The sequence below is a fragment of the Mycobacterium sp. NGS50 genome (assembly GCF_059812545.1).
On the sequence record NZ_JCALCW010000003.1, the window covers coordinates 113,077 to 205,437 of the forward strand.

Here is a 92,361-nt window from a genome sequence, read left to right on the forward strand (position 1 = left end):
GCTTGTCGTTGATCTCGTTGTCCACGCCGTCCTCTTCGCCGCCGACCACGCCGATCTCGATCTCCAGGATGATGTTGGCGGCGGCGGACTGCTTGAGCAGCTCGCGGGCGATGTCGAGGTTCTCGTCGATCGGCACCGCCGAGCCGTCCCACATGTGCGACTGGAACAGCGGATTGTGACCCGCGCGCACCCTTTCACTGGAGATCGCCAGCAGCGGCCGCACGAAGCCGTCCAGCTTGTCCTTGGGGCAGTGGTCGGTGTGCAGCGCCACGTTGATGGGGTACTTCGCCGCGATCACGTGGGTGAACTCGGCCAGCGCGACCGCACCGCTCACCATGTCCTTGACGCCCAGGCCGGAGCCGAACTCCGCTCCGCCGGTGGAGAACTGGATGATGCCGTCGCTACCGGCGTCGGCGAATCCCTTGATCGCGGCGTTGATGGTCTCCGAGGAGGTGCAGTTGATCGCCGGGAACGCGTACGCGTTGTCCTTGGCGCGGCCGAGCATCTCGGCATATACCTCAGGCGTTGCGATGGGCATGGAACTTCCTCCTGGCGAGTCGAACGGGGTTCATATGGCCACGTATGCCCCTCAGTATTCCAAGGTCACGGTCACGTGAAACAGCCCACCTGGCCAACACCGGTATGTTAGAGCCTCATGAGCACGACCCTGGTGGCCCTACCTGGCCTGTTAGACCCCTGGTACTGGATCGGGCCGGAGACCGGGGTGTTCCGTCACGCGGTGTTGCCGGCCATCCTGATGATCGTCTTCGCCGAGACCGGGCTGCTGTTCGCGCTGCTGCCGGGCGAGTCGCTGCTGGTGACCGGCGGCCTTTTGGCTGCGCACCCCAACCACCCGGTCAGCATCTGGGTGCTGGCCCCGGCCGTCGCGATCGTCGCCGTGCTCGGTGACCAAACCGGGTATTTCATCGGGCGCCGGATCGGGCCGGCGCTGTTCAAGAAGGAAGACTCGCGCTTCTTCAAGAAGCATTACGTCACCGACTCACACGCGTTCTTCGAAAAGTACGGGCCCAAGGCGATCATCCTGGCCCGTTTCGTGCCGTTCGCGCGGACGTTCGTCCCGGTGATCGCCGGCGTGTCCTACATGCGCTATCCGGTGTATCTGGGCTTCGACATCGTCGGCGGCCTGCTCTGGGGTGCCGGCATGACGCTGACCGGCTACTTCCTCGGCACCAAGGTGCCCGGCATCACCGATCACCTCGAGACGATCATCCTGGGCATCCTGTTCGTGTCGTTGCTGCCCGCGATGTTCCATGCCGGCAAGTCCTACCTGAACCGCCGGCGTCGCGTCTCCACCGACGTTGACCCCGCGCTGACCACCCACAACAGCGAGTAGCCGGCGAGGTCGGTCAGCACAGTCAATCGCCGGTGACGGTGTGCGCGGCCTCCATCAGCATCCAGCCGGACAACTGCACCGACAGATCCCGTTCGGGCGTGGCGGAGCTGTCCACCGCGCCGTTGTCGAATTGGGCCGACTGTCCGTCCTCGGCGGGCAACTCGGCAGTGCGGTCCCAAAACGGCCCGAACAGCGGTAGCCCGTTGAGCGGCTGGCGGTAGTCCCACGCCGACTGTGCCGACGTCAGTACCAGGTGGCGGGCGGTGTCGCGGGCCGCGACGTCGGCCGGCGAGTCACCGGGCAGGCTGGTGGCCACCAGGGCGAGGTAGCGAGCGGTGATGCCGCTGAACAGCCCGCCGTCGCCGCCCCCGGCGCCCTTGATGACGCCGCCCGGCGCCATCTCCGCCTCGACCGCGGCGACCAGTCGGTGCACCCGCGGGGCGTGGCGGGGGTCCCGGGTGCGCACGGCCAGCTCGGTTTCCAGGCCGAGCACCACGCCCTGGCAGTAGGTGTACTGGGCGCGGACCAGGGAGCCGGCCTTGATGCCGTCGAATACCAGGTGGGTTTCCGGGTCGATCAGGGTCTCGTCGATCCAGTCGGCCATCTGCTGGGCCCGGCGCAGCCGGTCACCGTAGCGGGCCAGGAAGATGCCGGCCGGCCCGTTGGCGGGGGCGTTGAAGAACTGGTCTTGTTTGCGCCACGGGATTCCGCCGCCGTCCTCGGGTACCCAGGCCTGAACCAACTGGTCGCGCAGCTTGTCCAGTGCGCGGTGCCGGTCGACGCCGACGGTTCGGCTGGCGCGTTCGATCGCCAGCGCCAGCCAGGCCATGTCGTCGTAGTACTTGTTCACCCAGGAGCCGTTGTTGCGCAACCGATGTGCCCGGATCTGCCGGGCGATCTCGTCGTGCCGGTCGGTGAGCGGGTCGCGCAGCTGGGCGTCGACCAGGCAGTCCAGCAGATGCGCCTGCCACCAGTAATGCCAGCTGCCGAACCACTTGTCGCGCCGGGTGGGCGGCCAGCCGACCACGCCCAACTGGGTGCCCGGCAGATACCAGAGCCGTTTCAGGTGCCGTTGCCGTACGGCGGCCTCGGCGCTGGCCGCCCGGTTCGCCCATACCCGATCCATCCCTCGATCCTGCCCTACCAGGCGTGCCCGAGGGCGCCGTGCTGGGTAATCCAGGTGTGCATGGCGATCCCGGCGGCGACCCCGACGTTGATGCTGCGGGTGGAACCGAACTGGGCGATCGACACCGCCAGGTCGGCACCGGCCCGCAGGTCGTCGCTGAGGCCGGGCCCCTCCTGGCCGAACACCATCAGACAGTCGCGGGGCAGCGTGGTCTGCTCGAGTCGGGTGGCGCCGGGAAGATTGTCCACCGCGACAACGGCCAGGTCCGCGGCGTGGGCGAAGGCCAGCAGTTCGGCGACGCTGTCGTGGTGCCGCAGCCGCTGATAGCGGTCGGTGACCATGGCGCCCCGCCGGTTCCACCGCCGCCGCCCCACGATGTGCACGGTGTGCACGGCGAACGCGTTGGCGGTGCGCACCACCGACCCGATGTTGGCGTCGTGACCGAAGTTCTCGATGGCGATGTGCAGCGGATGGCGTCGTTGATCGATGTCGGCGACGATCGCCGCCCGGGTCCAGTAGCGGTAGGCGTCGACGACGTTGCGGGTGTCGCCGTCGCGCAGCAGCTCCGGGTCGTAGCGCGGATCGGTGGGCGGTTCGCCCGGCCACGGGCCCACACCGCTGACCGGTGCACCCCACTCGGTGGGCCCGGGATGCGAATCAGGCATCCGTGGTCCACACGGCGGCGTGCGTGCCGACCGCGGACACCGTGGCGTACAGCACCGCGGCGGTGACCTCGCCGTGGCTGCACAGCGACGTGGCGACATGGACGGCGTCCAGCGCGGCGTCGGGCAGGATCAGCGCGACCGATCCGGCGTCCGCGCAGGCCGGGTCCAGGTTCGGTACGGGCTGTGCGGGCCCGACGACCAGCATCATCGGTCCACCGCGGGCGGCGGCGTCTGCACGGTACCGGCCGGCGGGGGCGTCGACGACCAGGTTCAGCAGCATGTAGCCGTTGCCGCTGAACGCGACGGGGTCACCCAGCGAGGCCGGTGTCAGCGGGGTGCCGTCGGCCCGCCAGGCGGTGACACCGGTGGTCGTCACGGCCAGCCCGGTGTCGGCGTCGGTCGGCGCCAGTCCCACCGGGAACGACGCGGCATAAGCCGTGGTGCTGCCCGCGATCCGGTCCGCCGGTGAGTACACGTAGACGCCGCGGACCTGGCTGCGCTCCTTCAACCGGCCCAGACACACGGTGCCGCTGAGTCGGTCCGCGGCCGCCGCGGACAGTGGCCGGCTAGCCGACACACTCGGACCGGCCACGCCGGCGCAACTGCCGACGCCGGTGACCTCCAGCGGATGACTCAACGCACCGTACACACCGAACCGCAGATCCGCGGGCTTGGCGTGCGGCGCATCCGGATCGGCGGGGGCACCCTCGACGTCGATCAGCATCCCGTCGTCGTCCCAGCGCAGGTTGGACACCGCGAGGTTCCAACCCAGCACGGTCAGCGACTCGCCGATCCGAGCCGCCTGCGCACCATAGGGACTGGGCCTTTCGGCGTCGTTCGAGCAGGCGGCGGCCAGCGCGAGCACACTGGCCGTCAGCACCGCGATTAACGTCCGCACGGCGGCCTAGCGCAGCCCCAGATCGGCAAGCCCCAGCACGCTACGGTACGGAAGGCCTTCAGCGGCAACGGCTTCGGCGGCCCCAGTGGCCCGATCCACGACGGTGGTCACGCCGACCACCTCACCCCCGGCGTCGAGCACCGCGCGCACCGCGGTCAGCACCGAACCGCCGGTCGTGCTGGTGTCCTCCACCACCAGAACCCGCTGACCGTTGACGTCGGCACCCTCGATAAGCCGTTGCATCCCATGGGCTTTCACCGATTTACGGACCACGAAGGCGTCGATGGGACGACCGGGGGCGTGCATGACCGCGGTGGCCACCGGGTCAGCGCCCAAGGTCAATCCGCCGACCGCCGCATAGTCCCAGTCGTCGGTGAGCTGACGCATCAGCCGGCCGATCAGCGGTGCAGCCTGGTGATGCAGGGTCGCGCGCCGCAGGTCGACGTAGTAGTCGGCTTCCTTGCCCGAGGACAACGTGACCCGACCGTGCACCACCGACAGGCGGCGCACCAGGTCAGCCAGCTCGCCGCGGGCTGCGGGATCAAGTGCGCCCACGGCCCCGCCCGATCACGTTGTTGACCGCCCGCACCAGGGTGCGCGGCACCACCCGTCCGGCACTGGTCAGCATTTTGTATTGCACACCGGGGATGCTGATCACCTTCCCTCCAGCGATGTCGGCCAGGCTTTCCCGGACCACGTCGTCGACCTCCAGCCACAGGAACGACGGCAACGAGTCCATGTCGATGCCGGCGCGTTGATGAAACTCGGTGTGCACGAAGCCCGGGCACACGGCGTGCACGCCGACGCCGGTGTCCTTGAGCCCGTTGGCCAGCCCCTCGGAGAAGGCGATCACCCAGGATTTGGACGCCGAGTATGTCGATCCTCGACCCGACAGCAGCCCGGCCACGCTGGCCACGTTGATCACGGTGCCGGCGCCGGCGTCCAGCATCGCCGGCAGCGCAGCCCGGGTCAGCTGCATCACCGCGGTGACGTTGACATCCAATTGTGCTTGCAGCAGTGACGGTTCGGCGGTCCAGAACTCACCGGAGGTACCGAAGCCGGCGTTGTTCACCAAGACGCGAACCCCGGCGGCCAACCGGTCGGCGACCCGGCCGCGGTCGTCGGCGTCGGCGAGGTCGGCGCGCAGCACCTCCACGCTGCGACCGCCCTCATCGCGCAGCTCAGCGGCCAGCTGCTCCAGCCGGTCGGCGTCGCGTGCCACCAGAACCAGGTCATAGCCGTCGGCGGCGAAGCGTCGCGCGAAGCCCGCACCCAGGCCGGATGTGGGCCCGGTGATCAGGGCGACGGGGCGAGGCACTGCGCCAGTGTACGCAGCGCTGCGCTCAGCGCTGATAGTGCGGAGCGTGCCGGCCGTTGCGGCCCGGGGCGTCGGGACGCAACTCGGTGCGCGCCGACGGCAACTCCGGCTGGGAGGCCGGCACCAGCGGACGGCTGGGGGTCATGGCACGCCGTCCCGCCGGCTGCGACGCCGCCGCGGTTTGGGACACCGGCGGCAACACCCGCAACAGGTCGTTGAACTGGCGCACGGTGCGCAGGCCCTCGTCCCACTGCGCCCGGGTGCTGGAGATCGGCATGCTGACCAGCGTCCAGTGCTCCTCGTTCCACATGATCTCCGCGCAGTCCGGCGCGGTGTGGGCGAAGGTGACCATGCGGCGGTCGCAGGCGCGCCGGGCGGCGTCGAGGTTGGTGGAGTACACCATCCGCGGTCCGATCGCGCCGAGCAGCCAGATGTCGTTCTCGCGCGGCTCCTTGAGGCCCTTGAGCCGCACGTCGACCACCACGTTGGTGCCCACCTTGCGGTGCAGCGCGACCACGGTCGCCACCTCTTCGAGATCGAAGATGTAGACCGCCTCACCGCGGATCTGGCCCAACACCACGTTGCGGGCCGGGGCGTCACCGACGGCCGACATCACCCCGCGCTTCCAGCGCTTGGGGATCTCGTTGGACTCGCGTTCGTAGTCGAATCCGTGCGACCGGGCCCACGACCTGCGCCGCCTGCTGTGTCCGCGGCGCCGGTCGATGTCGACGTACAACAAGACCGCCGCACCGACGAAGCACAGTGCGGACAGCGTGAACCAAAGCGGGACCATCAGGGGTAAGCGTATCTGTTCGGCCCGCAGAACCAGAATCCCAGCAGGTCACAACCGCATATCAGACGTACAGGTTGCGCACAGGCGCCTGTTATCCAGGGTCCTGCCACCCCAGGCCGAGCAGACGCAAATATGCCCTGGTAACCGAGTTACAGGGCACATTTGCGTCTGCTCGCGCTGGTGGCTAGCCCAGCACCAGACCGTCGCCGTCGGCACTGACATTGACCGGCACGGTGTCGCCGTCGTGCACCTCGCCGGCCAGCAGCATCTTGGCCAACTGATCACCGATGGCCTGCTGAACCAGGCGCCGCAGCGGACGCGCCCCGTAGACCGGGTCGAAGCCGCGCTTGGCCAGCCACTTCTTGGCCTTCAGCGACACCTCCAGGGTCAGCCGGCGCTGCGCCAGGCGCTTGCCCAACTGCTGCAGTTGGATGTCGACGATCTGCACCAGCTCTTCGGGGTTGAGCGCCTCGAAGATCAGCACGTCGTCGAGCCGATTGATGAACTCGGGCTTGAACGCCGCCCGCACCGCGGCCATCACCTGCTCCTCGTTGCCACCGGACCCCAGGTTGGAGGTCAGGATCAGGATGGTGTTGCGGAAGTCGACGGTACGGCCCTGTCCGTCGGTGAGCCGGCCCTCGTCGAGCACCTGCAGCAGCACGTCGAACACGTCCGGATGCGCCTTTTCGACCTCGTCGAACAGCACCACCGTGTAGGGCCGGCGGCGCACCGCCTCGGTCAGCTGCCCACCCTGGTCGTAGCCGACGTAGCCGGGGGGCGCCCCGACCAGCCGGGCCACCGAGTGCTTCTCGCCGTACTCGCTCATGTCGATGCGGACCATCGCCCGCTCGTCGTCGAACAAGAAGTCGGCCAGTGCCTTGGCCAGCTCGGTTTTCCCGACGCCGGTGGGGCCCAGGAACAGGAACGAGCCGGTGGGCCGGTTGGGGTCGGCGACGCCCGCCCGCGCTCTGCGAACCGCATCTGAAACAGCAGTGACCGCCTTCCTCTGTCCGACGACGCGGTGGCCCAGCTCGTCTTCCATGCGCAGCAGCTTGGCGGTTTCACCCTCCAGGAGCCGTCCGGCCGGGATCCCGGTCCACGCACTCACCACATCGGCGATGTCGTCGGGCCCGACCTCCTCCTTGAGCATGACGTCTTCGCGGGCCTGCGCGTTCGGCAGCGCCGCCTCGAGTTGTTTCTCGACCTCGGGGATCCGCCCGTAGCGCAGTTCGGCCGCCTTGGCCAGATCACCGTCGCGTTCAGCGCGGTCGGATTCGCCGCGCAGCTCTTCGAGCTGTTCTTTGAGCTCGCGGACGATGTCGATGGCGTTCTTCTCGTTCTGCCACCTGCTGGTGAGCTGCGCCAGCTTCTCCTTCTGGTCGGCTAGCTCGGAGCGCAGCTTGACCAGCCGGTCCGCCGACGCGTCGTCTTCCTCCTTGGCCAGCGCCATCTCCTCGATCTCCAGCCGGCGCACCAGCCGTTCGACCTCGTCGATCTCCACCGGCCGGGAATCGATCTCCATCCGCAGACGCGAGGCAGCCTCGTCGACCAGGTCGATGGCCTTGTCCGGCAGGAACCGCGCGGTGATGTAGCGGTCGGAAAGGGTGGCCGCCGCAACCAGCGCGGAGTCGGTGATCCGGACCCCGTGGTGCACCTCGTAGCGGTCCTTGAGGCCGCGCAGGATGCCGATGGTGTCCTCGGCGGACGGTTCCCCGACGTACACCTGCTGGAAACGGCGCTCCAGGGCGGCGTCCTTCTCGATGTACTTGCGGTATTCCTCCAGCGTGGTGGCGCCGACCAGGCGCAGCTCGCCGCGGGCCAGCATCGGCTTGATCATGTTGCCGGCATCCATCGCACCCTCACCGGTGGCACCGGCGCCGACGATCGTGTGCAGCTCGTCGATGAACGTGATCACCTGCCCGGCGGAGTCCTTGATCTCGTCCAGGACGGCCTTGAGCCGTTCCTCGAACTCGCCGCGGTACTTGGCGCCGGCCACCATCGAACCCAGGTCCAGGGCGACGACGGTTTTGTCGCGCAGGCTGTCCGGCACGTCGCCGGCGATGATGCGCTGCGCCAGGCCCTCCACGATCGCCGTCTTTCCGACGCCCGGCTCACCGATGAGCACCGGGTTGTTCTTGGTGCGTCGGCTCAAGACCTGCACCACCCGGCGGATCTCGGTGTCGCGGCCGATGACCGGGTCGAGCTTGCCCTCCCGAGCCCGGGCGGTCAGGTCGGTGGAGTACTTCTCCAATGCCTGGTAGCTGGCCTCCGGGTCGGGGCTGGTGACCCGCGCGCTGCCACGGACCTTGACGAACGCCTCCCGCAACGCCTGCGGGGACGCGCCGTGGCCGTTCAGCAGTTTGGCGACGTCGGAGTCGCCGGTCGCCAACCCGACCACCAGGTGTTCGGTGGACACGTACTGGTCGTCCAGCTCGGTGGCCAGCTGCTGCGCGACGGTGATGGCAGCCAGCGATTCGCGGGACAGCTGCGGCTGCGCGCTGGCCCCGCTGGCCTGCGGTAGCCGGTCCAGCAGCTGCTGGGTCTCGGTGCGAACCGTTGCCGGATCGACGCCGACCGCCTCGAGCAGCGGCGCCGCGATCCCGTCGTTCTGGGTCAACAGCGCCAACAGCAGGTGCGCCGGCCGGATTTCGGGATTGCCGGCGGCGGTGGCCGCCTGCAAGGCCGCGGTCAGCGCCGCTTGGGTCTTGGTGGTCGGGTTGAATGAGTCCACGACACCTCCATTCGGGGTCAGAGGGGGCCTGGTGGGGCCCGTCAAAAATGCTTGTCGTGTTCTTCAACGCCGTCAATGTTGAGTCTGTTCCGCTCAACTTCGAAATTTTTTTCCGGTGTGCCGTTTCATCCCGGACACGCCGCGGCTTGCGTATCGGTCCACACCGTCGCGCCCGCCGCTGCGCGTCACCGGCGCAACTAGCCGTCCAGCACCTCACCAAGCCGGCCTGCGATGCGCAGCCATCCCCCACCCATGATGGTCCGCGAGCGCTGCTGCAGGTCGTCATCGGGATCGAATCCGCTGTGCCGCAGGATGACCCGAGTGCCGTGGCCCTCCGGTCGCAGGGTCCAGCTCACCACCCATGCGGGCGGTTCGTTCGACCGGGCGTCCGCCCAGCTGAACGTCAGGTGTTCCGCCTCGGACACGTCGAGCACCTCGCAGGCGATTTCGCCGGAGAAACCGACCGACGGCATCGGTTGGCCGTGGAAGGTGAAGTGGGCGCCGACCACCGGCTCGAAGCCGGCCGGTTGCATCAGCCAGCGCGCCATCAGCTCGGGTGTGGTCAGTACCCGCCAGGCCCGCTCGGGCGGATGTGGATAGAACTGGTCGATTTCAACGACGGTTCGGTCGTCGGGGCGGATCGTCATTGCTCTCCTTCGGCGATGTCCTCGAGCACCTCTCCCAACGCGTTCAACCTCTCACGCCAGAACCGTTCATAGGGACTGAGCCACGACGAAATCTGTTGCAGTGGATCGGGGTTGACCTGGTAATAGCGAAACCTTCCCTGTCTGCGCTCACTGACCAGTCCGCACTCCCTCAGCACCTTGAGGTGCTCGGACACACTCGGACGGGCCATATCGAAACCCTCCGCGAGCGCGGCGACGCTGCGCGGCCCGTCGAGCAGCTGATCGAGGATGTCGCGCCGGGTGCGGTTGGCCAGCGCCCCGAAAACGTTGTCGACCCGGCTCGATTTGGTGCGCGGCGACATGCCGATCACAATAGGTAGGTTTTTACCTACCTGTCAATGATGGGCTAACGTGCTGACCGTGACAGGAAGTTGGAGTTCGGCGATAACCGATCTCGTTCCGCTCGCGTTGGTGATCTCCCTGTCACCGCTGTCGGTGATCCCGGCAGTGCTGGTGCTGAGCACACCACGGCCGCGTGCCACCGGCCTGTCGTTCCTTGCCGGCTGGCTGTTCAGCCTGGCCGCGCTGACCGCGATTTTCCTCGCGGCCTCGGGTCTGCTCGGCGGCCTGCACAAGTCCCCACCGACCTGGGCCTCCTGGCTGCGCATCGTGATCGGTGTCGCGCTGATCGCATTCGGCGGCTACCGGTGGGCGACCCGGCATCGTCACACCGAGATGCCGCGGTGGATGCGATCATTCACCGGCATGACGCCGGCGCGAGCCGGGATGACGGCCGTGGTGCTGGCGGTGGTCCGGCTGGAGGTGTCGATCATGTGCGCCGCCGCCGGCCTGGCCGTGGGCAGCGCCGGACTCGAACGTCCGGAGGCGTGGACAGCCGCCGCGTTCTTCGTCGCCGTCGCGGGCTCCTCGGTCGCCGTCCCCGTGCTGGCCTACGTCGCCGCCGGTGAGCGCCTGCACACGCTGCTGACCCGGGTGAAGGTCTGGATGGAGCAGCAGCACGCCGCCATGCTGGCCGCCGTTCTGGTCCTGATCGGTTTGATGATGGTGCACAACGGGATTCACGCGCTCTAACAGGCCCGCCCGTCGACATCGGATCCTGGTCACGCGGCCGGATCTGCCGTGGATCGGACCACATCACCGCAGCTGGGCATACACTGCTCGGTCGTGGGCCTCGAGGACCAGGATGCGCTGCGGGCACTGCACGCCGCCATCACCGGATCCGCTCCGGGCACCGACCTGGTGCGCGGGTTCTTCGATCAGTGGTTCGCCGTCGACCCGTCGGTGCGCGACCTGTTTCCCGCCGACATGGAAGCTCAGCGGGCCGCGTTCACCCACGCGCTGGACTGGATCTACACCGAACTCACCGCCCAACGGGCCCCGACGCTGGTCGCCTTCCTGGCTCAACTGGGCCGGGACCACCGCACCTACGGCGTCATGCCCGCCCATTACGAGACGCTGCGGCAGGCACTGCTCACCACCTGGCGCAGCCACTTCGCCGCCGCCTGGACCGACGACCTCGCCGACACCGCCCGCCAGTCGTTGAATCTGATCACCGGGGTGATGAGCGGTGCCGCCGACGCCGAGGTCGGACCGGCCTGGTGGGACGGCACCGTGGTCGAACACCATCGGGTGTCGCGGGATCTGGCGGTGGTGCGGCTGTATCTGGACCGGCCGATGCCCTATCACCCCGGCCAGTACGTCAAAGGCGAGATCCCGCAGTGCCCGAGACGGTGGCGGTTCCTGACGCCGGCCATGCCCTCAGACGACAGCGGCGGGATCGAGTTCCATGTGCGCGCGGTGTCGGGCGGCATGGTCAGCACCGCCATCGTCGCGGAGACCCGCCCCGGTGACCGGTGGCGGCTGTCCAGCCCACACGGTGCCCTGCACGTCGATCGCGAGGGCAGCGACGTGCTGATGGTGGCCGGCAGCACCGGACTGGCGCCGCTACGCGCGATCATCATGGATCTGGCGCGCTTCGCGGTGAACCCCCGGGTGCACCTGTTCTTCGGCGGGCGCTATCCCTGCGAACTCTACGACCTGCCCACCCTGTGGGAGATCGCCTCGCAGAACCCGTGGCTGTCGGTGACCCCGGTGTCGGAGTACGGCGGCGACCCGCCGTGGGCTGCCGAGTATCCCGATCCGACCCCGCCGCGGGGCCTGCATGTGCGCCAGACCGGACGGCTGCCCGAGGTGGTGACCCGCTATGGCGGCTGGGGCGATCGGCAGATCCTGATCTGCGGACGACCCGAGATGGTGATCGCCACCAACGACGCGCTGGTCGCTAAAGGTGCTCCGCCGGAACATATTCAGTACGATCCGCTGTCGAGCTGAGTTGCGCGGTTAGGCTGGCGCGATGCACATCGTCACACTGCGCGACCCGACCTCACCGGTAGCGGCCCAGTTCGTTCCGGACGCCGGGATGATCGGCACGTCGCTGACCGATGCCGGCGTGGAGCTCCTCGGCCAGCGACGCGGGCTGGACGCATATGTCCGCGACGCCAAGACGATGGGCATCCCCATCCTGTATCCCTGGGCGAATCGGCTGGACGGCAACAGCTACCGCGCCGACCGCACCCGCGTCGACGTGACGCCGGGCCGCAACGGGGTGCGCGCCGATCCCAACGGTTTACCGATCCACGGTGTGCTGGCCGGCTATCGGGGTTGGCGCGTGACGACCGAGTCGTCGAACGAACTCGTTGCCGAGTTGGATTTCGGGGCCGACGCCGATCTGTTGGCGGTGTTCCCGTTTCCCCATCTGCTGACCGTCGCGGTGCGACTGCTGGACCGGACGTTGCGGGTGCGCACCACCGTGGCCGCCACCGCCGACCGCGACGTCCCGCTGTGTTTCGGATTCCATCCCTACCTTCGGCTTCCGGATGTGGCCCGCCCGCAGTGGCGGATCGAGACCCCGCCGATGCGGCGGCTGGCTCTCGACGACCGGGGGTTGCCGACCGGTGCCGTATCGGATTGGCCGCAGACGTCGGAAATGCTGGGCGACAGCGTGTTCGACGACGGATTCGATCACGTTGCCGACGGCGCGGGTTTCGCGGTGTCCGGCGGCGGACGGCGGATTGAGGTGCGCTTCGACCACGGCTATCTTGCCGCGCAGATCTACGCACCTCGCAGCGAGGATGTGGTGTGTTTCGAGCCGATGGCCGCACCGACCGATGCGCTGCGCCGTGGCGGTTACCGGGTTGTGCGGCCGGGCGAGCCCACGACGACGCAGTTCACGATCCAGATCCGCTGACTCTGCGCCTACGGCGCAAAAGTGCGAGTGCGCCGCGCCGTGGGCGCAGGGTCAACGAGAAGAAATCAGCGCCGGGGCTGCCAGACCACCACGGCGGTGGACTTGGGTAGCACCGCAATCTCGCGACGCTGGTTGGCGCGCAACGACTCCACCTCGTCGGACATCTCCTTGAGCCGCAGGCGCAGCGCGTCGACCTGATTGGTCAGCTCGATGATCCGCTTGATGCCGGCCAGGTTGACGCCCTCGTCCTGGGAGAGCCGCTGCACCTCACGCAGCAGATCCACGTCATGCTGCGAATACCGCCGTCCACCACCGGAACTGCGCTGCGGGCTGACGAGGCCGAGCCGGTCGTAGGTGCGCAGCGTCTGGGCGTGCATGCCGGCCAACTCGGCGGCCACCGAGATCAGGAAGGTCCGGGACTCCTCTTTTCGGTTCATACCCGATTACCCGCCCATCCGGCCCGGGGGTCGAAGCCGCTCGCCCGCTCCGCGGCGGCGTAGGACTCCAGGGCTTCCTTGGCGGCCCCCTCCACGTTCGGCGGCACCGCCACCTTCACGGTGACCAGCAGGTCCCCGTTGCCGCCGTCGCGCTTGGGCACACCGCGGCCGCGCACCCGCAGGATGCGACCGTCGGCGGTGCCACTGGGCACCCGAACCCCGACCTTGCCGTCCAGGGTCGGCACCGAAAGCGTTGCGCCCAAGGCCAGCTCGGTGAAGCTGACCGGAATGGTGACGGTCAGGTCGTCGCCGTCGCGGCCGAAGACCTGGTCGGGCCGCACGTGCACGGTCACATACAGGTCACCGGACGGGGCGCCGCGCAGGCCGGCCTCGCCCTGCCCGGCCAGCCGAATCCGTTGCCCGTCTTCGACACCCGGTGGAATCCGGACGTTGATGGTGCGGGTGCGGGTCGCCACCCCGGTGCCTTTGCACTCGGTGCACGGGTGCTCGATGATCGATCCGCTGCCACGGCAGTCGGTGCACGGTTCGGAGAAGCCGAACGCCCCCTGGTTGCGGTTGACCACCCCGGAGCCGTTGCAGGTGGCGCACACCTTCGGGCTGGTTCCCGGGCGCGCGCCGCTGCCATGACAGTTGGTGCACGGGGCCGGGCTGGTCAGCCGCAACGGCATCGCCACCCCCTTGGTGGCCTCCAGGAAATTCAGCTCCGCTTCGGTCTCCAGGTCGTTGCCGCGCCGGGGCCGGGTACGCCGCGGACTCGCGCCGCGCCCGAACAGGTCACCGAACAGGTCACCGATGTTGGCGCCGCCGGTCTGGCCGGCCGCGTCGAACAGATCGTTGAGGTTGAACTCGGCGCCGTCACCGCCGGTGCTGAACCCGCCGAAGTTGCCGCCGCCGTTGCCGGCGTTGAAGCGGCGCCGGAAACCGCCACCGGCGAACAGCCGGCGCGTCTCGTCGTACTCCTTGCGCTTGGCCTCGTCGGTCAGCACTTCCTTGGCCTCCGACACCGCTTTGTAGCGTTCTTCGGCTGCCTTGTTGCCCGGGTTTCGGTCCGGGTGATTCTCGGCGAGCAGCTTTCGGGCCGCCCGCTTGATCTCGCCGGGTTCGGCGTCGGGGGCGACGCCGAGCTCCTTGTAGAAGTCCTTCTCTACCCATTCCCGTTGGGCCATGGTGCGTCACCCCCTTTCTGCGGAGTAAAGCTCATACACCGACCGGTCGGTCGTTAACCGTCCGGCGATTCTGATTCTGCGTCCTGTTCGCCCGATTGGGCGTCGTTATCGGGTGTGTCGGCCGCTTCTGGGGCGACGGTGTCGACAACACCGACCATGGCGTGGCGCAGCACCTGGTCGCCGAGCGTGTAGCCGTGGCGCATCACCGTGCCGATGACCGGGTGCCCGCCGCCGCCTTCGTGCTGGACGGCTTCGTGCAGCATCGGGTCGAAGTCGTCGCCCTCGGCCCCGAAGGCGGCCAGGCCCATCCCGCTGAGCACGCCGGACAGTTTGTCGGCGACCGACTTCAGCGGCCCGGACTCCAGGTCGCCGTGGCTGCGTGCCCGATCCAGGTCGTCGAGGACGCCCAACAGCTCGGTCACCACCGCCGCCTTGGCCCGCTCGGCGGCCGCCTGCTGATCGCGCAGCGCCCGCTTGCGGTAGTTGGCGAAGTCGGCCTGAACCCGCTGCAGGTCTGCGGTGAGTTCGGCGACCTGGTCGACCGCCGGCTCGCCGGCAGCCGCCTCCGGTGCCGGCCCACCAGGGGCCGGACCGGAGGCGCTGTCGCGTACCTCACCGGTCTGCGGGTCAATGCGCCGCTTGTCGGTAACAGTGATCGGTTCGTCCTCGGTCACTTGGGCTCCTGGTCGTCCTCGACAACCTCGGCGTCCACGACGTCATCCGCACCACCGGCACCGCCGAAGTCGGCGCCACCGGCCGCCTGCTCGGCCTGGGTGGCCTCGTAGATCGCCTGCCCCAGGGCCTGCGACTCGACACCCAGCTTCTCCATCGCCGACTTGATCGCGGAGATGTCGGTGCCCCCCAACGCCGTCTTGGCGTCGGCGATCGCGGCCTCCACCTTGGTCAGGGTGTCCTCGGGAACCTTGGATCCGCCCTCGGCCTCACGTTGTTCCTTCACGAACTTCTCGGTCTGATAGACCAGCGACTCGGCCTGGTTGCGGACGTCGGCTTCCTCGCGCCGCTTGCGGTCCTCCTCGGCGTGCGCCTCGGCGTCCTTGATCATCCGGTCGATCTCCTCCTTGGACAGGCCGGAGCCCTCCTGGATCTTGATCGTGTTCTCCTTGCCGGTGCCCTTGTCCTTGGCGGTGACGTGCACGATGCCGTTGGCGTCGATGTCGAAGGTGACCTCGATCTGCGGCACACCGCGCGGGGCCGGCGGGATGCCGGTCAGCTCGAAGGAACCGAGCAGCTTGTTGTGCGCGGCGATTTCACGCTCACCCTGATAGACCTGGATCTGCACCGACGGCTGGCTGTCGTCGGCCGTGGTGAAGGTCTCCGACCGCTTGGTCGGGATGGTGGTGTTGCGCTCGATGAGCTTGGTCATCACGCCACCCTTGGTTTCGATCCCCAGCGACAGCGGCGTGACGTCCAGCAGCAGAACGTCTTTGACCTCACCCTTGAGCACGCCGGCCTGCAGCGCGGCACCCACCGCGACAACCTCGTCGGGGTTGACGCCCTTGTTGGGCTCCTGGCCGCCGGTCAGCTCCTTGACCAGATCGGTCACCGCGGGCATGCGGGTGGAACCACCCACCAGCACCACGTGGTCGATCTCGGAGACCGAGATACCGGCGTCGGCGATCACCGACTGGAACGGCTTGCGGGTGCGATCCAACAGGTCCTGGGTGATCCGCTGGAACTCCGCGCGGGTCAGCTGCTCGTCGAGGAACAACGGGTTCTTGTCGGCGTCGACGGTGATGTAGGGCAGGTTGATCGACGTCGACTGGCTCGACGACAGTTCGATCTTGGCCTTCTCGGCGGCTTCACGCAGCCGCTGCATGGCCATCTTGTCCTTGGTCAAGTCGATGCCGGAGGTGGCCTTGAACTTCTCGACCAACCAGTCGACGACGCGGTCGTCCCAGTCGTCGCCACCGAGGTGGTTGTCGCCGGAGGTGGCCCGCACCTCGACGACGCCCTCGCCGATCTCCAGCAGCGACACGTCGAAGGTGCCGCCACCGAGGTCGAAGACCAGGATGGTCTGTTCCTTCTCGCCCTTGTCCAGGCCGTAGGCCAGCGCGGCCGCGGTCGGCTCGTTGACGATGCGCAGCACGTTCAGGCCGGCGATCTGGCCGGCTTCCTTGGTGGCCTGCCGCTGCGCGTCGTTGAAGTAGGCGGGCACGGTGATCACCGCGTCGGTGATGTCCTCACCGAGGTAGGCCTCGGCGTCGCGCTTGAGCTTCATCAGCACCCGGGCGCTGATCTCCTGCGCGGTGTAGTCCTTGCCGTCGATCTCGACGTTCCAGTCGGTGCCCATGTGGCGTTTGACCGAGCGGATGGTGCGGTCGACGTTGGTGACCGCCTGGTTCTTGGCGGGTTGTCCGACCAGCACTTCGCCGTTGCGGGCGAACGCCACCACCGACGGGGTGGTGCGCGAGCCCTCGGAGTTGGCTACGACGACGGGGTCGCCGCCCTCCAGTACCGCGACGCAAGAGTTGGTGGTCCCGAGGTCGATTCCGACCGCACGAGCCATGGTGTTTCCTCCCTGATAGACGTATGGGTGTCTGAGTGGACTGCGCTCAAGCCTGCCTGCGCCGTGGGGTGGCTGTCAAGCCAGCCTTGAGTCTGGTCTACTCAACTTGTCGATGGGCTCAACGACAGGGGGTGGCGGTTTTGTTCCCGGAACGCGCTCGGCTGCCCCGAACGCAAAGCAGCCCCCACCGAAGCGGGGGCTGCCTTGTCAGCGAGGGATCAGGGCCAGGGCAGGCTGTAGTACCCGAGCATGTCGTCCCACCCGGCATTGAAGAAGGCCTGGGCGGCTTCGGCCGCGGTGGCCGTGACGACGCCGTCCTGGACCGCCAGTGCGGCGTTGATCACGCTCTCCGATCCGAACACATCGTCCGGGCTGAAGCCGGTCAGAAGGCCGCCGTGCAGCAGCGAATACCACTCGACGTTGAACATGTTGTCGAACTCGGCGGTCGCGCCGTTCATCACGTTGTACGCGCCGGGATCCCCGGAGGCGTTGGCGATCGGGTCGGAGCCGTACAGCAGACGATCCAACGTCAGGTTCACCGTATCCGTCGGGTGTGCGTTGATATATGCCTGGTTGGGCGCCCATTCCAGCGGGATGGTGGCGAACGGGTTGGTGTCGGAGGGCGGAATGACCTTGTCGCTGACACCCGCCAGAAGGGCGTCGAAGTTGAAGGTGGAGTTCATCGACGCGATCTCCGCGTTGAGAATGTCGGCGAGGGGGTCGGTGGCGGCCGATGCCAGCGGCGCCAATGCCAATGCCGCCCCGGCCGCGAAGCCGCCGATCACGGCGATCTTACGAATGTTCATCCTTAATGCCTTTCACGATGTTTCCCATGACCTTGGTGCTGTCGGACCGCGAGGCGTGGCCGCGACCTGCCGCTTCATCGCTAAAGAAGACCCCCTCCCCCCGGAACAGGCTGTTGAAAGCCTGAGCAAAGCCTAACAATTGAGCTAGCTGACAACAAGGAATATTTCCACTCTATTTATGCGACGTTTATCCGCTTAAGGCGACTTTTGACCACCATGCGGAACTTTTGTCACGAATTGGCCGCTAAGCCCGGGCTCGCCGAGTAGACGCAAAATTGCACGATGCGGGCTCAAATCGTGCAATTTTGCGTCTGCTCGGCGCTAGGTCGACAGCACAAACGCGGAACGCCCGGCCACCGATGCCAGGTGTCGCATCAGCAGTGCTTCTGGGACCAGCACGGTGGCGCGGCTGAGGACGGCACTCACGAAATCTGGGCGCGCGTTGACCGCCTTGCCGATCCGGGCCGACTCCCGGACCAGCGGTGTCACCCGCGGCCGCCGAATGGCGGCGAACCGGGCGAACGCGGCGGGCAGGTCGGCCGCCTGGTCGACGCACGCGGCCAGGATGGCGGCGTCTTCGAGTCCCTGGCAGCCGCCCTGGCCGAGGTGCGGGCGCATGGGATGGGCGGCGTCGCCGACCAGCACCACGGGTCCGCGAGCCCACTGACGCGCGCGAGCGCGGTCGTAGAGATCGTCGCGCAACACATCGGCGGGGTCGGTCGCGGCCAGCATGCTCGGGATGGGGTCGGCCCAGTGGGCGAGCCTGGCCCGCAGGTAGGCCAGCTCCCCGTCCGGCGCTCGCCGCCCCTCGGCCGCCCGCTCAGTGCTGAACCAGTAGGTCAGGTTCGGACCCAACGGGACATGACCGGTTTCGGCGCCCGGCCCCAACGTTTCGCCAGCCGCATCCGGATCCATGACATAGGAGGCGATCCCACGCCAGGCGGTGTAGCCGGCGTAGCGCTGCCGCAGCGGGCCGTTGAGGTGCTCTGCCACCACCGAGTGGGTGCCGTCGGCACCGACGACCGCATCGGCGGTACGTGCCGTGGCATCGGACAGCTCAAGGCGCACACCGTCAGCGGTGACCACAACCTCGGTGGCGCTCAGCCCGTACTCGATGGTGTCCGCGGCCACCGCATCGGTGAGGATGTCGCGCAGCACCGAACGCTGCACCACCACAAGCGGTTCGCCGAGCGCGGTGACGATCCGTTCGGCCGCGGGGCGGCGCAGCCACGTTCCGTCATACCAGCGCACCGCACCTGCGGTGATCCGGCCACCCGCGGCGCGCACCGCGTCTCCGAGTCCGAGGCGGTCCAGCGCGGCCAGGGCATTGGGCCAGATGCTGATCCCCGCGCCGGTCGACGTGTCGGTGCGCCGTTCGACGACGGTGACGTGGTGACCGCGCTGTTGCAGTCCGATCGCAGTCGCCAACCCGGCGATGCCGGCGCCCACCACGACAATCCGCTTGCCCATCAAGCTGAATCTAGTCGTCACCGCGGGCGGCCAGCCAGGCTGTCCGACGTCGCTGCGAGGCTCGCGACAACCAGGCGTCCTGAATCACCTCGGCCAGTTCGGTTCTGGTGATGGCGGGTAGTTCCGCGGCCCGAACCAGGACCGACAGATGCCCATTGAAATGGTCGGTGGTGAAAAACGGCGTCGCCGGGTCCTGGATGAGGGCGAGCTTGTCGCTGTCGGACTCGACCCAGATAACGATGACGTCCGGATAGGGCTCCCCGGTCACCGGGTCCTTCGCGTCGGGTCGCGGGGTACGAAAGAACACGAATGATTTTCCGCCCACCTGATATATCGAGTTGCCTTTCGGCCCTTCGATTCTGGTGACGTGCGGCATCGACGCGGCGATCTGATGCACGTCGTCGACCCGCGCTGCTCGCTCAGCCATGAGACCAGGCCATCAGTAGAGATGGTCGGCCAGTGTTCCCTGTTCGCCGAACAGTTCGGCGGTCCACTGCCGCAGCAAAGCGGTGTTGTCGCAGTCGTCGGGATGGAAACCGGGCTTGGTGTAGGCGAAGATCCGGCGCATCACCGCACGTGTGAGGAACGGCGAGTGCCGCAATGCGGTCAGGCTGCGCAACAGCCGGACCGGGTTGCGAGACGCGCGGTCGCCCAGCAACGAGATGAGCGAGAAAACCGCCACACTGATGACGAAATCGAATCGAATGATCCGCATCGTCCAAATGCGTCGCCTTTCGCTGCCACCGACCGCGCGGTAGACGTCAAACGCGACCGAGCGATGCTCGGACTCCTCGAGTGCGTGCCACAGCAACAGCGACCGCACCTCCGTCGAGCCGAGTAGAGCCTGTGCCCGCTCGTCGCTCAGCAGCGTTTCGGCCAGCACCGCCGTGAAGTGCTCGAGCGCCGCCGTCATGGCCAGGCAGGTCAGCGGCGACGCCCGTCGTTCGAGCCACTTGAGATTGCGGCCGACCATTCGGTCGACCCGACCCGCGGGGTAGCCCATCTGGTCCAGGCGTTCGTTGAGCGCCCGATGCTCACGCCCATGGGTGACCTCTTGGCCGATGAAGCCCTGCACACGCGGCTTGAACTCGGGGTCGGTGACCTGATCGGCGAAGCGCCGCACCGAGCGCACGAAAAAGTCCTCGCCCTCGGGAAACACCGCCGACAGATGGGCGACGATGTGACTCATCACGGGGTCGCCCTGCACGAAATGCCGGTCGAGTGATCCGGTGGGGTAAGAGAATCGGATGCGACGCGCACGCACAACCGGTGTCGTCATGGTGCCCCCTCGGGTTGGTTGGCGGTGAGCATCGGGCGCACCATCGCCTTGAAGGTCTCGAGGATGTCGCCGGTCGCCAGCGGCTCGTAGCCGTCGATCAGTCGTGCGACGGCCAGGCCGTTCATCAGCGCGAAGATCATCTGCAGACCGATCGCCGGATTCAGCGATCCGTCCGCAAACGCACGCTCGGGAAACAGCTGGGCATGGACACGTTCACAGGCCGCCGCGAACTCCCGATCGGTCGCGATGACCGCGGGCGCCAGATCCGGGTCGGTTCGCGCGGCCATCCACAGCTCGTGCGCGGCGGCGAAAGTCGGTCCGGAGAACATCGACCACAACAGGTCGACCGCCTCGTCCAGCTTGTCCGCCGACGCATCGAGGCCGGCCATCAGCACCGCGAACTCCTCGACCCGGCGGTCCAGTGAATAGGTGATGGCAGCCGAGAGGAGTTCGGACTTCGTCGGGAAGTGCCCCTGCAACGCACCCACCGACACCCCGGCGCGACGGGCCACCTCGGTGGTGGTGGTCCCCTTGAATCCGACCTCCACCAACGCGTCCAACGCCGCGTCGAGCAGTGCCCGGCGCGTCGCGGCTGTCCGCTCGCCCTGGGTTCGCCGGGTTCGGATCGGCGTCATGGGTCCAGCGTGCGCCAGAAATAATAAGTAGTCAATATTTTTTTATCAGCGCCGAGCGGCGCAGGGTCATGGACGCATGGCGTAGACACCGTCGTAGGCCGCCACCTGCGTCCACACCCGGTCGAACCGGCCGGGGTCGGTGACCGGCTTACGCACCGCGGACAGCGCCCACTGCTGTTGAGCCGACGTCGAACTCGCCTTGCCGTGCAGGGACACCGCGTACGCGGAGAAGTCGCGGACCTGCACGTCGAAGATCTGGTCCACCAGGTCGCGGTCCAACCCGGTCAGCCGGGCCTGCTCCAGAATCAGCTGGCCGTAGACGACGAGCGTGAACAGGTGCCCGATGACGAGCATGAAGTCCAGGTCGCGCTGCTGGTCGGTGTCGGGCGCCGCCGTCGCCGCCAGCTCCCGCAGCGCGGACGCCTGCTCGTAGAAGGCGGCCACGTTGGGGATGTCCAGGAACTGCTGGTAGACCGCGGCCCAGTCGGCGAACTGCACCTTCGAGGCGCCCCGGGCCGGACCCTGCGCCCAGAAGAACACATCGTCGGCCGGATCGGTGCGGGTGCCGATCTCGGGATATTCGGCCGGGTTGAACAGATAGTTGGGCATGAATTTCAGGATCTGCGCGACGTTGACGTGCACCGTGCCTTCCAGGCGCGGCAATGCGCCGATCAGGCGGGCAACCTGGCTGAAGTAGGTGTTCTTCTCGAAACCCTTGGCCGCCAGTACATCCCAGAGCAGGGTTACGACCTTCTCGCCTTCGGAGGTGACCTTGGACTTGGTGACCGGGTTGAACAGCAGGTAGCGGCGATCGTCTCGGCTGGCGCTGCGGAAATAGTCGATGGCGCGGTCGCTGAACAGCTTCATGGCGACCAGCCGGGCGTAGGCGTCGACGAAACTGGCGCGCACGTGCGGGAAGTCGGTGACCGGGTTGCCGTAGAGGATGCGGTTGTTGGCGTGACTGATCGCCTCGTAGAACGCGTGCTCGCACATGCCGATCGAGGCGCTGCACAGGTTGAACTTGCCGACGTTGACGGTGTTGAGCGCCGCCGAGAACGCCTCGGGTCCCGTGCACAGGATGTCCTCCTCGCGCACCGGGTAGCCCTCGAGGGCGAAATTGCTGACGTACATCTGGCCGTGCACCACGTTGCCGATCAACCGGTATTTCTCGTGGGCGCTGTCGGCGACAAACCAGACGTAGCCGTCGGCGCCGTCGACGTCAGTGCGTCGGGAGAACACCGACACCATGCCCGCGGCGTTGCCGTTGCCGATGTAGTACTTCTGCCCCGACGCCCGAAAGACCACGCCCTCCTCGTCGCCGGCCGGGGTCAGCAGCATGTCGGTGTTGTAGATGTCGGCGCCGTGCTCACGCTCGGACAGCCCGAAGGCCATCACCCCGCCGGCCTCGAGTTGGTCGGCGGCGCGCTGCTTGGCTTTGATGTTGTCGCTCTGCCAGACCGGGCCAAGCCCCAGGATGGTGACCTGTTCGGCGTACCAGTACGAGAGCCCGTAGAACCCGAAGATCTCGCTCAGCGCCGCGTTACGCGCGGTGTCCCATCGTTTGTCGGGGTCGGCCCCGCCGAACTCCGAGGGCGTCAGGAACGTCGCGAAGATCCGCTCGTCCTTGATGAACTCCAGGAAATCGGACACCCACACAGCGTCCAGGTCGTCGGCCAACAGCCGGGTTTTGCCCCGTTTCTCGAACCAGTCGATGGTGGCCCGCAGCAACCGACGGGTCTGCGGGTCGAAATGCTGAGGGTCATAACGGTTGGGATTGAACAGCAACCCGCTGGAACCGGCCATCTGGTGTCCTCTTTTCGACGCGCGTCCGGATGTCGGCGAATGTAGCAGCGTGCGCGGCGTCCGCGCGCCCGGTCGGATAGCCTTGCGCGCAATCCCACCGACAGGAGCCCGATGCCACCCAGCGCCCTCGGCCCCGCCGACGAAGACCGGCTCACCCGCGAGGACGAGGGCTACCACAAGGACCTGCACCCCCGACAGTTGCAGATGATCGCGATCGGCGGCGCGATCGGCACCGGGTTGTTTCTGGGCGCCGGGCGGCGCCTGCATGAAGCCGGGCCCGGGCTGTTCGTGGTCTACGGAATCTGCGGGGCGTTCGTTTTCCTGATTTTGCGTGCCCTCGGCGAGCTGGTGCTGCACCGTCCCACCTCGGGGTCCTTCGTTTCCTATGCCCGCGAGTTCTACGGCGAGAAGATGGCGTTCGTCGCCGGCTGGATGTACTTCGTGAACTGGGCCATGACCGGGATCGTCGACACCACGGCAATAGCGACCTACTTCCACTACTGGGATGCGGTCCAGGTCGTCCCGCAGTGGGCCTTGGCGCTGATCGCGCTGGTGGCCGTGGTGTCGCTGAACCTGATCTCGGTGAAGTTGTTCGGTGAGCTGGAGTTCTGGGCGGCCCTGATCAAGGTGCTCGCGCTGTTGGCGTTCTTGGTGGTCGGAACGATCTTCTTGGGCGGGCGCTACCCGGTGGACGACCACACCACCGGTTTGAGCCTGTGGACCGGGGGCGAGGGCTTCCTCCCGACCGGCCTGCTGCCGCTGGTGCTGGTCACCTCCGGAGTGGTGTTCTCCTACGCCGGCGTCGAGTTGGTCGGCACCGCTGCCGGCGAGACGGCGGAACCGGACAAGATCATGCCGCGCGCCATCAACTCGGTGGTGGCCCGTATCGCCATCTTCTACGTCGGGTCGCTGGTGCTGTTGTCCCTGCTACTGCCGTACACCGCATATCAGCCGCATCAGAGCCCGTTTGTCACCTTCTTCTCCAAGATCGGTTTCGCGGGAGCTGGCACCATGATGAACGTGGTGGTGCTGACCGCGGCGTTCTCCAGCCTGAACGCCGGCCTGTACTCCACCGGCAGGATTCTGCGGTCGATGGCGGTCAACGGCAGCGGCCCCCGATTCACCGCGCCGTTGTCCAAAACCGGCGTGCCCTACGGCGGCATCCTGCTGACCGGCGCCATCGGGTTGTTGGGTGTGGCGCTCAACGCCGTCGTCCCAGAACACGCTTTCGAGATCGTCCTCAACATTGCCGCGTTGGGGGTTATCGCGGCGTGGGCCACGATCGTGGCCTGCCAGCTGCGGTTCTTCAAGATGACGCAGACGGGAGCGCTGCAGCGGCCGACGTTCAAGATGCCGCTGGCCCCCTACAGCGGCTATGTGACGTTGGCCTTCCTGGCGACGGTCCTGGTGTTGATGATGTGCGCGCCCGAGTACGGCAGATGGATCCGCGTCGCGATGTTGGTCGTGCCCTTGGCGTTGGTCGGCGGGTGGTACCTGGTCCGTGACCGGGTCGCTTCCACCACGGAGAAATCAGGTACCGCATGAGCCGTCCGGACCGTAACCGCTACGCGGCCAGACCTCCGCTGTACGGGATGGCGCTGGTGTTTTTGGCCATCGCGGTGGTGGCCGTCACCGCCCACTTGCACGCCGGTTGGTGGTCGATCGTGGGCTACGCCATCGCCGCCGTGGTCGCGGTGGCCGGGTTCGCCCTCGCCTTCCGCGACGTGCCCTGACGGTCGTGCGCCCCACCTGCGTCATCGCCGCAAATCACGGCAGCTCGCCGCGCCGGCGCGCCGAACGGGAAAGCGCGATGTCTCGTCGCATTGCGACGTCTACCGGACCGGTCTATCGTCCATGAACATGGACGATAGCGGCAAAGACCCGGCGGTCGTGCTGCCCTATTTGGTAGGCAGGCCGCTGGCAGCCACCGAAGTCTACGAAGCCTTCGGATACCGGAAGTCCGCCTACTACAAGGCGGCGCGCGAAGGTCGGCTGATCACCGCCGACAACCTGATCAGAGTGGCCAAGTATTTCGGCCTGAATCCTGTTGACCTACAGATTCGTTACGGGCTCATCGAGTCCGAATCGGTCGCCGAGTACGTCCAATCGACCACGGATACGCCCCGGTTGCGTGACCTTCGCCCTGACCCCAGCACGCCGCCCATCTGAGCGCCGTCCGCCCGGAAGAAACTATTAATTCGATGCTGCCGACCAGCGCACTCGTCTCCGCTACGTTGGCGGCGATTCTGTGCAGCCTGTGGATCCGTCGCGACACCTGGCGTTCGCGCTGGGAAGCGGGCGCCACCCTCAATATCGCCCTGCAGGGCTGCGCGGTGCTGCTGATGTCGCACTGGGCGTCGGCCGTGCTGGGGCCGCCGCTGCACCACATCGTCGGGCTGTGGAACGTGCAACATCTCCTCGGCCACATCTGCTGGATCTTCGCGGTGACCGCGATCATCCAGCACGGGTTGACCCGGTTGACCAACGAAACCCACGTGCGTGGGCTGCTGCGCAAACATGTCGGGCGGCCGCTGTGGATCGGCGTGCCGTTGTTGGTCGTCGTGTTCGTGATCGCCGACGAGCGCCATCACCCCGACCTGTTCGCCGCCCCCGTCAGCGACTTCTGGCTGGGGGCCTACTGGCTGGTGATGGGTGGGCTGTTGATCTATCTGCTCTCCTACGCCGGGCGGGTGCTGCTGATCCTGCGCACCGATCCCCGCTCGAGGGAGACCGTCGACCTCTACCTGATCGCGGCCGGATTCGGCGTGGCGGCCAACGTGATCCAGATCGTGACGGCGTTCGCCCACATCGATATCGCCCTGCCGGTGTGGATATGCGCGTGTCTGGGTGCCACCGGCTTCGCATACGCCTCGGCCCGCTCCTGGCGAGCCAAGGTGGCCTGGTTCACGCCCGGCCGTTAGGCGCAGGCTAACCGCCCACTACCGGGCGTGACATCACAATCTGACGGAACCCGTAGCGCTGACCGATCACCCCGCCGGATCGCCGGGCGCCGGTACCCGCCAGCGGTATACCGCGCAGCAGCCCGTCGGCTCGCGGTCCGGCAGCAGCCGCGCTGACCGGGGCCGCACCGCCGGCCGGATTCGACGGCAGCGCCGACGCGCTCCACGCCGGCGGCACCGACAACTTGCCGACACTGCCTGAGGAACCGACGGCGGCGGAGGCGAGCGGCGACCCACCGGGCACGCCGCCCAGCAATCCGCTCAACCCCGGCAAACCCGCGGAGTTGGCCGTGGCGCTGGCAGCCGCCGGCAGCTCACCGGCCCAGATCTTCAGAAAGTGTTCCCAGCTGCCCGCGGAGTTGTAATACACCTGAGCGTCGATGTTGTAGGCGTCGAGCAGGAACTTCCACGTCTTCTCTGCGTCTTCCGATGACGTTGCAGCCAAAGCCTGACCCAGCGCCGATCCGGCGCCTGCGGACTGCGACGTCGTGTTGGTGGTGGCATTGGCGACCGCGGTGGCCTGACCGGCCTGACCTGCCGGATTGGCGGTGGGCGGCGGTTCGTCGAAGGGACGCAGCGCCGAGGCGCCCGCCGAAACGTCGGCGTAGGCATACATGGCGGCAGCATCCTGCGCCCACATCTCGGCGTAGTGCGCCTCGGTCGCCGCGATCGCCGGCAGGTTCTGGCCGAAGAAGTTCGTCGCGATCAACGTCATCAGCTGCAGACGGTTCGCCAGGATCACCGGTGGGGGAACCGTCATCGCGAAGGCCGCCTCGTAGGCGGCGGCCGCCGACCTGGCCTGCATGGCCGTCTGCTCGGCTTGGCCGGCGGTTGTGGTCAGCCAGTCCAGATAAGGCGTCGCGGCCGCGGTCATCGATGCAGACGACGGGCCCGACCACCGGGTGGTGAGCTCGGAGAGTGCGGCGCCGCACGCCGCGGCGGTGCTGTACAACTCGGTGGCCAATGCGTCCCAGGCCGCAGCGTTGGCCAGCATCGGCCCCAACCCGGGGCCGGCGTACAGGCGGCCCGAGTTGACTTCCGGCGGCAGCGCCCCGTAATCCACTTAGTTGGTTCCCCTTCACGAGCTGGACGCGACCCACTATTCAGGAATCCTCAACCACGGTCTACTTTGGTGGACTGATGTATCGATTTATGTTCTAGAGTTCACTCAGATGAACATTGCGTACGGTCTTGTGAACAGTTGTCACCAGTGATGCACTTCCGGGCACTTTCGCTCTAACCTCGCCGTAGGACGGTTTCTCGCAGATCGCGGAGACCTGAACCGTGAGGAGAATCAACGTGTCGTTCGTGACCACCCAGCCGGACGGGCTGACGGCCGCGGCCCACAACCTGGCTGCCATCGGGTCGGCGCTGGCCGCACAGAATGCCGCCGCCGCGACGGCCACCACGGGTGTCATGCCCCCGGCCGCCGACGAGGTCTCGGCACTGCTCGCAACGCAGTTCACCACGCACGCGCAGATGTATCAGGCGGTCACCGCGCAGGCCACGGCGATCCACGACATGTTCGTCAACATGTTGGGCTTCAGCGGCAACTCGTACGCCGCCACCGAAGCCATCAACGCTGCCGCGTCCAGCTGAGGCGCGGACATGCTGGATTTCGGAGCGCTGCCCCCGGAGGTCCACTCAGCGCGGATGTACGCCGGTTCCGGGTCGGGATCGATGATGAGCGCGGCTTCGGCCTGGAACATGCTGGCTGCCGAATTGGACTCCGCGGCAACTGACTACGAGCGGATCATCCTCCAACTCAGCGGCGAGGAGTGGCTGGGCCCGGCCTCGGCACGGATGGCCGAGGCGGCCAAGCCCTACGTGGCATGGATGCGCACCACCGCCGCGCAGGCCGAGCAGGCCGCCAGGTCGGCCCGGTCCGCGGCGGGCGCATACGAGACCGCGTTCACCGCCACCGTCCCGCCGGCACTGGTCGGCGCCAACCGCGCCCAGTTGATGCAGGCGACGGCGACCAACGTGCTCGGCCAGAACACGCCGCTGATCACGCAGCTCGAGGCTCAATACGCCGAGATGTGGGCCCAGGACAGCACCGCGATGTACGGCTACGCCGGTCAGGCCGCGCCGGCCGCCGAGGTCACACCGTTCACCCGGCCCACGGAGACCGCCAGCCCGGCCGGTCAGGCCGCTCAGGCCGGCGCGGTCGCGCAGGCCGCCGCCACCGGCACCGACGCGGCCGGATCCAAGGTGCTGTCCTCGGTGCCCCAAGAGTTGCAAGCTCTGGCCTCGCCGGCGGCGACGAATACCACGCTGCCGACGCTGTCGAAGCTGCTGGAGGACGATCCGCTGATCGGGTTGTGGAAGGACTACGCCAGCCCGGCTCAGAACACCATCGCGGCGGTCTACCGCGGCACCGGTATGTCCACCCACTTCTTGACGCTGGGGAAGGCCCTCGCGCCTGCCGCCGCCAAGGCCGCCACCGACGGCGCCAAGGCGGCGGCGGAGGCAGCGCCCGGCCTCGGCGGAATGCTGGGCGGCGGCGCGTTGTCGGCGGGTGTGGGTAATGCCGCCCCGGTCGGCGGGCTGTCGGTGCCGCCAGCCTGGACCTCCGCGGCCGGCCCGGCCATCGCGGCGGGAACCACCCAGCTGCCGGTCAACCATCCTGTCGTCACCCCGGAGACGGGCGGTGCCGGAAACCTGCTGGGCGGGATGCCGCTGGCAGGCATGGGCGGTGGAGCCGCCGGCGCGGGTCCCAAGTACGGGTTCCGCCCCACCGTGATGATGCGCCCGACTTTCGCGGGGTAACCCGCCCAACCCGGTCACTCTGCGTCCACGGTGACGTAGTGCGAGTGGACGGCGCCCTCAGCGCACAGTCAACTGGCCCGCGAGTCACTACAGTCACTTCTGTCACAGATTGCGTAGGCTTGAGGGCTGGAGTCGTCGGTGTCAGGGGGCACGGTGCGGGTATCGGATCGGGCAGGGCTGGCCAGGGCCGGCGCGGCGCTGCTGGCCGGCGCGGCGCTGCTGGCCGGCTGCAGTTCCGTCGTCGATGGTGATCCCGTCGCGGCCCCCGGCTCGGGACCGGCGAGCGAGCCCTCCTTCCCGACACCGCGACCGACCACCTCGCGGCCATCCGTCCCGCCCACAACACCGCCCACCTCGCCGCCACCCAGCGGCGCCATTGCGCTGACGCCGAACGACAACGGCTACGTCTTCATCGAGACCAAATCGGGCAAGACCCGCTGCCAGATCGACGCCGACAGCGTCGGCTGCGAGGCGGCGTTCACCAACTCCCCGATCAAAGACGGGACGCACGCCAACGGCGTCAATATCAGCGCCGCCGGCGACGTCGCATGGGTGCTGGGCAATCTCGGTGCCATACCGACGGTCACCATCGACTACCGCACCTATGCCGCGCAGGGCTGGACGATCGCGGCCACTATCGACGGCACCCGGTTCAGCAACGATCGCACCGGTCACGGGATGTTCGTCAGCATCGACAAAGTGGAGACGTTCTGACCTGGCTAGCCTGGCCAGCGTGGACTTTCGCGTATTCGTCGAACCTCAGCAGGGCGCCAGCTACGCCGACCAGCTCGCGGTCGCCCGGGCCGCCGAGGCCCTGGGCTACTCCGCATTCTTCCGTTCCGACCACTACGTGGCGATGAGCGGCGACGGGGGCCCGGGCCCCACCGATTCGTGGGTGACGCTGGGCGGGATCGCCCGCGAGACGACGTCGATCCGGCTGGGCACCCTGGTCAGTTCCGGCACGTTTCGGCTCCCCGGCCCGCTGGCCATCTCGGTCGCCCAGGTCGACGACATGAGCGACGGGCGTGTCGAATTCGGCCTGGGTGCCGGCTGGTTCGGACGTGAGCACGAGGCCTACGGGATCCCGTTCCCGTCGCTCAAAGAGCGTTTCGCGCGGCTGGGCGAACAGCTCGACATCATCACCGGCCTGTGGACCACCCCAGCCGGTCAGACCTTCGACTACGGCGGGCGGCACTACCAGCTGGCCGCGTCCCCGGCGCTGCCCAAACCGGCCCAGCGTCCGCATCCGCCGATCGTCATCGGTGGGCTCGGCGCCACCCGCACGCCGGCGCTGGCGGCGAAGTTCGCCGCGGAGTACAACGTGCCGTTCGCCTCCTCGGATGTGGTGCGAACGCAATATCAGCGGGTGCGGGCGGCGGTGCAGGCGGCCGGCCGCCCCGCCGACTCGATGGTCTACTCGGCATCATTTGTGCTGTGCGCCGGCCGCACCGACGCCGAGGTCGCGCGGCGGGCGACCGTCATCGGCCGCGGTCTCGAGGAGATGCGGAGCAATTCGCCGCTGGTGGGAACACCGGAGCAGATCGTGGATCGGCTGGGCGAGTTCGCCGAAACCGGAGTACAGCGGGTGTATCTGCAGCTGCTGGACATGGCCGACCTGGACCACCTGGAGGTGTTCGCCGCCGGAGTGATGCGGGCTCGCTAGGACCAGCGCCGCGCCGCGACGCGCGACAGCCGCTACCATCGAACGGGTGTCGAGCTACGGCCCTCCTGGGGATGACCCTGACAAGAAGCCGACCGAGTTGGCGGGATACATGGGCGGTGATCAACCCCCGCCTGGACCGCCACCATTTCCGCCTGGTCCCCGGTCCGGGCCCCCACAAGGTCCGTTCGACCCGCCAGGGGCTCCCGGTAGTCAGCCCACCGAGTGGGCCGATTACGTGGTGAACGCCCAGCAGACACCCGGCGATGCGGGCTATCCCGGCATGGGAGAACAAACCGACCAGCTGGCCACGCAGCGCCCTCCCAGCCCGTGGTGGCGCAAACCCGCTGCCCTGGTCGGATGGCTGGTGCTGGTGTTGATCCTGATCGCGGTGCTGATCTACGGCATCATCCAGTTCACCAGCAGCGAATCGGGGCCGTCGGTGCCGGTCAAATCCACCACGACGTCGAGGACGACGTCGGCGACGAGCTCGTCAAGCAGCTCGGCAACCACGACCACCAGCACGACCACGGCGTCGCCGACGGAGTCCTCTGCCGAAGCCCCGCCAGCGGGTCCGCCGGCCGGGGGCCCGCCGCAGGCTCCCCCGCCCAGTGAGCCGGAACATCATTTCCCGCATGTGCCGTCGGTCATCACGATTCCGCCGATCCCGCACGCGCCGGAAGTGCCGACGGTGATCACGATTCCTCCGCACCGCTAGGCGGTGCTGGATCGCCGCGTCCCGTGACTAGGTCATAACATCGAGCGTCATGGCACGCTACGAACCTCCCGAGGATCCCGACAACGTGCCGACGCGGTACGCCGACTACAGCAGCGCACCGCACGGGTCACCGACGGCGGGAAGCGGCTACGGCCCAACCGATTACCCGGCGCCGGTCGACGAGCCCATCGCGCCGTGGTACCTCAAGCCGGGTGTCTTGATGGTCTGGGGTGCGCTCGTCGCCTTCCTGCTGGCGGTGGTGATCTGGGGCATCGTCGAACTGGTCAGCCGCGACTCCGGTCACTCGACCGCCGTCACGACCACCGTCACCACGACGGCGGTGGCTCCGACGACCCTCAGTACGACCTCGACGACCACCGCCACCACGACGAGCACGCAGACCACGGAGACCACCACCACCGCGCCGACGACAACGACGGATACCGCGGAGAGCACCACCGGCACGCCGCAGACGACTGACACGCCGGTGACTTCAACCGCGCCGACCACCACGACAACCGCGGGTGGCTTCCAGCTACCGCATATGCCGACACAGTTCACGCTGCCGGCGTTGCCGACCGTGATCGAGCTGCCGCCCCGGCACTGAGGGTCGTCCGGCCGTTATCGTTGAAGTTCAACCCAGCCAACCACGGGAGCACCCACATGACCGACTCGCTGGGCATATCGATCGGCACCACCAAACTGGTGGCTGCACGTGCCGGTCATGCACCGGTGGAGCGCCAGTCGGTGCTGACGCTGTTCGACCATCGCCCCCCGGAGATCGGCACGCCCGACGAGAACCCGAATCTGGGCGACCCCGGCCTCGTGCTGCGCGGGTTTGTCGAGCGGGTCGGCGACCCGGTACCGCTGGTTGCCGCCGATGGCTCGACGTACCGCGGCGAGCAACTGCTGGTGGACGCCCTCGGTGCGCTGGCTCGCCCGCTCGGCGACGTTGACGCCGTTGCGGTGGCGGTTCCGGCGCACTGGGGTCCCCATCCGATCGCGGCGCTGCGGACGGCGCTGGCCGCATCTGCCGGCCTGAGTCGCGGGGGCACACCGCCGGCGTTGATCTCCGATGCCGCGGCCGCGATCGCCGCGCTGCGCACGAATCCGGGACTGCCGGCCCGCGGCGCGCTGCTGTTGTGCGACTTCGGCGCCAGCGGCACCAGCATCACCGTCGTGGACGCGGGTGCCCAATTCGCCCCCCTCGCCGACACCGTCCGCGACGCCGATTTCGCCGGCGCGCAGCTCGACCAGGCCATCGTCAATCACGTCCTGGCCCGCCTGCAGGGCGACACCGACCCGGCCAGTACCGCCGCGGTCGGATCACTGACCCGGCTGCAGACCGCATGCCGGCTCGCCAAGGAACGGCTGTCCAGTGAGCCGGTGACCAGCATTCCGGTCGATCTGCCGGGGTACGCCGGCGAGGCGCAGCTCAGCCGTACCGAACTCGACGCCCTGATCGCGGGACCGCTGACGCGATTCTTGACGACGGTCGCCGACGTCGTGGCCCGTGCCCGTGTCGCGCCGGGAACTCTGGCCGCCGTGGCCGCTGTCGGCGGCGGAGCCAGCATTCCGCTGATCGCGGCGCGACTTTCCGAACAGTTCCGGGTGCCGGTGGTGACGGCGCCGCAGCCCGCGCTGAGCGCCGCCGTCGGCGCGCGCCTGCTCGCCGAGCGGGGGCCGCTGGGCGACGCCACGGCGACGACGGCAGCTGCCGCCGCCGCCCCGGCCGGCCTGAGCCCGATCCTGGACGCTCCGACCGGCATGGCCCCCACCAGCATGGCCCCCTCCGCCGACGCCCCGACCGGCATGACCCCGACCGGGATGGCTCCGACCACCGATATCCCGACCAGTGCGGCAGCCACCGGCATGGCCCCCGCGGCGGGCCTGGCCTGGTCGCAGGACGACTCGGCGGCCGACGAGCCGGTGCCCTACGCCGGTGAGGACTACCACGTCGGTCCGCCGGAGCCCGCGCCCGAAGCACCCGATTCCGGTGACCTCCCCTACGCCGAGCCCGAACCGCTGGCCTGGTACAAGCGGCCGATCGTGCTGTTCGGCCTGGCCGCCGCCCTGGCGCTGGCGGCAACCGGCGGGCTGGCGTACACGCTGACCAGCAGCAGCACCGGGCAAACCGAGACCAGCAAGCCGAGCACCCCGGTGGCCCCGCCGCCGACCACCATCACGGTGACTCAGCCGAACGGCGAGACGACGGTGTCCACCATCCAGCCACCGCCGCCGCCACCACCGTCGGACAACACCAGCGCGCCTCCCCCTGATTCGTCGACGTCCACCACGGCGTCGACCACGACGACCACCACCCAGCCGACAACCACCACCACGCAGCCCACCACGACGCAGCCGACCACCACGCAACCCACGACGACGCAACCCACCACCGCCCAGCAGCCGACGACGACGCAACCGACCACCCAGGCCCCGCCCACCACCACACAGGCCGCACCACCCACCACCACTCAGGCCGCGCCGCCGACCACCCAGGCCGTGCCCACCCCGGCAACCGGCGAGGCTTCCGGGGGCTGACCGGCGCCGAAAGCGGCATTTTTCGATAACTCCCCACCGCCTCCGCGCGAGTTAGGGCAACCTGTGTCACAGGGCAATGGCGCACAGGTGTCACTATGTGCAGGCATTGTGCGTAAGTTACTAGCCGGTAACTTACGCAAGTTACCGTTGAGTAACCCAGCAAGTGGGAGGGCACCCCGGTGGAGACGCAGACGCTGATCAGACTGGTCGTGGGCTTGGGCATGACGGCGGTCGTCGTGGCCCTATCGGGCAAACGCATCCTGTGGCTGGCCAAGCTCATCTTGTCCGGGCAACCGGCCAGCGGACGCACCGATGAGGTCGGCGTCCGGCTGGAGACCGAGGTCACCGAGGTCGCCGCGCAGCGCAAGCTGCTGAAGTGGACCATCCCCGGGATCGCGCACTTCTTCACCATGTGGGCGTTCTTCGTCCTGCTCACCGTCTACATCGAGGCCTACGGCCAGCTGTTCAGCCCACACTTCGCGCTGCCGATCGTCGGCCACTGGAACGCGCTGGGCTTCCTGCAGGACTTCTTCATCGTCGCGGTCACGCTGGGCATCCTGACCTTCGCGATCATCCGGATCATCCGCAATCCCAAAGAACACGGACGCGCATCCCGGTTCTACGGGTCGCACAACGGCGGCGCCTGGCTGATCCTATTCATGATTTTCAACGTCGCCTGGACGTTCTGCTTCCTGCGCGGCGCCGGCGCCAACACCGGCAGCCTGCCCTACGGCAACGGTGCGTTCCTGTCCCACCTGTTCGGCAACATGATGTCGGGACTGAGCACCGAAACCAACGAGTGGATCGAAACCGTGATGCTGCTGGCGCACATCGCGATCATGCTGGCCTTCCTGATCATCGTGCTGCACTCCAAGCACCTGCACATCTTCCTGGCTCCGGTCAACGTCGCCTTCAAGCGGCTGCCCAACGGGCTGGGTCCGCTGCTGCCGATGGAGTACGAGGGCAAGCCGATCGACTTCGAGAACCCGCCGGAGGACGCGGTGTTCGGCCGCGGCAAGATCGACGACTTCACCTGGAAGGGCATGCTCGACTTCGCGACGTGTACCGAGTGCGGTCGCTGCCAGTCGCAGTGTCCGGCCTGGAACACCGGTAAGCCGTTGAGCCCCAAGTTGTTGATCATGGATCTGCGTGACCACTGGATGGCCAAAGCGCCCTACCTGCTCGGCGACAAGGACGCGCCGGCCATGGACATCGACCTCACCGACGCCAAGCCGCTGGCGGGCCATCACGTGCCGGAGAAGGGCTTCGAGCGCATCGGCGGCTCCGGTCCCGAGCAAGCCGCCCGGCCGCTGGTCGGCACCGCTGAACAGGGCGGTGTGATCGACCCCGATGTGCTGTGGTCGTGCACCACCTGCGGGGCATGCGTCGAACAGTGCCCGGTCGACATCGAGCACATCGACCACATCCTGGACATGCGCCGCTACCAGGTGCTGATGGAGTCGGAGTTCCCCTCCGAGCTGGGTGTGCTGTTCAAGAACCTGGAGACCAAGGGCAACCCGTGGGGCCAGAACGCCAGCGATCGCACCAACTGGATCGACGAGGTGGACTTCGATGTCCCGGTCTACGGCCAAGACGTCGAGAGCTTCGACGGCTACGAGTACCTGTTCTGGGTCGGCTGCGCCGGGGCCTATGAGGACCGGGCCAAGAAGACCACCAAGGCCGTCGCCGAACTGCTGGCCGTCGCCGGGGTGAAGTTCCTGGTGCTCGGCACCGGCGAAACCTGCAACGGCGACTCGGCGCGCCGGTCGGGCAACGAGTTCCTGTTCCAGCAGTTGGCGGCGCAGAACGTCGAGACGCTCGACGAGCTGTTCGAGGGTGTGGAGCAGGTGAACCGCAAGGTCATCACCAGCTGCCCGCACTGCTTCAACACGCTGGGCCGGGAGTACCCGCAGCTGGGCGGCAACTACACGGTGCTGCACCATACCCAGCTGCTGAACCGGCTGGTCCGGGACAAGAAGCTGGTTCCGGTCAAGCCGGTCTCCCAGGACGTCACCTATCACGACCCGTGCTACCTGGGGCGGCACAACAAGGAGTACGCGGCGCCGCGCGAACTGGTCAAAGACTCCGGGGCGAACCTGGTGGAGATGCCGCGGCACGCCGAACGCGGGCTGTGCTGCGGTGCCGGCGGGGCCCGGATGTGGATGGAAGAGCACATCGGCAAGCGGGTCAACCACGAGCGTGTGGACGAGGCGATGGCCACCAGTGCCACCGTCATCGCCACCGCCTGCCCGTTCTGCCGGGTGATGATCACCGACGGCGTCGACGACCGCAAGGAAGCCGCGGGCCGCGACGACGTCCAGATCCGCGACGTGGCCCAGCTGCTGCTGGAGTCCCTGGACACCAGCACGGTGACGCTGCCGGCCAAGGGCACCGCCGCCGAGCAGTCGGCCGCCAAGGCCGCGGCCGCGCCGTCGGCACCCGCCCCGGCTGCCAGCGCTCCGGCACCGGCCGAAGCACCGGCCGCCGCCGCTCCCACCGAGGAACCGGCCGCTAAGGCCCCCGCCGCCGCCCCGGTCAAGGGCCTGGGTATGGCCGGTGGCGCGAAACGACCCGGCGCCAAGAAGACCGCCGCTCCGGCTACGGCGCCGGCCGCCGACGCGTCGGCCCCGGCCGACGCGGGCACCGCTCCCGCTGCCCCCGCCAAGGGCCTCGGCATGGCCGCCGGCGCCAAACGGCCCGGCGCCAAGAAGGCGGCCGCCGCACCGGCGGAACCGGCCAGCGCGGCGGCAGAGCCGGCCAGCACGGCCACCGAACCGGCCAGCACGGCAGCAGAGCCGAAGCCCGCTGCACCGGTCAAGGGCCTGGGCATGGCCGCCGGCGCCAAACGGCCCGGCGCCAAGAAGGCCGCCGCACCGGCTCCGGCAGCGCCTGCCGCTGAGCCCGAGGCGGCACCGGAGGCCACTGCCGGCGACGGTGACACGGCAGCCGCCAAGCCCGAGACTCCGGTCAAGGGCTTGGGCATCGCCAGGGGTGCCCGCCCGCCTGGCAAACGCTGAATCGGCGCGTCACGGTCACGTTTAGGCTGCCAGCGTGACCGTGACGTATCGTTTGGCAAATTTTGATTGGACAGTCGTGGGACCATGGTTGACGTGACCACACATCAGCTGCCGTTGCACGGCACCGGTTCGCCGCAGCGGCAGCGCACGTTCGCGCAGTCAACCAAACTGCAGGACGTCCTCTATGAGATCCGCGGCCCGGTCCATGCCCACGCGGCACGGATGGAGGCCGAAGGCCACCGGATCCTCAAGCTCAACATCGGCAACCCGGCGCCGTTCGGCTTCGATGCACCCGACGTGATCATGCGCGACATTATCCAGGCGCTGCCCTACGCCCAGGGCTACTCCGACTCGCAGGGCATCCTGCCGGCGCGCCGCGCGGTGGTCACCCGCTACGAACTCGTGGACGGCTTTCCCCGCTTCGACGTCGACGACGTCTACCTGGGCAACGGCGTATCCGAGCTGATCACCATGACGCTGCAGGCGTTGCTGGACAACGGCGATCAGGTGCTGATCCCGGCGCCGGACTATCCGTTGTGGACGGCGTCGACGTCGTTGGCCGGGGGCACGCCGGTGCATTACCTGTGCGACGAGACCCAGGGCTGGCAGCCCGACATCGCCGACCTGGAGTCCAAGATCACCGACCGCACCAAGGCGCTGGTGGTGATCAACCCGAACAATCCGACCGGCGCGGTCTACGGGCGTGAAATCCTCACCCAGATAGCGGATCTGGCCCGCAAGCATCAACTGCTGCTGCTCGCCGACGAGATCTACGACAAGATCCTCTACGACGACGCCCAGCACATCAGCCTGGCCACGGTGGCGCCCGACGTGCTGTGCCTGACCTTCAACGGCTTGTCGAAGGCCTACCGGGTGGCCGGCTACCGAGCCGGCTGGCTGGCCATCACCGGCCCCAAGGAGCATGCCAGCAGTTTTCTGGAGGGCATCAACCTGCTGGCGAACATGCGGTTGTGCCCCAATGTTCCGGCCCAACATGCGATTCAGGTGGCACTCGGCGGACATCAGAGCATCGAGGACCTGGTCCTCCCGGGCGGCCGGTTGCTCGAGCAGCGTGACGTCGCCTGGACCAAGCTCAACGAGATCCCCGGGGTCTCCTGCGTGAAACCCGCCGGTGCGCTGTACGCGTTTCCGCGGCTGGACCCCGAGGTTTACGACATCGCCGACGACGAGCAGCTGGTCCTCGACCTGCTGCTGCAGGAGAAGATCCTGGTCACCCAGGGCACCGGGTTCAATTGGCCGGCACCGGATCACCTGCGCGTCGTGACGCTGCCGTGGGCCCGCGACCTGTCGGCCGCCATCGAGCGGCTGGGCAACTTCCTGACCAGCTACCGCCAGTAGGGTCCCGGCGCGCAGGAGGGTCCCGGCGCGAGCAGACGCAGAATCGCACGATCCGGTCCGGATTCGTGCGATTTCGCGTCTGCTCGCGGGAGCCGCGGCTATCCGTTGCGCATATTGTCGACCAACAGATCCGTCAGCCGGGTGTTCAGCTGCGGCGGCAAGTCGTGGGCCCAGCCGTCGATCGCGTGCAGCTTGGCCCCAGAGATGGCCCGCGCCAACGCTTTCCCGGCCGCCAGCGGCATCAGCGGATCCGCCGCACCGTGCAGGACGACCGTGGGCGCGGTGATCCGGCGTGCATACGACACCAGGCTGCCGGTGCTCATACCGGCGGCGAGCTGGCGCATCACGCCGGCCGGACAGTAGTTGCGGTCGTAGGCCGCGGTAACCCGTTGGTGTATCGCCTCTTCCGGTTGGGGATACTTCGGGCTGGCGATCACCTTGTTCGACTCCACGATCGTGGCAATCACCTGTTCGCGGGTCGGGTTGCGGCCCGGGCTGGCCACCAGCGCCCGCAGCGCCGACGGCCGCGGCGGCGGCAGGAACCGTTGCGCGGTACTGGAAAACACAACACCCAACGAGCGCACCCGCTCGGGATGGTCGGCGGCCACGATCTGCGCAACCATGCCGCCCATCGACGCGCCGACCACGTGCGCGGAGTCGAGCTTCAGGCCGTCGAGCAGGCCGACCGTGTCGGCGGCCAGGTCGGGCAGGGTGTATGGCGCGGCGCTCGGCAGACCGATCCAGTAACGGGCCATCCTGGCCAGTGTGGAACCGTCCACCCGCACGCCGTCGAGCTTGGTGGACAGGCCGATGTCGCGATTGTCGAACCGGATCACCCGATAGCCAGCGCCGGCGATCATCCCGCAGAACTCGGTGGGCCACGCGGTGAGCTGGCTGGCAAAACCCATGATCAGCACAACCGGCGGGGCATTGGTGTCACCCAGGTCCTCATAGGCGAGCGTGATGCCGCCGCCGACGTCTACCGATCCCTGCCGCCACGCGAGGTCCGCCATGGGCCTTCATGCTACTGACCGGCGGCTATCCGGACGCCGGTTAGCGCTTTCCCCGCGAGCGGGAATCCCACGACACCCCATCGGCGTGTCCCGTCGCCAGATTCCCTCTCGGCGGCCGTCAATCGAAGACCATTGGGAGGGTCAGCGGCCCCCTGATCGCCGGGGTGTCGCGCCAGTTCGCAGGCCCAACCAGCCGGGGTCTGCGCATCAGGATTCGACGCAGCGCCACCGTCGTTTCCAACTGAGCCAACGCCCTGCCCACGCAGTGATGCGCACCGTAGCCGAAGGCGAGCGGCGGCGGCCCGCCCCGGTCGACCCGGAACCGGTCCGGTTCGTCGAACACAGCTGGATCCCGGTTGGCGGCTGAAACGACGACGAGAACCTGCTGGCCGCCGGCTATGCCGACATCGGCGAGCTGCTGGTCCTCAGTCGCCGTGCGGGCGGTTGCCTGCACCGGCCCGTCAAGGCGCAGTAACTCGTTGATCACCGCGGGGTCGACCGATTCGACGAGATTGAGGCGATCGGCGATGCGACTGCCGTCCGACCCGACGGTAAGCAGCCGAATCATGGCTGCACCCAGCAGGTTTGCTGTGGTTTCATGACCGGCAACCGCGATCAGGATTGCGGTCACGACGACGTCGTCAAGCATCAGGGTCGGATCGGTGGCGATGAAGCTGAGCAGGTCATCACCGGGATGCGCGCGACGGTCGGCGGCCAACGGCAGAAACTCGGTGAGCAAGGCGGCGAACGCCCCTGCTCCGGCTTCGAGGTCTTCGCCTTCGGCCAGTGCTCCGAGCATGCGAATGATGGCCGGGGACTGCTCACGCAATAGTTGCAAGGTCGCCACGTTCAGACCCAGCCACTCACCGGCCACGGCGATCGGCAGCGGCAGGGCGAGGTCGGTCATGAAGTCGAATACCACGCCGGCCGTGGGCTCGTCGATGACGGCCGCGGCGATGGCTTCGACGCCGGTTTGCAGGCCGGCGATGAAGCGGGGAGTGAAAACGTCGCGCACCGATCCCCGCAGCCGGGTGTGGTTCGGCCCGTCGGCGAACAGCATGGTGCTGGACACCAACTCGGGGTCGAACAACGCGCCCGCCGCTGGCACGTCGGGGTTGGCTGTTGGATCGCTGGTCCACCCTGATCCGCCCAACACCTGCCGTGCGGCGTCGTAGCCGAGAACCAGCCAGGCCTGTGCGGTTTCATCCCACACCACATCGCCGTCGCGCCGACGGAGTTCATAGAACCGGTAAGGGTCGGCGGCGTCCCACGGCAGCCTCGGGGAGGTGGTGCTAGGGATGGTCATGGCGCTCCACTCCGAAGGGCAACCCGCGCCGCCGTGCCCACGCGTCGTGCTGCTGGCCCAGCTGCGTAATTGGCTCGGCGACCCCGTCCATATCGTCAATGAGAGCCCGCAGGTGCACCGTCGCCCCTAGCGCCGCGCAGATCGTATTGATGCCGAAATTGATCCGGGAGAAGAAGACCTGGTCCTCGGGGATCGAGATGCGGCGAAGTGGATGGTCAGCAGAGCGCAGATCGACGATGCCGCGGATGGCTCGTCGCGCGGTGTCCTGGCCGAAGGTAACCGGCTGGGGGGCCAGCGCCTCATAGAAGAGCTCCGCCACCCACGCGTATGCCTCATCGACGGTGAGCGTGAGTCCGTCGGCGAAGTAGCCCAATTCGGCCAGCAATGTGCGCGTATCGTCCTTGCGCCCTTCGATCACTGCCCGATCCAACCCGACAATTGCACGACGCATAGCTTCAGGGAAGATTTTCACGCAGCCGAAGTCCACAAACCCGACCGTTCCGTCCAAAGCAAAGCGGTAGTTGCCCGGATGCGGGTCGGCGTTGAAAAGGTTCGCGTGCCGGTATGACCCCATGCTGAAACGCCAGATCGCCTCCGCCCAAGCATCCTTGACAGTCTGGTCAGCACCTTGCGCTGCGGCCCAGCCCATTCCGTCGAGGTAGGTCATGGTCAGTACCCGGTCACCGGATGCCTCGTCAATCACCTCCGGAACCCGAATGAACGGATGGCCGCGGTAGAGCTCACTGAAAGCGGCGATATTGGCGGCCTCATGGCGGTAGTCGATCTCCTCGGAGATTCGGTCGGCAATCTCGCGGGTGGCCCCGCGCAGGTCGGGCATGGCGGTTCCCGCCGCCGAGCCGGCGAACCGGAAGAACGTCGCCAACAATTCGCTGTTGGCCAGATCGGCGCCGATGGCTTCTGCCGCGCCGGGATACTGAATCTTGACTGCGACCTGCCGGCCATCGTGCAGCACCGCGCGGTGCACCTGTCCGATCGACGCCGCGGCCATCGGCTCGTCGGCGAACTCGGCAAAAACCCGCTCTGCGGGTCGGCCAAGGTCACTCCGCAACACCTCTTTGGCAAGGCCGGAATCCATCGCCGGCGCATCGGACTGCAACCTGGCCAGCGCCTTTTGATACGGCGAAAGCTCGCCATCTCCTATCGAGCCGGTGTCCACCATCGAGAATATTTGTCCGGCCTTCATCAACACCCCTTTGGAGTGCCCCAGCAACTCGCTGTATCGCTCGGCCGTCCGTTCATGGAAACGCGCCACGGCGCCGGCGTCACCGGTCTTCTCCCGCAACGCGGCCACCATCCGTCCACCCGCGGCCCGCGCGGTGAACCCGGCCAACGGCATCGTCCGGCGGACCCTGCCCCGAGGTACCGAACCCTGGTCCGCCATGGCGACCTCCTGCTAAAGTGACTACTTGACGATACTAAGTGAACACTTTGGAGTGGTCAATGGCGGCAACGACGACACGAGATCGGTTGATCACCGAGGCGATGCGGTTGTTTAGCGAGCAGGGCTATCGGGCCACCAGCGTCGCCCAGATCGAGGCGGCCGTCGGGCTGGCTCCGGGGTCGGGCGCCCTCTACCACCACTTCAAGTCCAAAGAGGCACTGCTGGAAGCCGGTATCGACCGGCAGCTGGACCGCCGTCACGCCATGCGAGACATTCGGGCGCTCTTCGCCGGGCTGGGCGACCTGCGCTCCGAGCTCACCCTGCTGGGCCGATACGTGCTCGCGGTACTCGACGAGGAGACCCAGCTGCTCCAGGTCGCCGCCCGCACGCCTGCAGACCGGTCGGCGCGGCTCAATGATGCCTACGCCGCACTGGTCGACGGGCTGTGCGCGGAGCTCGCGGACTGGGTGCAGGGCTGGGTTCCCGGGATCGAGAACAAGGACGCCGCGATCATCGGCGCGGTCGGCGTCAACGCCCTTCTGGGCAAGCGCGCGACGAGCACGCTCTTCCACGCACCGGGAACGGAAGCCCCTGACGAGGACTACATCGCGGAGTGGACAGCGCTGCTGGCTAGCCGAATCGAATCGCGGCGCTGATCATCAGTTCAGGCAACGACGACCGGAAAGGGTGAGATGAGAACTCTACGTCAGCTGTGCCTCGTTCTCGGAGCGGTGATGGCGGCCATGGGTATGGGGCAACTTCTCGCCGGAACCAAATTCGTACCCGGCGCCAAACGCACCGATCCAGTGACGGACAGCCAGATTCGCGCCCTTGGAGCACTCGCAGTCTGGGCGGGCTCCACCCAAGTCTGGGCCGCTCGACACGGCGCGGTACAGCCGCTACGCCTGCTCAGCGCGATAACCGCCTCTGTGGTCGGCGCACGTGCAGCCGGGATCCCGGACACTGGTCGGCCGACCGGTGTCGTGCTGGTTGCGATACTCCGAGAGACCATGTCGGCTGCGAGTCTGCTGATCTACTCGACGGCGCTCGCACGCCAGCGCCCGCGAGTACCGAAACAACCCGCCCCTGTCCGTACCACGGCGCGAAAGACGTTGCCGGCCAGCGGAATTTAGGCTTCTCACCGCAGGGAGACCAACATGCGTGTTTTTGTCACCGGCGGCACCGGCGCGATCGGCAGCTATGCGGTCCCCGCATTAGTCACCGCCGGCCACGAGGTCTCGGCGCTGGCACGCAGCGACATGAAAGCTGAAGTGCTGCAGAACCAGGGCGCCGGACCTGTGCGGGTGTCCTTGTTCGATCGGGACGCCTTGGCTGTGGCGTTCGCCGACCACGACGCTGTCGTCAACCTGGCGTCCGCGCTGCCCGCGCCTGCCGCGGCAATCCGCCGCGCGGCCTGGCGCCCCTGCGAACGGGTTCGCACCGAGGGCTCGGCCGCGGTCGTCGATGCCGCCCAGGCTGCCGGCGTGCCCCGGCTAATCCAGGAGTCCGTCGTCATGATCTACGCCGACGGCGGGTCAGAGTGGATCAACGAGGATGCGCCCGTTGACCACTACCCGATGGCACGCGGCAACCACGCCGCGGAGGCCAGCGCCCGACGATTCTCCGAAACCGGCGGAAGCGCCGCGGTGCTGCGGTTCGGTTCCTTCTACGGTCCCGGAGCCGCGCACAGCGAGCAGATTCTGGAGCTGGCGCGCCGCCATGTCGGGTTTGTGCCTGGTCGCGCTGCTGCCTTCGTGTCGTCGATCCATCTGGCCGATGCCGCCCAAGCAGTGGCGGCCGCCCTGAGCTGCCCGGGCGGCGTCTACAACATCGTCGACGACGCACCGGTCACCAAACGCCAATACGCGCAAGCCTGCGCCGACGCGGTCGGCGTCCAACTCTGGGCGCAGGCTCCCGGTCGGATGGGCCTACTGTTGGGCGATCGACTCACGTCGATGACACGTTCATTGCGGGTCAGCAATGCGCGATTTCGCGCCTGCACCGATTGGCGGCCAACATATCCCAGTGTGCGGGCGGGCTACCTCGCCATGGCCGACAACGAGTGACCTACTGACGCTTTCCCGCACACGCGTGCACCGGAATCAGATGCGAGACGATCCCGATACCGCAGCCGAGGATGGGCCAGATCGGCCAGAAGTACCACGCACCGGCGGTCACCGCGGTCGCCAGCCAGATGCCGATCATCAGTACGGACACCGCCAGATAAACGCCCAGATGAATCCGCGCGCCGCGGCGGGCGGCGGCATGCCGCTCAGCACGGCGGTGCGGGTCTTGCCTGCCGATCCGCTCAACCGGCAGATCGGCGACCAGTTCGTCGAGCACTCCGGCGGTCTGGGCCTCAAACGCTCGACCCACGCGTGGCTCATATTCCGCCATCGAGAGATATCCCTGAGCCAGCGCCTGGCCCAGAAGAGCCGCGGTGCGTTCCCGCTCCGGATCACCAACCCGCACCACCGGATCGGCCGTCAAGCGCGGGCGCGATACCGATGACATTGCCGAACTCGTGGACATTTTGACCTCCGTCTTCTATCGCACCGAGCGGCATTCCCACGACGGGTCACCGGCGTGTCGCGTCGCGGGAATGCCACTCGCGGCCAGGGCAGCTCCTACTGTCCGGTCGGCACCCAGTTGCCGTGGAACCCGGCGGGAACCCGGTGCGGCAGCCGGATACTGGCGACGTCCTCCATCGTTGCAGCATCCAGGACGGCCAGCTCGCTGCGATCGGCCGCGCTGTCGTAGACGAATCCCATCAGCACCCCCTCGTCCTCGGGCGAATCGACGGCAGCGGGATGGAAGACGAACTCGCCCAGCTGTTTTCCGGCGCCGAATGAACGCGTCGCCGTCGCTCCACCGACCAGGTCGTGCTTGAGCAACGTCGCGTCCGGTACCACCCCGTCGCCGATGCAGACCGCGTATCCGAACCGGTGCCGCTTGCCGACCCGACGCTCGTCCACCCGCGGAAACTCCTGGCCGCGATCGTCTAAGCGGGATTCGCGGACCTTACCGTCGGCCAGGTCGACCGTCCAGCGCTCCAGGGTGGGCAGACCCTCGGCGGGGCCGCGCATCTCGGTGTCGAACATCTTGGGGTGCCGAACCACATCGAGAACGACGGTGTCGCCCTCGTCGTAGGCGTTCATCGGGTGAAACACGTAGCAGGGTTCGACATCGAACCACCGGATGTCGGCGTTGCCGCCGTCTCGGGGCATAACCCCCACCCGCGCTGGGTATTTCGGGTTCCACCGGTAGGGCATGGTGCGACTCGCGCCGGCCGACCGCGGCAGGCGCGCGGTGATCGGATCCGGGATGCGCACCCGACCGATCACCGCCGACAGGATCAACCGCGCCGGCAGCCGCATCGCCCGCGGCACCGAGGCCTCCACCACCCCGCGGGTGTCGAACGTGACCGGCAGGTCATAGAAGACGACGTGCTTTTCGGTCAGCGAGAAGTCGTGCATCATCGGCGATCCGGTCACCTCGACGTCCACTGTGCGCCGCGCTCGGCCGTCGGTGCCGATCACCGAGTACTGCACGGTGTTGCCACGGTTGAAGGCGTAGGAGACGGCGTGCAGTTCCCCGGTTTGCGGATCGCGCTTGGGGTGCGCGGTGTAGCCGCCGCTCACGGTGCCGTCGAAGTCGCAGGGACCGATGGTGTCGAGCTCATCGGTCAGTTCGTAGCAGGAGATGCCGCCCTCGATCAGCGCGAAGGTGCGCCCGGCGTGCCCGATCACATTGGTGTTGGCGCCGATCCCGGACGGCCCGACGTGCCCGCCGCCCGGCGCCCGTTCACCCAGCGCCGCCGCGGTCTGCGGTCCACGCACATAGCGGTTGCGGTACCACTCCGCCTTGCCGTCGCGGATCCGCACCCCGTGGACCATGCCGTCACCGATGAACCAGTGGTAGGTCGCCGGGTCGATCTCGCCGACCGGGTTGGGCCCGTTGCGCAGGTAGCGACCGTCCAGGTAGTCCGGGATGCGCCCGGCCACCTCGAGGTCGGTCAGGGTGTATTCGTCTGCGATCGGGGCGAATCCGCCCTGAAGGTATGGGTTGGTCATCGGGCACCTCCTGGCCATAACGATGTTATTCGACATGTATAACACCGTTATGGCAGCATGGCAAGGGTGAGTTCGAGTCCGCGTGAGCGCCTGATCGAGGCCGGCACCCGCCTGCTGGACAGCGGCGGCCCCGAGGCGCTGCAGGCCCGCAAGGTCGCCGCCGAGATCGGGGCCTCGACGATGGCGGTCTACACGCACTTCGGCGGCATGAACGGTCTGTTGGAGGCGATCGTCGCGGCGGCCTTCGAGCGGTTCGGCCAGGCACTGGGCTCGGCGCCGCGGACCGAGGATCCGATCGCCGACTTCTTCATCATGGGTTACGCCTACCGCGAGTTCGCGTTGGCCAGCCCGCAGCGCTACCGGTTGATGTTCGGCCTGGCCGCACCACAGCTGTTCCGCGCGCCGACCAACGAGATGCCGATCGCCACAGCAACATTCGATCAACTCGTCAGCGCGGTACAACGGATCATCGACAGCGGCCGGATTCGCGCCGACGATGTAGTGGATCTGGCCGGGCGGACGTGGAGCATGGTGCACGGCATCGTTCTGTTGGAGAGCGTGGGAACGTTCGGGCACGAGGGTCGCGCACTGACCCACATCCTCGGCCCGATGACCGTCGACATGTTCGTCGGCATGGGCGACAGCCGGGAGAGGGCCGAACTGTCGCTGCAGCGCGCAACCGAGGCGATCCTGGGCGGCGGCTAGCGGGCCGTCAGCGCCGCTCCAGCAGGTCCAGCAGATAGCCGCCGTAGCCGGACTTGAGCAGGGTGTGGGCGCGGGCCGCCAGCTGCTCGTCGTCGATGAAGCCCATCCGCCAGGCCACCTCTTCGGGGATGCCGATCTTCAAGCCCTGCCGGCGTTCGATGGTGCGGACGTAATCGCTGGCGTCCAGCAGCGAGTCGAACGTGCCGGTGTCCAGCCAGGCGGTGCCTCGGGGCAGCACCTCGACACTCAGGCGGCCCTGCTCCAGGTAGATCTGGTTGATCTCGGTGATCTCGTACTCGCCGCGTTCCGACGGGCGCAGCCCGCGGGCGATCTCGATGACGTCGTTGTCGTAGAAGTACAGGCCGGGAACCGCATACCGGGATTTGGGTGTCGCCGGCTTCTCCTGCACCGAGATCGCCAAGCCGTCCGCCCCGAACTCGACTACCCCGTAATCCGACGGGTTGACCACCGGATAGGCGAAAACCGCTCCGCCGCTGATGGTCTGGAAGCGGCGCAGGCTGGTGCCCAAGCCGGGGCCGTAGAAGATGTTGTCACCCAGCACTAATGCCACCGAGTCGTTTCCGATGTGTTCGGCGCCGATGACGAATGCCCTGGCCAGCCCATCGGGTTGGTCCTGGACCGCGTAGCTGATGGCGATGCCGAACGCGGCGCCGTCGCCGAGCAGGCGCTGGAATGCCGGCGCATCCTGGGCGGTGGTGATCACCTGGATGTCGCGGATGCCGGCCAGCATCAGGGTGGACAGCGGGTAGTAGATCATCGGTTTGTCGTAGACCGGCAGCAGCTGCTTGCTGACGCCCAAGGTGATCGGATACAGCCGGGTGCCCGAGCCGCCGGCCAGGATGATCCCGCGCATGCGTGGCTTCCCGTCCCGTCAGTCGACGAGGTCGGTTTCGGTGAGGTCGGTGGCCGACAGCGCCGACGCCAGATCGTCGTGGCGGAATACCGAGGTCACGTGGTCGTGCACCACCCGGAACGCCGATGCCCCCGCGGTGCCGGTGTGTTCGGCGACGACCACACCGTGGTGGACGAACATTCGGCCCAGTTCTCCGGCGTCCGCAACCGAGGCGGCCCACCGCCGCAGCGCGTCGTGCCCCTGACCCGCGCCGTGCGCATCGCCGAACTCGATGTCGTCGCTGGACAGCCGCACCAACGTGTCCAGATCCGCTTCGCTCAGAGCGTCGTGCCAGGCCAGGACGGTGGCGATCTCCGATGTGGTCATGCCCTGCAAACTACCGTGTCCGGGTCAGAAAGCAGTATGGTCCAGCCACTTCTGCCACACGGTGAGGTCGCCGAACATCTCGGCGCCGGTGTCGGCGATCGGGACCCGGCGCGACACCGCCAGCAGCAGATCGGTGGCTCCCCCGCGGACGGCCACAGTGCCCTTCCCGTGCGCGTGGGTCCAGCTGAGCAGGCCGTCGGTTGCGCTGATCGTCCACTCACCCTGCTCCCCCAGCCCGGGGTCGGTGGCGTGCAGGTGAACGGTCTGGTCCTCGGCCAGCGACAGCGCGTGCCCGCGGGCGACGGCCAGCGCGACGGACAGATCCAGCAGCTCGCTCAGGCCGTCGGCGGCCAACTCGGGCGTGGTGGTGAATGGCTTGCCCAGTGCCAGTGCGGCGTCGGCGCGATGCACCAAAATCTCGTGGCAACGGCGGCGTAGCCACCAGCCGGCCGGGCGCGGCCCGAGAAACGTCCAGACCGGGGTGTTCGCGCCGGTCTTCTCGACGGCGTCGACCAGCAGCCGCGACCCGTCGTGCAGCCAGGCGATCGCGCCGTCCAGGTCCTCGGGCGGCTTGCCGTTCTCGATGCTGCGGGGATCGACGTCGCGGCGTTCGGTGACGATCTGCGCCGCCCAGCGTTCGCCGCGGCCGACGTGGCGGAACAGCTGCCGCAGGGTCCATTCCGGGCAGGTCGGTATCGGGATGGTCTGGTCGCCTGCGCGCACCAGTTCACCGAACGCACGGTTTTCCTCGAGTAACGCCGCCGCAAAATCCACGCGGTCAGATTACGCGCCGTCCCAGGCAGTGCACCCGCCAACCGGCTCGTTGCCAGCGGTGGACGTCGAGGCAGTTGCGGCCGTCGACGATGACCCTTGCGCGCACCCGATCGGCCAGATCGGTGGGATCGAGGTCGACGAACTCCGGCCACTCGGTGAGCACCAGCACCGCGTCGGCCCGGTCGCACGCCTCGGCGACCGACACCGCGTAGTTCAACGTGGGAAACAGCCTGTGCGCGTTCTCCAATGCCTTCGGGTCGAAGACGTTGACGGTGGCTCCGTTGAGCTGCAGCTGGCCGGCGACGTTGAGTGCCGGCGAGTCACGCACATCGTCGGATTCGGGTTTGAACGCGGCGCCCAGCACGGCGATGTTGGCGCCCAGCAGTGATCCCCCGCAAGCGGCAGTGGTCAGTTCCACCATCCGTGTCCGGCGGCGCATGTTGATGCTGTCCACCTCGCGCAGGAACGTCAGCGCCTGGTCGGCACCCAGCTCGCCGGCGCGTGCCATGAACGCCCGAATGTCCTTGGGGAGGCAGCCACCCCCGAATCCGAGGCCCGCATTGAGGAACTTACGACCGATCCGCGGGTCGTAGCCCAACGCATCGGCGAGCAGCGTTACGTCGGCACCCGCCGCCTCGCATACTTCCGAGATCGCGTTGATGAACGAGATCTTGGTCGCCAGAAAGGCATTGGCGGACACCTTGACCAACTCCGCGGTCTGCAGATCGGTCAAGAGGAACGGCACGCCCTCGTCGAGCATCGGCGCATAGAGCTCTCGCAGGGTGGCTTCGGACCGTATCGAATCGCCCTGCACCCCAACGACGATGCGGTCGGGGTGCAGGGTGTCGTGCACTGCGAAGCCCTCCCGTAGAAACTCCGGATTCCAGGCGACTTCGACACCGACGCCGGTGGGCGCCAGCCGGCGGGCGCGTTCACCGAGATCGGCGGCGGTGCCGACGGGCACCGTGGATTTGCCGACGATGACCGATGGCCGGGTCAGCCGCGGCACCAGTTCGTCGATGACGGCGTGGACATGGCGCAGATCAGCGCCGTACTCGCCGCGCTTCTGCGGGGTGCCGACGCCCAGGAAGTGCACGTCGGCAAACTCGGCGGCCAGGTCATAATCGGTGGTGAATCTCAGTCGACCGGCAGCGATGTTGTCGGCCAACATCTTCCGCAAGCCGGGCTCGTAGAACGGGATGTCACCGCCGGCGAGCTTGGCGACCTTGCCGGGGTCGATGTCGACGCCGATCACCTCGTGCCCGAGCTCCGCCATCCCAACCGCGTGGGTAGCACCCAGGTAGCCCGTGCCGAAGACGGTGCAACGCATGATTCCTGTGTAAAGGGCCGCGGTGAGCGCACCACGTCATCACGCTGAGCGGCAGGCTAACGACAGGTGACGGTTGCGAATTCGGCAGCTGTGGCGCCGTCATTGCTCGACGCCGCGTGGCCCTCAGAAGTGGAAGCCGCCACCCTTGCCGCCACCGAAGCCTCCGCCGCCCCCGCCGAAGCCGCCCCAGCCCCCGCCGCTGTGCCCGCCACCGCCGAGGCCCGGGATGCCACCACTGTTTGAGCCGCCGCCACCACCGAAGCCGGGGATGCCGCCGCCGTTCGAGCCGCCACCGCCGAAGCCGGGGATGCCGCCGCCTCCGCCGCCGCTGTTGGAGCCGCCACCCAAGCCGGGGATACCGGGGATCCCGCCACCGCCGCCGCTCGAGCCGCCGTTGCCACCGCCCCCATTGGAGCCGCCACCCAAGCCGGGGATACCGGGGATACCGCCGCCGCTGCTTGAGCCGCCACCGCTACTTGAGCCGCCGCCGTTACTGCCGCCGACACCCGGGATGATCGGGATTCCGGGGATGCTGCCGCCACCACCGGTGTTGGAGTCGCCGCCGGAGCCACCGCCCGGAAGTCCGGGAATCCCACCGTTGTTCGAGCCGCTGCCGGGCAGACCGGGGATGCCGCTGTTGTTGCCGCCGCCGCTGCTGCCGCCGCTCTGGTGGCCCGGGTCCGGCGCGTTTTGGTGCCCGCCACCCGACGGCTGCCGCGGCGGCCTGGGGGTCGGCTGCTGCGGCACCGGCGCCGGCACCTGGATCGGCAACGGCACGATGATCGGCACCGGCAGCTGGGGCGCCGGAGCCGGCGCCGCGGGCACTGGCACCGGGGCCGGCGCCGCCGGGACCGGGACGGGAGCCGGCGCCTCGGGCACCGGCGCGGGGGCCGGAGCCGCGGGGGCGGGAGCCTGTACCTCCGGAGCAGGAGCCGGCGCTGCGGGTGGCGGAGCCGGTGCCTGGGCCGGGACGTCGTGTGCCGCCGGGACGGGCTGCGGGATGGTCTCGGGCGGCGGAGCCGGGGCCGCCGGCGGTGGCGGCGCGGGCTGGGCCGCTTCGGGCGCCGGTGCGTGCTGCGCCGGAACAACGATGTTCTGACCCGGTTCGGGCCGCTGACTGGCCGTCGGGCGGATGCTGATCGCCAGGGCGATCACCAACGCGCCTACCCCGACCACGAACAGCGTGGCCAGCGCGCTGCCGGCCAGCAGGAACGGCTTGCGCCCGGCCGGCGCCTCCTCGGCAGCGTCGTCCTCGGGGACATCGTCAAGCTGCGGGTTGGCGCCGGAGTCCACGTCGATCACGTCGGGGGTGGGCAGGTAGACGCTGTCGGTCATGTCCTGCAGGGCGCTATATGCCAGCGCCCCACCGCCCTGGGTGGCTTCGTAGTCGATCGCCGAGGCCGACGCGTAGGCGTACCCGAACGCCAGCAGGTCGGCGTTGACCTGTCCGGTCCCGGGGTCCTGCGCCCAGGCCAGCGCCTGGGTGGAGGAGGTGAAAAGCGGAGCGTGTGCACTGGCCAGCGCCGCGCCGCGCGCCAGCGCGGTCTCCGGCTCCTCCGGCACGCTGACCGGCAGGGCGGTCGCCTGTTCCAGGGCCGGCTTGATCATCGCGACGTTGACGCCGGAGCCGACCACGAACAGCCCGTCCGGGTGCGAGTCCAGTCTGTCGGCCGCGGCGACCAGCCCGGCGAGCTCGGTCATCGCCACTTCGTCGTCGCGGGAAAGCGCGCAGCGCTGAACCTCGATGATCGATCCGTCGGCGGACTCGATCACTGCCAGCGTCGCGGTTTCCGGCTCGACGAACAGCAGTCCGGTGCGGCCGTAGTGCGTGGAGTTGCCCACCGCCTGGGCCAGCGCGGCGGCGGCCAGGAACGCCGACACCAGCATCACGTTCTCGACCTTGTGGTTGGCCAGCGCGTCCTGCAGGACCGCCGCCTGCGCCTGGTCGCTGAACGTGACGCCCGTCGAGGCCAGGTGGTAGCCGCCGTCGTGTGCACCTTCTCGGGTGCCGAGGATCGCCGCGATCACTTGGTCGGGGGCGCTGGTACGGACCGTGGCGGCGTCATCCGTGCTGGTGGCGACGTCGAAGTCGTCCTGGTCGACGGTGACACCGTCTGCGTTTTCCCCCTCGACCAGCACCATGCGCACCGCTGAAGGGGCCATTGAGACCCCCATAACGATGTCCACAATCCCTCCCGAGCCTCAAGGTTAACAGTCGGTGAACACTTAGATCAGCTTATCTACCTGTCCACTATATGCCAAGGTCTACAGCCCGGGAATCCCCGGAATTCCGGGAAGCCCCGGGATCCCGCCGCCGCCGCGACCGTGACCGCCGCCATGACCGCCACCGTGGCCGCCACCGTGGTCCCAGTCGCCGCCACCCCGCGGTGGCCCCCCGAACGGCGGGCCGCCCGGCAGCCCGGGGATCTCCAGTGGAGGCAGGATCGGCGGCAACGCCGGTGGTGGCGGCGGCAGCGCCGGAGGAGGTGCGGGTGCGGGCACCTGAACCGGTGCCGGCGCGCGCGGGACGGGCGCGGGCGCCTGCGGCACCGGTGCCGGCGCGGGTGCCTGCTGAGGGACCGGCGCGGGTGCCGGTTTCGGCGCGGGCAGCGGCGCCTTGGCCGGCGGCGCCTGCTGGGTCGGGACGACGACGTGTCCGGTGGCGTTGGGGCGTTCCGCGGCACTCGGGCGCATGGTGAACGCCAACACGAGGACCAGGGCCCCCACACCGACCACGAACAGCGTCGCCAACGCACTGCCGACCAGCATGAACGACTTGGGTTCCTGCTGGTGTACGCCGGTGCTGAAGTCCAGCAGGCGCGAGTCGGTCAACGACGGGTCGTCGAATGCCGCATCGGCCCCGGCGATCGGCAGGTAGCCGCTCTCGGGCCCGTCCGGCATCGCGCTGTAGGCCAGGGCGTCGGCGCCCTGGGTGCTCTCGTACTCCATCGGCACCGCCGAGACGTAGGCGTAGCCGTCGGCGACGGGATTGCGGGGCACCTCACCGGTGCCGGAGTCCTGCGCCCACGCCAGGCCCTGGGTGGACGACACGAACAGCGGCGCGTGCGCGCTGGCCAGCGCCGCACCGCGCGCCAACGCCATCTCGGGCTCCTCGGGCACGCTGACCGGCAACGAGGTCGCCGCGTCCAATGCCGACTTGATCATGCCCACATCCACGCCGGAGCCCACCACGAACACCCCGTCCGGGGGTGTCTCCATCCGGTCGGCGCCGGCCACCAATTCGGCCAGCTCGCCCACGGCAGCGTCGTCGTCACCGGACAGGGTGCGGCGCTGCACCTCGGCGACCGACCCGTCGGCGGTGTCGACCAAGGCCAGCGTGGCGGTGTCGGGTTCGACGAACAGCAGACCGGTGCGGCCGTAATGGGTCGCGTTACCGACGGCCTGGGCCAGCGCGGCGGCGGCCAGGAACGCCGAGACCAACATCACGTTCTCGACCTTGTGGGCGGCCAGTGCGTCGCGCAGCATCGCCGCCTGCACCTGGTCGCTGAAGGTGACTCCGGTCGACGCCACGTTGTAGCCGCCGTGGAAAGCGCTTTCCCGAGTGCCCAGAATCGCCGCGATCACCTGGTCGGGCGCATTAGCGACGGTGGGTTCGTCGGGTCTGGCCACGTCGAAACCGTCGTGGTCGACGGTGACCCCGTCGCCACTTTCACCCTCAACCAACACCATGCGCACAGTCGAGGGCGCCATCGACACCCCTAGAACGATGTCCACAACACCTCCTGGACAACTCACTTACCGACCGTCCCGCGCGGGCACCTACGACGAAGCTTCGTTGGTCATCGCTGTGCGCGCGTGCGGTCGCAATATCCCCAGCTAGCCGGACTTAATGAAGTTTTGATAGGAGCGAGACGGTGTCGGGCCTCGCTGACCCTGATATTTCGACCCTACCCGGCTACTGCCGTAAGGGTGGTCCGCTGGACTCGTCAACCGCAGAATGCACAGCTGACCGATCTTCATTCCCGGCCACAGCGTGATCGGCAGATTGGCGACGTTGGACAGCTCCAGGGTGATGTGGCCGCTGAACCCGGGGTCGATGAATCCGGCCGTCGAATGGGTCAGCAGACCCAGCCTGCCCAGCGACGACTTGCCTTCCAGCCGGCCGGCCAGGTCGTCGGGCAGCGTGCAGATCTCCAGCGTGGAGCCCAGCACGAACTCGCCCGGATGCAGGACGAACGGCTCCCCTTCGCGGGGTTCCACCATGGTGGTCAGCTCGTCCTGGCGCTGCGCGGGATCGATGTGGGTGTAGCGGGTGTTGTTGAACACCCGAAACAGGCTGTCGAGGCGCACGTCCACGCTGGACGGCTGCACCAGGGAATCGTCGAAGGGCTCGATGCCGAGTCGGCCAGCAGCGATTTCGGCCCGCAGGTCGCGATCGGAGAGCAGCACCCGACGAGCCTATCTGTTGCCCCGGCTGGCCGGGGCGCGCACCGTGACGCCCGTCACCCCGGGGGTCACACCAATTCGGTGACCGCGGGGACGATGTCCACCGGCCGGCCCAGTTCGGGGGCGGGGGCGCGTTCGGCGGGGTGGACCCGGTCGATGTGGTGCAGCAGCGGAATATGGCCGTGCACCAGACCGTGGTAGGCGGTTTCGGCGTGCTGAGTGACGTCGACGCCGGTGGCCTCGTCCTCGGCGCTGACCCGGAAACCCAGGGTGCGGTCGATCAGCTTGGCCAATACGTAGGACACGATGAATGCGTAGGCGCCGACCACCGACGCACCCAACAGTTGTTTGCCCAGCAGGACCGCACCGCCGTGATACAGCAGGCCATTCGGACCATCGGTCATCACCTCGGTGGCCAGGAACCCGATCAGCAGTACCCCGACGAGGCCGCCGACGAAGTGCACGCCGACCACATCCAGCGAGTCGTCGTATCCGAAGCGGAACTTCAACCCGATGGCGAAGGAGCAGACGACACCGGCCGCCAGGCCGACGACGACGGCGCCCAGGGTGTTGACCGTGCCGCACGACGGCGTGATGGCGACCAGACCCGACACCACCCCCGAGGCGGCACCGAAGGTGGTCGGCTTTCCGTCGCGGACCTGTTCGACGGTGAGCCAACCCAGCATGCCCAGGCAGCCGGCGACCAAGGTGTTCAGGAAGATCGCCGCGGCAGTTCCGTTGGCCGCCAACGCCGAACCGGCGTTGAAGCCGAACCAGCCGAACCACAGCAGCCCGGCGCCCAGCACCACGAACGGCAGGTTGTGCGGGTGCATCGCGTCAGACTTGAAGCCGATCCGGGGGCCGAGCACCAGGGCCAGCGCCAGCGCGGAGGCACCCGACACGATCTCGACGACCAGACCGCCGGCGTAGTCGAGCACTCCAAGGTGCTGCAGCCAGCCGCCGGGGCCCCACACCCAGTGCGCCACCACGGCGTAGACGGCGACCGCCCACAGCGGGACGAACAGCATCCAGGCCGAGAACTTGGCGCGGTCGGCGATGGCGCCGCTGACCAGCGCGGCGGTGATGATGGCGAAGCTGAGCTGGAAGGTCACGAACAGCAGTTCGGGTACCGCGCCGTGAGCGGAGTCGGGGTTGATCCCGGCCATCCCGACGTGCTCGAGGTTGCCGATCAGACCCTGGCCGGTGTCGTTGGAGAACGCCAGCGAATAGCCGGCGATCAGCCAGGCCACCGTGACCAGCGGGATCGCGACAAAGCTCATCATGATCATGTTCAGGACGCCGGTGGTGCGGACCATGCCCCCATAGAAGATCGCCAACCCCGGAGTCATGAGCAGAACCAAGCCGGTGGCAGCCAGTAGCCACGCGGTGGCGGCCGGATCGATAGCAGGCACTTCAGGCTCCTTTCAGGGTTGCTGAAGAGCATGACTGGCACGCGTTTCCGGTTGGCGGCGATCATGTTTCCGCTGAATTGCGCGGTGCGCACAGGTCCCGGGGGCGCTTCGAGAGGTTGCCTGGTGACCGGGCCGATCTACGCAGGGTGCTAGCCTTCGTGATCGACAGTGCCGATGTAGTTCAATGGCAGAACATCAGCTTCCCAAGCTGAACACGCGGGTTCGATTCCCGTCATCGGCTCCAGGATGCCGTCCATCCCAGCCACAATCACCGGTATGGGTCTTCTACCGAAGCCGCGCGCCACCCTGTCCGACGCCGACGTCGCCGACGCACTGAGCCGCGCGGTGGCGGTCATCAACCCACTGCTCAACCTGCTCGCGGAAGCCGATCCGATCGGGCTGCGCAAGCGCACCCACCGCCTGCTCAGGCCGCCCCGCGGACTCAGCGACCGGGTCCGCCGGCTGCGGCTGTGGCGTCGTCGCCGCCAGGCCGGCCGCACCCGCAGCACCGCCGACCGCGCCCTGAACGCCGGCGCCCAGCTGATGAACGCCGCCGACCTGCCCGGCACCGCCGCCTGGGACCGGATGAGCCGCGACGAGCGCGTCCACTGGTGGGTACACCGGGTCGGCGCACTGAGCACCTTGTTGGTGGCCTCGCCAGGGACGTTCGGTTGGCTGGCCCGGGTGGTGCCGGTGGGCGATCTGGCCGGATTCGTCAGCCAGGCCATCGTGTTGTGCGCCCTGGCCCGCGAGTACGGCGTCACCGATCAGCGTGAGCAGGTGCGGCTGCTCGCCGAGGTGCTGTGTCTGCGGCCGCTGCCCGACGACGTCGATGTGGCTTCCGCCCACGAGCCCGAACCGCTTCCTGAAACACCGCCGCCGGGCTGGAAGCCGCTGGAGGCCATCACGTCGTCGACGCCGGTGGTGGCCATCAGGACCGTCTGGCAACTGGCCGGCATCCTGCGGGCGACGTTCGACGAGGTGGCCAAGCGGCCACAGGCGACGAAGCTGTATCGGCGGCTGAGTGCGCTACCCGGGCTCGGCGGGATCGCCACCTACTTCGGCGAGCGCGACGCGCTGCTCCGATCGGCCCGCGCCGGAGCGGCCTGGCTCACCGATCACGCGCCACAGCCAGACCCGGGAAACACCTCAGCCGCCACCTGATAGCGCCCGCGATATCAACTTTCAGCGGGTCTATCCACTCCGGCCAGGTGCGGATGAGACGGATGAGACCACCGGGACCGGCCCCGGCCAACCTCACCAGACCCGGATCCAGTCCACCAGCATCTGCGCGGGGTACGTGCCCCCGGACGGGTCACCGCCGCCCGAACCGGCCACCGCGAGGTTGAGCACCGGATACACGGTGTAGCCGGGCTTGTTGAACGGCCAGTCCGTCAGGGAACCGGCCGCCACGGAGAAGTACGGCGCGGCCCCGTCGGTGTAGTCCTGCCAGAACCGGATGCCGCCGTCGTCCCACTGGCAACGCCAGGTATGCCAGGCGCTGTCCAACGCGATGTTGTGGGTCTGCCACGCGGAACCGTTGGCTTTCGCGTGCACGGTGGTGGCCGACGGCCAGCTGCCGTTGCCATACCACTCGACGATGTCGATCTCGCCCTGGTCGTCGTTGCCCAGCCAGAACGCCGGCCAGCACCCGGGGGTCAGACAGTCGAGTTTGATCCGGGCTTCCCAGGTATGACCGATCCCGCCCCGCCAGTTGCCCTGCAGCTTCCCGGCGTAGTAGGTCGGGCCGTCTTTGGCCGCGCGGATCACCAGATTGGATTTGCCGTCGACGAACACGTTCTGGCGGTCGTCGCGGTACTGGCCGACGTTTTCGGGGAGCTCCCAGAAGGTCGGGTCCTTCATCGTTTCCCGCGCCCGGGCCACCGCCCACTTCGACCGATCCGGGGCCGAGCCGGCGGGCCCGTCGAACTCGTCAACGAAGAGGTACTTGCCCGCGGGGTCGGCTTGCGCGTGCGGCAGCCGAACCGCACCGGCCAGCAGGCCAAGGCCCGCCGCGGTAATCAGGCTGCGCCGATTCAGGTGAGTCACATTCAGCCCGGGGCGTCCGGGCATTCGTTGTCCCGCAGAATGTCCAGGAACACCGGGGCCGGCAACGCGGGATACTCCGCGGCCACCTCGTCCGGCGGAACACCTTGGCGGAGCTTGCCGCACAACCGGTGGGCCTGCTTGAGCACGTAGGGTTCGGCGTCCTTGTGGATCCATACACCCTGGGCGCGCAACGCACCCAGATAGTTGAAATCATCGGCCTGCGCGACGCCGGCCCCGGTCAACAGCTGACCGGCCAGCGCGCCCGCGGCAGCAGTACCGACGATGATCCTGTTCCGGAGCATCCCCATGCCTTGTGTCCTTCCGCCCAGCGCCATTGTCGCCGTCGGGCCCTTCCCGTGGTGGCGAAACGGCCTCATCCGCGGCGCACTCAGCGGAGGTAGACCTCGCCGCCGGTCGGATACCCGCCGCCGGTGGTGGTGATGTGGACGTGGTCGTAGTGGCCGTAGCCGGATCCGTGCGGTCCGCTGGGCGTGTAATAGGTGCCGCGCCAGATGACGTCCTGCAGCGCGAAGCGTTCGGCGTTCTTCATCGCGAACGCGAGAATCTCATTGCCCAACGCGATCCCGGCAGCGCTGCCGGGGTTGGGAATCATCACGTCGAGGGCCAAACCGTTGGGATGCCACCGCAGCGCATCCGGACGTACTCCACCGATGCTCTGGATCTCGGGGAACGCCGCGCTGATGGCGCGCGAGGCGAGGATGGTCTTGACCTGCAGGCCCCGCTCAGGCGCCAGGCCCGCTGGCAGCGGCCGCGGAAGGGCTTCCGGGACGACAACCCGCCATCGCGACGCCGGCATCGCCATATCGGGATCCGGCCCGATCTGTCCAGCGGCAAAGGCCGACGAGAACCCGGCCGGTGTCGCGGTCACGATCTGCGCGCCCCGCGGTGCGGCGTCGCCAGCAACCGATGCGGCGGCTGGTTTGGCACCTGACGGACACGCGCTTCCGCCTACGGCAAAGAACACTGCGGCCGGAACGACGAGCGCAGCCATGACTACCGATGACTTATGCCGGTTCCTGGCAAAGATCTGCCTCCCCACAGCAGAACACTGTACGGCCAAACCAGCGAATTATCACAACTTCATAACGGTCGAGGTACGGATCCCGCACCCGAGCGGCCTGGGTCCCATCCCCGGCCCCGACCCCCGATTAGACGCGTTCGCGCAGGTCAGCTACGACGTCTCCGCGGAATCGTCGAGCACGCTGACCGCGATGCCATATGGCAGAAATCTCACCCGGCGGAGGGGGTCGGTATTGCGCTGATGGGCGCGTAGCGCATCCAGTTCGCTCGCGTAGACCTCCTCGACGCGGGCGCCGCCGGCGCCGTCCAGGCTGTAGATCGCCCACACTCCGTCGCCGGCCTCACCGGCGGTGGAGGGGCCGCTGCGGGGCCTGCGCGCGAACTCCTCGAACACCGCTCCCCAGCCCGACCGTTCACCGGGAGCCGCCACGAAACGGCCGATCCAGTCCACCGCGTCGCGCAGCCCCTCGCTGGCATCGCGGATCATGCGGTCAAAATCCTCGGGCTCGAATCCGAACGACCTGTCCTCACCCATTGCGCGCCTCCCTGAAGGTCCACTCACTCCAGTGTGCGCCTCACCCACGGCTGGCGTAGCGGCCTCACGGGAACAGGCCGGGCGCGCCACCTCTGGGCGCGTACGGGTTCTGTGGCGGCGCCTGGTTCTGCGGCACCTGAACCGGGATCGGGACCGGCACGAACGGCAGCGTCAGGTAGTCCGTTGTCATCGGCACCTGGGTGCTGGTGGTCGTGGTGGTCATCGGCGGCGCCGACGTCGTTGTTGTCGTGGTCGGTGTCGGCGACGGTGTCGTGGTTGTGGTGGTGGACGTCGGCGACGGTCTGGTGGTCGTGGTGGCCTGCACCGGCGGGGCCACGGTCGTCACCACCGGGGACGGGGGTGGCGGCGGCGGAGGCTCCGGGCTGCTGTTGATGTTGGGCACCTCGCTCGGCGCCTCGCTCGGCGGTGGCTGGACGGGGGCCGCCGAGAGCGCCTTGGAGGGCGCCGACGGTGGGGCGAGGTTGCTGGTGACGGGCTGTTCGACCGGGGCCTCGGTGTCGGTGGCACTGGTGAGTCGGTATCCGACGCCGCCGACCGCCACCATCGCCGCCAGCGCGCCGACGCCCAAGACCAGCCGGGGCAGCCCCGAGCGTCGCCGTCGGTCCGGAAGCCGCGACGGAACCTGGTACGGCGCCGCAGGTTTGAGGTCGATGCTGCCGGTATAAGACTCTCCGTCGTAGGCGACAGGCTCGTCGCCGAACCGGACTTCCTCTTGCGACCAGGCCAGTTCCGGTTCGGCCAGCGATGTCGGCCCGAACCCGTCCATTCCCCCGCCCCCACCCGGGTATCCCGTCATTCCCGCGCCGGAGCCCACGGCGACCGCCACGGCGGTGCGCGCCTGAGCGTCTTCGGTGGCCAGCGCGGTGCGGGTGGTCGCGTCTTCGTCGGCCATGCACTCCACCAGCTGAGCCGCCCCCAGCGCCATATCGAATGCCGGGTGCGCAGACACCAGTACCGGCACCCGTCGTCCCTCAAACAGCCGCCTGGTGATCAACGGAATGCTGGCGCCGCCACCGGCGAGCGCCACGGCGGCAAGCTGACTCCAGCGAATCATGTTGCGTTCCAACATGTCGTCCATCGCGGACAACAAGCCGGCGAGAGACTCCTCGATCAACGCCTCGAACTCGGCGCGGGTGACGCGGACGCTGAGCTGCGATCCGCGCAGATCAGCCACCAGGTCGGCCGCCTGCTGCACGGAAAGCAATTCTTTGGCGCGGGTTGATTCCGTCCGCAGTTCGGCCAGTTGGGCTACCGCCGCGGTCATACCCGCGTCGGCGCCACCGTTGTGCCCGATGCTGTCCAGCACGTGGGCCAGCAGGGCATCATCGAGTCGATCACCGGAAAACGCACGGTAGCGCAATGTTTCGTCGACGGGTCGAAATGCTCGTCCGGCATCGGCCAACGTGATGCTGGTGCCGCTGCTGCCGAAGTCCATCAAGGCCACCACACCGCTGTCCGGCAACGAATTTTCGGTGCTCAGACCTGCAAGTGCTGCGCGGGCATCCGACACCAGTCGCACCGGCCCGCCCAGTGTCGAGAGCCCGGCATGAGTGTCCAGCGCATCTCGGAAGGTTCGTTGTGTCGCGGAATCCCAATGCGCAGGAACGGCGATCGTGAGTTTCATCGAAGCCGCGTCTGCCCCGGCCACCCCGATCATGGCGTCGATGGCCTGGACCAGCAGCTGCGCGGCATCATGCGTTGAACCGTCTGAGGACACCAGCGGGCCTGAAACACCGACCCTCTCAACGAAGCCGCTGATCGTCTGGCCTGAGTCGTCGGCGGCCGGCGCACCGAGAACCGGTGCGCCATGGTCGAACAACGTCAGAACGGACTGCCGCGTCACGGGCGGTCCACCCGCTGGCGCAGCAACGAATTTGGAGGTCCCGATTGACAACCCCCACAGGTCGTTCATAAAACCCTTACCTTGCATCGACATTGGCTTGGGACGTGTGCCACGCTAGCCCGTCGAGCTGGCCCTCCAAAATCCGTGAGCCCGGGTTGAAATCAGGTTGTTACCTTTAAGTGACCGTGTCGAGCCCGCGGTGCGCCTTGACAAGTGACGGTCGCTATGACCGGCTTACGCGGATGTACCGTGACATCCGCGCGGGCACGTATCGAGGTGCCCGGCTGCAGATCGAGCCGGGCCAGCTGGGTGATCGTCGCCAACGCCAGCGTCGACTCGAGTTGGGCTAACCCGGCACCCACGCAGATTCGCCGGCCGCCGCCGAACGGTAGGAAGGCGTAGCGCGGCCGGTCCTCCGCGTCATCCAGGAACCGGCGCGGGTCGAATCCCTCCGGATTGGGCCAGAATTCCGGGTTGCGGTGCAGCAGGTACGGGGAGATGGCCACCGTGTCACCAGCGGCAACATCCACGCCGGCGACGTTGTCGGCGACCACCGCGTCGCGTTCGATGGTCCATGCGGGCGGGTAGAGCCGCATGGTTTCCGACACCACCGCCCGCGTCCACGCCAGGGTGTCGGCGTCGGCCGCGGTCGCGTGTCGACCACCCAGCACCTCGGCGACCTCCGCGGCCAGCCGGTCCCGGACCGCCGGGTACCGGGACAGCAGCGTCAACGCCCACGTCAGCGTGTTGGCGGTGGTTTCGTGCCCGGCCAGCACCAACGTCATCACTTCGTCGCGAATCTCGTCGCGACTCAACGGACTCTGCTGGTCGTCGGCGACCAGCAGCAGATCCAGCAGGTCGCTGGGGTCTTGGTGTGGCGCGGCGATGCGCGCGTCGATGATCCGGGTGACCAGGGATTCCAGCGTCGTCGAGGCCGTACCTACGCCGGGAAGGACGCGGGTGGCCACCGCGCGGGTGCGCTGCGGTGAGCCGAGGTCGGGCAGCAGCGATACGGCGATGGCGGCGCCCTGCAACCTGCTGACCGCGCGCCCCACCTGCTCGGCTTCCCCGGCCAGGTCGGCACCGAACAGCACGCGGCCGATCACGTCCATCGCCAGTGTCCGCATCTCGGCGCCGATGTCGATAGCGCCGCCCCGCGTCCACCGCGCGGCCCGCTCATGCGTGGCCGCCACGATCGCCGGGCCGAAGGATTGCACGTGGCGGTGGTTGAACACCGGCTGGACCAGGCGCCGGTGGCGTTGCCAGGTGTCCCCTTCGCTGGTCAGCAGGCCGTCGCCGAGGAAGGCTTTCAGCGGGCGGTAGGTGAATGCCTTGACGTAGCGATCTTGGTGGGCCACCAGGACGTGTTCGGCATGCTCGGGGCGGCTGAAGAGGAAGAAGGTGTGCTTGGGCGTGAGCGGGATGCGCACCGCGTCGCCGTAGTCACGGCGCAGTGTTGCGTAACCGGCCAGCGGGTCGCGCAGCATGTGTCCCCAGTACCGCAGCGACCGGAACCCGATGGGTCCTGGTGGGACGCCCATCTGGCCAGCATACGCACCGACTCAGACCACGGTCAGTGGTAAAGACGGCCGTTTCTGGAATTCGAACGTCGAGCCGCGACTGACCTTGGCGACCTGCACCTCAGGTAGTTCGGTTGCCGCATCGTCGGATTCGGCGAGGCTGAGCGTCCAGTCGGTCGCCGTGCCGGTCACCTGGACCCGAAGGCGGGGGTCGACGGCGGTCGCGATCGCCTGCAGCGGCTGGATGGAATCCGGGGAGCACAGTGCGATCCAGGCGGCGTCGTCGTGGCCTGGTGAGTGATGCACCGCCAGCCGGCTCGCGTCGATGTCGGCACGCACATATCCTGCCGGGTTGAGCAGCGGATGCAGTTCGAAAACCTTGAGCGCCCCTGGGATTCCGCCGGGGAGCGTGAGCGCGCGGTGGATGCGTTCGGCCCCGAGCCCGGCCAGTCCGGTCAGCTGACGGGTACTGACATCGACGGCGACCGCGGCGTCGTCTTTGGCTCGTGCCCGCACCGCGATCGCAAACGACAGATACAGCAGGTGCATCTGCAGGCAGACCTCATCGGCCATCCGCACCAGCGCCGCATGGGAGAAGTCGTGAAAGTCCAGGTCGGCCAGCAGCGGCCCCGAGTAGTCGGCCAAACCCTCGCCCGAAGCGTCGATGGCATCGAGTTCCCATTGGGCGGCCCGGGTTTGGCGGACCATGTCCAGCGCCGGGATCTCCTGGGCCGGCGGGTAGGACTCGTCGATGATGACGGTCCACGCGCAGTGCGGTTGGCGGTCGGCGGGTTGGCGCGGCGGGCGGTGGATGGGCCGGCACTGCGCCCGCGGATTGGTTGCCACCGCGGTGGCGTCGAAGGTGGGGTCTTCGATGGTGTGACACATGCCGAACACGTAGTCGTCGCCCATCGGCTCGACATCGAGTAGCGCACCGCAGGACGCCAGCTCGAATTGACCGTGCCACCGGTCGTGGACGGTGTAGCGGAAGTCCATGAACTGCGGCGGGGCGCCGATATCAAGTTGCAGACCCTTGAAGATGGTCGGCACGTCGTTGCCCACGTAGTTCAGGGCGCGCTGCATGCGTTGGGTGTAGATCGGGCTGGCACCGGCCCACTCCTCGATGGCGATCTGCAACATCTCCTCGCGGCCGAAGGAGGAGATGCACCAAGCCATGCCGGAACGGTCGATCATGTGCCCGATCAGCAGCAGCTCGGGGACCAACACGGCTAGCTCGTCGCGCGACAACGCCGCGTACCGGGATGTGCTCACGCACCAAAAATAGAGTCGACTATGTTATAAAGTCAACAATGTCTGTTGTTGCTGGTGCCAGCCCCACGCGGCGAACCTCCGCGCCGCGCAAGCGTGGGGACGACACCCGGGCCAAGATCATCGAGGAGACGGTTCGCTGTATCGCCGAGGAAGGCTTCGCCGCGGCGACCGCCAAACACGTCGCCGAGCGCGCCGGCGTCACCTGGGGTGTGATCCAGTACCACTTCGGCGATCGCAACGGTCTGCTGATGGCCGTGGTCGACGACGGCGTCGACAAGCTGGTGTCGAGCCTGTCCGCGATCGATGTCGGCGAGGCGCCGTTGTCGCAGCGCATCGAGACCGTCGTCGACACCGCCTGGCGCTGCTACTCCAGTCCCACGTCGATGGCGGCGTTCGAGATCCTGCGGGCCACCCGTTGGGGCGAGAACTCGCGGCGACACCTGCTGGAGATGAATGCCGCGATCGGCCGGCTCGGCGGCCTAATCTCCGAGGATCCCGCGAATTCCGGTGTGGCCGACGTGATCTGGGCGGCGCTGCGCGGGGTGGTCCTCGCCGAGCTGATCGTCGGGGTGCCGGTGGACTGGTCGTTGGAGCGTCGCACGCTGATCGCTATGGTCACCCATTACCTGCAGCGACGCGACCCGCAACGGTGACGACGCGCTGCGCCAGGTGATCCAGCGCCGCCGCGGTGGCGTCGTTGATCGGTGTCTTGTTTTCCGGTCCGGTGATGTGGCCGACGCCGTAGGGGTTGCCGTCGTTGAACTTGACCGGATCGGTGTAGCCGGGCGGCACCAGGATTCCGCCGAAGTGCATCAGCGTGATGTAGAGGCTCAGCAGCGTGGACTCCTGGCCGCCGTGTGCGGTCTGCGAGGAGGTGAAGCCCGCGTACACCTTGTCGGCCAGCTTGCCCTGCGCCCACAGTCCGCCCAGCGAGTCGACGAAGGCACGCAGCTGCGACGACACCGACCCGAACCGGGTGGGTGAACCGAAGATGACCGCGTCCGCCCACACGATGTCGTCACCGGTTGCTACCGGACGATCCTTGGTCGCCTCGTAATTCGCTGTCCACGCCGGGTTGCTGGCGAACGACGCCGGATCGCGGGTTTCGGCAACGTGACGCAGCCGCACCTCTGCTCCCGCGGCTTCGCCGGCGGCGGCGACCCGCTGCGCCATGGCGGTGTTGTGTCCGGTGGCCGAGTAGTAGATGACGGAGAGTTTGGTCATGCAGCCCTGTCTACACCGCAGCGATGAAGTCCGCGTTCCATTCGATTCTCGCGGTGTGTTGCAATGACGGGATGAGCTCCCCGGACGCCGCCGCCGACATCGCCGCCATCAAGCAGGTCAAGTACCGCTACCTGCGCGCGCTGGACACCAAACATTGGGACGACTTCGCCGACACGCTGACCGAGGACGTGATCGGCGATTACGGTTCCTCGCCCGGCGGCGCCAAGCTGTCGTTCACCAACCGCGCCAACCTGGTGGACTACATGCGTTCGTCGTTGGGGCCGAGCATCGTCACCGAGCACCGGGTCGATCATCCGGAGATCAGCGTGAACGGCGACGAAGCGTCGGTCACCTGGTATCTGCAGGATCGGGTCATCGTCGCCGAAGCCAACTTCATGCTGATCGGTGCCGCGTTCTACCACGACCGGTACCGGCGCACCGCCGACGGCTGGCGGATCTGCCAGACCGGCTATGACCGGACCTACGAGGCGACGATGTCGTTGGAGGCGATCGGCTTCAAGCTCACGACCGGCAAAGCGATGGCCTGATCGGCGTCCGCTTTACTGCGCAATCGCGATCAGCGCACCCGGCTGCAGCCACTGGATGATCTTGACCAGGGTTGCGTCGTCGATGGCCACGCAGCCCGCGGTCGGCCCGCCGTCGGTGGTGTGGAAGAAGAACGCGGCGCCGTCGCCGGGGGTGCGGTTGGGGTTGACGCCCATCACCACCGAGTGCTTGTACTGCGGGATCTCCAGGTTCTCGCTGGCGGCGGTACTGAACGGGCACTGCGACTTCTGGCAGACCTGCATGGTGTTGAACGTGGGGCTTTGGTCGTCACCGTTCCACCAGTGGTTGGACCCGACCTGGACGTACTTGAGCCCACCGCCCGGGTTGGGTGCGGTGCCGAAGACGAACGGCAACGTGAAGATTCCCATCGGAGTGGCCGGATAGCCGCTCTTGGCTTTCGGCGCCATGCCGGCCGACCCGACGTGGGTCTTGATTCCCGCGGCGACCGGTTGCCAGCCCGTCGCCCCGCGTTGGTAGACATCCATCTTGGCGTCCGAACCACCCACGCCCACAACGGAAACCACTTGGGTGGCGTTGCCAACCGAGTTCGCGAACCACGGATTGACCGCGGCCGCGGCCAGCGGGGCCAATGCCAGCGGCACGGCGACAGCACACACCGTCGCGCACAGCACACCCAGCAGTCGGCGCATCGTTTCATGATCAAGGCGGTCACACTGAGGGTCAAGTCAAGGTTTAGACACGTTTGGGTTACTGCCGGTGACTCTCGCTCTTGTCCCCCCGGTTTCGCCGTGGGATCGCGGTCAGGGTCGCGCTTCCCGACGGATCACGACCATAGGCGCGATCACAACGACGCGTCAGCCGTTGGTGGAGTGTTCCAATTCGCTGGCCGGCACCACCTGCTTGAGGAAGCCGCGCAGCGACAGGTATTCGTCGAGGTGTTCGCGATGGTCGTCGCAGGCCAGCCAGACCTTGCGTCGTTCGGGGGTGTGAATCTTCGGGTTGTTCCACAGCAAGCCCCAACTCGCCTGTGCGCGGCAGCCCTTGCTTGAGCAGACGAGCTCGGCGACGGGGTCTGGGGTGGGGGCCGAATCAGTCATGGTCGTTTGAGTCTACGGAAGGTGAATACCGGATTCTGCGATCGGCGATACGATCGACGAATGCCGGATACGCCCCCTTCGGGGCTTCCGCCCGCAGCCTCGTCGACAGGACCGACTCCCACAGCCGGCCCCTCCGAACTTTCGCCCTTCCCCGCGGCGTCCATCCCGCTGGGGTCACCTCGGCCCCAGCGCGGGCCCATGCTCACCGCGCTGGCATCGCTTGTTGTTGCACTCGTCGCGGTCGGAATCGCCGTCGCGGCATGGCTGCGTCCGGTGCCGGAGAGTCACCCGGCGCAGGAACCCGAGCCGACGTACACCGATCAGCAGATCGCGGACGCGAAGGCGCACGTGTGCGAGGCGTACAAGCTTGTCAAGAATGAGGTTGCGCTAAACACACACCAACCAGCACCGCCAGACAATGACACCAGCACTCCGATTGCGCTAGCCGCAAACGCGCGGCTAGCGATCTACGCTGCCGGAGATTACCTTCTACATCGTCTTGGAGAGGAACCAGCCACCCCAGACGATTTAGCTAGCTCAGTCCAGTCGCTCGGAATCTCTTACCTAGACGCCGGGATCCACGCTCTCAATAACGAGTCCGACTCAGATCTCGCCGCAATGCGCCGTGCCGTCGATATGAATATCACAGCAGTCGATGGACTCTGCAAATGAAGGGCCCGCTACCTGATGATTGGACCGAACTCCTTGTCGGCCACGTCATGCCCGCCGATTCGAACCTTGCTCTCCTGAACGCTGCATCGGCTCACTTCGCGAAGATTGCAACCGGGTTCCGAGGCTACGGAGAACAACTACATTGGGCGTGGTCCGATTTCCTGGCCGACCAAGAGGGCAAGACTGCCGATGCTGGCAGCACCGCGTTCCAACAAGGTGAGCAGCTCGCCCGTGAGACCGCCGAGAAGTACGAAGTCATACAGGGATCCAACAAGTCCGCACATAGTTCAGCCACTGAACTGCGCTCACAGCTGCTGACCATCGCGGAAGCTGGAAAATCCAGAATCAGGGAGATCCAACAGTCTAAGGACCCTCTACCCATCAAAATCGGCAAGATCACAGAGGTGGTGGTCGATTGTCAGACACAAGCAAACGCCAAAGCGGGTGCGTGCGCTGGTGATATGCTCACCGAAATTCAGCGCATCCTGGATAAGCAGGGTAACCAGGTGTCCGCCCGACAGTTCGTCCGCGACAATGGTTTCGATACCACCCGCATGTTCGGATCACCGAACGCCGACGCGATTCGGAATCAGGTACAGACGACGCTGCACGCCTTCGACGCACCTGGAAGCACCGAACCGCTGGGCAATCCAGTGCCTCCTCCAAACGCACCGGCCCCATCGCTTGAGAACACACCAGCGACAAATGTCGGGGTGGGAAGCACCCAGATGTCATCTTCCGGACCGGGAGCCCAATCGCCTGCAGCAAGTACACCAACGAATATCGGTCAGGGCGCCACTCAATTGCCATCCGGTGCGCCTGGCCGACCTCCAGCCGTTTCACCTCCGGCAGTATTACCGTCCACCTGGGCCCCCAACGCCAGCCCGTCACCAGTTTCGACGACAGCAATGGCTCCATCAGCGGGCGTCGCCCTGGGAGGACTCCCGTTGACCAGCACCCCTCCCTCACCACCAGCCCCAACCAGCCTGGCGCAAAGCTTCAGCCAGGGCTTCCAAACCGGCGCGCCGATCGGCTCCGCGATACCGCCTCTCACCACAGCAGCACCGACGTTCGCGGACCCGCCGACCCCCATGACACCTCCAGTGGCACAGACATTCCCGTCTAGCGCACACGCCCCGGCCCTTGATATGCCGTCGCATACACCCGCGGTAGCACCGGCGGCTGTGCCGGCCCAGCCTGCCGAGGCCGGCACCACCTACCTCGCGGGCCCGCCACCCCCTCCGATGCCGATAACCAGCACCGCCGCCCCTGTGGGTCCACTGCCGTCCTACGGGTCGGATATCCGACCCGCGGCCGCAACCGCAGCGGCGGCCCCCACCGCACCGGCCGGACCAGCACCGGCCGCGGCGTCATCGGCGCCGGCCAACACGCCGGGCGGCAACATCAATCAACCCGCGGTCGTACGCCAGCACCCCACCGCTCCCCCGACACCGTCGACGACACCGGCATCGATCAGTGCGCAGGCTGTCGCGACCACCACCGCCGGTGCGGGCGCGGGGCACTCCTCCACACAGGCGACCGCGCGCGCCCGGCTACAAAGCCTCGTCTACGCGGTCGCCCGCCAGGAACCGCGGCTGGGGTGGGCTGTCGGCGACCGCACAGACCAAACCACGCTGCTAGTAACCGATTTGGCGTCCGGCTGGATTCCGCCAGACATCGACCTGCCGACTGGCGTCCGGCTTCTCAAGCCACAACAGCGCCGCGGCGACATGGAAGCACTACTCGGCGAAGTCACAACAACCGCCATCTACACCCCCGGCCAGCACCTGCCCACCGCACCTGAACCCGTCCCGACGTCGTCGCGAGCCCGACATGGTCTGATCGTGGACGAACTGGGCTGGGAGCTCAGCCAAGCCACCAAATGGCGCGACGGGCTCCCCCGACTGGCACACACCCTCGCCAACGCGGCAGCGCGCGCTACCGGCGTTTTGCCATCTGAAATCGACCTGCTGCGAGAGCATCTCGACTCGATCCGCGTCCAGGTACTCGCCTCCTATCCCGACCACGACGATTGCGTGGCGATCCAGAACTGGCAACTCCTCGCGACGATCGAAGCGCTGGCACTCGAGGATCGCGACCAAGCCTGCTACCACTTCGCCTGGTTTCAGGCGCTGGATCGGGCGACAGTCGGAGGACACCGATGAGCACCGGCGATGAACTCCACTTTGATCCACCGGCGTGGTCCAGTGCGGGTGCACAAAACGGCCCGGCGCCGGTCATCGCCCCGGCCCAGGTCGCGACCGTCCGCTCGGCGATCGACCAACTACTGGCCGCTCTGGGTATTGCCTCCAACAGCGGAATCCCCGGCGACAACCTCGACGCGCAGCTGGGGCAAGCCGAGCGGGAAGCTGGAATCACCGACGCGCAGGCGAATTTCCCCGCCAACGATCAACAATCCGCGCAGCTGCTGCAGTCGCTGCCACAGCTGTTGGCCGGGGCCGCCGCGGCATTCGGCGGGGCTCTGACCGGAGCGCTGCAGCCCTTCGCGCAGCTGGCTCAGCAGGGCGCGCAGGCCGCGCAACAGGGCTTGCAGGCCGGGCTCAGCGCCGCCCAACAGGCCGGCAGCGAGGAGCTCTCCTCTGACGATCTGGACGGACTACCCGACGATGTCGGCGACACCCTCACCGGTTGGGACGAGGGTGCAGAAGAATCCGGCGGCGCAGGAGGTTTCGGCGAGACGGCACCGGCGTCACTGCTCGGTCCGCCGCCTACTCCATCGGCGGCTACTTACCCCGCATCAGCACCAGCCGTCCCGCCGCTGCCGCCGAGTGGGACACCGCAGTCGGCAATGTCACGCGCGCCGATGGGCGCCATGCCGATGATGCCACCGGGCGCGATGCCCGCTGGCGGCACCGGCGCGGAGTCCAAACCGGACACCAAACGCATCATGGCCCCGTCGGTGCGCAACGGCGCCCCGGTCCAGGGCCGGATCAGCGCGCCGCCGCCCAGCCCGGTGGTGACCAAACATGTGCAAGGCAAACCGGTTGCCACTCGTCGCATCCTGGTTCCCGAGCCGCAGCCGGATGACGCCGAACGCTGACCGCCGTAGTTGGTTACCCGACTGAAACTGCCCTCCCAGCGGCGCAACCCCCCGGAAATCGGGGTGGAATGTCAGCCTGGTGGGCACTTTCAGTCACCGTCCCCGCTAGGAACCGCCACCGGCCGCACCAATCGCAGGCACAACACGTAGTACAGGTAGCCCAGCGCCCAGCCGGCCAGCACGTCGGAGGGATGGTGCACATTCAACGCGACGCGCCCGATCCCGACCGCGATCACGACCACCGCACCCGCCAGCAGTGCGGGCATGCGCACGGACGCGCTCAGCATCGGCAGCAGGACCGTCAGCAAGGCCAGCACCCCGACCATCACCGCCAGCGCATGCCCGGAGGGAAACGACCATGCGGGTTCGGCCACCAGCGCTGTCATCGGCCGCGGACGCTCGGCCAGCCCCTTGGCCACTCGGGTCACCACCTCGCACATCTCGACGCTGACCAACAGGAACAGCGCCGAGCGCACCTGGCGCCGGACCACGGCGATCACGATGAGCACCATGCCCTCCAGACGAAAGGCAGCCGGCCCGAAGAGTGAACACACCGCCTGCCAGAACGACACCCAGCCCTGGTGTTTCACCCCGACGTCGTGGGCAGCGTTAAGCGCGGAGTAGTCGACGTCGTGCAGCCAGCCCCAGTCCTGCCGCCACCCCACCCACATCGCGGCGTAGACCAATGCCGCCAGCAGAGCCGTCCACCGTGTCGTACGCGCCACCATGGGTCAATGACTATCACGGCGGGCCTACGACGCCGGCGTGCTTCTCCCCCGGGCCGGCGGCCATCCATGCAGATCAGGCCAGGGCGGTCGGCGCAGCACCGCAATGGAGGCAAGCACCGCCGACACCAGCCCGGTCAGCACCCCGATCAGCGCGAGCCGGTCACCGTCCACCGCGGGCACCCATTTCGCCTGGTCACCTCGGACGACGAATACCCCGACCGGGGATGCCACAGCGCCGCGCACCCGGGCAACGGGTATCACGGTGGCCCCACTCGCCGTCTCGACGGGCTGGCCATAGACCCGCCCGACGACCGTGGCCGGGCTCGGCTCGAGCCTCTGCGGAAACTCCACGACACGGCTCCTTTCGTCGCCGACATCGACCGTAGCGCGCAACACGCCATAACGGGCCACGACAGCATCGACGTCGGCGCATTTGGGAACATGGCCGTGTGCCCGATCACGCGTTCAGCCCCGAGGAGCGACGGGCGGTGTACCGGGCGATCGCCGAACGTCGCGACATGCGCCGATTCCTCCCAGGCAGCACGGTCAGCGACGACGTCCTGGCCCGGCTGTTACAGGCCGCGCACGCCGCACCCAGTGTGGGGTTGATGCAGCCGTGGCGGTTCATCCGCATCACCGACGCCGCGCTGCGCGCCGACATCCACGCCCTCGTCGATGAGGAGCGGCAGCTGACCGCCCAGGCGCTGGGCGCCCGCGAGCAGGAATTCCTGGCGTTGAAGGTCGAGGGCATCCGGGAGTGCGCGGAGCTGTTGGTGGTGGCGCTGCGCGAGGGCCGCCAGGTGCACGTCTTCGGCCGCCGGACCCTGCCGCAGATGGACCTGGCGTCGGTGTCCTGCGCGATCCAGAACCTGTGGCTCGCCGCCCGCGCCGAGGGGCTGGGCATGGGCTGGGTATCACTGTTCGATCCGCATCGCCTGGCCCAGCTCCTGAACATGCCCGCGGACGCCGAACCGGTGGCGATCCTGTGTCTGGGCCCGGTGCCGGACTTCCCCGACCGGCCCGCATTGGAACTGGACAACTGGGCCTTTGCCCGGCCGCTGACTGAGTTCGTCGCGCAGAACGGCTGGGAGGCCGAGCCCGACGGCTTAGGTCCGCGCTAGCGCTACCTCACCGAGGTGCGGGCTGCCGGCCGCCACACCGCGCGGCGCCTGAACCAGCACGTCCACCGAAACCCACGCCGTCGGCGAGAAGTGGGTGGTATGGGCGGCGCGCTGGGGATGGTGTTGGGTGGGCACCACACTCAGCACACCGTTGTCGGCGATGGTGAACTCGCCATCGACGGTCACCGAATCTCCGCTCGCCATGCGGATTGAGAACCACGACACCGGCACCACTCCTCACCTCTGCGGGCTTTCAACGAAGGCTACGAGGACCCGCACGTTACCGCCGATCGCTGCTTGGGATACGACGCTCGGGTGGCGACCTCGATACCCGCGGTAACCTGCCGCTTCGTCGTCCCGCGGGTTGGTATGTGGAGATAAAAATCAGGAGTACAGATACTCTCGACCGGCGGAGCGATGTCCAGCGAAGCTAGGAGGACGGTCCTTGTGACCACACATGACCGCGACAATGTGCTGCTGGTGCACTGGCACGATCTGGGTCGCTATCTCGGCGCCTACGGCCACCCCGACGTGCACAGCCCGCGGCTGGATGCGCTGGCCGCCGAGGGGATCGTGTTCACCCGCGCCCACGCGACCGCGCCGTTGTGCTCGCCGTCGCGAGGCTCGCTGTTCACCGGCCGCTACCCGCACAGCAACGGGCTGGTCGGGCTGGCCCACCACGGCTGGGAGTACCGGCCCGGCGTGCGCACGCTGCCGCACATCCTTACCGAATCCGGCTGGTACTGCGCACTGTTCGGGATGCAACACGAGTCGTCGTTCCCGGCCCGGCTGGGCTTCGACGAGTTCGACGTCTCCAATTCGTATTGCGAGTACGTGGTGGATCGCAGTCAGGCGTGGCTGCGCGAGCACGCCAATGACCCGCACCCGTTCCTGTTGACGGCCGGGTTCTTCGAGACGCACCGGCCCTATCCCGCCGATCGCTACCAGCCCGCGGATTGCGCCAGCGTCGACGTGCCCGCATACCTGCCCGACACCGCGGGTGTGCGTCAGGATCTCGCCGATTTCTACGGGTCGATCACCACGGCCGACGCCGCCGTCGGTGAGCTGCTGGACACCCTGACCGAGGCCGGATTGGACGCCAGCACCTGGGTGGTGTTTCTCACCGATCACGGGCCGGCGTTCCCGCGGGCCAAATCCACGCTGTACGACGCCGGTACCGGTATTGCGATGATCATCCGGCCGCCCACCCGACGCAGTATTGCACCTCGGGTATACGACGACCTGTTCAGCGGCGTGGACCTGTTGCCGACGCTACTGGGATGCGTCGGCATCGACATTCCGGCCGATGTGGAAGGTGTGTCGCACGCCGATCAGCTTTTACATCAAGATGATTGCAACCAGCCCGTCCGCGACGAGGTGTACACCGCCAAGACCTATCACGATTCGTTCGACCCGATTCGCGCGATCCGCACCAAGGACTACAGCTACATTGAAAACTACGCGCGCCGACCACTGCTGGATCTGCCGTGGGATATCGAGGAGAGTCCGTCGGGACAAGCGGTGGCACCCTCGATCACGGTACCGCGCCCGCAGCGTGAGCTCTACGACCTGCGTGCCGACCCCGACGAGTCGAACAACTTGCTGGAGGGGCCGGCTGCCGACGACGAAATCGCGACAATTGCCGACGATCTCGCGGTCCGGCTGAATGATTGGCGTCAGCGAACCGGGGATGTCATTCCCTCCGAGTTCGCCGGGACCAGAATCTCCGACCGCTACACCCAGACCTATCTGGAGATCCACCACAAGGTGCCGACCAGTCGGTCGGCCATCGCCGCGGACCGTGGTATCGAGGATTAGGCTGCGCCGATGTCCTACACCCCGTCGGCGTATCTCGTGCTGGCCAGCCAACGCAGCGGCAGCACCCTGCTGGTGGAATCGTTGCGCGCCACCGGATGTGCCGGTGAGCCGCAGGAGTTCTTCCAGTATCTACCGACCACCGGGATGGCGCCGCAGCCGCGGGAGTGGTTCAACACCGTGGGCGACGACACGATCCTGCGCCTGCTGGATCCGCTGCAGCCCGGTGAGCCGGACACCGCCAGCCCAATCGCGTGGCGCGAGCACATCCGCAGTTCCGGACGCACCCCGAACGGGGTGTGGGGCGGCAAGCTGATGTGGAATCAAACGGCGCTGCTGCAGCGGCGGGCAGCAGGATTGCCGGACCGCTCGGGGTCAACGCTGCGTTCGGCGATCCGCGACGTGATCGGCAGTGAGCCGGTGTACATCCACGTGCATCGCCCCGACGTGGTATCGCAGGCGGTGTCGTTTTGGCGGGCGGTACAGACCCAAGTGTGGCGGGGTCGACCGGACCCGGAACGCGATTCGCAAGCCGTCTACCACGCCGGGGCCATCGCCCACGTGATATCGAACTTGCGCGATCAGGAACGAGGCTGGCGAGACTGGTTCGCCGAAGAGGACATCTTCCCCATCGATATCGCGTATCCGGTGTTGTGGCGCAACCTGACCGCGATCGTGGGCGAGGTGCTCGAGTCGTTGGGCCTGGATCCCGCGCTGGCGCCCGCCCCGGCACTGGAGCGCCAGGCTGACCAGCGCTCCGATGAGTGGGTGGACCGCTATCGGGCCCAGGCCGAACGCGACGGGTTGCCACTGTGACGATGGGCGATGAGGCTGAGTCCATCCGCCAGATCTGGTCCGGGTTGGGCCTTCCGGGCTTGGTCGATGTGCACACCCATTTCATGCCGAAATCGGTCATGGACAAGGTGTGGAAGTACTTTGACGCTCAGGGCCCGCTGATCGGGCGGCCGTGGCCGATCCAGTATCGCAGCGAGGAACGCAGCCGGATCGAGATGCTGCGCGACTTCGGGGTGCGAGCGTTCACCTCGCTGGTGTACCCACACAAGCCACAGATGGCAGCCTGGTTGAATCAGTGGTCCACCGAATTCGCCCGCACCACACCGGATTGTCTGGCGACGGCCACCTTCTACCCAGAGCCGGACGCGCACGACTACGTCGCGGCGTCGATCCGCGACGGTGCCCGCGTCTTCAAGGTGCACATCCAGGTAGGCAGATTCGACGTGAATGATCCCCTGCTGGACCAGGTCTGGGGGTCGATCGAAGACGCCGGCATCCCCGTCGTCATCCACTGCGGCTCCGGTCCGGTGCCCGGTGAGCACACCGGACCCGATCCGGTCCGTCAGTTGCTGGTCCGGCATCCCCGGTTGGCATTGATCATCGCGCATATGGGCATGCCCGAATACGCGGCGTTTCTGGACATCTGCGAGACGCATGCCGAGGTGCGGCTGGACACCACCATGGCGTTCACGCCGTTCACCGAGGAGACCATGCCGTATCCGCCGGAGGAACAGCACCGGCTGCGGGAGCTGGGCGACCGCATCCTGTTCGGCAGCGACTTCCCGAACATTCCCTACGGCTATCGCGACGCGCTCACCGCGATCACCGAACTGCCCGGCGTCGACGACGACTGGCTACGTGGCGTACTGCACGACAACGCGGCGCGGCTGTTTCGGCTTTAGAAGGGCGGCGGGTCGTCGTTGCCGGTGCCGTGTGGTGGTGCGGGCCCGGTGGTGACGGTGGCTTTGCGGTGTTCGCGGATGAGGCGGTTGAGGCGGCGTTCGGTGGAGATGTAGTTGGCGCGGTTTTGGGCGCGGGTGCGACGGCGTCGGGGCATGTTGGCCAGGCGGTCGCGACGTGTGATGGTGCAGCGGTGGTGGTGGACCTCGCCAGTAGGTGTCATCAGCGCTGGGAACAGCAGCGCGCTGCCCGGGGTGGTGACGTAGAGATGCCCGGTCGGCGCGGTCCAGATGACGGTTCCGTCGGGCAGTTGGCGGTCGTCCCATCCCAGGAAGGTTTTGATCAAATGATGGCGGCGACATAGACATTTCAGGTTCGACGCATGCGTGGGGCCGCCCTGCTCGAAGGGGATCGTGTGATCGATGTCGCACTGGGTGGCCGGTTCGTCACAGCCCGGCCACCGACACGTCAGGTCACGGCACCGTACGAAATCCGCCAACGCTTTCGAGGGGAAACGACCGGGTTCGGGCGCGGCGTCGGCGGGCACTATTAGCGGACAGAGTTTGGCCGTCTCGGCCAGTTCGGCAAGCAGTTCGGCGGGTATCAGGGCGTCCGAGCCGATCAGCGCCCCCGGGTTCGTGGAATCACCGGTCAGGCTGGCTTGTTCGGCGATCAGGTGAAGGACCACCGGCCCCGGCGCAGGCTTGGCGCCAGCCGGGCAATCCGAACGCCCGCAGCGACACGACAGCCGCTCGGCCCCGACCGCCAGTGCGCCCATCGCGTCGGCGCGGCGCTCGTTGCGGGTGCGCGGGTCATCGGGGCACACCGTGGACGCCAGCGCCTCCAGCCGCGCATCGAGGGCCTGCCCATCGGTGGTGACCAGCCGGCCGAACACTTCAGCTAGCCCGTTACCCGAATCCCAGATCGTCAGCTCTCGATTCGCCTGGGTTTCGCGGCGGCGACGCACGGCGTCACGGTCCCGGCGGGCCACGATGCGATCGATGCAGCCATTGAGCCGGCTGCGCGTCATCGACGGCCAGCGCGCCACTTTGGCTGCCAACTCGGCGTCCACGACGGACATGACGTCGGGGTCGTTGATCAAGTCGGTGCGATACACGATCGACTGGAACACCAGGTAGCCGATGTCGCCGGCCAACAAAAGCTCGCCGACCTTCGGCAGCCGGGTCCGCATCGCACGCGCGTAATGCAGGTAGCTCGACGCCAATGCCTCACTGATCGACAAAGCCGCAGCTACCTCCGCCGAGACCGCCACATAGGTGTCCACCGACCACCATTCACGCTCGGCGATCTGTTCGTGCTCACGCATCCGCAACACGTCGAGCTCGCTGACCGCGGCCAGTCGCGCGCCAGCAGCCTGGTTCTCGGCGCGCGCGGCCTCACAAATCCGGTCCACCGCCGCAGCTGTGTCCGGAGTCGCTTTCCAGAGCCGCTCGAACATAGCATCAGTATAGAACAAATGTTCGAATGTCGCAGCCTGGCGAGATCTAGCTGTGGACAACTGAAGCTATGCGCCGACGGGGGTCAGTGCGCCCCGGTACTGACCACCAGACGGCCGGTGGTCTGCCGAGATGCCATACGCTCCAGGGCCTGCGGCAGATCCGCCCATCCCACCTCGGCGCCGACGACGGTGCGAATCGCCCCGGTGCGCAGCATCTCCAGGATCTTCGCGTGGGCGTCGAGTCCCTCGGAGCGGGCCGGCCAGTTGAAGCCCAGGGTGCGGCGGATGGCGACCGGGTCGTTGACGTAGACCAGGCATACCCCGCAAACGTCGAAGTTGCTGTAGGCGATCGGCCGCGGCGACAGGTAGTCGCCGTCCTCCAAGGCGATGTCCTGGGCGAAACCCGCCATCAGGTACCGGCCGCCCAGGCCCATGCAGCGGAACGTCTGCACCGCCACGTCGCCGCCGACCGCGTCGAACGCGACGTCGACGCCGCGGCCGTAGGTCAGCTCCACGACCTGCTCAACCCAGTCGCCGTTGCGGTAGTTGATCGCGTGGTCGGCGCCGAGTTCCTTGCAGAATTCCACCTTCTCGTCGCTGCCGGCGGTGGCGATCACCCGTGCGCCCAGCGCTTTACCGAGCACCAACGCACCCGAGCCGGTGCCACCGGCGGCGGCGTGGACCAACAGCGTCTCCCCGGGCTGCAGCCGGCCGCGCTCGCGCAGCGCGAACCAGCCCAGATGGAACGGGTAGTGCAGGGCCGCACCGTCGATGTCGCTGACCCAGTCCGGCAGATCCAGCGCGGTCGCCGCGTCCACGATCGCGTAGGACGCATACCCGCCGAACGCCATCACCGGAATGCCGACGATGCGCCGGCCCACGAGGTGTTCGGCGCCCTGTCCGGCACTCTCCACCACCCCGACCGTCTCCATGCCCGGCACGAACGGCGGCTGCAACGGCATGGTGGTGTAGCGGCCCTGGATGATGTCGATGTCGTTGAAGTTGAGGCAGAACGCGCGCACGGCGACCCGGATCTCGCCTGGCCCGGGCGCCCGGACGTCCACACTCTGGCGAGCCAGCACCTTGGCCGGGTCTCCCAGTTCGGTGGCAACCCACGCGTCAGCGGTGATTGGTTGGTTCATGATTCCTCCAATTAGTCTGCGACGAAACGGTTTCGGTAGTCGCGTAGGCGGTCGGCGACCTCGGTGGGGTTGAGTCCCAAGTCAGCCGGTTGGTAATCCACCGCGCCGTAGCGGCCGCGGGGGTGGTCGGTGCAGAACTGGGCCATCGCCTGTTGTGCACGCTCGTCGTACGTTTGACCGGCGAGGTCGTAGATGCGCGCGACGGTGCCTTGTTCGTCGGCCATGAAGTCCTCGAACCGCACATCGATGGACTGTGCCGCCGGCAGTACGTCGCGGTCCCGCATGCACCCGGCGAGCAGGTCGTTGGCGCGGTCGAACCAATACGCCGAGATCTTGACCGGGTCGGGGCGGGCGCAAGCCATCCGTGCCGAGTAGCTGATCATGGTCGCCATCGACTGCGTCACCTCGACAGGATCCCGGTGGGTGACAACGAAGGTAGCGTCGGGGAAGGTGGCATACAAGGCGGGGAACTGCTCGAGGTGTTGCGGTGATTTGAGCACCCAGCGTGTTCCGGACTCACCGGGGCGCAGCCATTGCAGTGCCTGCAGGGTCCGCTTCATGTAGGCGTAGGACGGCAACTGGTCATGGGCCTTGTAGTGTGCGGCGAAAGTCGGCAGGTAGTAGGTGCTTTCGAACAGCATCCCGGAGATGTCGTTGCCCAGCAGCTGGATTTCCTCGTGCGCGTGGTCGACGGTCATGTCGTGCATGCGCTTGAATTCGGGCATCGAGATGTTGATCATGTCCAGCCCGGTGGCACAGCGGTCACGCCTGGCCTGCGGATCGGCTTCGCCGGGGGTGGCGACCGGCTCCAGACTCTCCCAGTACGGTAGGTAGCGGATGGCCGGGTCGGCGGCGATCAGGTTGTGCAGGTGGGTGGTTCCGGTGCGCGGCAGACCACAGATGATGATCGGACGCTCGATCGGCGCGTCTTCGATCTCTGGATGCGCGGCGATCAGATCCTCCAGCCGAAGCCGGTTGACCAGATGTCCTACCAGTTGCTCGAATGCCATCGCGGTGCCGATATCGGACAGGTCGGCGTCGGCGCCCAACGACGCGCACAGCACCTCGAGGCGTTCCCGAAACCCGTTGTCGCCCCAGTTGTCCAAGCCGGTTCGCTCGACTGCGGTCTGCATCAACGCGTCCGGCGTCAGCTGCAGCGTGGCGCCGTAGCCGGCCAGCCCCTCGCGGATCGGGGTGGCGGCCTCGGGATAGACCGGGTCGGCGAGGTCGTCCAGCCGGATCGGCGCCGGCCGCGTGGTCGATGCGCTCACGAGTTCAACTCCGCGATGTCCACGAGGCGGCAGCGGGGACGCTCGGGGGTCGACTCGGGAAGGAACCAGCGCAGCCACATCAGGCCTTTGGAACGGCCCGCGGTCGACACCCAGTTCGGATGTCCGGGGTCGGTGTCGCTGACCACGATCCGCCACGAGCCGTCGGGCTCATAGCTGACCTGTGCTCCGTTGATGGTGACCCGTTCCCGGGTGTAGTCGTAGGTGTGCAGGAACGGGTTCCACAGGCACAGATTCCAGAACACGCACTCCGGTGAGGTGCCCTCGATAACCAGGGCCTGACCCGGCTGTAGCTGGTAGGCACCCATCGAGTAGGCGGCGTCGCCGGCGGCCCATCCGACGGTTCGGCTCGGCACCGGGTAGGGCTCCTGGAGATCGTTGGGCGGGTCCAGCCGGATCGGTGCCATGGCGGCCTGCTCGCGAATCCACGTCCGCGCAGCGCGCATCCGTCGGCTCAGGTCTGCGCGACTGTCGGGGCGGCGTGGGGTCTCGTCGAGCGCTTCGATCTTCCATTGCACCCGCCGGTCCGTGCCCGGTTCGGTGAGGTAGTCGCGGGTCAGGATGAAGACGGCGTCGGAGTCCAGCTTGAGCCAGTTGCCCTGCTGCTCTTTGGCACTGATGACGAACTCGAAGTTCCCGTCGGCGTCGCACTTGAGATCGCGATCGTTGATCGTGTCGATGATGCGGTCGCTGTACCGGCCGTCGTCGGGGCCGCCGTAGACGGTCATCGACAGGTAGACGGAGTCGCCGCGGTTTCCGGTGACACGGTAGCTGCGGCTCGGGTCGATCGGCGCCAGCTGATAGAAGGCGTCGGAGTTGTCGCCGCCCCACTTGATGTAGGGGCCGATGACGTCGACGAGGATCGGCTTGTCCGCGTCGCCCCAGACGTAGGCGTCGACAGCGACCCGAAACAGGCTGAACGCCCACCGATATCCGTCGAGGAGATCGGCCTCATCCAGCGGCGGGTTGGCCCCTAGGAGTCGTTGCTCGACGGCACGGACCTCCTCCAGCAGGTCACCGAACGCTGCGGATAGTTCGTCACTCATCGCTGTTCCTTCCGTTGGGTCCCCTGCAGCAGCAAGGCGCAGAGCCGATTGACGACGCCGTCGATGGCGTCGGGTGTCAGGACTTGGACGACGTAGAAGCTGGTGCCCACCAGCACGTCGTAGGCCATTTCGATGTCAACGTCGGCATCCAGCACGCCTTGGTCGATGCCGGCACGGATCAGCTCGCTGAACGCGGTGCGGGTCTTCACGTCGAGCAGCTGCTGGGTACGGATAGCCAGTTCGGGGTCGCGATGGCGATCAGCCAGGATGCCCAGCGTCGCGGCGGCGACCACCGGCTCGCGCCAGAACTCGAACACACCGGTGACGAAACGGTGCAGATCGGCCTCGAAATCGCCCGAGCTGGTCAGCACGTCACCGACCTCGGCGGAGTCGAAGACCGCATCGAAGACCAGGTGGGTCTTCGATGGCCAGCGCCGATACACGGTGGGGCGGCTGACATTGGCCTCACGGGCAATGGCCTCGATCGAGACCTGGTCATAGCCGTCGCTGGCCAGCAGTCGACGGGTCGCCGCCATGATGTCGCGTTGGGTTCGGGGGTCGCGCGGGCGGCCGCGAGCGGGCTCCGCCGCCGCTTCAGCCGACCCGCTGCGATTCACGCCCGTTATCGTTACGCTGTGGAACGTAAATAGTCAATAGTGCGGATGCGCGTAATGCAGAGCGCCCGCGCGGCCGGTCCCGGCGGGTTAGCATCCGGGGGTCCCCTGCAGAGAAAGGCTGCCGACAATGACGTCAGACGCCGCCCCGATCGATCCACCTATCCCCGTTCCCGACGTCCCCGGCGCCGATGCCGGTTCAGAGGGATTGCCAGCGCGTTCGGCCCTGTCGCTGCGGCAACGTTTGATCGTCGATACCTCGGCCATCGCCGATATCGGGTTGCGCACCGCGGTCGCGTCGCTGGTCGGTGTGGCAATGGTGCCGCCGGTTTTGGTCGCCGCGGCGGGCGGCAAGCGCGCCACCACCGAGCGCGACAGCCTCGGCTTCTACGCGGAACTGGCATCCCGGCAGGACCCGAACGTGTCGTTCCCCGCGCCGACCGAGCCGCCCCGCGTCTCTTCCCGGCTGGCGAACCCGTTTGCGGAGTGGATCGCGCGCGGCAACGTGCACAACATCTCGTTCACCAGCAGCTTCGAGGCGATCAATCCGGCGATGCGGAAGATGTGGAGTGGGTTGTCCCGCAACAACACCGTGCGCGCACAGCATTGGCGCCACGACGACGGGCCCCGCCCGACGCTGTGCGTCATTCACGGCTTCATGGGCTCGCCGTATCTGTTCAACGGCTTGTTCTTCTCACTGCCGTGGTTCTACCGCTCCGGATACGACGTGTTGTTGTACACGTTGCCGTTTCACGGTCAGCGGGCTGAGCGGAATTCGCCGTTCAGCGGCTACGGTTATTTCTCGCATGGCATGTCGGGTTTTGCCGAGACCATGGCGCAGGCGGTGCACGACTTCCGCTCGGTGGTCGACTATCTGGAGTACACCGGCGTCGAGAAGATCGCACTGACTGGAATGTCGTTGGGTGGCTACACGTCTGCGTTGTTGGCAGCCGTGGAGCCCCGGCTACAAGCGGTGATCCCGAACGTGCCGGTGGTATCGGTCGAAGCGGAGATGGAAGACTGGTTTCCCGCGAACAAACTGTTCGCACTCGGCCAGCGGCTCGGCAAGATCAACCGCGACGACTTCGCCGCCGCGGCGCTCTACCACTCTCCGCTGAACTACGCGCCGCTGGTGGCCAAGGACCGAAGGCTGATCATCACCGGCCTCGGAGACCGGCTGGCCCCACCGGAACAATCCGAGATGCTTTGGGAACACTGGGATCACTGCGCGCTGCACTGGTTCCCCGGTAACCACATCCTGCATGTCAGCCAGCCCGCCTACCTGCGTCGGATGACGAAGTTCCTGAGCCCGTTCATGTTCAACTGAGCGGGACGAAATGCAGGAGTACGGCCGTACCTGAATGCGATCTCGGCGTCAAGAAATCACGAGTAGCCGCGCATGCAGGCAAAGACGGTTTCCTGGCCGTTGTAGAGCACCGATTCGGTGGTGTCCGGGCAGTCATTCTCGGCCTGCACAACCTGCAGCACTTCATACACTCCGTCGCGGCTTTCGCAGCCGACCTTGTAGATCGTGACGTTGGTGGTATCGGGGTTGTTCGGGTCGGGTGATTCTTCTTTAATCTCAACGCAGTCACCGGTTTTCAGCGCGTCAACGGTGGTGGTGGTACGGGGCTGCGGCGACCCGGAGGGCTCGCTGGAGGGGGTGGTCGGGGCGGTGGTTTTGCTGCGGGGACGGCTGGGCTCGGGGCTGACGGTGTGCGTGTGCGCTCCGGCCCGGGACGTCGGGGTGCTCGACACGGCGGTTGTGTCACCGTCTTTGCCGTTGCCGGCCACCTTCCAGGCGATGCCGATCACCGCGACCAACAGAACCAGCCCGACAATCAGCATCGCCACCAAGGCGCCGCGGCCGCGCCCGGGCTTTTGCGGGGGCGGTGCCGACGGGTATGGGTGCTGCGGCGGTGGGCCGTAGCCCGGCGGTGGGCCGTACCCGCGCGGTGGCTGCCCGTAGCCGCCGGGTGGCTGAGGGTACCCCTGCGGTGGATAGGACGGCGGACGCTGGCCGTAGGGATTGTTGTACGGGCCGCCCGGGCCGTAGCCGCCGTAGCTCACCGAGCACCTCCTGATCCGGTAGCCCGGAGGTCCGGACGACGTCAGCGCAAACAGCGTGGATTCAGCATAAGGGTGCCGGTCAGCGCTGGGCAGCGCCAATCGGAATAGTCATCGCCCGAAGCGGATCAGGGGTGCTGGCTGGAAACCGAGATCACTTCACCGGTCAGGTAGCTGGAGTAGTCGCTGGCCAGGAACGCGATCGTGGAGGCGATCTCCCACGGCTCGGCGGCCCGGCCGAACGCCTCGCCCTCGGCAAGACGGTCCAGCAGCTCTGACGAGCTGGTCTTCTCCAAGAACTTGTGCCGGGCGATGCTGGGCGACACGGCGTTGATCCGCACCCCGTACTCGACGGCCTCGATGGCGCTGCAGCGGGTCAGGGCCATCACGCCGGCCTTGGCCGCGGCATAGTGCGACTGCGAGTGCTGCGCCCGCCAGCCCAACACGCTGGCGTTGTTGACGATCACGCCACCGTGCTCGACACCGCGGAAATAGCGCAGCGCCGCGCGGGTCGCCCGCATCACCGAGGTCAACGTCACGTTGAGCACCCGGTCCCATTCCTCGTCGGTCATGTCGATGACCGGGGTCTGCCCGCCCAGCCCGGCGTTGTTGACCAGCACGTCGATCCGGCCCATCTTCGCCACGGCCTCGTCGAACAGCGCGTCCACCGCGGCGGTCGCGGTCACGTCACACACCACACCCTCGACGCGGCCCAGTCCCAGCGCGGCCAGTTCGTCACGGGTTTCCCCCAGCCGACGCTCGTGGTAGTCGGAGACGAGGACGTCGGCGCCCTCGAGCAGGGCGCGCCGTGCCGTGGTCGACCCGATGCCGGTGCCCGCGGCGGCCGTCACGACCACCACTTTGCCTTTCAGAAGTCCGTGTCCGGCAATCTCTTCCGGCGCCTGTGCCAGGCTCATCCCTTCGCCTCTCGGGGTAGGCCGAGCACCCGCTCGGCGATGATATTGCGCTGGATCTCGTTGGACCCGCCGTAGATGGTGTCCGAGCGGGTGAACAGGTACAGCCGCTGCCACTCGTCGAACTCGCCGTCGGGAAGCTCCAGACCGGCCTTGCCGACCACATCCATGGCCAGCTCTCCCAGATCACGGTGCCAGTTGGCCCACAACAGCTTTGACACGTTGTCTTGCCCGGGCTGCTCGACGTCCATGGTGGCCAGCGCGTATGACCGCATTGCGCGCAGGCCCACCCAGGCCCGGGTCAGCCGCTCGCGGATCAACGGGTCTTCGGCGGCACCGGTGCGCTCGGCGAGTTCCGCGAGCGCGGAAAGCTCGCGCGCGTACCGGATCTGCTGCCCCAGAGTGGACACACCGCGCTCGAAGGTGAGCGTGCCCATCGCGACCCGCCAACCATCACCCGGCTCCCCGACCACCAGGTCGGCGTCGGTGCGGGCATCGTCGAAGAACACCTCGTTGAACTCCGAGGTCCCGGTCAGCTGCACGATGGGGCGAACCTGGACCCCCGGCTGATCCAGCGGCACCAGCAGATACGACAGTCCGGCGTGCCGTTTGGAGCCCTTCTCGGTGCGGGCGACGACGAAGCACCACTGCGACAGGTGCGCCAGCGAGGTCCACACCTTCTGTCCGTTGATCACCCACTGGTCGCCGTCGAGCACCGCGGTGGTCGCCACGTTGGCCAGGTCGCTGCCGGCGCCGGGCTCGGAGTAGCCCTGGCACCACAGCTCGGTGACATTGCGGATCCCGGGCAGGAAACGCTGCTTCTGCTCGGCTGTGCCGAACGCGATCAGCGTCGGCCCGAGCAGCTCTTCGCCCAGGTGGTTGACCTTGTCCGGCGCGTCGGCGCGGGCGTACTCCTCGTAGAAGGCCACCCGGTGGGCTACCGACAGGCCCCGACCGCCGTGCTCCTCGGGCCAGCCCAGGCAGGTCAGGCCCGCCGCGGCGAGATGACGGTTCCACGCCATCCGCTCATCGAATGCCTCATGCTCCCGACCGGGCCCACCGAGCCCCTTGAGCTTGGCGAACTCTCCGACCAGGTTGTCGGCCAGCCATGCGCGGACCTCGGCCCGGAACTCCTCGACCTCTTGCACCCTTGTAGGCTAACCTACCAAGCACTTGCTTTGTTAGCCCCGGCGCCGATGTGCGTCACCAAGCGCTGCTGCGCGTGGCGCGCGGGGCCCGTTAGAGGAGCGTCGATGGCCCGCACCGTTCCGCAGACTACGCCTGCGGTGCTGGACCGGGTTGCCCGCGATCTCCCCGACCACGATGCCCTGATCAGCGAAGATCGGCGGCTGACCTATGCGACCCTGCGTGAGGAGGTGCGCCGCGCGGCAGCTGCCCTGATCGCGCTCGGTGTCGCACCCGGCGACCGGGTGGCGCTCTGGTCGCCGAACACCTGGCACTGGATGGTCGCTTGCCTGGGTATTCAATACGCCGGCGCGGTGATGGTGCCGTTGAACACCCGCTACACCACCGATGAGGCCAGCGACATCCTGGCCCGCAGCGCCACCGTCGCGCTGATCACCTCCGGCAAGTTCTTGGGCACCGACCGGGCCGCCGAACTGGACCGTGAAGCGCTCCCGGCGCTTGAGCACATGGTGCGGATACCCGTCGAAAGCGACGACGGCACGTGGGATGAGTTCATCGCCGGCGGCGCCCAGGTGCCCGATGCCGACATCGACGCCCGCGCGGCGGCCGTGCGCCCCGACGACCTCTCGGACATCCTGTTCACCTCCGGCACCACCGGGCGCAGCAAAGGTGTGCTGTGCGCGCATCGCCAGTCGCTGTCCGGGGCGGCGGCGTGGGCGGCGTGCGGCGAGATGACCGCACAGGATCGTTACCTGGGCATCAACCCGTTCTTCCACAACTTCGGCTACAAAGCCGGCATCCTGGCCTGCCTGCAGACCGGCGCCGCGATGATCCCGCAGCTGACCTTCGATCCGCCGCGAGCGCTGGCGGCCATCGAGGCCCATCGGATCACCGTGCTGCCCGGACCGCCCACCATCTATCAGACGTTGCTGGATCATCCCGACCGCGGCCGCTTCGACCTGAGCTCGTTGCGGTTCGCGGTCACCGGTGCGGCCACCGTGCCGGTGGTGCTGATCGAGCGGATGCAGTCCGAACTGGACATCGACATCGTGCTGACCGCCTACGGACTCACCGAGTCCGGCGGGTTCGCCACCATGTGCCGCTCCGACGACGACGCCGTCACCGTCGCCACCACCTGCGGACGCCCGATCGCCGACTTCGAGCTGCGTATCGGGGACCACGGTGAGGTCCTGCTGCGCAGCGCCAACATCATGCTCGGCTACCTCGACGATCCCGCCGCCACCGCCGAGGCGATCGACGCCGACGGCTGGCTGCACACCGGCGACGTGGGACAGCTCGACGACGCCGGAAACCTGCGGATCACCGACCGGCTCAAGGACATGTACATCTGCGGCGGGTTCAACGTCTACCCGGCCGAGATCGAGCAGGTGCTGGCGCGCCTCGAGGGCGTGGCCGACGCGGCGGTGATCGGCGTGCCCGATGACCGGCTCGGCGAGGTGGGCAAGGCGTTCATCGTCGCCCGCCCGGGCGCCCAGCTCGACGAGGCCGGCGTCATCGCCTACACCCGAGAGCATTTGGCGAACTTCAAGGCACCGCGATCGGTGGCCTTTGTGGAAACGCTGCCACGCAATCCCGGCGGCAAAGTGGTAAAACCACTGTTGAGAGAGTGGGCCTAGATGGACCTGGCATTTGACGAGGAGACCGAGGCGTTCCGTGCCGAAGTACGGGAGTTCCTGGCGGCGAACAGATCCTCGTTCCCGACGAAGTCCTATGACACCGCCGAGGGCTTCGAGCAGCACCGGCGCTGGGACAAGGTGCTTTTCGACGCCGGGCTGTCGGTGATCGCCTGGCCCAAAAAATACGGCGGGCGTGACGCCACCCTGTTGCAGTGGGTGGTGTACGAGGAGGAGTACTTCCGCTCCGGTGCCCCCGGGCGGGCCAGCGCCAACGGCACCTCGATGCTGGCGCCGACGCTGTTCGCGCACGGCACCGAGGAGCAGCTGGACCGGGTGCTGCCGAAGATGGCCAGCGGCGAAGAGATCTGGGCGCAGGCCTGGTCGGAGCCGGAGTCCGGCAGCGATCTGGCGTCGCTGCGGTCCACGGCAACCAAGGTCGACGGCGGCTGGAAGCTCAACGGCCAGAAGATCTGGAGCTCACGCGCGCCGTTCGGCGAACGCGGCTTCGGGTTGTTCCGCTCGGACCCGGCCGCGCAGCGCCACCACGGGCTGACCTATTTCATGTTCGACCTCAAGGCCGACGGCATCACGGTGCGCCCGATCGAGCAGCTCGGCGGGGAAACCGGATTCGGTGAGATCTTCCTCGACGACGTTTTCGTCCCCGACGAAGACGTGATCGGCGTCCCCAATGAGGGCTGGCGGGCGGCGATGAGCACGTCCAGCAACGAGCGGGGCATGTCGCTGCGCAGTCCCGCCCGATTCCTGGTGGGGGCCGAACGGCTGGCCGCGTTGTGGCGCGAACACCAGTCCGCGGCGGCCTTCACCGATCGGGTGGCCGACGCGTGGATCAAAGCCCAGGCCTACCGGCTGCACACGTTCGGCACCGTGACCCGATTGGCCGCCGGCGGTGAGCTGGGAGCCGAGTCCTCGGTCACCAAGGTGTTCTGGTCCGACCTCGACGTCGCCCTGCACCAGACCGCGCTCGATTTGCGCGGCGCCGACGGCGAACTGGCCGATTCCTGGACCGACGGCTACCTGTTCGCACTCGGCGGCCCGATCTACGCCGGCACCAACGAAATCCAGCGCAACATCATCGCCGAACGGCTGCTGGGCCTGCCCCGGGAGAAGAAGTGAAATTCGATCTAGACCAAGAACAGCGCGACTTCGCGGCCAGCATCGACGCGGCCCTGACGGCCGCCGACGTGCCCGGTGCGGTGCGCGCCTGGGCCACCGGTGACACCGAGCCGGGCCTGCGGGTGTGGACCCAGCTGACCGAGCTCGGGGTGACCGCACTGGCGGTCCCCGAGGAGCACGACGGCATCGGCGCCCATCCGGTCGACCTGATGGTGGCCATCGAATCGCTGGGCCGCTGGTGTGTGCCGGGCCCGGTGGTGGAATCCATTGCGGTGGCTCCGGTTCTGCTGGCCGCCGACGAACGTGCCGGTGCGCTCGCCTCGGGTGAGCTGATCGCAACGGTCGCGATGCCGCCGCAGGCTCCGCGCGCGGTCGACGCGGACACCGCCGGCCTGGTGCTGCTCGCCGCCGACGGCCAGGTCAGCGAGGCCATCCGCGGCGACGCCCACCGGTCCGTCGACCCCGCCCGCCGCCTGTTCGATGTCACGTCCTCCGGCACCGGATGGTCGGCGGATGTCGCCCGCGCCGCTGAGTTCGGTTCGCTGGCCACCGCCGCACAATTGATCGGCGCCGGGCAGGCGATGCTGGACATCGCGGTCGACTACGCCAAGCAGCGCGCCCAGTTCGGCCGGGTGATCGGCTCCTATCAGGCGATCAAGCACAAGCTGGCCGACGTGCACATCGCGCTGGAGTTGGCGCGCCCGCTGGTCTACGGAGCGGCGCTGTCCCTGGCAGACAATTCGGCCGACACTGCCCGCGATGTCAGCGCCGCCAAGGTGGCCGCCTCCGACGCAGCGCTGCTGGCCGCGCATTCGGCCCTGCAAACCCACGGTGCCATCGGCTTCACCGCCGAGCACGATCTGTCGCTGTGGCTGCTGCGGGTACAGGCGCTGCGGCCGGCCTGGGGCGACCCGACCACACACCGCCGGCGATTGTTGGAGGCGATCTAATGGCCAGCCAGAACGACGAACGCGACCTGTTGCGCCAGACCGTCGCCGCGCTGGTCGAAAAGCATGCGACGCCGGAAGCGGTGCGCGCGGCGATGGATTCCGATCGGGGCTTCGACGAATCGCTGTGGCGGCTGCTGTGCGAACAGGTCGGTGCGGCCGCCTTGGTGGTGCCCGAGCAGTTCGGCGGGGCCGACGGTCAACTCGCCGACGCGGCAGTGGTTCTCGAAGAGCTCGGCAAGGCACTGGTACCGACCCCGTTGCTGGGCACGACGCTGGCCGAGCTGGCGCTGCTGGCCGCGGACGAACCGGACGCCGAGGCCCTGGAGCAGTTGGCCGAAGGTGCCGCGATCGGGGCGGTCGTCTTCGACCCCGGCTATGTGGTCAACGGCGACATCGCCGACATCGTGATCGGCGCCGACGGCAGCCGGCTCACCCGGTGGGCGACGTTCACCGCTGAGCCGGTGCCCACCATGGATCCGACCCGCCGGCTCGGACGCGTCACCGCGGGCGAGACCGCCCCCCTGGCGGCCGACCCCGGCCTGGCCGACTATGCCGCGATTCTGTTGGCCGCCGAGCAGATCGGGGCGGCCGCGCGTTGCCTGGATCTGACGGTCGAGTACACCAAGAGCCGAGTGCAGTTCGGACGCCCGATCGGCAGCTTCCAGGCACTCAAGCACCGGATGGCCGACATGTTCGTCGCGGTGGCATCGGCCCGCGCCGTCGTCGACGACGCGGTGGCCGACCCGTCCCCGACGTCGGCGGCGCTGGCGCGTATCACCGCCAGCGAGGCGCTGTCCACCGTGGCCGGTGAAGCCGTTCAACTGCACGGCGGGATCGCCATCACCTGGGAAAGCGACATTCAGCTGTATTTCAAACGCGCACACGGTAGTTCGCAGCTACTGGGCCCGGTACGGGAGCACCTGCGCCGATTGGAGGCCCAGGTCCTCTAGCGCCTTTGAGCCCCAGCACCCCGATACAATCCGGGTTATGTGCACACGACTGGTCTACCTCGGCCCGAACGGGAACATCATCACCGGGCGGTCGATGGACTGGAAGCTGGACCTGGCCACCAATCTGTGGGTGCTGCCCCGCGGGATGCGGCGCACCGGGCAGGCGGGGGCCAACTCCGTTGCATGGACCGCGAAGTACGGCAGCCTGGTGGCTACCGCCTACGACGTGTGCACCACCGACGGCTTGAACGAGGCCGGGTTGTCGGCCAACCTGCTGTGGCTGGCCGAATCCGAATACCCCAAATATGACGGTGCCCGTCCCGGCCTGGCCATCTCGGCGTGGGCACAGTATGTGCTGGACAACTTCGCCACCGTTGCCGACGCGGTCGAACAGCTGCGGACCGAGCCGTTCGATGTGGTGACCGACGGGGTCCCCGGTGAGGATCGGCTGGCCACCCTTCATCTGTCGTTGTCGGACGCGACCGGCGACAGTGCCATTGTGGAATACATCGACGGCCGGCAAACCATTCACCACAGCGGCGACTACCAGGTGATGACCAATTCGCCGATCTTCGCTTCTCAGTTGGCCATCAACGCCTATTGGGCCCAACTCGGCGGCACGGTGATGCTGCCCGGTACCAACCGCGCCGCCGACCGGTTCGCCCGTGCCTCCTTCTACGTCAACGCGATACCGAAATCCGAGGATCCGAAGGTGGCGCTCGCTTCGGTGCTGAGCGTGGTGCGCAACGTCTCGGTCCCGTTCGGCATCTCCACCCCCGACGAACCGAACATCTCCTCGACGCGGTGGCGCACCGTGGCCCACCACGGCCGCAAGCTCTATTTCTTCGAATCCGCGTTGACCCCCAACGTGTTCTGGGTCGATCTGAACAACCTCGACTTCGGTAAAGCCGCGCCGGTGCGCAAGCTGGATCTGGGCCCCGGCGAATCGCATACGTTCGCCGGCGAGACGTCCGCGGAGTTCGTCGCCGCCGAGCCCTTCGGGTTCCTCGGGATCGCCGGATGAACGAATCAGTGGCGCTGCGCGCCGGTATCCCGCCGTTTCATGTGATGGACGTGTGGCTGGCGGCCGACGAACGGCAGCGCAGCCATGGCGACCTGGTGAACCTGTCGGCGGGACAGCCCAGTGTCGGGGCTCCCGAACCGGTTCGTGCCGCGGGCGCCGCGGCACTGCAACGCAATCAGCTGGGTTACACGGTGGCACTGGGAATCCCGGAACTCCGGGAAGTCATCGCGGCGTCGTATCAGGTTCGCTACGACCTGGATGTCGGCGCCGATGACGTGGTGGTGACCACCGGTTCCTCCGGCGGATTCCTGCTCGCGTTCCTGGCCTGCTTCGACGTCGGCGACCGGGTGGCGATCGCCAGCCCCGGCTACCCGTGCTACCGCAATATCCTGTCGGCGCTGGGCTGCGAGGTCGTCGAACTCCCCTGCGGCCCGGATACGCGGTTCCAGCCGACGGCGGCGATGCTGTCTGCGTTGGCCGAATCGGGCCCGCCGCTGGCGGGCGTGATCGTGGCCAGCCCGGCGAACCCGACCGGAACGGTAATCGACCCCGGGGAACTGGCAGCGATCGCCACCTGGTGCGATGCCGGCGGGGTCCGATTGATCAGCGACGAGGTGTACCACGGGCTGGTCTACGACGGCGCTCCGCAGACCAGCTGCGCTTGGCAGACATCACGAAACGCGGTGGTGGCCAACAGCTTCTCGAAGTACTTCGCGATGACCGGCTGGCGGCTGGGTTGGCTGCTGGTGCCGCCCGCGCTGCGTCGGGCGGTGGACTGTCTGACCGGCAATTTCTCCATCTGCCCCCCGGTGCTGTCCCAGTACGCGGCGGTGGCGGCTTTCACCGCAGAGTCGATCGCCGAAGCCGACGGCAACCTGCGACACTACGGCGCGAACCGCTCGCTGCTGCTGAATGGTCTGCGCGACATCGGGATCGGGCGCCTGGCTCCCACCGATGGGGCGTTCTACGTCTACGCCGACGTCTCGGATTTCACCTCGGCTTCGTTGTCGTTCTGCGCACAGCTGTTGAACGACACCGGTGTCGCGATCGCACCCGGCATCGACTTCGATCCCGCACGCGGCGGCGAGTTCGTGCGGCTTTCCTTCGCCGGGCCGACCTCGGACATCGCCGAGGGATTGTCCCGGATCGGTGGCT

General features: G+C 67.7%; 93 protein-coding genes and 1 tRNA gene (1 of these 94 only partly in view). 39 read left to right on the forward strand and 55 right to left on the reverse strand.

Going from position 1 to position 92,361, the window contains the following annotated elements:
• Window positions 1-538, reverse strand: the 5' portion of a protein-coding gene (gene fbaA / locus AC5Y36_RS03555; protein WP_500039467.1) for a class II fructose-bisphosphate aldolase. It extends 497 nt beyond the left edge of the window; the window shows 538 of its 1,035 coding nt (coding positions 1-538); it begins with the start codon at window positions 536-538; its stop codon lies beyond the left edge, outside the window.
• A gap of 117 nt (window positions 539-655) precedes the next feature.
• Here fbaA and AC5Y36_RS03560 point away from each other — a divergent pair, with 117 nt between their 5' ends.
• Window positions 656-1,354: a DedA family protein gene (locus AC5Y36_RS03560; RefSeq protein WP_500039468.1), complete on the forward strand. Its 699-nt coding sequence runs from the start codon at window positions 656-658 to the stop codon at window positions 1,352-1,354.
• A gap of 22 nt (window positions 1,355-1,376) precedes the next feature.
• Here AC5Y36_RS03560 and AC5Y36_RS03565 read toward each other — a convergent pair whose 3' ends face one another.
• The 9 genes from AC5Y36_RS03565 to AC5Y36_RS03605 all read right to left on the reverse strand — a co-directional run bounded on the left by AC5Y36_RS03565 (window position 1,377) and on the right by AC5Y36_RS03605 (window position 9,873).
• Window positions 1,377-2,480 (reverse strand): glycoside hydrolase family 76 protein, encoded by a 1,104-nt coding sequence (locus AC5Y36_RS03565; RefSeq protein WP_500039469.1) that lies wholly within the window; start codon window positions 2,478-2,480, stop codon window positions 1,377-1,379.
• A gap of 14 nt (window positions 2,481-2,494) precedes the next feature.
• Window positions 2,495-3,145, reverse strand: coding sequence for a TrmH family RNA methyltransferase (locus AC5Y36_RS03570; protein ID WP_500039470.1), 651 nt, complete (start codon window positions 3,143-3,145; stop codon window positions 2,495-2,497).
• Window positions 3,138-4,043: a hypothetical protein gene (locus tag AC5Y36_RS03575; RefSeq protein WP_500039471.1), complete on the reverse strand. Its 906-nt coding sequence runs from the start codon at window positions 4,041-4,043 to the stop codon at window positions 3,138-3,140. The genes AC5Y36_RS03570 and AC5Y36_RS03575 overlap by 8 nt, the downstream gene beginning before the upstream one ends.
• A gap of 6 nt (window positions 4,044-4,049) precedes the next feature.
• The gene (pyrE, locus tag AC5Y36_RS03580; protein WP_500039472.1) at window positions 4,050-4,598 is read right to left on the reverse strand and encodes an orotate phosphoribosyltransferase; all 549 of its coding nucleotides are present in this window, start codon (window positions 4,596-4,598) and stop codon (window positions 4,050-4,052) included.
• Window positions 4,585-5,361 (reverse strand): SDR family NAD(P)-dependent oxidoreductase, encoded by a 777-nt coding sequence (locus tag AC5Y36_RS03585; protein ID WP_500039473.1) that lies wholly within the window; start codon window positions 5,359-5,361, stop codon window positions 4,585-4,587. The genes pyrE and AC5Y36_RS03585 overlap by 14 nt, the downstream gene beginning before the upstream one ends.
• A 25-nt stretch (window positions 5,362-5,386) precedes the next feature.
• A complete protein-coding gene (gene ttfA / locus AC5Y36_RS03590; protein ID WP_500039474.1) occupies window positions 5,387-6,154 on the reverse strand; it encodes a trehalose monomycolate transport factor TtfA in 768 nt (255 codons plus the stop codon).
• Between the two features lie 184 nt (window positions 6,155-6,338).
• Entirely contained in the window at window positions 6,339-8,885 is a 2,547-nt protein-coding gene (gene clpB, locus AC5Y36_RS03595) for an ATP-dependent chaperone ClpB (protein WP_500039475.1), read from the reverse strand.
• A gap of 197 nt (window positions 8,886-9,082) precedes the next feature.
• Window positions 9,083-9,532, reverse strand: a complete 450-nt coding sequence (locus tag AC5Y36_RS03600) for an SRPBCC family protein (RefSeq protein ID WP_500039476.1) — start codon at window positions 9,530-9,532, stop codon at window positions 9,083-9,085.
• Window positions 9,529-9,873: an ArsR/SmtB family transcription factor gene (locus AC5Y36_RS03605; protein WP_500039477.1), complete on the reverse strand. Its 345-nt coding sequence runs from the start codon at window positions 9,871-9,873 to the stop codon at window positions 9,529-9,531. Before AC5Y36_RS03605 ends, AC5Y36_RS03600 begins: the two co-directional genes overlap by 4 nt.
• A gap of 58 nt (window positions 9,874-9,931) precedes the next feature.
• Between AC5Y36_RS03605 and AC5Y36_RS03610 the strand changes: the two genes are divergently transcribed.
• The 3 genes from AC5Y36_RS03610 to AC5Y36_RS03620 all read left to right on the forward strand — a co-directional run bounded on the left by AC5Y36_RS03610 (window position 9,932) and on the right by AC5Y36_RS03620 (window position 12,779).
• Window positions 9,932-10,603, forward strand: a complete 672-nt coding sequence (locus AC5Y36_RS03610; RefSeq protein WP_500039478.1) for a GAP family protein — start codon at window positions 9,932-9,934, stop codon at window positions 10,601-10,603.
• 93 nt (window positions 10,604-10,696) lie between these two features.
• A complete protein-coding gene (locus AC5Y36_RS03615; RefSeq protein WP_500039479.1) occupies window positions 10,697-11,863 on the forward strand; it encodes an FAD-binding oxidoreductase in 1,167 nt (388 codons plus the stop codon).
• Window positions 11,864-11,885: 22 nt separating this feature from the next.
• Entirely contained in the window at window positions 11,886-12,779 is an 894-nt protein-coding gene (locus tag AC5Y36_RS03620) for an aldose 1-epimerase (RefSeq protein WP_500039480.1), read from the forward strand.
• A 65-nt stretch (window positions 12,780-12,844) separates the two neighbouring features.
• Here the strand turns inward: AC5Y36_RS03620 and AC5Y36_RS03625 are convergent, their stop codons facing one another.
• From AC5Y36_RS03625 to AC5Y36_RS03670, 10 genes are all read right to left on the reverse strand, one after another.
• The gene (locus tag AC5Y36_RS03625) at window positions 12,845-13,216 is read right to left on the reverse strand and encodes a heat shock protein transcriptional repressor HspR (protein ID WP_500039481.1); all 372 of its coding nucleotides are present in this window, start codon (window positions 13,214-13,216) and stop codon (window positions 12,845-12,847) included.
• Window positions 13,213-14,403 (reverse strand): molecular chaperone DnaJ, encoded by a 1,191-nt coding sequence (gene dnaJ, locus AC5Y36_RS03630; RefSeq protein ID WP_500039482.1) that lies wholly within the window; start codon window positions 14,401-14,403, stop codon window positions 13,213-13,215. Before dnaJ ends, AC5Y36_RS03625 begins: the two co-directional genes overlap by 4 nt.
• Before the next feature lie 53 nt (window positions 14,404-14,456).
• On the reverse strand, window positions 14,457-15,077 hold the full coding sequence (grpE, locus tag AC5Y36_RS03635; RefSeq protein WP_500039483.1) for a nucleotide exchange factor GrpE: 621 nt from the start codon (window positions 15,075-15,077) through the stop codon (window positions 14,457-14,459).
• Complete coding sequence (gene dnaK / locus AC5Y36_RS03640; RefSeq protein WP_500039484.1) at window positions 15,074-16,930, reverse strand: molecular chaperone DnaK; 1,857 nt, start codon at window positions 16,928-16,930, stop codon at window positions 15,074-15,076. The genes grpE and dnaK overlap by 4 nt, the downstream gene beginning before the upstream one ends.
• A 218-nt stretch (window positions 16,931-17,148) precedes the next feature.
• Window positions 17,149-17,736, reverse strand: a complete 588-nt coding sequence (locus AC5Y36_RS03645; RefSeq protein ID WP_500039485.1) for a hypothetical protein — start codon at window positions 17,734-17,736, stop codon at window positions 17,149-17,151.
• 321 nt (window positions 17,737-18,057) lie between these two features.
• Window positions 18,058-19,206, reverse strand: a complete 1,149-nt coding sequence (locus AC5Y36_RS03650) for an FAD-dependent monooxygenase (protein WP_500039486.1) — start codon at window positions 19,204-19,206, stop codon at window positions 18,058-18,060.
• A gap of 10 nt (window positions 19,207-19,216) precedes the next feature.
• Window positions 19,217-19,633: an MmcQ/YjbR family DNA-binding protein gene (locus AC5Y36_RS03655; RefSeq protein WP_500039487.1), complete on the reverse strand. Its 417-nt coding sequence runs from the start codon at window positions 19,631-19,633 to the stop codon at window positions 19,217-19,219.
• Between the two features lie 12 nt (window positions 19,634-19,645).
• Window positions 19,646-20,485, reverse strand: coding sequence for a metal-dependent hydrolase (locus AC5Y36_RS03660; protein WP_500039488.1), 840 nt, complete (start codon window positions 20,483-20,485; stop codon window positions 19,646-19,648).
• Entirely contained in the window at window positions 20,482-21,120 is a 639-nt protein-coding gene (locus tag AC5Y36_RS03665) for a TetR/AcrR family transcriptional regulator (RefSeq protein WP_500039489.1), read from the reverse strand. The genes AC5Y36_RS03660 and AC5Y36_RS03665 overlap by 4 nt, the downstream gene beginning before the upstream one ends.
• A 66-nt stretch (window positions 21,121-21,186) precedes the next feature.
• Window positions 21,187-22,923, reverse strand: coding sequence for an acyl-CoA dehydrogenase family protein (locus tag AC5Y36_RS03670; protein WP_500039490.1), 1,737 nt, complete (start codon window positions 22,921-22,923; stop codon window positions 21,187-21,189).
• 111 nt (window positions 22,924-23,034) lie between these two features.
• On the opposite strand from AC5Y36_RS03670, the gene AC5Y36_RS03675 reads away from it, so the two are divergent.
• The 4 genes from AC5Y36_RS03675 to AC5Y36_RS03690 all read left to right on the forward strand — a co-directional run bounded on the left by AC5Y36_RS03675 (window position 23,035) and on the right by AC5Y36_RS03690 (window position 25,844).
• Complete coding sequence (locus AC5Y36_RS03675; protein ID WP_500039491.1) at window positions 23,035-24,468, forward strand: amino acid permease; 1,434 nt, start codon at window positions 23,035-23,037, stop codon at window positions 24,466-24,468.
• Window positions 24,465-24,656, forward strand: coding sequence for a hypothetical protein (locus tag AC5Y36_RS03680; protein WP_500039492.1), 192 nt, complete (start codon window positions 24,465-24,467; stop codon window positions 24,654-24,656). The genes AC5Y36_RS03675 and AC5Y36_RS03680 overlap by 4 nt, the downstream gene beginning before the upstream one ends.
• Window positions 24,657-24,783: 127 nt before the next feature.
• On the forward strand, window positions 24,784-25,092 hold the full coding sequence (locus AC5Y36_RS03685; protein ID WP_500039493.1) for a hypothetical protein: 309 nt from the start codon (window positions 24,784-24,786) through the stop codon (window positions 25,090-25,092).
• A gap of 32 nt (window positions 25,093-25,124) precedes the next feature.
• The gene (locus AC5Y36_RS03690) at window positions 25,125-25,844 is read left to right on the forward strand and encodes a hypothetical protein (RefSeq protein WP_500039494.1); all 720 of its coding nucleotides are present in this window, start codon (window positions 25,125-25,127) and stop codon (window positions 25,842-25,844) included.
• A 7-nt stretch (window positions 25,845-25,851) separates the two neighbouring features.
• Here the strand turns inward: AC5Y36_RS03690 and AC5Y36_RS03695 are convergent, their stop codons facing one another.
• Window positions 25,852-26,946, reverse strand: a complete 1,095-nt coding sequence (locus AC5Y36_RS03695; protein ID WP_500039495.1) for a PPE family protein — start codon at window positions 26,944-26,946, stop codon at window positions 25,852-25,854.
• A 236-nt stretch (window positions 26,947-27,182) separates the two neighbouring features.
• Here AC5Y36_RS03695 and AC5Y36_RS03700 point away from each other — a divergent pair, with 236 nt between their 5' ends.
• The 9 genes from AC5Y36_RS03700 (at window position 27,183) to AC5Y36_RS03740 (ending at window position 37,950) form a co-directional block, all read left to right on the forward strand.
• The gene (locus AC5Y36_RS03700; RefSeq protein WP_500039496.1) at window positions 27,183-27,482 is read left to right on the forward strand and encodes a PE family protein; all 300 of its coding nucleotides are present in this window, start codon (window positions 27,183-27,185) and stop codon (window positions 27,480-27,482) included.
• 9 nt (window positions 27,483-27,491) lie between these two features.
• Window positions 27,492-28,652, forward strand: coding sequence for a PPE family protein (locus tag AC5Y36_RS03705; protein WP_500039497.1), 1,161 nt, complete (start codon window positions 27,492-27,494; stop codon window positions 28,650-28,652).
• Window positions 28,653-28,805: 153 nt separating this feature from the next.
• A complete protein-coding gene (locus tag AC5Y36_RS03710; protein WP_500039568.1) occupies window positions 28,806-29,366 on the forward strand; it encodes a hypothetical protein in 561 nt (186 codons plus the stop codon).
• 19 nt (window positions 29,367-29,385) lie between these two features.
• A complete protein-coding gene (locus AC5Y36_RS03715) occupies window positions 29,386-30,315 on the forward strand; it encodes an LLM class F420-dependent oxidoreductase (RefSeq protein ID WP_500039498.1) in 930 nt (309 codons plus the stop codon).
• Window positions 30,316-30,553: 238 nt separating this feature from the next.
• Window positions 30,554-31,030: a hypothetical protein gene (locus tag AC5Y36_RS03720; RefSeq protein ID WP_500039499.1), complete on the forward strand. Its 477-nt coding sequence runs from the start codon at window positions 30,554-30,556 to the stop codon at window positions 31,028-31,030.
• Window positions 31,031-31,079: 49 nt separating this feature from the next.
• Window positions 31,080-31,637 (forward strand): oligopeptide transporter substrate-binding protein, encoded by a 558-nt coding sequence (locus tag AC5Y36_RS03725; protein WP_500039500.1) that lies wholly within the window; start codon window positions 31,080-31,082, stop codon window positions 31,635-31,637.
• Window positions 31,638-31,693: 56 nt separating this feature from the next.
• Window positions 31,694-33,574 (forward strand): Hsp70 family protein, encoded by a 1,881-nt coding sequence (locus tag AC5Y36_RS03730; protein ID WP_500039501.1) that lies wholly within the window; start codon window positions 31,694-31,696, stop codon window positions 33,572-33,574.
• Between the two features lie 179 nt (window positions 33,575-33,753).
• Window positions 33,754-36,591: a (Fe-S)-binding protein gene (locus AC5Y36_RS03735; protein WP_500039502.1), complete on the forward strand. Its 2,838-nt coding sequence runs from the start codon at window positions 33,754-33,756 to the stop codon at window positions 36,589-36,591.
• Between the two features lie 66 nt (window positions 36,592-36,657).
• Window positions 36,658-37,950 (forward strand): pyridoxal phosphate-dependent aminotransferase, encoded by a 1,293-nt coding sequence (locus AC5Y36_RS03740; protein ID WP_500039503.1) that lies wholly within the window; start codon window positions 36,658-36,660, stop codon window positions 37,948-37,950.
• 98 nt (window positions 37,951-38,048) lie between these two features.
• Here the strand turns inward: AC5Y36_RS03740 and AC5Y36_RS03745 are convergent, their stop codons facing one another.
• The 3 genes from AC5Y36_RS03745 to AC5Y36_RS03755 form a co-directional block, all read right to left on the reverse strand.
• A complete protein-coding gene (locus AC5Y36_RS03745; RefSeq protein WP_500039504.1) occupies window positions 38,049-38,963 on the reverse strand; it encodes an alpha/beta fold hydrolase in 915 nt (304 codons plus the stop codon).
• Window positions 38,964-39,081: 118 nt separating this feature from the next.
• The gene (locus AC5Y36_RS03750) at window positions 39,082-40,269 is read right to left on the reverse strand and encodes a cytochrome P450 (RefSeq protein ID WP_500039505.1); all 1,188 of its coding nucleotides are present in this window, start codon (window positions 40,267-40,269) and stop codon (window positions 39,082-39,084) included.
• A complete protein-coding gene (locus AC5Y36_RS03755; RefSeq protein WP_500039506.1) occupies window positions 40,256-41,671 on the reverse strand; it encodes an ABC1 kinase family protein in 1,416 nt (471 codons plus the stop codon). The genes AC5Y36_RS03750 and AC5Y36_RS03755 overlap by 14 nt, the downstream gene beginning before the upstream one ends.
• Window positions 41,672-41,730: 59 nt before the next feature.
• Between AC5Y36_RS03755 and AC5Y36_RS03760 the strand changes: the two genes are divergently transcribed.
• The 3 genes from AC5Y36_RS03760 to AC5Y36_RS03770 are packed head-to-tail and all read left to right on the forward strand — an operon-like array spanning window position 41,731 to window position 43,737.
• Complete coding sequence (locus AC5Y36_RS03760; protein WP_500039507.1) at window positions 41,731-42,327, forward strand: TetR/AcrR family transcriptional regulator; 597 nt, start codon at window positions 41,731-41,733, stop codon at window positions 42,325-42,327.
• Window positions 42,328-42,363: 36 nt separating this feature from the next.
• On the forward strand, window positions 42,364-42,804 hold the full coding sequence (locus tag AC5Y36_RS03765) for a DUF4345 family protein (RefSeq protein WP_500039508.1): 441 nt from the start codon (window positions 42,364-42,366) through the stop codon (window positions 42,802-42,804).
• Between the two features lie 24 nt (window positions 42,805-42,828).
• Window positions 42,829-43,737, forward strand: a complete 909-nt coding sequence (locus AC5Y36_RS03770; RefSeq protein WP_500039509.1) for an NAD-dependent epimerase/dehydratase family protein — start codon at window positions 42,829-42,831, stop codon at window positions 43,735-43,737.
• A 1-nt stretch (window position 43,738) separates the two neighbouring features.
• Here the strand turns inward: AC5Y36_RS03770 and AC5Y36_RS03775 are convergent, their stop codons facing one another.
• Both AC5Y36_RS03775 and AC5Y36_RS03780 read right to left on the reverse strand, forming a co-directional pair.
• On the reverse strand, window positions 43,739-44,161 hold the full coding sequence (locus tag AC5Y36_RS03775; protein ID WP_500039510.1) for a DUF1707 domain-containing protein: 423 nt from the start codon (window positions 44,159-44,161) through the stop codon (window positions 43,739-43,741).
• Between the two features lie 137 nt (window positions 44,162-44,298).
• Window positions 44,299-45,744 carry a carotenoid oxygenase family protein gene (locus AC5Y36_RS03780; protein WP_500039511.1) on the reverse strand — a complete coding sequence of 482 codons (1,446 nt, stop codon included), beginning with the start codon at window positions 45,742-45,744 and terminating at the stop codon, window positions 44,299-44,301.
• A 66-nt stretch (window positions 45,745-45,810) separates the two neighbouring features.
• On the opposite strand from AC5Y36_RS03780, the gene AC5Y36_RS03785 reads away from it, so the two are divergent.
• Entirely contained in the window at window positions 45,811-46,449 is a 639-nt protein-coding gene (locus tag AC5Y36_RS03785) for a TetR/AcrR family transcriptional regulator (protein ID WP_500039512.1), read from the forward strand.
• A gap of 7 nt (window positions 46,450-46,456) precedes the next feature.
• Here AC5Y36_RS03785 and rfbA read toward each other — a convergent pair whose 3' ends face one another.
• From rfbA to AC5Y36_RS03825, 8 genes are all read right to left on the reverse strand, one after another.
• Window positions 46,457-47,323: a glucose-1-phosphate thymidylyltransferase RfbA gene (gene rfbA, locus AC5Y36_RS03790; protein ID WP_500039513.1), complete on the reverse strand. Its 867-nt coding sequence runs from the start codon at window positions 47,321-47,323 to the stop codon at window positions 46,457-46,459.
• A gap of 18 nt (window positions 47,324-47,341) precedes the next feature.
• On the reverse strand, window positions 47,342-47,689 hold the full coding sequence (locus tag AC5Y36_RS03795; RefSeq protein ID WP_500039514.1) for a nuclear transport factor 2 family protein: 348 nt from the start codon (window positions 47,687-47,689) through the stop codon (window positions 47,342-47,344).
• 24 nt (window positions 47,690-47,713) lie between these two features.
• On the reverse strand, window positions 47,714-48,463 hold the full coding sequence (locus AC5Y36_RS03800) for a maleylpyruvate isomerase family mycothiol-dependent enzyme (RefSeq protein ID WP_500039515.1): 750 nt from the start codon (window positions 48,461-48,463) through the stop codon (window positions 47,714-47,716).
• Window positions 48,464-48,467: 4 nt separating this feature from the next.
• Window positions 48,468-49,793, reverse strand: a complete 1,326-nt coding sequence (locus AC5Y36_RS03805) for a UDP-glucose dehydrogenase family protein (protein ID WP_500039516.1) — start codon at window positions 49,791-49,793, stop codon at window positions 48,468-48,470.
• 123 nt (window positions 49,794-49,916) lie between these two features.
• Window positions 49,917-51,968 (reverse strand): DUF7159 family protein, encoded by a 2,052-nt coding sequence (locus tag AC5Y36_RS03810; protein ID WP_500039517.1) that lies wholly within the window; start codon window positions 51,966-51,968, stop codon window positions 49,917-49,919.
• A gap of 90 nt (window positions 51,969-52,058) precedes the next feature.
• Entirely contained in the window at window positions 52,059-53,528 is a 1,470-nt protein-coding gene (locus AC5Y36_RS03815) for a DUF7159 family protein (RefSeq protein ID WP_500039518.1), read from the reverse strand.
• A gap of 102 nt (window positions 53,529-53,630) precedes the next feature.
• Window positions 53,631-54,203: a dCTP deaminase gene (gene dcd / locus AC5Y36_RS03820; RefSeq protein ID WP_500039519.1), complete on the reverse strand. Its 573-nt coding sequence runs from the start codon at window positions 54,201-54,203 to the stop codon at window positions 53,631-53,633.
• Between the two features lie 65 nt (window positions 54,204-54,268).
• Window positions 54,269-55,612, reverse strand: a complete 1,344-nt coding sequence (locus AC5Y36_RS03825; RefSeq protein ID WP_500039520.1) for an ammonium transporter — start codon at window positions 55,610-55,612, stop codon at window positions 54,269-54,271.
• 170 nt (window positions 55,613-55,782) lie between these two features.
• On the opposite strand from AC5Y36_RS03825, the gene AC5Y36_RS03830 reads away from it, so the two are divergent.
• Both AC5Y36_RS03830 and AC5Y36_RS03835 read left to right on the forward strand, forming a co-directional pair.
• Window positions 55,783-55,856 (forward strand) — tRNA-Gly (locus AC5Y36_RS03830).
• Between the two features lie 32 nt (window positions 55,857-55,888).
• Entirely contained in the window at window positions 55,889-56,776 is an 888-nt protein-coding gene (locus AC5Y36_RS03835) for a hypothetical protein (RefSeq protein WP_500039521.1), read from the forward strand.
• Between the two features lie 93 nt (window positions 56,777-56,869).
• Here the strand turns inward: AC5Y36_RS03835 and AC5Y36_RS03840 are convergent, their stop codons facing one another.
• From AC5Y36_RS03840 to AC5Y36_RS03870, 7 genes are all read right to left on the reverse strand, one after another.
• Window positions 56,870-57,661 carry a glycoside hydrolase family 16 protein gene (locus tag AC5Y36_RS03840; protein ID WP_500039569.1) on the reverse strand — a complete coding sequence of 264 codons (792 nt, stop codon included), beginning with the start codon at window positions 57,659-57,661 and terminating at the stop codon, window positions 56,870-56,872.
• Between the two features lie 2 nt (window positions 57,662-57,663).
• Window positions 57,664-57,969: a DUF732 domain-containing protein gene (locus AC5Y36_RS03845; protein ID WP_500039522.1), complete on the reverse strand. Its 306-nt coding sequence runs from the start codon at window positions 57,967-57,969 to the stop codon at window positions 57,664-57,666.
• Between the two features lie 80 nt (window positions 57,970-58,049).
• Entirely contained in the window at window positions 58,050-58,721 is a 672-nt protein-coding gene (locus AC5Y36_RS03850; protein ID WP_500039523.1) for a VldE C-terminal domain-containing protein, read from the reverse strand.
• Window positions 58,722-58,853: 132 nt separating this feature from the next.
• A complete protein-coding gene (locus AC5Y36_RS03855) occupies window positions 58,854-59,237 on the reverse strand; it encodes an Rv0313 family protein (protein ID WP_500039524.1) in 384 nt (127 codons plus the stop codon).
• 64 nt (window positions 59,238-59,301) lie between these two features.
• Window positions 59,302-61,101 (reverse strand): Hsp70 family protein, encoded by a 1,800-nt coding sequence (locus AC5Y36_RS03860; protein WP_500039525.1) that lies wholly within the window; start codon window positions 61,099-61,101, stop codon window positions 59,302-59,304.
• A gap of 161 nt (window positions 61,102-61,262) precedes the next feature.
• A complete protein-coding gene (locus AC5Y36_RS03865) occupies window positions 61,263-62,642 on the reverse strand; it encodes a cytochrome P450 (RefSeq protein ID WP_500039526.1) in 1,380 nt (459 codons plus the stop codon).
• 21 nt (window positions 62,643-62,663) lie between these two features.
• Complete coding sequence (locus tag AC5Y36_RS03870) at window positions 62,664-63,893, reverse strand: hypothetical protein (RefSeq protein WP_500039527.1); 1,230 nt, start codon at window positions 63,891-63,893, stop codon at window positions 62,664-62,666.
• A gap of 38 nt (window positions 63,894-63,931) precedes the next feature.
• Between AC5Y36_RS03870 and AC5Y36_RS03875 the strand changes: the two genes are divergently transcribed.
• Entirely contained in the window at window positions 63,932-64,546 is a 615-nt protein-coding gene (locus AC5Y36_RS03875) for a TetR/AcrR family transcriptional regulator (RefSeq protein ID WP_500039528.1), read from the forward strand.
• Here AC5Y36_RS03875 and wrbA read toward each other — a convergent pair.
• Entirely contained in the window at window positions 64,509-65,117 is a 609-nt protein-coding gene (gene wrbA / locus AC5Y36_RS03880) for an NAD(P)H:quinone oxidoreductase (RefSeq protein WP_500039529.1), read from the reverse strand. The two genes, AC5Y36_RS03875 and wrbA, sit on opposite strands and share 38 nt — an antisense overlap.
• 53 nt (window positions 65,118-65,170) lie before the next feature.
• Here wrbA and AC5Y36_RS03885 point away from each other — a divergent pair, with 53 nt between their 5' ends.
• Window positions 65,171-65,665: a nuclear transport factor 2 family protein gene (locus AC5Y36_RS03885; RefSeq protein WP_500039570.1), complete on the forward strand. Its 495-nt coding sequence runs from the start codon at window positions 65,171-65,173 to the stop codon at window positions 65,663-65,665.
• 12 nt (window positions 65,666-65,677) lie between these two features.
• On the opposite strand, the gene AC5Y36_RS03890 is transcribed toward AC5Y36_RS03885, so the two are convergent.
• Together AC5Y36_RS03890 and AC5Y36_RS03895 are read right to left on the reverse strand one after the other, a co-directional pair.
• Entirely contained in the window at window positions 65,678-66,334 is a 657-nt protein-coding gene (locus tag AC5Y36_RS03890; protein ID WP_500039530.1) for a L,D-transpeptidase family protein, read from the reverse strand.
• Between the two features lie 165 nt (window positions 66,335-66,499).
• Entirely contained in the window at window positions 66,500-66,742 is a 243-nt protein-coding gene (locus AC5Y36_RS03895; protein ID WP_500039531.1) for a hypothetical protein, read from the reverse strand.
• Between the two features lie 198 nt (window positions 66,743-66,940).
• On the opposite strand from AC5Y36_RS03895, the gene AC5Y36_RS03900 reads away from it, so the two are divergent.
• From AC5Y36_RS03900 to AC5Y36_RS03910, 3 genes are read left to right on the forward strand one after another with little or no spacing between them, the layout of a single operon-like run.
• Window positions 66,941-67,414 (forward strand): hypothetical protein, encoded by a 474-nt coding sequence (locus AC5Y36_RS03900; protein ID WP_500039532.1) that lies wholly within the window; start codon window positions 66,941-66,943, stop codon window positions 67,412-67,414.
• Window positions 67,411-69,579 carry a DUF5631 domain-containing protein gene (locus AC5Y36_RS03905; RefSeq protein WP_500039533.1) on the forward strand — a complete coding sequence of 723 codons (2,169 nt, stop codon included), beginning with the start codon at window positions 67,411-67,413 and terminating at the stop codon, window positions 69,577-69,579. Before AC5Y36_RS03900 ends, AC5Y36_RS03905 begins: the two co-directional genes overlap by 4 nt.
• On the forward strand, window positions 69,576-70,475 hold the full coding sequence (locus AC5Y36_RS03910; RefSeq protein ID WP_500039534.1) for a hypothetical protein: 900 nt from the start codon (window positions 69,576-69,578) through the stop codon (window positions 70,473-70,475). Before AC5Y36_RS03905 ends, AC5Y36_RS03910 begins: the two co-directional genes overlap by 4 nt.
• 89 nt (window positions 70,476-70,564) lie before the next feature.
• On the opposite strand, the gene AC5Y36_RS03915 is transcribed toward AC5Y36_RS03910, so the two are convergent.
• Window positions 70,565-71,203: a phosphatase PAP2 family protein gene (locus AC5Y36_RS03915; protein WP_500039535.1), complete on the reverse strand. Its 639-nt coding sequence runs from the start codon at window positions 71,201-71,203 to the stop codon at window positions 70,565-70,567.
• 24 nt (window positions 71,204-71,227) lie between these two features.
• On the reverse strand, window positions 71,228-71,554 hold the full coding sequence (locus tag AC5Y36_RS03920) for a hypothetical protein (RefSeq protein WP_500039536.1): 327 nt from the start codon (window positions 71,552-71,554) through the stop codon (window positions 71,228-71,230).
• A 98-nt stretch (window positions 71,555-71,652) separates the two neighbouring features.
• Here AC5Y36_RS03920 and bluB point away from each other — a divergent pair, with 98 nt between their 5' ends.
• The gene (gene bluB / locus AC5Y36_RS03925) at window positions 71,653-72,324 is read left to right on the forward strand and encodes a 5,6-dimethylbenzimidazole synthase (protein ID WP_500039537.1); all 672 of its coding nucleotides are present in this window, start codon (window positions 71,653-71,655) and stop codon (window positions 72,322-72,324) included.
• Here bluB and AC5Y36_RS03930 read toward each other — a convergent pair.
• Window positions 72,310-72,549, reverse strand: coding sequence for a hypothetical protein (locus tag AC5Y36_RS03930; RefSeq protein WP_500039538.1), 240 nt, complete (start codon window positions 72,547-72,549; stop codon window positions 72,310-72,312). The two genes, bluB and AC5Y36_RS03930, sit on opposite strands and share 15 nt — an antisense overlap.
• A gap of 222 nt (window positions 72,550-72,771) precedes the next feature.
• On the opposite strand from AC5Y36_RS03930, the gene AC5Y36_RS03935 reads away from it, so the two are divergent.
• The 3 genes from AC5Y36_RS03935 to AC5Y36_RS03945 are packed head-to-tail and all read left to right on the forward strand — an operon-like array spanning window position 72,772 to window position 75,836.
• Complete coding sequence (locus AC5Y36_RS03935; protein ID WP_500039539.1) at window positions 72,772-74,142, forward strand: sulfatase family protein; 1,371 nt, start codon at window positions 72,772-72,774, stop codon at window positions 74,140-74,142.
• Window positions 74,143-74,151: 9 nt separating this feature from the next.
• Window positions 74,152-74,955, forward strand: coding sequence for a trehalose 2-sulfotransferase (gene stf0 / locus AC5Y36_RS03940; protein ID WP_500039540.1), 804 nt, complete (start codon window positions 74,152-74,154; stop codon window positions 74,953-74,955).
• Between the two features lie 2 nt (window positions 74,956-74,957).
• The gene (locus AC5Y36_RS03945; RefSeq protein WP_500039571.1) at window positions 74,958-75,836 is read left to right on the forward strand and encodes an amidohydrolase family protein; all 879 of its coding nucleotides are present in this window, start codon (window positions 74,958-74,960) and stop codon (window positions 75,834-75,836) included.
• Here AC5Y36_RS03945 and AC5Y36_RS03950 read toward each other — a convergent pair.
• The 5 genes from AC5Y36_RS03950 to AC5Y36_RS03970 all read right to left on the reverse strand — a co-directional run bounded on the left by AC5Y36_RS03950 (window position 75,833) and on the right by AC5Y36_RS03970 (window position 81,306).
• On the reverse strand, window positions 75,833-77,293 hold the full coding sequence (locus AC5Y36_RS03950; protein WP_500039541.1) for an HNH endonuclease signature motif containing protein: 1,461 nt from the start codon (window positions 77,291-77,293) through the stop codon (window positions 75,833-75,835). The genes AC5Y36_RS03945 and AC5Y36_RS03950 overlap by 4 nt on opposite strands.
• Window positions 77,294-77,376: 83 nt before the next feature.
• Window positions 77,377-78,435 carry an NADPH:quinone oxidoreductase family protein gene (locus tag AC5Y36_RS03955; RefSeq protein WP_500039542.1) on the reverse strand — a complete coding sequence of 353 codons (1,059 nt, stop codon included), beginning with the start codon at window positions 78,433-78,435 and terminating at the stop codon, window positions 77,377-77,379.
• An 11-nt stretch (window positions 78,436-78,446) separates the two neighbouring features.
• Entirely contained in the window at window positions 78,447-79,706 is a 1,260-nt protein-coding gene (locus AC5Y36_RS03960) for a sulfotransferase family protein (protein WP_500039543.1), read from the reverse strand.
• Complete coding sequence (locus AC5Y36_RS03965) at window positions 79,703-80,770, reverse strand: DUF1214 domain-containing protein (RefSeq protein WP_500039544.1); 1,068 nt, start codon at window positions 80,768-80,770, stop codon at window positions 79,703-79,705. The genes AC5Y36_RS03960 and AC5Y36_RS03965 overlap by 4 nt, the downstream gene beginning before the upstream one ends.
• Window positions 80,767-81,306, reverse strand: coding sequence for a TetR/AcrR family transcriptional regulator (locus AC5Y36_RS03970; protein WP_500039545.1), 540 nt, complete (start codon window positions 81,304-81,306; stop codon window positions 80,767-80,769). The genes AC5Y36_RS03965 and AC5Y36_RS03970 overlap by 4 nt, the downstream gene beginning before the upstream one ends.
• A 208-nt stretch (window positions 81,307-81,514) precedes the next feature.
• On the opposite strand from AC5Y36_RS03970, the gene AC5Y36_RS03975 reads away from it, so the two are divergent.
• The gene (locus AC5Y36_RS03975) at window positions 81,515-82,711 is read left to right on the forward strand and encodes an alpha/beta hydrolase family protein (RefSeq protein ID WP_500039546.1); all 1,197 of its coding nucleotides are present in this window, start codon (window positions 81,515-81,517) and stop codon (window positions 82,709-82,711) included.
• Between the two features lie 56 nt (window positions 82,712-82,767).
• Here the strand turns inward: AC5Y36_RS03975 and AC5Y36_RS03980 are convergent, their stop codons facing one another.
• The 3 genes from AC5Y36_RS03980 to ipdE1 all read right to left on the reverse strand — a co-directional run bounded on the left by AC5Y36_RS03980 (window position 82,768) and on the right by ipdE1 (window position 85,513).
• Window positions 82,768-83,454 carry a hypothetical protein gene (locus AC5Y36_RS03980; RefSeq protein WP_500039547.1) on the reverse strand — a complete coding sequence of 229 codons (687 nt, stop codon included), beginning with the start codon at window positions 83,452-83,454 and terminating at the stop codon, window positions 82,768-82,770.
• A gap of 125 nt (window positions 83,455-83,579) precedes the next feature.
• The gene (ipdF, locus tag AC5Y36_RS03985) at window positions 83,580-84,368 is read right to left on the reverse strand and encodes a (5R,7aS)-5-hydroxy-7a-methyl-1-oxo-2,3,5,6,7,7a-hexahydro-1H-indene-carboxyl-CoA reductase (protein ID WP_500039548.1); all 789 of its coding nucleotides are present in this window, start codon (window positions 84,366-84,368) and stop codon (window positions 83,580-83,582) included.
• Entirely contained in the window at window positions 84,365-85,513 is a 1,149-nt protein-coding gene (ipdE1, locus tag AC5Y36_RS03990) for an acyl-CoA dehydrogenase IpdE1 (RefSeq protein WP_500039549.1), read from the reverse strand. Before ipdE1 ends, ipdF begins: the two co-directional genes overlap by 4 nt.
• A gap of 105 nt (window positions 85,514-85,618) precedes the next feature.
• On the opposite strand from ipdE1, the gene fadD3 reads away from it, so the two are divergent.
• The 6 genes from fadD3 to AC5Y36_RS04020 all read left to right on the forward strand — a co-directional run.
• On the forward strand, window positions 85,619-87,148 hold the full coding sequence (gene fadD3, locus AC5Y36_RS03995) for a 3-((3aS,4S,7aS)-7a-methyl-1,5-dioxo-octahydro-1H-inden-4-yl)propanoate--CoA ligase FadD3 (RefSeq protein ID WP_500039550.1): 1,530 nt from the start codon (window positions 85,619-85,621) through the stop codon (window positions 87,146-87,148).
• Window positions 87,149-88,282, forward strand: coding sequence for an acyl-CoA dehydrogenase family protein (locus tag AC5Y36_RS04000; protein ID WP_500039551.1), 1,134 nt, complete (start codon window positions 87,149-87,151; stop codon window positions 88,280-88,282).
• Window positions 88,279-89,232, forward strand: coding sequence for an acyl-CoA dehydrogenase family protein (locus AC5Y36_RS04005; protein WP_500039552.1), 954 nt, complete (start codon window positions 88,279-88,281; stop codon window positions 89,230-89,232). The genes AC5Y36_RS04000 and AC5Y36_RS04005 overlap by 4 nt, the downstream gene beginning before the upstream one ends.
• Window positions 89,232-90,182 (forward strand): acyl-CoA dehydrogenase IpdE2, encoded by a 951-nt coding sequence (ipdE2, locus tag AC5Y36_RS04010; protein WP_500039553.1) that lies wholly within the window; start codon window positions 89,232-89,234, stop codon window positions 90,180-90,182. The genes AC5Y36_RS04005 and ipdE2 overlap by 1 nt, the downstream gene beginning before the upstream one ends.
• 37 nt (window positions 90,183-90,219) lie before the next feature.
• Entirely contained in the window at window positions 90,220-91,206 is a 987-nt protein-coding gene (locus AC5Y36_RS04015; RefSeq protein WP_500039554.1) for a linear amide C-N hydrolase, read from the forward strand.
• The coding region (locus AC5Y36_RS04020) for a pyridoxal phosphate-dependent aminotransferase (RefSeq protein WP_500039555.1) at window positions 91,203-92,361 on the forward strand (1,159 nt) is incomplete at its 3' end. The genes AC5Y36_RS04015 and AC5Y36_RS04020, both read left to right, overlap by 4 nt.

Bases quoted from the DNA above. Each gene is read 5' to 3' on its own strand.
- AC5Y36_RS03560 (WP_500039468.1), top strand. From the start codon at position 656: ATGAGCACGACCCTGGTGGCCCTACCTGGCCTGTTAGACCCCTGGTAC.
- AC5Y36_RS03565 (WP_500039469.1), bottom strand. From the start codon at position 2,480: ATGGATCGGGTATGGGCGAACCGGGCGGCCAGCGCCGAGGCCGCCGTA.
- AC5Y36_RS03570 (WP_500039470.1), bottom strand. From the start codon at position 3,145: ATGCCTGATTCGCATCCCGGGCCCACCGAGTGGGGTGCACCGGTCAGC.
- ttfA (WP_500039474.1), bottom strand. From the start codon at position 6,154: ATGGTCCCGCTTTGGTTCACGCTGTCCGCACTGTGCTTCGTCGGTGCG.
- AC5Y36_RS03600 (WP_500039476.1), bottom strand. From the start codon at position 9,532: ATGACGATCCGCCCCGACGACCGAACCGTCGTTGAAATCGACCAGTTC.
- AC5Y36_RS03605 (WP_500039477.1), bottom strand. From the start codon at position 9,873: ATGTCGCCGCGCACCAAATCGAGCCGGGTCGACAACGTTTTCGGGGCG.
- AC5Y36_RS03620 (WP_500039480.1), top strand. From the start codon at position 11,886: ATGCACATCGTCACACTGCGCGACCCGACCTCACCGGTAGCGGCCCAG.
- AC5Y36_RS03625 (WP_500039481.1), bottom strand. From the start codon at position 13,216: ATGAACCGAAAAGAGGAGTCCCGGACCTTCCTGATCTCGGTGGCCGCC.
- dnaJ (WP_500039482.1), bottom strand. From the start codon at position 14,403: ATGGCCCAACGGGAATGGGTAGAGAAGGACTTCTACAAGGAGCTCGGC.
- dnaK (WP_500039484.1), bottom strand. From the start codon at position 16,930: ATGGCTCGTGCGGTCGGAATCGACCTCGGGACCACCAACTCTTGCGTC.
- AC5Y36_RS03645 (WP_500039485.1), bottom strand. From the start codon at position 17,736: ATGAACATTCGTAAGATCGCCGTGATCGGCGGCTTCGCGGCCGGGGCG.
- AC5Y36_RS03650 (WP_500039486.1), bottom strand. From the start codon at position 19,206: ATGGGCAAGCGGATTGTCGTGGTGGGCGCCGGCATCGCCGGGTTGGCG.
- AC5Y36_RS03655 (WP_500039487.1), bottom strand. From the start codon at position 19,633: ATGGCTGAGCGAGCAGCGCGGGTCGACGACGTGCATCAGATCGCCGCG.
- AC5Y36_RS03660 (WP_500039488.1), bottom strand. From the start codon at position 20,485: ATGACGACACCGGTTGTGCGTGCGCGTCGCATCCGATTCTCTTACCCC.
- AC5Y36_RS03665 (WP_500039489.1), bottom strand. From the start codon at position 21,120: ATGACGCCGATCCGAACCCGGCGAACCCAGGGCGAGCGGACAGCCGCG.
- AC5Y36_RS03670 (WP_500039490.1), bottom strand. From the start codon at position 22,923: ATGGCCGGTTCCAGCGGGTTGCTGTTCAATCCCAACCGTTATGACCCT.
- AC5Y36_RS03675 (WP_500039491.1), top strand. From the start codon at position 23,035: ATGCCACCCAGCGCCCTCGGCCCCGCCGACGAAGACCGGCTCACCCGC.
- AC5Y36_RS03680 (WP_500039492.1), top strand. From the start codon at position 24,465: ATGAGCCGTCCGGACCGTAACCGCTACGCGGCCAGACCTCCGCTGTAC.
- AC5Y36_RS03685 (WP_500039493.1), top strand. From the start codon at position 24,784: ATGGACGATAGCGGCAAAGACCCGGCGGTCGTGCTGCCCTATTTGGTA.
- AC5Y36_RS03690 (WP_500039494.1), top strand. From the start codon at position 25,125: ATGCTGCCGACCAGCGCACTCGTCTCCGCTACGTTGGCGGCGATTCTG.
- AC5Y36_RS03705 (WP_500039497.1), top strand. From the start codon at position 27,492: ATGCTGGATTTCGGAGCGCTGCCCCCGGAGGTCCACTCAGCGCGGATG.
- AC5Y36_RS03725 (WP_500039500.1), top strand. From the start codon at position 31,080: ATGGCACGCTACGAACCTCCCGAGGATCCCGACAACGTGCCGACGCGG.
- AC5Y36_RS03730 (WP_500039501.1), top strand. From the start codon at position 31,694: ATGACCGACTCGCTGGGCATATCGATCGGCACCACCAAACTGGTGGCT.
- AC5Y36_RS03745 (WP_500039504.1), bottom strand. From the start codon at position 38,963: ATGGCGGACCTCGCGTGGCGGCAGGGATCGGTAGACGTCGGCGGCGGC.
- AC5Y36_RS03750 (WP_500039505.1), bottom strand. From the start codon at position 40,269: ATGACCATCCCTAGCACCACCTCCCCGAGGCTGCCGTGGGACGCCGCC.
- AC5Y36_RS03755 (WP_500039506.1), bottom strand. From the start codon at position 41,671: ATGGCGGACCAGGGTTCGGTACCTCGGGGCAGGGTCCGCCGGACGATG.
- AC5Y36_RS03760 (WP_500039507.1), top strand. From the start codon at position 41,731: ATGGCGGCAACGACGACACGAGATCGGTTGATCACCGAGGCGATGCGG.
- AC5Y36_RS03765 (WP_500039508.1), top strand. From the start codon at position 42,364: ATGAGAACTCTACGTCAGCTGTGCCTCGTTCTCGGAGCGGTGATGGCG.
- AC5Y36_RS03770 (WP_500039509.1), top strand. From the start codon at position 42,829: ATGCGTGTTTTTGTCACCGGCGGCACCGGCGCGATCGGCAGCTATGCG.
- AC5Y36_RS03780 (WP_500039511.1), bottom strand. From the start codon at position 45,744: ATGACCAACCCATACCTTCAGGGCGGATTCGCCCCGATCGCAGACGAA.
- rfbA (WP_500039513.1), bottom strand. From the start codon at position 47,323: ATGCGCGGGATCATCCTGGCCGGCGGCTCGGGCACCCGGCTGTATCCG.
- AC5Y36_RS03795 (WP_500039514.1), bottom strand. From the start codon at position 47,689: ATGACCACATCGGAGATCGCCACCGTCCTGGCCTGGCACGACGCTCTG.
- AC5Y36_RS03805 (WP_500039516.1), bottom strand. From the start codon at position 49,793: ATGCGTTGCACCGTCTTCGGCACGGGCTACCTGGGTGCTACCCACGCG.
- AC5Y36_RS03810 (WP_500039517.1), bottom strand. From the start codon at position 51,968: ATGGGGGTCTCAATGGCCCCTTCAGCGGTGCGCATGGTGCTGGTCGAG.
- AC5Y36_RS03835 (WP_500039521.1), top strand. From the start codon at position 55,889: ATGGGTCTTCTACCGAAGCCGCGCGCCACCCTGTCCGACGCCGACGTC.
- AC5Y36_RS03845 (WP_500039522.1), bottom strand. From the start codon at position 57,969: ATGGGGATGCTCCGGAACAGGATCATCGTCGGTACTGCTGCCGCGGGC.
- AC5Y36_RS03855 (WP_500039524.1), bottom strand. From the start codon at position 59,237: ATGGGTGAGGACAGGTCGTTCGGATTCGAGCCCGAGGATTTTGACCGC.
- AC5Y36_RS03865 (WP_500039526.1), bottom strand. From the start codon at position 62,642: ATGGGCGTCCCACCAGGACCCATCGGGTTCCGGTCGCTGCGGTACTGG.
- AC5Y36_RS03875 (WP_500039528.1), top strand. From the start codon at position 63,932: ATGTCTGTTGTTGCTGGTGCCAGCCCCACGCGGCGAACCTCCGCGCCG.
- wrbA (WP_500039529.1), bottom strand. From the start codon at position 65,117: ATGACCAAACTCTCCGTCATCTACTACTCGGCCACCGGACACAACACC.
- AC5Y36_RS03890 (WP_500039530.1), bottom strand. From the start codon at position 66,334: ATGCGCCGACTGCTGGGTGTGCTGTGCGCGACGGTGTGTGCTGTCGCC.
- AC5Y36_RS03895 (WP_500039531.1), bottom strand. From the start codon at position 66,742: ATGACTGATTCGGCCCCCACCCCAGACCCCGTCGCCGAGCTCGTCTGC.
- AC5Y36_RS03900 (WP_500039532.1), top strand. From the start codon at position 66,941: ATGCTCACCGCGCTGGCATCGCTTGTTGTTGCACTCGTCGCGGTCGGA.
- AC5Y36_RS03905 (WP_500039533.1), top strand. From the start codon at position 67,411: ATGAAGGGCCCGCTACCTGATGATTGGACCGAACTCCTTGTCGGCCAC.
- AC5Y36_RS03910 (WP_500039534.1), top strand. From the start codon at position 69,576: ATGAGCACCGGCGATGAACTCCACTTTGATCCACCGGCGTGGTCCAGT.
- AC5Y36_RS03915 (WP_500039535.1), bottom strand. From the start codon at position 71,203: ATGGTGGCGCGTACGACACGGTGGACGGCTCTGCTGGCGGCATTGGTC.
- stf0 (WP_500039540.1), top strand. From the start codon at position 74,152: ATGTCCTACACCCCGTCGGCGTATCTCGTGCTGGCCAGCCAACGCAGC.
- AC5Y36_RS03945 (WP_500039571.1), top strand. From the start codon at position 74,958: ATGGGCGATGAGGCTGAGTCCATCCGCCAGATCTGGTCCGGGTTGGGC.
- AC5Y36_RS03950 (WP_500039541.1), bottom strand. From the start codon at position 77,293: ATGTTCGAGCGGCTCTGGAAAGCGACTCCGGACACAGCTGCGGCGGTG.
- AC5Y36_RS03955 (WP_500039542.1), bottom strand. From the start codon at position 78,435: ATGAACCAACCAATCACCGCTGACGCGTGGGTTGCCACCGAACTGGGA.
- AC5Y36_RS03965 (WP_500039544.1), bottom strand. From the start codon at position 80,770: ATGAGTGACGAACTATCCGCAGCGTTCGGTGACCTGCTGGAGGAGGTC.
- AC5Y36_RS03970 (WP_500039545.1), bottom strand. From the start codon at position 81,306: ATGGCGGCGACCCGTCGACTGCTGGCCAGCGACGGCTATGACCAGGTC.
- AC5Y36_RS03975 (WP_500039546.1), top strand. From the start codon at position 81,515: ATGACGTCAGACGCCGCCCCGATCGATCCACCTATCCCCGTTCCCGAC.
- ipdF (WP_500039548.1), bottom strand. From the start codon at position 84,368: ATGAGCCTGGCACAGGCGCCGGAAGAGATTGCCGGACACGGACTTCTG.
- fadD3 (WP_500039550.1), top strand. From the start codon at position 85,619: ATGGCCCGCACCGTTCCGCAGACTACGCCTGCGGTGCTGGACCGGGTT.
- AC5Y36_RS04000 (WP_500039551.1), top strand. From the start codon at position 87,149: ATGGACCTGGCATTTGACGAGGAGACCGAGGCGTTCCGTGCCGAAGTA.
- ipdE2 (WP_500039553.1), top strand. From the start codon at position 89,232: ATGGCCAGCCAGAACGACGAACGCGACCTGTTGCGCCAGACCGTCGCC.
- AC5Y36_RS04015 (WP_500039554.1), top strand. From the start codon at position 90,220: ATGTGCACACGACTGGTCTACCTCGGCCCGAACGGGAACATCATCACC.